We start from the raw sequence: 115,343 nt of genomic DNA, 5'->3' as shown, positions 1-115,343 counted from the left end.
CGGGAGGCATCGGGCGGGTGATCGCGATCAACCTCGCTTTCGTGCTCGCCTCGCTCTTTGTCGCGCCGGCCGTCGCACGCGAGGTCCGGCGAAGGGTCTTCGGCAAGTTCAGCGAAGCGTCCTTGACCGGCTACACGATGCTGTTGTGCCTGGTCTTCGTGGCGGCCGCGAGCCTCTTGAAAGTCAACATTGTCTTCGCCGCGCTTCTCGCCGGCTTGGTGATGACGCGGTTTCCCTCGCGGCATCTTGCTCCAGTGAAACAGCATATCGCCGACATCTCGATATGGTTTTTCGTACCGATCTATTTCGCGCTTGTCGGCCTGCGGCTCGATTTGGCGCACCAGTTCGACGGTTCGCTCATCCTCTTCTTCATCATCGCGAGCACGGCCATCAAGTTGGTGAGCTGCACCACTGCCGCCAGGATAGCGGGTACCGCCTGGGCCAGGGCTTTCGACTACGGCGTCGCCATGAACACGCGCGGCGGGCCGGGCATCGTGCTGGCAAGCGTGGCATACGCCGCCGGCATCATCGATGAACGCATGTTCAGCGCGCTGGTGCTCGCATCGATACTGACTTCCTTCGCGACAGGGTTCTGGTTGCGCTGGCGGCTGGCGCATGATCCCGAAGTGTTTGCCGAAGCGGCGCGGCCGCCCGCAGCGCCGATGCGCGGCCTGGCATCGGCAACCACGGAGTTTCTGGTCCGGGCTGTGCGATCGCCGTCAAGCCGAGCCCAGCACGCCGCTGCCAAGCCCACTGGTGCTGGCTCGGCTGGGGAAGAGAGCAATCGAATGGACGAAGTGAGCGGCAACCGAATGGGCGGTCCGCTTCATCCATCGAATGCGCCGGCTTTGCAACGGTAGCTTGGACCACCGTCAGCGCATTGGCAGAGGACGACTACTCGATGAAGCACAGCGTGGCGAAGGTCGCGCGAGGCGCGACCGATTGCGGTCCGGCCACATTCGTGGTCCAGGCTCGCCTGGCGCGCGTCGGAGGGCAGAACATCCTGTTCAGCCCGTCCCGGCAGGCCATCTTCGCCGTCAACGATACCGCTGCCGAGATTTGGCGCTCCCTGGAAGAAGGCACGCCACCGCAGGCCATCTCGCTCGAGATGGCGCGCAGCGGCGTCGACAGTCGCGAGGCGAACCGGCATGTCGAGACCGCGCTCGAGGATTGGCAGCGGCTGAGCCTCATACGGCCCTGCGCGCCGTCACCTCCATCATCGGCTCAAGAGCTTGTGAGCCAGGTGGTCGCCATTGCAGGCCTTTGCATCCGCATCGTCTATCCGGCCGCCTGCGCCTTTCCCGCTATCACCGTATTTCGGCATCTCGAGGTCCAAAGAGAGACTGCCGACATTCTGCTGCAGATGGTCGAGCAGGGGGGACGGGTCCACCTGTTCCGGAATGGCGACTGGGTTCTGTCGTGCTCCCCCGACGAACTTCCGGTCATGCTGAAAGGGCAGCTGCTGACCGAGGTTCTCGACCACGGCGCCTATGAACTTGCCGTCCACGCGGCTGCACTTGTTAGAAACAAACGCATGGTGCTTGTTTGCGGCAATCCGGGCGCAGGCAAGACCACGCTGACCATGGCCCTGGTCCATGCAGGGTTCGGCTTCGCATCTGACGATGTGACGCTGCTGGACTCCAATGGGCATGGCGTGGGCCTTCCGTTTGCCCCCGCGGTCAAGGCGGGAGCATGGCCGCTTCTGGCCGAATACTGCCCCGATCTCTATGCCGTTCCGGTCAGCCGCCGTCCGGACCGCAGGCGCGTTCGATTTGCCATGCCCGGGGAGTTCGTGCCGTTGCCGCCTTCCCCCACAGCCATCGGCTGTGTGGTCCTGCTCCGTCGCAGTCGCGACTCGAAGGCTGGGCTGGAGTCGGTCGACCCAGCCGGCGCATTGCGCGGCCTGCTCAACGGCGCGTTTTCGCCCGGCCGGGAACTGAGCGGCGCCGCGTTCGATGTATTGACCCAGATCATCGGGTCGGCGCAGGCCTATCGGCTGACCTATTCGAGGCTGGATGATGCGGTGGAGCTAATCACGAGGGCGTGCCTATGATGCACAGGGGCAACGCGCTTGAGGCGCTGGTCGCCGGCCTTCGCGGCTGTCCGGACGACAGGGCTGACTGGCAGGCAGTGATTGCCCTGGCCAATCACTGCCTGCTGACACCCGACCTGTTCTCCTCGCTTGCGCATGCTGGCCAGATCCACCGGCTTCCGCAGGACGTCCGCGAGTACCTTCGGTTCGTTCACGACTGCAATCTGGAGCGGAACCTGCGCCTGCGAGCCCAACTGGGGGAAGCGGTTGCGGCCCTGAACCGCCGCCGCATCGTTCCGCTCCTCCTAAAGGGGGCCATCCCCTTGTTCCTTTCCCCGCCCGGTCGGGTTCCCAGCAGGATGACCAGCGACCTCGATGTGGCCGTGGAGCCCGACGAAGAGGCGACCGCCCGCGCTTGCCTTGAAGAGCTCGGCTATGTCGAGGTGGCGGGCGCTCGAGGCATGGCCCGCGGGCAGGACGCCGGAATGCTGGAACTCCGTGCGAGCCGGGCGAATGGTTTTGAGCCCCCTAGGTTCGTCCAGCGGGATAGCCTTCGGGTGAGAATTCCGCCCGCCCAGTCCCGGGTCCGGCACTGGATGGAACACGATCTCTTCAAGGAGGGGGACTACTGGCGCGGAAGGATCGATCTGAGGCATCTTCGTGATCTGGCACAATTGGCCGAAACCGACGATGTGGATTGGACGGCGCTGCAGGCATCCATGTGGGATCGAGGCGCGCGCAATGCGCTCGACACCCAGCTCCTGGCCCTGCACCATTTCTTCGGGACCCGGATCCCGGCGAAATGTGCACAGCGCCCGATGGTCCGTTTCCAGCACTGGAGGCGCATCTTCACGGCGACACACCCGATCATTGGCGCTCCCTTGCGTTTGGCCGGCAATCTAGCGTGGGGCGCAAGGCGGGTTTTGCAGTCCGATGGTTTGGCCCGACGTGGACCGTCCGACCTCGCGCGTCGCATCGCGCGCACGCTCCTGAGCGGTCGCACGAAAATCTAAGTCTTTTGGAGAAGTTGTTTCTTATTCTAGAGCTTCTAAAGTAACTCTGTTAAAAAGGGGGTTGCGATATGGCGCCAGAAAGTAAACATAGATCGGGAGCGACGATAGAGGTCTTGGCTTCCGAAGCTCACGCTCGCCGGGACTTTCTCAAGAAGGCGGGACGGTTCGCGGCGGTGACGCCACCAGCCATAACACTTTTGCTTGGCACAAGCTTGAACTCCCGAGCGATTGCCAAATCGGGCGGTTCACGTCCAGGCAATGGTTGGGGGGACGAAAACCACATTCACCTTGGCCCTCCCGGCCAGGTGGGCAAGCTCTGATAGCTATAAATTCGAGCTTCCGACATACTTTCGCATCGACCCTCCCGGTCACGGAAAATAGCGGGATCGAAGCGTAGCGCCCGAGTTTGCCATTTGACGACCCGGACGCTCACGGCACGCCAGAGTGCCGCGAGCGGTCCGGGTTTTTCTTTGCCGGCGGCGACCGCAGTGCGGCTCGGCGCTTCTCAAACGTTGAGGCGGCGGCGTACGGCCGCGTGTTCAATACGCAGCCGACCCCCGGCGCCTGGGTGGGCTTATGGAATCGCTTCACGGGAATCGAGACGATTACTTGCCGTGAGGAGGTGGTGGTGGGCCGTGGTGGCCGTGCGAGCCGCCCGATTTGGCGATTGCCTTTGATCTCAAGCTTGTGCCGAGCAGGAGGGTTATGGCTGGCGGCGTCACCACCGCGAACCGCCCCGCCTTCTTGAGAAAATCCCGGCGAGCTTCGGTTTCTGAGATCATGTTTTCCGAATGAACTGCCTTTTCGTTGTCACGGAGACGTCTCCCATAAAACCCGATCAGTCTTTTCTTTTGCATTTCAAGTATCGGTAGTTTTCATCTTACAATTGCCGGAATAGCCTTCCGATTCAGCCTAAAGACGTATCGGGCCTGAAAGCCAATTCTACGCGAGCAGAAGGCTGCTTACGAAGTTGTCGTTGTGGAACTGCTCCACATGAACACCAGTCAGCGTGATCTGGTCCCCGCCGCCCAGGGATGCCACGACATTCGAGCCCTGGTTCGTGGCCACCTGCAAGAACTGGCTGGCGTTGTAGATGCCAAAGGCTCTTAGATCGAGGACGTCGCCGGTGCCGGCGCCGGGCAGGAAATTCATGACCGTGTCCTGACCATCACCGACAGCGAACACCAACAGGTTGTGCTGGTTGCCGGCAACCAGCATGTCGTTTCCGCGCCCGCCGATCAGCGTGTCGTTGCCGCCAAGGCCCCACAGATAGTCCGCGCCGGATGTGCCGTTCAGGACGTAGCCGCCGTTGACGATCGTCGGCGTGCGCCCGGCGGGCGTCGGGACAAAGTAGGAATCCGTCAGCAGGGGGGTTGCGGTTGTCCCGTCGAAGCTGCTCACCTTGTAGAACTCGATCAGCATGCCCTGGTCCGTGACCGTCACCAAGCTGGTGCCGACATTGGGAACGCTCTTGCCGGAGCCGCCGAGGCCGGTGGTCGTGTAGGGAAGATAGACGCCGTCGCCGTTGTCGTCTCGGTTCTCCCGGTAATAGTTGTGCTGGTGCCCGGCAAAGACCGCGTCGACGCCCCATTGCTCGAAGGGCCACCGCATGGTGGCGGTGTAGCCGCTCGGGTTATAGGGCGTGTGATGGAAGTAGGCGACGTTGAAGCTTGCGTCGGAACTCGCGAGAAGGTTTTGCATCCAATGACCTTGCACCGAGGTGGAGCTGCGGCCATCCGGCTCCTGCTTGTTGCTGTTGAGAGCAAAGAAGTGAACCGGTCCGATCTGGAAATCGTAGTACCTCTCGTTGTCGGGCATCGTGAAGTAGTTCAGGTATGTGCCGACGTTGTTTTCGTTGTATTCGTGGTTGCCAAGCGTGGGAAAGAAGCGGTTGATGGCGCTGCCGCTTCCATATGCGCCCTGATAGTTGCCGATATAGTCGTGATATTGCTGGCCGACAGCAGCGTCCATGACCTGCGGTGCGTAGACGTTGTCGCCTATTGTGAGAATGAAATCGACGTTCCAGGCATGGATCATCGCCGACACCGCCTTCTCGCCAGAGAGATCGGTGTCGCCGTAATCACCAAAGACCGCGTACCGGTATAGCACCTGCGGCGCCGTCGCCGGAACGACGCTGACCGTATAGTCCTGCGCGGCCGTGCTGCCGTCGGACGAGGTTGCGGTGACGTGCAGATTGATCGACTGCTCGGTTGCCGCATTGAGCGTTCCCGTGCCCGAGCGCGTGATGACACCCGTGCTGGGATTGATGGCAAAGCGCGTGTCGTTGATGCTGTAAGTGACCGTATCGGTTACATCGGGATCCTTGGCCGAGGCAGTGATGCCGATGGTCGTGCCAGCGGCGGCGTTCTGGACGATCTGGTTGACGGTAGAGTCGGCATCCTGTGGATGCTTGAAGGAGACCGGGCCGGTCGTCGGCACATAATACTCGATGTGCAGGAGCGGGGCGCCGGCGGCGCTGCCGTCGAAGGAATAGGCGCTGCGCGTGCCGCTGCTGCCGCTGACGACGAAAGCCATGTCGTTGAGCGCCAGCCAGCCCGAGCGGCCGATGATCTCTTGCACGATGGCCGAGAGATCCGGCGTGCGTTCGGCAAGGCCGGCTTCGTTGTTCACGGTCCAGTCGGGTGGCGTCCACGTCGCCGAAGCATCCGTCGTCGGGCGCGAGGTGAGGTCGCTGGTTTCCTGCTCGAAGGGAGTGGCTTCGTCACTGTCTTCGCCCCGGATCAGGAGCGACACAGGGCCAGTGCTCGTATTCTGGGCCTGGAACTGGATATAGGCGCTGGTGATGACGGCGTCGTAAGGAATGTCGACCCCGGTGAAGCGCATTCCGACGGTCTGGACCTTGGTGCCCGAAACCACCATGTCGAGATTGCCGCTGATGAGGTCCATCCCGCCGGTGGGACCTTGCTCAGCGTCGTCGGCACTGGACCCGATCTTTGTCTGGAAGACCGGCCCCGTGGCCACACTGACCGCATAGTCCTGCCCGGCGGTGCTCCCATCGGACGAGGTCGCGGTTACGTGGAGGCTAACCGTCGGCTCGGTTGCCGCGTTGAGCGTGCCGGTGGCCGAGCGCGTAATGACGCCGGTGCTGGAATTGATGGCAAAACGCGGATCGTTGATGCTGTAGGTGACCGTCGATCCGGCGTCGGGATCCTTAGCCGAAGCGGTAATCCCGACCGCCGTGCCGGCGGCGGCGTTCTGGGTGATCTGGTTGGCGGTCGTATCGGCGTCGGGCGGGGTGTTAAAGGCGACCGGTTCCGGGCTGTCAGTGACGGCGACGGTGAAGGTCTGGTTGGCGGTGCTGCCGTCCGACGAGGTTGCCGTCACCGCCAGGTTGATCGACGATTGGGTCTCGAAGTCCAGCGTGCCGGTGCCCGAGCGGGTGATGACGCCGGTGCTGGAATTGATGGCGAAGCGCGTGTCGTTGAGACTGTAAGAGACGGTCGAACCGGCATCGGGATCCGTGGCCGAGGCGGTTATGCCGATGGCCGTGCCTGCCGCGGCGAGCTCAGCGATCTGGTTGGTGGTTGAGTCGGCGTCAGGTGGCGTATTGAAGGCCACCGGACTGCCGGCCGGACCGGGCAGGGTATACTCGATGTGCAGCAGCGGCGCGCTGGCCGGGTTGTACTCATAGGAGTCAGCCGTTCGCGTGCCGGTGCCGGTGACCAGGAATGCCATGTCGTTGAGCGCCGCCCAACCGGAACGGTTGACGATCTCTTGGACGATAGCCGTGAGATCCGGTGTGCGTTCGGCGAGGCCGTGCTCGCCAACTGTGGTCCAGGCGGCCGGCGCCCAGGCTGTGGACGCGCTCGTCCTGGGAAGCGAGGACACGTTGAACTTGGCGGTGGTGAAGGGATTGGCGTCGTCGACATTATCGCCCTGGATCAGCAGCGACGTCGCGCCGGACTTCACCTCGTTGGCCTGGAACTGGATGTAGGCGCTGGTGATGATGGCGCCCTGAGGGATGTTGATGCCGGTGAAGCGCATGCCGACCGTCTGGCTGGTGGAGCCGTCATAGCCCAGCTCCAGGTCGGTGACGTTGGTGGAGATCGAGCCGTTGCCCTTCTGCTCGACATCGTCGCCGGCGGCCGCCACCCTTGTCTCGAAGATCACTGGTGTGCCGCTCGTCCCCGAGACGGCGACGCTGTAAGCGTGGGTATCGGTGCTGCCATCGGACGAGGTTGCGGTGACGGTGAGGTTGACCGTCGGCTCGGTTGCCGCGTTGAGCGTGCCGGTGTCTGAGCGCGTAATGACGCCGGTGCTGGAATTGATGGCAAAGCGCGAATCGTTGATGCTGTAGGTGACCGTCGATCCTGCGTCTGGATCCTTGGCCGAGGCGGTGATCCCGACCGCCGTGCCCGCGGCAGCGCTTTGGGCGATCTGGTTGACGGCGTTGTCCGTATCCGCCGGGGTGTTGAAGGCGACCGGCTCGGGGCTGTCGAGGACGGCGAGGGTGAAGGTCTGGTTGGCGGTGCTGCCGTCCGACGAGGTTGCCGTCACCGTCAGGTTGATCGACGCCTGGGTTTCGAAGTCCAGCGTGCCAGTTCCCGAGCGTGTGATGACACCACTGCTGGCATCGATGGCGAAGCGCGTGTCGTTGAGGCTGTAGGTGACGGTTGAGCCGGCATCGGGATCGGCGGCCGAGGCGGTGATGCCGATCGCCGTGCCCACCGCGGCGAGCTCGGCGATCTGGTTGGTGTTGGTGTCGGCGTCAGGCGGTACGTTGAAGGCCACGGGGCTGCCGAGGACGGCGACGCTGAAGGCGTGGGTATCGGTGCTGCCGTCGGAAGAGGTTGCGGTGACGGTGAGGTTGACTGAAGGCTCCGACGATGCGTCGAGCGTGCCGGTGCTCGAGCGCGTTATGACGCCGGTGCTGGAATTGATGGCAAAGCGCGGGTCACTGATGCTGTAGGTGACCGTCGAATTGGCATCGGGATCCTTGGCCGACGCCGTGATTCCGACCGCCGTGCCCGCGGCAGCGCTTTGGGCGATCTGATTGACGGCGTTGTCCGTGTCCGCCGGGGCGTTGAAGGCGACCGGTTCCGGACTGTCGAGGACAGCGAGGGTGAAGGTCTGGTTGGCGGTACTGCCGTCCGACGATGTTGCCGTCACCGTCAGGTTGATCGACGATTGGGTCTCGAAGTCCAGCGTGCCGGTGCCCGAGCGGGTGATGACACCGCTGCTGGAATTGATGACGAAGCGCGTGTCGTTGATGCTGTAGGTGACGGTTGAGCCCGCATCCGGATCCGTGGCCGAGGCGGTTATTCCGATAAGATCGCCGGCCGCTGCGAGTTCGGCGATCTGGTTGGCGGTTGGGTCGGCATCGGGCGGTGTGTTGAAAGCGACCGGACTGCCGGAAACAGGCAGAAGATACTCAACGTGCAGCAGCGGCGCGCTGGCAGGGTTGTATTCGTAGGAATCGGCGGTGCGCGTGCCGGTGCCGGTGATCAGGAACGCCATGTCGTTGAGCGCTGTCCAGCCGGAGCGGTTGACGATCTCCTGGACGATCGCCGTGAGATCCGGCGTGCGCTCGGCAAGGCCCTGCTCGCCGACGATGCTCCAGGGGTCCGGAGTCCAGGCAGTGGATGCCGACGTCCGGGGAAGCGAGGACACGTTGAAGCTGGCGGTGGTGAATGGATTGGCATCGTCGGTATTGTCGCCCTGGATCAACAGCGAAGCCGCGCCGGTCATGACCTCGTTGGCCTGGAACTGGATGTAGGCGCTGGTAATGATGGCGCCTTTGGGGATGTCGATGCTGGTGAAGCGGATGCCGACGGTCTGGCGGGTGGTGCCGTCATAGCCCAGTTCAAGATCGTTGATGTTACCCGAGATTGTGCCGGAGCCCTTTTCCTCGACATCGTCACCGGCGGCCGCCACCCTTGTCTCGAAGATCGGGTCGGCACCAAGCGCACTGTTGATGGCAAGCGTAGTCGCCGTCGCGGTCGTGCCGGTGCCGGCGATCGTATACGGGCTGGCGGCGTCAGTGCTGTCTGCAACGCCCGTTCCCGCACTGTGCCATATGCTGAGCCCAGTCGCCGTCGCGGCGCCGAGAATGGTGCCGTCGAGATGGGTGCCGATACTGGCTGCCGCCTCTGCGAGGCCGGTCAGCTTCAGTCCGCCATCGCCTGCCCAGGTCGGGGTGGCCCCCAGCGTGGCGATGAGGCTGGCGATCTTGGCAGCGGCTTGATCCGTGCCCTGGCTGTCGGTGCGCGTGCCGGCTTCGGCGGCGAGGCCGTTCAGGGAGGCTTCCAGCAGGCCAGCCTCGTCGTGCTCCGCGCCGCCCGGATCGCCGGCTCCGGCCGGCGAATGGCCATCGATCAGGTGGAGGCCCTTCAGCAAGGACAGGGAGTCGAACTCCGCCGTGATCGGTCCAAGGGTATTGCCGCTGTCCGCAATCCGAGGTGGTTTGGACATGTCAGATCTCCTTTGCCGCTATTCTCCGGACCTGGGCCTCGATGGGTCGGGAGGTGAACATCGCAGCCAACTCCGGCCCGTCGCGATCGAGACGGCGACGGTCGAAGGAGGCGGCTGAATTGCTGTCGGTGATATCTTGCTGTCCGGGACCTTCGCGTTCCGTCAGGCTGCAGCCAGCGCGGCAGCATGGCAGACAGCAAAAGCCGGCAAGTGCGGCCGGGCTTGTTGCCACGGCGTCACTCGCGCGGAGGGCAGTATTGTCTCAGGGATGAGTGGTTAAAGGTCGCTTTGGATCAGACGAGCAGCCAATCATTCAATTGGAATTCATAGACCTTGCCATCGTTCTCGGTGGGATTGGAGTCGTTGTCCACGCCGCGATCGGTGATGTAGAGGCTCATATGGTGGCTCGGATCGTCGCTGCTCGGCGCCAGCGCCAGCCCCGACGGCTTGCGCGCCTGGGCCGCGGAGATATCGAGCGTGCCCAGCAACTGCCCCGTCGGTGTCACCATCGCCACCGAGTTGCGTGACTGAAGGATATACAGGAGGTCGTGGACCGGGTCGTATGCAATGCTCTCGTCAGAAGGGGTTCCGAGCGAGCGCGCGGAAAAACTCGTCACGATGTCATCGCCACCCGTGCTCGCGACGCCGTCGAAGCTGCCGTTCGGACCTGGAGCGACGGTGTAAATCGTCTGCGTTGTGCCGTCCGCGACATACAGCACCCCACGATTTGTGTCATACGTGATCCCCTCCGGGTCCGAACTGCCGAATGCCGACGTCTTGAACGAGGTCAAGATGTCATCGGATGTGTTGTAACGCCCATCGGTCCCGGGATTCAGCTCATAGACGCTCTTCGTGCCGGTGTCGTCCGCGAAGAAGAGATGGTGATTGGCTGGATTGTAGGCGACCCCGGCCGGCTCATCGGAAAAGCTGATGGTTGTAAGCGTGCCCACCAGGCTGCCGCTCAGGCTCATCTGATAGAGGTTCTTGCCGGTAAAAATGGACATCTCATCGACTTCGCTGTCGGCAACCAGCAGCGTGCCGAGGTGAGAGATGTAGACGATATCCATAGGGTCGGGACTCGGCGGCGACCACTGCGAAGTCAGGATTGTATGTTCCAGCGTTACCGATGTCGGCAATTGGTTGCCCGCGACGTTCACGCTGAAGGCGTGGGTGTCCGTGCTGCCGTCGGAGGAGGTGGCCGTCACGTGGAAGGTGATCGACGGCTCGGCCTGGGCGTTGAGCGTGCCTGTGCCTGAGCGCGTGATAACGCCGGTGCTGGAATTGATAGCGAAGCGCGGGTCATCGATAGTGTAGGTGAGTGTCGAGCCGGCGTCGGGATCCTTGGCCGACGCCGTGATCCCGACCGAAGTGCCCGCTGCGGCGTTCTGGGCGATTTGGTTGACCGCGCTGTTGCTATCCGGCGGCGTATTGAAGGCGACCGGTTCGGGGCTGTCGAGCACGGCCACGGTGAAGGTGTGGTTGGCCGTGCTTCCGTCCGACGAGGTTGCCGTCACCATCAGATTGATCGACGACTGGGTTTCGAAGTCGAGCGTGCCGGTGGCCGAGCGGGTAATGACGCCGGTGGCGGCATTGATGGCAAAGCGCGGGTCATTGAGGCTGTAGGCGATGGTCGAGCCGGCGTCGGGGTCAGAGGCCGAGGCGGTGATGCCGATCGCCGTGCCCGCTGCGGCTAGCTCGGCGATCTGGTTGGCGGTCGTATCGGCATCGGGCGGCGTGTTGAAGGCCACCGGACTGCCAGCCGGACCGGGAAGGAGATATTCGATGTGCAGCAGCGGCGCGCTCGCCGGGTTGTACTCATAGGAGTCAGCCGTTCGCGTGCCGGTGCCGGTGATCAGGAACGCCATGTCGTTGAGCGCCGCCCAGCCGGAGCGGTTGATGATCTCCTGGACGATCGCCGACAGATCCGGCGTGCGCTCGGCAAGGCCATGATCGCCTACCGTGGTCCATGGGTCCGGTGTCCAGGCCGTGGATGCCGTCGTCCTCGGAAGCGAGGACACGTTGAAGCTGGCGGTGGTGAAGGGACTGGCGTCGTCGGTATTGTCGCCCTGGATCAGCAGCGACGCAGCGCCGGTCTTAACCTCGTTGGCTTGGAACTGGATGTAGGCGCTGGTGATGATGGCACCCTTGGGGATGTCGATGTTGGTGAAGCGGATGCCGACGGTCTGGCGGGTGGTGCCGTCATAGCCCAGTTCAAGATCGTTGATGTTGCCCGAGATTGTGCCGGAGCCCTTTTCCTCGATATCGTCGCCAGCGGCAGCCACCCTGGTCTCGAAGATCGGGTCGATCGCATTCAGACTGGAGGCAAGGAGGCTATTGCTGGTGACCGCGAGCTCCGTCGAGGTCGTGCCGGAGTCGGCGACTGCTTGGGAGGCGGTGTAGGCCCAGTCTGCATTCACCGTTCCTGGCTGATGCCAGAAGTTGGTGGCATTTGCCGTCGCTGTGCCGAGAAAGGTGCCGTCGAGATGAATGCCAATCCTGGCGGCGGCCTCGGCGAGACCGGTGAGCTTAAGACCACCATCGCCCGCCCAGCTCGGGGTGATCCCATGCGAGGAGATGAGGCCATCGATCTTGAGCGCGGCTTGATCGGCGCCTCGGCTGTAACCGAGCGTGCCGGTTTCGGCGGCGAGCCCGTCGCCATCGACGGTGCCCGCTTCCCATGTCATGGAGGCTCTCAGGAGGCCATCCTCGCCGTGCCCGACGTTCGGACCACCGGTCCCGGCCGGCAAACTGTCATCGAGAAGGTGAAGGCTTCCAAGTATCGGGCCGAGCTCCATCGTCGCCGGTCCGGCTGCCCCGCTGTCTGGAATCCACAATGGTCTGGACATATCAAAATCTCCTTTGCCGCTGTTTCCGGAACTGGGCCTCCAACAGGTCCGGATAGATGGATGTCGCAGCCGGCTCCTGTCCGTCGCAACCGAAGGCGTCGACGATCAGAAAACGGGCCGCACAGCTTGCGGCGATGATCCGTGAGGACTGTCCTTTGCGCCGGCACGATGGGGCCAAGGCGTCGCCATCGCAGACTGCTCAGCCAGGAAGTCAGTCAGGCATGTCTCTTGGGATCATTTGCGCCAGATATGGTGCTGCAGACGTCGAGCGCTGCCTTTGATCAGTCTGTCGCCTTCTTCATCCTGGGCCAGGCGGGCGCGACGGCCGCGAGCAAGCGCAGCAGCGACAGCCCGTCGCGTCCAAGGAACAGCGACGGCAGGATCCAACACAACAGCAAGCTCCCGGCGGACGCCAGCAATGCTGCATCGACCACCAGGGAGAGCGGTGGCAGCCGGAGCTCGCGCATCCATTCCACCAGTGCCCAGACGCCAGTGCCGACAACGGCCGCGAGCGCGAGGCCAGGCACGTGCACTCCTGCGAACTGCGACCAACTCATCCTGGTTACGCGGAGGCTCAGCTGCGCCATGAGGACGAAGTTGATCGCGAAGGCCGCGCTTACACCGAATGCCACTCCTTCAACGCCCCATAGCTGCCCTATGATGGAGCCAACGAAGACGCCGACGGTGAAGACAGCCTGGCGCCAGGCGCGGGCGTAGACAGTGCCGGTTGCCCGCGAAACGGAATCGCTGAGCTTGTAGCTCGTGCGAAACAGCATGCTGAACGCCAGGACCTGAAGCGGGGCGACGACGCCCTCCCATCCCCGACCGAGAATGACCAGGACCAACTCGGGCGCGACGACAGCCACGACCACGCTGGCCGGAAGGACGAGCAGGGCACAGCCGGAAAGCGCGCTGCGGTAGGCGCGGGCGAGCCGCGCAGGCTCCTCCTGGACCAGGGCCATGGTCGGGAACAGCACGCGGTCGAGAACCTGGCCGACGATAACAGCCGGGGTCGTCATGAGCTGCGACGACAGCCCGTACAGGCCGAGCGCGTCGGCGCCAAGCCAGCGGCCGACGACAAGCCTGTCTGCCTGGGAGGCGAGGTAATTGAAGACCCGGGCGATGGTGAAGCCGCTGCCGAAATAGAGCAGCTCGACAATGGCGCGCCGCTCCAGGAGAGGCAGCATCGGGTGCGATTGGCCGACGAGAAGCACGATCATGCGGATGAATTGCTGGACCAGGAGCGCGGCGACGAGCGCCCAGACGCCGAAGCCGAACCACGCCAGAACAGGGGCGGCAACGACGTACCCGACGGCAAAGGCGCAGGCGTCGACAAGCGCAAGCCAGCGGAAGCGCAGGGCGCGCTGGGCCGCGGCCAATGACACCATTGAAGCTCCCTGGAAAAGAAACACGATGCAGATCGCGCGCACGACCGGAACCAGATCGGCGAGCCGAAGGAGCCCGGCGATGGCGGGTGCCATTGCCCAGATGAGGGCGGAAACGGCGAGTCCAAGCAGAAGCGACAAGGTGAATCCGACCCGAAGATGCCGCTCCTCAAGCACAGGTCGCTGCACGATCGCGGGGCTAATGCCTAGTCCCTGGAAGATGGTCGAAAACCTGATGATGATCAGGGCTGCGGAGTAAAGGCCGAACTCGGTAGGCGAGAGCAGCCGGGCCAGGACGAGGAGGGCGACAAGCTCCGCGACCGCGAGAGCGCCCATGGACAGGGCCGTCCAGAACATGCCCACGACACTTTTTTTGGCCAGCCCGCGTCGAACGTCGCTCACGCTTCTCTCCACTCACTTGGCCGACCGGTCAGGCGGCCAATGCATTTTCCTGGGTGCACTCTGCAGACGACGAAATCCGAAATGTCGGAAACTAGAGCCCTCGGAGCCGGCATGTCATGCTCAACGAAGGGGCTGAGGGATCTCGTAGTGGTAGAATGCCATCTCGTCCCGGATCTCGGGTATGATCGCGGTCAGGTCTTTCGGCTCAAAGCGGAGCCACTTCTGCTGACGGCCGGGATCGATCATCTCCTTGGCCGTTCGAACGATATCGTCAGTGCAGTCCAACCCGCAATGTTGGTAAATGCGCCGCAATACCGGCTCGGGATCCTGCATCAGATCCTCATAGCGAAACGAAAAGACGCGGCCGCTGCCCAGCCTGGCGAGATCTTCCCGAGCTTTTTGGTTGCCGCGCGCCCATTGGCGCGCGATCACCGTCAATTTTTCGTGCTCCTGCAGGTCCCGATCTATCCCTTTGTAACGCGGCCCGTAGATCGGAGTGTATTTTCTCTTCAATATTTTCTTGGCAATGATCTGCGTGATAAAATCCTTTGCATAGTAATGAATTTGCGTCACTGGTGTGGTCGACAATGTTCTTCGAATACCTTTGAATGTCTTTGTTCTTTGCCATTTGAGCTCCATGGAGCTTACACAGGAAAATGGATTCCTCGTAATATAGAGAAATATGGCTTCCGGAAAAATCTCGTGGACAAACGGCACGCGCAGGACATTGGAAGGCGTGTTCTCCATGATCTGCCGGCCGCCGTTACGTGACTGGTATTCGAGGAACCGATCGCGGATGTAGCGGGTAACCTTTTCGGTGGCGTCGGTCTGGCCGAATTCGTCATGGCGCCGCGCAGGATCGGCGTAGAGCCACAATGTTCTCGGCTCGTACCAGGTAACGATGTCGGGGTGCAGCCCGATCAATTTCTGCGCAATGGTGGTGCCCGACCGATAGTTGCCAATCAGAAAAATCGGAGGTTTCAGCTCGGTTGTCGTCATGACAGGTCTCCGTCGCTCTGGCTCAGTCGGGATTGCGCCGATCCGCAACGACACGCTGCGCAGCGCCGCTACTGGTCGCGGAAGGCGCGCATCATCTGGTCCGTCAAAGGCTTCATCAGATAGGAGATCACCCTGCGATCGGCTGTCCGTATGAATGCTTCCACGGGCATGCCGGGCACCAGCGAGAGCGATCCGAGTTTCTGCAGATCCTTCGGGTCGGGCGTGATGCGCACCACGTAGTAGACTTCATTGGTGCGCTGATCGCGCGTGACATCGGCCGAGATCATCGACACCACGCCTTCCGTCTCAGGCGTTGTGCGCACGTTGAAGGCGGTGAAGCGCAGCAGCGCATGCTGGCCGATCAAGAGCTGGTCGATATCCTGTGGAGCGGCCTTCACCTCGACCGTGAGCTTGTCGGTGTCGGGAACGATCAGCATGATCGGTTCCGCCGCACCGACCACACCGCCCACGGTGTGGATAGTCGATTGATGAACAGTGCCGCTGACGGGGGCGCGGATATCGATGTGGGCCAGTTGGTCTTCGGCGGCGACCTTCTTCTCCTCGAACTCGGCGATCTTGGCTTCGACATCGCGCAGCTCGCTCCCGGTCTCGCTGGCGAACTCCTTGTCGAGCTGCAGGATCTGCAGCTCGACCTCGGCGATGGCGCCCTTTGCCTGCGCCATGCTCGACACAAGCTGGGCCCGCTCGCCTTCGATGCGTGTCGCCTCGCGTTCATATTCGGTCAGCTTCGACTTGAGGGTAAGCTTCATTTCGACGAGACTGCGGATGTCGACGAGCTCGTCGTTGATCAGCTCGATCTCCTTGGCCTTTGCCGACTCCTGAGCCGAATAGCCTTCGATCTGCTTGCCGAGCTGATCGATGCGTTCGCGCAAGCGTGCCTTGTTGCCGGAGATCTCCGTCCGACGAAGCCCGAAGAGCCGTTGCTCGCTGGCCACCGTGGCAGCAGTCTCAGGGTCGTTCATTCCCGCGACAAGCACCGGAGCAAGCATCATCCGTTCGCTGCCGTCACGCTCGGCCTCGAGCCGGGACCTTCGTGCATAGAGCTCAATCAGGTTCTTTGTAACGTAGGCCAGGTTGGCGCGCGGGATGGTATCGCTGAGCTCGACGAGAATGTCTCCGCCCCGCACATGGTCGCCATCATGCGCGAAGATCTTGCCGACAACGCCGCCGGTCGGATGCTGCACCTTCTTTTCGCTGGTCTCGACCACCACCGCGCCGCGCGAAATGACCGCCCCGGAAACGTCCACAGTCCCGGCCCAGACTCCCACTCCGCCGACGAGCAGCGCGACGACGGTTGTCCCGCCGAGCAGGTTGCGGCGAATGGATCGCCGGTTGGAGGATGGCCGCTTCAAGATCGTTGCCTTGTTCAGTTCGGCAGTTGCGGCGAGCTTGCAGCCGCCTGCAGGCTCTCGGGGCCGACCTGCGGCGTTGGCAAGAGCTTCGACAGGACGCAATCCCTGGTGCCGAACAGGTGCATCTGTCCCTCTTTCATCATCAGCATGAAATCCACCGTGCTGAGGATGTTCGGCCGATGCGCCACGATCGCCACGATGCCGCCGCGGGCCTTGATTCCGAGGATGGCCGCGGCAAGCGCCATTTCGCCTTCGATGTCGAGATTGGAGTTGGGTTCGTCGAGGACGACCAGGAACGGGTCGCGATAGAGCGCGCGGGCCAGCGCGACGCGCTGACGCTGCCCGGCTGAAAGCGCGGTTCCGCCCTCTCCGATCTGGGTCTCGTAGCCGTTGGGAAGAGCGATGATCAGCTGGTGGACGCCCGCCGCGCGGGCAGCGGCGACAACAGCCTCCGGGTCCGATCCAGGATCGAAGCGGGCGATATTGGCGGCGACCGTTCCAGCGAACAGTTCGACGTCCTGCGGAAGATAGCCTATGTAGCGGCCCAGGCGCTCCGACGACCACTGATCGAGTGCGGCGCCATCCAGCTTGATCCGGCCCGCCAGTGGCCGCCACGCGCCGACCAGCCCGCGCACCAGGCTCGATTTGCCCGAGCCGCTTGGTCCGATGATGCCGAGCACCGAGCCGGCGTCCAGGCTGAATTCCACGCCTTGCACGATGATGCGCTGGGCGCCCGGCGCACCGATCGCGATCCGCTCCACCGTCAAATTCGCGCCGGGGATCGGAAGTGCCATCGGCTGCGGATCCGGCGGCAATCTGGCCAGCAATTTGCTCAGTCTGCCCCAACTCTGGCGCGCGGCTACGAAGTTGCGCCAATGGGCGATGGCGAGATCGACAGGCGCCAGCGCGCGGCCGGCAAGGATGGAGCCGGCGATGATGATCCCCGACGTCGCCTCGCCTTGGATCACCAGCCAGGCGCCCACGCCCAGCATTGCCGACTGAAGCATCAGCCGCATGGCGCGGGCGAAGCTGCCAAAGCCGCCGACGATATCGCTGACATGCTGCTGTTGCGCCAGATACTGACGGCTCGCTTCCCGCCAGTGGTCGTGCAGGCGCTTGCCCATGCCCATCGCCGCAAGCACCTCCGCATTGCGGCGGCTGGCCTCGGCGAGGCTGTTGCGCCGCATGCCGGTCAGAGCCGCGGCGCCCATTGGTTTGCGCGTAAAGACCTCGGTCGCGGCCGTCAGCGCCACCAGCAGGATCGCGCCGCAAATTGCGGTGATCCCGAGGGTCGGATGAAGGCTCCAGATGATCGCCAGATAAAAGGGAAGCCATGGAAGGTCGAAAAGCGTGCCAGGCCCGGCGCTCGACAGAAACGTGCGGATGCTGTCGAGATCGCGCTGCGGCTGCAGCCCGTCGCCCTGCTGGCCGATATAGAGCGGCAGCCTCGAAACAGCGCTGAAGACACGTCCCCCCACCGCATCGTCCAGTTCGGCGGCGATCCGGGTCATGATGCGGCCACGCGCGACATCGATGAGCGCCTGCCCGACAAACAGGACGCCGGCCAATATCGCCATGGCTATCAAGGTCGGGACGCTGCGGCTCGGCAGCACGCGATCGTAGACTTGCAGCATGAACATCGCGCCGGTCAGCATGAGGATGTTGCTCACGCCGCTGAAGAGCGCGACGCCAGCGAACGCTGCCTTGCAGGAGCGCAACGCATCGGCCAGTTCCGACCCTGGCGCCGGCTCCGCGACCGAGGACTGGGCGCCGGCGTTTGCGAACGCGCCCGGCAAGTTGCCCCTTCGTTTCCGCCTTGCGGCGCGGGCGGTTGCCAGGAGCAGCGCCAGGGTTGCGACCGCCAGCCAGACCGGGTGCGCGCCCGAACCGGCCAGCAAGGCCAGGGGATCGGAAAAGAGGCGCCAATCAGCTAGGAGATCGGTCCAGGGCCGCGCCTGCGAGATCCCCTCGAAAGCAGCAAGGCGTGGCAAAAGATCAGCCCCCACCAATGCGACGGCGAGGAGGAGCAGGACTGCTCCGGGAATGCGCGATCGAACGATGACGCGGCGGCGCTCAACACGACGCGACGTTTTGCGGCGCGGGGTTGAGCGGAGGAGAAGTTTCACCCGCCTCGGCTGCATTTCGGCATGCGAATGCGCCCGGCGGAGTCGTCTCCCCAAGGCTGTCAGTGCGGTCCCAAGGATCACGATCGAAGTTCCGAAGATGAGGCCTCAGCCCTGGAATGGTTCAACTTTTCCCGGAATCGCTGCCCCGCTCCAGGCATTTGCATTGATGAAATTCCGGATGGAAAACCGCTGCGCCCTTTCTCTGGAATTGCGGTGAAGCGCGACGGCCGGACCAAACCTGTCCTGTCAAAAGCAAAACTCACCCGAAGGATCGCCGAGCAGCAAAGCATGGCCTTGCCTAAAAAGCGAGCCATGTGCTCGTGTTATTGGCCGATGGCGTTGGGCTGGGTGGTCGCACCCTCCGCATTCGGGGTCGCCATTGTTCCGGAGTCCGGAGCGTAGAACCCTCTGTTGGCCACAACCGAAACCTCGATGACATCGCCGGCTTTCACTTCCGTGTTTTCGTCAGCGACGAGGTCGTGGGCGATCTTCTGGTCGCGCCTGAAGATCGAAATCTTAACGGAGCCTTGCAAGTCGTCGAAGGTCCTCTGTTCGCCGTAGGTGAAGATAAAGAGAAGCTTGTCGGCAACATACCTGATTTGACTTTGGACTTTTCCAAGCTCGACCTGCGTGTCCTGGGTCTGAGCGATCAAGTCCATTTCATAACTTTGCCGCTTCTTTCTCAGTTCGCTCTCCGAATTCAGCAGCTCCTGCTGCACCTGTTCCTGCTGCAGCTCGGTCTGCGCCAGTTCGGCCCGATAGCTGGTATGCGCTCGTTCCGCCGTATTGACATTCGAGTTCGTTATCAGGCCCTTTTCCCGCAGCGACCGGGCAGACTGCAATTCCTCAAGCTGGAGGTTCGCGGTCTTTTCCCGTTCTTTTCTGGTGGCGGCGACCATGTCAGCTTCCTTCTTCGCCCGGTCTACCGAGGCCTGGAGGTAGGAGATGTCGTCCTGATACGCGGCAAGCCTGGCGTTCAACTGCGCTTGCTCGGACGCGATGATGTCGGCAATCAGGTGTCCGCCGAACTCGACGGGAGGATCCGACGGTGCCGCGAAGGATTTGTCTTCCCGGCTTTCCGCCTGGAGTCGGGCCAGCCGGACCTTCAGGCGATATTCTTCGATCGCCAGATTTGCGCGGGTGCTGCGCAGATCAGCTATTTGCAGGGCCGGCTCGGTGTTTCCCACCGTAGTGGGCCGGAAGCCGCCTGCTATAGCGAGCGCGTGGCGAACCGTTATTCCCGGTTGAAACGGGTATGATCCGGGGTGGGCCACCGTTCCGGAAATGAAGAATGGCCGGTATTGACCGATCTCCACCTTCACGAAGGGCTCGAGGATGAGCTTCTGCTGCCTAAATGCCTGTTCAATGGCTTGCGAAAGGGCGACGGTGGTGAGGCCTCGGGCTTTGATATCGCCCAGCATCGGCAGGGATATCGAGCCCCGATCATCGACCACCACATCCAGCGGATAGGCGGCCTCGCCGATCACGGATATCCGCAGGACGTCGCCGGTGTCGAAAGCATATCCATCGGCGCGGGATGCATGCGCGGCGAGCAGGACGAAGGCAATGGCGAGGCCAGCAACCATTGCGAGTCCGCGGCCGGCCACGCGGTCGAGCCCGGGAAAGAGCCAGTTCTTTCGCCAGGGCCTGGATGGACATTGCTGGTCAGCACGCATACGCATCGTCTGTACTCCGGTTACCTTGACCGCAGCCATCGCGACCAGTCGACGTTCGTCGGCCGGAGCGTGACAGCAGGGATCCGTTCGGTTGGAGAAACAAGCCTTGCAGCTCCACGTCTCCGTCGGAGCGACAAAGGCCGATCAAAATCCGTGCAGCCCCAAGGTCTGCTTGGCCAAGCCGTCGCGAATTCGCGCCTCGTTTGGCTTTGCGGCTGAAGGGGCCGACTCCAGGACGGATTGATAAATCAGCTCGACCCTTTCGCACATGGACTCCAGCCCCCAGGACGAAAGGTCGGTGAGTTTCGCGCCGTCAGCCAGTCTGGCGCGATAGTGCTGGTTCTCAAGAAGATCGGCGACCGCCGCCGCGGCGGCGCCCACGTCTTCCGCCGGCGTCACAATTGCATTCACGCCGTGCTTCACAATCTCTTCCACTCCGGGCAGGTGGGAGATCACGCTCGCTCGCCCGCCCGCCAGATACTGCATCATGACGCGCGGCAATCCTTCTCGCATGGACGTCAGCACGCACACGTCCGCCAGGCTGATCAGTCGTTCCGGCTCGCGATGATAACCGATCATACGAACGTTGTTTGCGAACGGGGATCGCTCAATCGCCGATTCGACGGCGGATCGCGCCGGCCCTTCACCGGCGACGAGCAGTCGCACGTTCGGAATTCGGTCAACGACTTGCCCGAATGATTCAATGAACTCGACGTGGCGCTTTCTCGGTTCCAGCGCGGCCAGCATGAGGACCACCGGTGGCTTTGGTTCCCCCACAGCCGTCCCCAGAAGCAGATGCGGTTCCTGCGGCCACTTCGCGTTGGCGAAACGCGCCAGATCGAAGCCGGAGTGGACGACGTGATGCTGATCGGGACGGCCCAGATGATTGGCGATGCAGATGTCGCGCATGGCCTGGCTGACGTCGATGTAAGCGCGCGTGAACTTCGCGGCCAGGCGTTCGGCAGCCAGGAATATCAGCCTCTGCGCGACGCCCACATGCACGAAAGGCAAGATGTGCACGCCATGTACGATGCCAGGGATATGGGCTTCCCTGGCAGCAAGACGGCCGACGATGCCGGCCTTGCTTTGATGCGTGTGCACGATGTCGGGCTGCCAATCGCGCATGAGGCGAGTGAGTTGCCCGAACGCGGAAATGTCGCGAGACGGCGAAATCGAGTTGATCAGGTTTCCGAGCGTCACCACGCGAAGGGCTCCGGCGACGGACGCCCGTAGGCCCGGGTCGTATTCCTCGCCGTGAACCAGCAGCACTTCGTGGCCATGCCGCGCCTGAGCAAGGCAACAAGCCAATGTGTTCTCTTCGGAACCTGCCCGAAGCAGTCGGGTGAGCACATGAACGATCTTCATTTGCCTATACCTCAGGGGACGTGAAATCCGGGCTCGGGCGGAGGATCGGGATCATCGAGCGGAGCGTTCGGCCGCTCCGGCTTTTCGCGCGCATGGCTGGGATCGCCTGTTGCCTGGCGCGATCGTGGAGGGCTGCAATCCGCGTCTGTTCTGGGAGTGGGTACCGGGCCGAGGGCCGCGCCTGTTACAGAGACAGCCAGATATGCCGGAACAGTTCGCGGCCAACCGCATCTATGCCGGCGCTTGCATCAACGGTTCGGATGCTCTTGTCCCTGGCTCGCAGCTCCGCCATCAGCGACAGCCGCGCATCGAACGCTTCTTTCTTGATTTCCCCCGGCTTTCGCTGCTCCGAGACGGCAAAATCTGAAACGAGGTGCAAAGTGAGGTGCGGCCGGCGCTCCGCCATCTTCTGGTAGAGCCGCTGTTCGAGTCGGGCGAGAGCGGACAAGCCCGGGATGGAGAACAGGTGCTGCGGGATGGTTGGCCCGTCCAGGTATCCTCTGCGAAGCGCTTGCGGCCACCTGTCACAAATGACGATCATGCCGCGTGTCGCCCATCGATGTGCGCGTTTCACGACCACGTATCGCTCGAACGCGATCAAAACCGCCCACAACGCCAAAGCCGCAGCGACAACGCCCTGCCTTGGCCCGTTCCGACCGCGGGAGTCCTCGCCGTCGTTTCCGGCCAAGGACTTGAGGCGGCGCCTGTAGGGGAAAACCAGAGCCTGCAGCGCTTTGCGAAGCCGCCATCCATTGCCGTCGCCAGTTCCGACATAAGCTTGCCCGCAGCCGAATTTCCATCGAAAGATCTGCGTCAGCCGGTCAGCCTGGGTGCTCTTGCCCATGCCGTCGGGGCCTATTAACGCCACCACGAATCCACCGGCCGCAGGCCGTCGTTTTGGTGGAAAGCTGCCGGGCATCAAGCGGTGAAGGAACCTCAGGGCGAGATATGAGCTCTTGCGAGCCAGATGGACCGCGGCGTCGGCTATTCCATAGCGCCCCATGAAACCGCCCATTTCCCGGATCGCACGCCGCAGCTTTGCAAGATCTCCGCGGTGGGCGGCCAAGCCATCGCCGTCTTGCCGCAACCTGCAGCTCACCGTTCTGCCGCCGCCAAGCGTGTATTCCACGACACGCGATCCGGACTCGCCGGGCAGAATTGGCAGGCGTGAAATCTGGTCCTTCCAACCGCCGCCGATGGTGACCCATTGCTGCCACGGCAGCGCCCAGGCCCGAAAGGCGAAACGGGCAATCGTTATTCGAAGCTCGTCCTCGGGAGAGACCACCGGGACCGATACGCCTGCCACGCTGATCGGGTCCCATCGTGCAATCGCCGCATGGTCGAATACCGGATAGCGCTTCCGAAACTCCCAGCCGACCCGGCCGCCGACATGCATGTCGAGATGGAGATAGCGGCCGCGCGAAAAATCGGGCACGAACCAGTCTTCCCGGCCGGCGCAGACATTGTCGTAGCAGGACAGGCTGACGCCGCGACGGCCGTGGAGCTCGCTCACGATCGAGCAGAAGACCGGATAGTCACGCTTGTCCAACAGAACATCCAGATCGTCTCGGCCGGACAGTCCGTCGTGCAGGGATGCGAGATCCTGGATTATTCCATATCTCAGGCCGGCTTCATTGAAAGCACGAAACAATTCGGCGGCTATAGGCAGTACCGGCGCCGTTTCGGAAGCGCACGAACCGCTTCCGTCAGGTCCCACATCCGCCTGGCGGCCCGGCGGGCCCAAGCCAAGCGAAGGGCCCGGCGCTGAAACTTCCGGCGCCAACGCCCCGGTCAGCATCCTTGCCTTGGCACCCGGGGACCAGCGACGATACCGTCGGGGCTGCAGGCCAAGTTCGCCGGGCTCCTCCGGGCGGTGGCTTGCTGGCTTGGATTTGGGTGCATGTTGCAAGGGGTTTCCCGCAGTTTGTCTGCGACGAGCCTCATTCGCTCATCGTCGCCTTTGCAAGCTACCGCACCCAAGGTGAATTGGGCGTCTATTCGGTAGTCTCTGCCAGTATTTATATTTCAAACAAGCTGAAACTTATTGCAAGTATTAATGAATTACAGATACTTTATCTCTGTTGATAGTAATTGGAATTGAGCGGTTCATGATATCGAGAAGAATTCTGACCGCTCCAGCGCTTCCGACGTGGTCAAGAACTCCCAGCTGGTCCGAAAACGGTCCGTCGATGATCCTGATTCTTTGGCCCGGCTTCAACAGAATGTCCGGGTGCAAAATTCCGTCGTCGTCGGTTGCCGATATAAGGGACTCAACAACGCCATGGGGCGCCGGTATAGGCATTCCTTTGCTCATGATCAGCCTTCGGACGCCGACGGTCGAGTTGATCGGGTACCAGCTCTGCTGATGAACAGCCAGCGAGACGAACAGATAACAGTCGAAATACGCGCTGGAGACGGTTCTGACGCTGCGGGCATGGCGGATGGTTCGCTTCCGCCTGGGCAGATAGGTTCGGAAGTTTTGCGACAGCAGGTGCCTTTCAGCGAGGCTTTCGGCATGCTGGTGCGTCTGAACCACGAACCAACGGGCAGCTTCGCCGTCGCGATTTCGTCTTGCAGACTCCGGGATCGGTTCATCGTATAGATCAGCGTTCAGCATGGCGAAATATTGTCTCTTCCTCTAGTTGAGATAGTAACTGTCCGAGACGCTGCTTTCGAGCGATGTGTAACGTCCGTATCTCGGCAGCTTTGGCTCCTCCACCATTGTCAAGGCGATGCCGGCAATCCTGGAGCGGCCGCCGAGATGTCGAATTCCTTCGGCAACGGCTTCGCGCGAAGTTTCGCGCCACTTCACGACAAAGACGATCTTGTCGACATGCTTCGCCAGGATCGTGGCATCGGCCGCGGGTCCGACAGGCGGTGCGTCGATGATCACCGTGTCGAATTTTCCCCGAAGCTCGTCGAGGATGGAGCGCATTCGCGCCGAAGCGAGAAGGGCAGGCGGGTTGCGGGTCCTCGCGCCGGCGGGCAACAGGGAAATGCCCGAGCGCTCGTCCGCATGAATTGCGTTTGCGGTCTTTATCGGCAAAGTGAGAAGGTCGACCAGGCCGACTTTGTCCGCCATGCCGAAAAAGGCCGTCGTAGCGGACAGTCGCAGGTCCGCATCGATGACCAGGACCCGTTGGCCGTCGGCCGCGGCGGAGCAGGCCAGGCTCAACACCAGAGTTGTCTTTCCTTCGCCGGGCATCGCCGACGTCACCAGCATGAGGCGGGGCGAGCGGTCCAATTCCGACGTCGACTCGACACCGAGACGGAGCCGCCGCACCGCTTCGCTGTATCTGGATAGTGGCCTGCGCTCGAGATAGGCCACCGGCTGCGCCTGGGATTGGGCGTCCTTCGACCAGCCCGACATCCTTGGCATGGACGCAAGTACGGGAACGGCCAGCTCGTCTTCGATCTGCTTCTTTGCCATGAAGCCGGAAGCGAAAAGCTCACGGAGAACAGCGCTGGCGCTCCCGAAGAAGAAGCCGAAAACCAAACCCAGTGCCGCAAAAAGCGGCCTGTTCGGGAAACTCGGTGCAGCCGGAACACCGGCCTCGGTGATCACGCGCACGCCGCTATTGAGGAGGGTGGATTTTTCCTCGGCAAGCTTGGCGCGCGACAGGAACGTCTCGAAGAGTTCTTTGTTCGCGGCGGCAATCCTCTCCAGATCGCGCAGCTGGACGCCAATCTGGCCTTCGACTTCCGATCGGTTGGATACGGAGTCCAAGGCCCGGGCCAGAGACGCTTCCCGGGCTTCGGCGGCGTCCACTTCATTCTTCAGATTGCCGATAAGGCGCTGGACCTCGGCGGCAATCTGCCCCTCTATGTCGTGGCGCTCGGCCTGGGCGGCCATGACGTCGGGATGCCGTTCGCCATATTTCAATCGAAGGTCGGCTTCCCGCCGGCTTACCAGGGACAGCTGAGCTCGCAATGCATTGACCACGACGGACTGCAATACGTCGGGCATCGACTGGATGTCGCCGCCAGTGGCCTGCAACTTGTCAACTTGTTGATACTGCGCCCGTTTCTCCGACAGTTCGGCGCGCGCGTTGATCAAGGCGACGTTCAGTTCGGACAGCTGCTGGTCAGTCAGGCTGCCCGCCGGCGTCGCCAGCAGATTGTGATCGATCCGAAACTTCTGGACAGCCTGTTCCGAACGGCTGAGTTCCGCCCGCAGATACGAGGCCCGGTCACTAAGCCATGTGGAGGCTTTTTGGACGCCTTCGTAACGGGACTTTAGGCGATCGGCGACATAGGCCTGGGCGATTGCATTGGCGAGCGCTGCCGCTTTTTCCGGGTCGTACGTGCTCACATCGAGCTCAATGACGTTGCCAAGCCCGACGCGCGAGACTCCCAGCGCGCCCTGGAGCCATGTCAATGCCGCCGGCCCGATCTTGGGGTCGTCCGCAAGCTTCTGGCTGTCAACGACCTGCCGAAGAAGTGAGGCAGATCTCAGGACTGCAATCTGACTTTCGATGAATGTTGGATTGTCGGCAAAGTCAGAATTGGAATAGTCTTGCGGAGTCATGTAGTCGATCGGAGCGTCAAGCAGTATTTGCGCAGCGCCCGTGTAGGATGCCGGGATAACATAAGCGGCGCCCACAAATAAAACGAAGGTGAGCGCTGCAATACCGCATACCAGCTTCCATCGCCGAAGAAAGAAATCGACGATCTCCCTGACGTCGAGCGGCAGAAACTCCTTGATCATCAACGGATTGTCAGCTGGACTTGCCATTTCCGAATCCCTGCGATCGGCAACACAACACCCATCCATTCAGCGTCGGCTGAATGGCTTTTTTCAAAACAGTTCGGGCAGTTAGCTGTTAGGCGCGCTCAAGCGCACAGTGTAGCCTTCATGCCCCCGCCGGCATGCCCAGATCGCTCTCTTCCACCCATGACCGATCACGTCGCCGGTCAGTACAAAACATATCAGCTTCGCGGATATCCCCGCCATTACCATTATTGAGTAGTAATTCGGCTAAAGGTCGATCTGGTCTACCCGGCGAGCCTTCCAGAGCTTTAGACGTCGCCGGGACAACTTGCTGTCGCTCTTCCGGGAGGTCCATAACACCACCGACGTGTAGCCTCTCGCAGGGCTGCGCGTGTCGCCGGACGACGAGAAGACCGTTGCGGCGGGCTTGAGGCTGATATGGACACTTACAGCGAAATCGTTGCGGCGCTTCTAGATTGGGTGGTCAACAGGCCGGGAGCCATTCTGATGCTGTCAGCGACCCTGCCGCTGATGCTCCTTTTGCAGAAGGGCCGGCTGCTGGGCTACGGGGCCCTTGCCGTGCTTGTCGGGGCTGTCGCGGTGATTTTTTTCGGCATCGAGAATCCGGTCGGAGCGGTCATCGTCCTTCTTGCCTATAGTTTGCTGGTTTCAGTTGCCCTGCTTTCCATCCGGAAGCGTTTGACGCAGATCGAGGATCGCCTGGCATTGGTCATGGCGACACTCGGCGACCTGGAAGTCGCCGAGGAAAGACGGCAGACTTACAATGCCAAGCGTCCCTCGGTCTCGCGGGTCCAGCCGCGCAGGAAGCGGCCTGCCGGAACAATCGAGCAAAACGCTTCGGCCAGCGCAACCGAGAGCCCTGGAAGAGAGGGGCAGTCGATCCCGGGCCCGCTTTGGCAAGAGCTGCAAACGCTTGATGCTCGACCAGGCTCCGCGCTTCCGGCATCAACCCGGCCGGCAGAACGCGGTCCGCTTTCGAAAGCGCGCCAAGAAGGGCAGCAACCGAGTTGAACAACTCTGCCGGCGGTGGGTTGAATCAGTTGAAGTAACCGCAGCCCTGAAGCACGTCTTGCGAAAGCGGGGTCCGGTTTCGGGACAAAGACATGTGTAAAATCAAAAGCCTAAGGCGCATGCAGCGAATCTGAAAGATCGCGATGCGCTTCAAGCAATACGTTCGACCGAGGGCAGCGTCGGTCTACCGCTGGCGGCCCATGGGCAACTTGCCGAAGCCGATCCGGTGGGGCGATCGGCGGGAGCCGCGTTGATCGCTGGCCGAAATGACATGCAGCCTGGTTCGACTTTTCATCCCGGCCGGGAAACGCGCCTGCGCGGCGGTCGTGCTCCGACGAGATGCTGCCGGTGTCTCCCGGGAACTCAAAGCGGCCTCGGCCGAACCCGCCCGCATGATGGGGCCCGATGATCCGAGGTGGTAGGCTTGTACCCAAAGGTGGTAGACTGGGTCGCCATTCGGATGAAATGATAGATGGAACCATTTGTGTAGTTGATGGTTGCAGCTTAAGGTTGATCGGGGCGATCACGAGTTGGGGTGCTCAGAACAAAATGAGCTTATCAAAGCAGGCTCTTGGATTGGCGCGGGGACCGACGCTTGCTGACGCAAGTTGGGAAAGGGGTATGGCCGTGCTGCCGGGCGCTGTGCGCCGCACCTATCCGGCCAACGCGACGATCGCGGGCGAATATCAGGCCAGATCCTCTATCCTGATCATGACCGCCGGGTGGGCGGCATTTGCCAAAACGCTACCGAATGGCTCGCGTCTCATCGTCGATTTTGCGCTTCCTCGCGAGATTGCGATAATCGAGTTCGCTGGAGAGGCCGGCGAGACTGTGACGGCTCTGTCGGATGTGACCGCGATTGAACTGGCCGGTCCCGTCCGCACCTGTTTTTCGCGCTTTCCGCAGTCGATCTGCGAGGCCATCCTGGTGGCTCAGGCAACGCGATATGCAAGGCTCGCGGAACACCTGGCCGGGGCCAGCAGAAGGGGAGCTGTGGAGCGCACGGCTCACCTTCTTCTCGAACTGGCTTGCCGCGCACATCGATCGGCAACGAGTTATCCCGACCGCTTTGCATGCCCGCTGAACCAGGCGGAACTGGCGGACGCGCTGGGGCTTTCGGCTGTGCATGTGAGCCGCGTATTGAAGACATTGCGGGAGACCGGCCTGGCGTCATTCCGCAATGGCGTGGTCGAGTTGCATGACCATGCGGGACTGATCGAAACAGCTGGATTTGATCGGTCTTACATTTCGAGCTGACGTGCAAGCGGCTCGGCGGGAGACCGCACTCGGCCCGCAAGGTGTTCCAAATCCGCGAAGCCGCGCAGTCCTACTGTGCGGCAAGGTGGTCTCTGTTCAAGCGAGCAGACCTGCTGCCAAGCCTGTCTTGGCCCCTGGCCAGGGCCGGCTGACCGATCTTCCGAGCACATCGCCCGCGCTGCCGCCGCAAGAATGCTATAAGGCCGCGGAACAGTTCCCGGATGTCGCCGTCGACGAGGTGATCTCGGACACTTTCGCCATGCGGCTGCTGCGGGACCCGGAGCTGCCATCGAGAAGGAAACAGAAAATGTCCTTGCATAGGATCGCCGTGATCGGCGGTGACGGCATCGGCCCCGAGGTCGTCGAGGCCGGCGTCGAGGTGCTGGAAGCCCTGGCCGCCGTGGAGCCCGGTCTTGCGTTCGAGTTCAAGCGCTTCGATTGGGGCTCGGACTACTATCGCCGCAACGGCCGGATGATGCCGCAGGACGGCCTGGCTCAGATCGAGGACTTCGATGCCATCTATTTCGGCTCGGTCGGCGACCCGGACCTGCCGGACGACATCACGCTTTGGGGTCTGCGCCTGGCCATCTGTCAGGGGTTCGACCAATACGCCAATGTGCGGCCGACGCGCCTTCTGCCAGGCCTCACCGGCCCGCTGCGGCCCGAACTCGGCCAGCAGATTGACTGGGTGATCGTGCGCGAGAACAGCGAAGGCGAATATGCGGGCGTCGGCGGCCGCGCCCATCGCGGGCTGCCGATCGAGGTCGGCATGGATGTCGCTGTCTTCACCCGCGCCGGCATCGAGCGCATTGCCCGGTTTGCCTGCGACCTTGCCATGTCGCGCCCACGCAAGCTGCTGACCGTCGTTACCAAGTCGAACGCGCAGCGCCATGGCATGGTGCTCTGGGACGAAGTCGTGCGGGAAGTGGTTCGAGGCTATCCCGGCCTGACTGTCGACTGGATGCTGGTAGACGCCATGACCCAGCGCATGGTCAACAAGCCCGGCAGCATCGACACGGTTCTGGCGACCAACCTGCATGCCGACATCCTGTCGGATCTGGCGGCGGCGCTTGGTGGCTCGCTCGGCATCGGCTCGACGGCGAACATCGATCCGTCGCGCAGCCGCCCGTCGATGTTCGAACCGATCCACGGCTCGGCCTTCGATATCACCGGCAAGGGTGTCGCCAATCCGCTTGGATCGTTCTGGACGGCAAGCCTGATGCTTGACCATCTCGGCGAGCAGGCCGCAGCGCGGCGCCTTATGGTGGCGATTGAAACCGTCACTGGCCGAGGCGAGTCTCTCAGTCCAGACCTTGGCGGCGCGGCCCGCACCGCCGAGGTCACCGCTGCCGTGATTGCCGCGCTCGAAGGCGTAAACAGCACGAGCTCATCCCGGTTGGCCGGATAGAGGCGGCAAAACGAAGTTGGGCGCCGATTCGAGCCGCCCATCAGCACTGCTCCAGAGCGAGGATGTGCTCCACATGCTCCGCGATCGCCAGGCTGGAAGTCAGTCCGGGACTTTCGATCCCGAACAGATTGACCAGGCCCGCGACGCCGTGGGTTGCGGCATGCTGGATGACGAAGTCGCTGTTGGCTTCGCCAGGACCCGAAAGTTTTGGTCTGATGCCGCTATAGGCAGGCTGCAGGCTGCCGTCAGGTAGTTCCGGCCAGTAACGGCGAATTGCAGCGTAGAAGCATTCGCCGCGTGCGGGATCGACGCGGTAGTCGAGTGTGTCCGTCCATTCGACGTCAGGTCCGAAACGAGCCGTGCCACCGAGGTCGAGCGTCAGATGGACACCCAGCCCGCCTGGCTCGGGCACCGGATAGACAAGCCGCGAGAACGGGGTACGGCCCGCCACCGAGAAATAATTGCCTTTGGCGTAGCGAAGCGTCGGCAAGAACTGCCGGTCGAAGCCTTCGAGCGAGCCGGCCAGGGCCACGGCGCCGAGCCCGGCCGCGTTGACGAGACGCGATGTGGCGATCTCGAAATCTTCGCCGCTCGCCGTGTCCACCGTCTGCAGCACGATGCGGCCGGCATCGACGCGCCCCGAGACGATGCGCGTGTTGAGCGACAGCATCGCGCCGCTCTCTTCGACGTCGCCGAGCAAGGCGAGCATCAGCGCGTGGCTGTCGATGATTCCGGTCGACGGCGAGAGCAGCGCCTTGGTGCAATGCAGCGCCGGCTCCAGAGCCTGCGCTTCAGCGGCCGAGAGGAAGCGCAGATCTTCGACGCCGCAGGCTGCGGCGCCGGCGCGGATCTTGGCAAGCACCGGTTCCTGGGTCTCGTCGGTCGCGACGATCAGCTTGCCTGAGCGCCGGTGAGGGATCGAGCGCTCCGTCGAATAGCGATAAAGCATGTCGCGCCCGGCGATGCAGAGCCGGGCTTTCAGCGACCCTTGCGGATAGTAGATGCCTGCATGGATGACTTCCGAATTGCGCGAGCTCGTCCCGGTGCCGATGGCGTCCGCGGCTTCAAGAATCAGCGTGTCAAAGCCGCGTGCGGCCATCGCCCGCGCTATTGCAAGACCGATGACGCCGGCACCGGCGACGATGCAGTCGATCTGTTCCATGTCGCGTCCATTCGGTTGCGCATGCATTGCCCTGCAGGACTATACCGGCTCTGTCCACCCCAGAATCTCATGGCGCTATCGATTGTGCCACAGCGGCTCTTGCGGCCGCGTCCCGCCATAATGCATCAAGCAGCCGACGCGAGGCGGTTTCCGGGCTTTCTCAACAAGGGAGACGGGTCCTATTTTCGCCTCCCGCCCGCAGACAGGAGCCATGATGGACGCCCGACCGAATTCCCCTGAAGCCCGCGATATCCGCTACCATCTGCATGCCTACACCAATGCCCGCAAGCATCAGCAGACGGGTCCGCTGGTCATCGAGAAGGGCGATGGCATCTATGTCGAGGACATTGCCGGCAACCGCTATATCGAAGCGATGGCGGGGCTTTGGAGCGTGGCCGTCGGCTTCTCGGAAAGGCGGCTGGTCGAGGCGGCCACAAGACAGATGTCGAAGCTGCCCTTCTATCATGACTTCGGCTCAAAGGCGCATTCGCCGCTGATCGATCTTGCGGAGAAGCTGGTGCAGATGGCGCCGGTGCCGATGAGCAAGGCCTATTTCACCAATTCCGGCTCCGAGGCCAACGACACGGCGATCAAGATGATCTGGTACCGGTCGAACGCGCTCGGCCAGCCGGCGCGCAAGAAGATCATCAGCCGCAAGCGGGGCTACCATGGCGTCACCATCGCCGCGGCGAGCCTGACCGGGCTGCCGAACAACCATATCTCCTTCGACCTGCCGATCGCCAACGTGTTGCATACCTCGACGCCGCATCACTGGCGCGACGCCGAGCCCGGCGAAAGCGAGGAACAGTTTTCTGGCCGGCTCGCCGACGATCTCGAGAAGCTCATCCTCGCCGAAGGGCCGGAGACCGTCGCCGCCTTCATCGGCGAGCCGATCATGGGCGCCGGCGGCGTCATCGTTCCGCCCGCGGGCTACTGGGAAAGGATCCAGGCGGTGCTGTCGAAATACGACATCCTGCTGGTGGCCGACGAGGTGATCTGCGGCTTCGGCCGCACCGGCGAGATGTTCGGTTCGCAGACCTTCGGCATCAAGCCCGACATCATGGTGCTGTCCAAGCAGATCTCGTCGTCCTATCTGCCGATCTCGGCCCTGCTCATCAACGACAGGGTGTTCGAGCCGATCGCCGACGAGAGCGACCGCATCGGCACGTTCGGCCATGGCTTTACCGGCGGCGGTCATCCTGTCGCCGCGGCGGTCGCGCTGGAGAACATCAAGCTGATCGAGGAGCGCGATCTCGTCGGCAATGCGCGCAAGGTCGGCGCGCATCTGCAGGCACGGCTGCGCAGGCTCGCCTCGCATCCGCTGGTGGGCGAGGTGCGCGGCGTCGGCCTGATCGCCGCCGTCGAGCTGGTCGCCGACAAGGCGAGCAAGGTGCCATGGGGCAAGTCTGCAGCGCTGGGCGCGCTGGTCAACGGCCTGCTGCAGCAGAATGGCGTCATCTCGCGCAACATGGGCGACGCCATCGCCTTCTGTCCGCCGCTGATCATCACAGAGGCCCAGGTCGATACGCTGGTCGAAGCCTTCGAGCGGTCGCTGGACGCCGCACTGCCGCAGGTCCGGCCGCAGGGCTAGCAGGTTCGTCTCCGCTGCTGCAGCGTCAGAGACGGGCGGGGTCCTCGCGTCCCTTAGAACGCCGTCACGCTTCGTGCCAGCCGGCGTCTCTTTCCCGGTCGGCCAAGTCGTTCATGGACTATCCGCGGACGGCGGTGGCTGCATCTTTCCATGCGCGAGGCGAGACCGGCGCCAGCTTGGCGCTTTTGGAGCATGCATTGCCCGCCAGCAGAGCGTGAGGCAAGTATGAAGATAGTGGTCCCGGAGACGAACCGGCTGAAAATCGGCTTCATTCTCGCCCGCTCCTTCACGCTTTCGGCGTTTGCACTGTTCGTCGATACGCTGCGCCTGGCCAGCGACGAAGCGGATCGGGAAAGGTTGCAGAGGCTTGCCATCTGGGCCTATCCGGGTGGGGGCGCTTCCGCGGCCGCTCACTCGGCCGCCTGAACGTGGCGGGCGTCGATGATCGCCTTGATCTCGGAACGGCATGAACCGCAGTTGGTGCCGGCGCGCAGCGTCGAGCCGATCGCTTCGAGACTGTCGCATCCCGCGGCAACGGCCGAAGCGAGCTGGTTGACGCCGATGTGAAAGCACGAGCACACGACCCGCCCGATGGCGGGCATCGGCACGGGCGAGCGTCCCGACAAAAGCGCGTGGCGGTCGGTGGTCGACAGCGGTTGGCGCGAGGCGAGCAGCGACACCAGCCAATCCCGCATCGGCAACTGGTCCGGAGCGGCGACCAGCAAGGCTTCGGCCATGGCGCCGGTTTCGTCGACAGCCGCGGCGCGATAGGCAAGCCCGCGGCGATCGGTGTACTCCAGGAGCTGATCCTGCCGCTGGACGCCGAGCAGCTTGCGCGCCAGGAGAATGCCCTGGTCCGGCGGCTCGGTTCCTGTCAGTTCGTAGACCCAGCCGCCCTCGACCGCATGCCGGCTCCAATGGACGAAACCTGTCGGCCTGAGATCGCGCCGCGTGATGAGCACTCCGGCCCATCCAGTGTTTTCGCGCGCGATCCTGACAGGGACATGCTTGAGCTCCGGCTGGCCGGAATGCGGATCGGTGACGGGCGAGGACAAGAAGCCGGCCACGGCCCTGGCTGCGAACTGGCCGCTCCAATGCATGGGCATGAAGGCCTGGCCGCGGCGCTGCGCTTCCGACACGCGCACTCTGGTGCGGACGAAACCGAAGCGTGTCGACAGATGGGCGAGGTCGCCATCCTTGAGCCGATGCGCAGCGGCGTCCGCCGGATTGAGGTCAACCGCAGGCTCCGGCGCGTTCGCCATCAGGCGCGGCACGTTTCCGGTGCGCGTCATCGTGTGCCACTGGTCGCGCAGCCGACCGGTGTTGAGAGCAAGCGGGTAATCCGCATCGACCGTGAAAGCCGTTGCCTCCTGTCGCACCGGCACGAAACGCGCGCGGCCGTCTGGTGTCGGGCAACGGCTGTCGGCGAGCAGTCTTGTCCGCTGCTCATTCTGGCCAGTCGCCGGCCAATGGCGCGGCGCGAAGGCGGCGTAGTCCGCGTCGCTGAGATCGGCCAAACCGCCGAGGTCGAACAGGCGCTCGCCATTGTTCTCGAAGGCGGAGAGCGCGGCATGCTCGCGGAAGATCTCGGCAGGCGTCTGGTAGGCAAACGCATCGCCGAAGCCCATGCGTGCAGCCACCTCGCAGATGATGCGCCAATCGGCCATGGCTTCGCCCGGCGGCGGCAGGAATGGCCGTTGACGCGAGACGCGCCGTTCCGAATTGGTGACGGTGCCGTCCTTCTCGCCCCATGCGGCGGCCGGCAGCAATACGTCGGCATAGCGCGTGGTATCGGTGCGTGTCACATCCGAGACGGCGACGAAATCGCATTTGGACAAGGCGGCGCGCACACGCGACGCATCCGGCATCGAGACGGCGGGATTGGTGCCCATGACCCACAGCGCCTTGATGCGGCCGTCGGCGACCGCCTGGAACATGTCCACGGCCTTCAGGCCGGCGCGCCGCGCGATGTCGGGCGCTTTCCAGAAGCGGGAGACGCGCTCGATGCCTGCCTGGTCAGCGAAGTCCATATGCGCGGCAAGCTGGTTGGCCAGTCCTCCCACCTCGCGGCCGCCCATGGCGTTCGGCTGGCCCGTGACCGAGAACGGCCCCATGCCGGGCTTGCCGATGCGGCCGGTGGCGAGATGGCAGTTGATGATGGCGTTGACCTTGTCGGTTCCATGCGCCGACTGGTTGACGCCCTGGCTGTAGACGGTGAGCGTCCGCTCGGTGCCGGCGAATAGATCGTAGAAGGCCTGGACATCGGCTGCCGCCAACCCGCAGCCTTTCGCGACGCGCGCGATCGAGGGCGCATCAGCTTCGGCCAGCGAGGCGGCGGCATCGAAGCCCGACGTGCTGGCGCCGATGAAGTCCGCATCGGTCTTTCCGTTTCGGGCAAGATGGGTGAGCAGCCCATTGAACAGCAGCACATCCGTCCCCGGATCGAGCGCCAGATGCAGATCGCACTCGTCGGCGGTGGCGGTGCGGCGCGGATCGATGACGACGATCCTGGTGCCGCGCTCCCTGCGTGCTGCAAGCATGCGCTGGTAGAGCACGGGATGGCACCATGCGGTGTTGGAGCCGGTGAGCACGACGAGGTCGGCGCACTCGAAATCCTCATAGACGCCGGGAACGATGTCCTCGCCGAAGGCACGGCGGTGGCCAGCGACGGACGAAGCCATGCAAAGCCGCGAATTGGTGTCGATATTGGCCGAGCCGATGAAACCCTTCATCAGCTTGTTGGCGACGTAGTAATCCTCGGTGAGCAACTGGCCGGAAACATAGAAGGCGACCGAGTCCGGCCCATGCTCGGCAATCGTCTGCGAGAATTTCGCGGCCACGAGATCGAGCGCTTCGTCCCAGCCTGTTTGCCTACCGGGGATTTCGGGCTGGAGTAGACGACCCTCCAGTCCGAGCGTCTCGCCGAGAGCCGCTCCCTTCGAGCAAAGCTTGCCGAAATTGGCCGGATGCTCGGGGTCGCCGCGGACGGTTGTCTTGCCGTCCGCGGCGACCTCGGCCAGCACGCCGCAGCCCACCCCGCAATAGGGGCAGGTGGTCCTCACCTCGCGTGCCTCTTCCATGCCTCAGGCCGCCTTCGAGGCCAGTGCTTCGAGCGCGATGAAAAGGCGATCGTCATCGACCTTGACCGGTATCGTCCTCACCGAGCCTTCGTCCGCGCCGAGCGCCTTGCCCGTCTCCAGCGAGATCACCCAGTTGTGCAGCGGGCAGGTCACCGCCGCGCCATGGACGATGCCCTGGCTGAGCGGCCCGCCCTTGTGCGGGCAGTGGTCGTCAATGGCGAAGACCTGGTCGTCGGCCGTGCGGAAGACGGCGATCTTGCCTTGCGGAGTATCGACACAGCGCGCACCGCGCGGGGGAATGTCGGTGATGGAGCCGATGGCGATCCAGGTCATGTTGTCTCTTTCCTGCCGGCTCATTCCGCCGCCTCCGCGAAGCCCAGCGACGCCATCGGCCGGAACTCGTGCTTGTCCTTGCCGGAAACGCGTTCGGACCAGGGATCGACCTGCGCGAATTTCTGCGAGAAGACGAAGCGGTCGAAGAGCGTCCTGCGGCGCTCGGCATCGTCCAGGATCTGCTTTTTGATCTCGGCGGTGCCGATGCGCTTGGCCCATTTGTAGATGCGCTCCAGATAGCGGGCCTGCTCGCGATACATCTGGACCAGCGCCACGATCACCTCCAGCGCCTCATCCTCGGTCTTGACCAGGCCGAGCACTTCGGTGCCCTTGATGTCGAGGCCGGCAGCACCGGCGAAGTGGATCTCGTAGCCGGAGTCGACGCACACCACGCCGACATCCTTGCAGGTTGCCTCCGCGCAGTTGCGCGGGCATCCCGACACCGCCATCTTCACCTTGGCCGGCGTCCACGAGCCCCACATGAATTTCTCGATGCGGATGCCGAGCCCAGTCGAATCCTGCGTGCCGAAGCGGCACCAGTCGGAGCCGACGCAGGTCTTCACCGTGCGCAAGCCTTTGGCGTAGGCATGGCCGGAGACGAAGCCGGCCTTGCCGAGATCGGCCCACACCGCCGGCAGATCCTCCTTGCGGATGCCCAGCATGTCGATGCGCTGGCCGCCGGTCACCTTCACTGTCGGGATGCGGAACTTGTCGACCACGTCGGCGATGGCGCGTAATTCATCGGCGCTGGTGACGCCCCCCCACATGCGCGGCACCACCGAATAGGTGCCGTCCTTCTGGATGTTGGCGTGCACGCGCTCGTTGATGAAGCGCGACTGATAGTCGTCGGCATATTGGTCCGGCCAGTCGCAGACGAGATAGTAGTTGAGCGCCGGCCGGCACTTGGCGCAGCCGCAGGAGGTCTTCCATTCGAGCTCCTGCATGACGGCGGGTATCGTCTTCAGGCCTTTCGCCTTGATCAGGCGCCGCACATCGTCGTGACCGAGGCTCGTGCAGCCGCACATCGGCTGCACCGCCGCAGGATTATAGGCCTCGCCCAGCGTAAGCTTCAGGAGTTGCTCGACGAGACCCGTGCACGATCCGCACGAGGCCGAGGCCTTGGTGTGGGCGCGCACGTCGTCGAGGCCGGTCAGGCCCTTGGTCGTGATCGCGCCGGTGATCTTGCCCTTGCAGACGCCGTTGCAGCCGCAGATTTCCGCATCATCCGCCAGTGCCGCAACGGCCGCCAAAGGGTCCGAGGAAGCGCCTCCCTGGAACGCCTGGCCGAAGATCAGCGTGTCGCGCATCTCCGAGATGTCGGTCGCCTTCTTCTTGAGATCGTTGAACCAGGCGCCGTCGGCCGTCTCGCCGAACAGCACCGTGCCGATGATGCGGTTGTCCTGCAGCACGACACGCTTGTAGATGCCTGCGGATGCGTCGCGCAGGATGATCTCCTCGCGATCCTCGCCATCGGCGAAGTCGCCGAGCGAATAGAGATCGATGCCGGTGACCTTGAGCTTGGTCGGCGTATCGGAGTGGACGAAGCGCTTGTCCTCGCCGTCCGCGAGCCCGGCTGCGGCGACCCGCGCCATCTCGTAGAGTGGGGCGACCAGGCCATAGACATGGCCGCCGACCTCGGCGCATTCGCCGAGCGCCATGATCGTGGGATCGGAGGTGCGCATGCGGTCGTCGACGACGATGCCGCGATTGACCTCCAGCCCGGCCTCCTTGGCCAGGGCGATGCTCGGGCGGATGCCGACCGCCATCACGACCAGCGTTGCCGGGATGACCGTGCCATCCATGAGCTCGACGCCCTCGACCTTGCCGTTGCCGACAATGGCCTTGGTGTTGGCTTTGGTCATGACCTTGATGCCGCGCGCCTCGACCGCTTTCTGCAGCAGGTAACCGGCGGCCGGGTCCAGCTGGCGCTCCATCAGCGTCGGCATGACATGGAGCACGGTGACATCCATGCCGCGTTCCTTCAGCCCCGCGGCTGCCTCGAGCCCGAGCAGGCCGCCGCCGATGACGATGGCCTTGGCGCGCGACTGCGCGGCAAGCAGCATGGCGTTGACGTCGTCGAGATCGCGATAGGTGAGCACGCCGGGCAGATCCTTGCCGGGCACCGGAATGATGAAGGGCACCGAACCGGTGGCGATCACGAGTTGATCGTAGCTCTCGGTCACGCCGTGGTCCGAGGTGACAGTCTTCGCTTCGCGGTCGATGGCAACGATCCGGTGACCCTTGTAGAGGGTGATGCCGTGCTTGATGTACCAGCCGTCGCCATGGATGACGATTTCCTCGAACGCCTTCTCGCCCGACAGCACAGGCGAAAGCATGATGCGGTCGTAGTTCACGCGCGGCTCGGCGTTGAAGATGGTGACGCTGTAACGGTCAGGCGCTGCTTCCAGCAGGTGCTCCAGCATCCTGCCCGGAGCCATGCCGTTGCCGATGATGACGAGTTTTTCGCTCATATCCGGTCTGCTCCGATCTATTCGGCGGCGTAAGAAAGGGCTGAGGTCGTGATGGCGGCCGCGCGCTCCATCCGGCGGATGGCCAGATGCATCCAGACCAGGCAGGAGACGACGATCACGAAGAGCAGCATGAAGCAACTCGACCAGACGCCGGTAAGGTCGTTCAGCGCGCCGAAGGCGATCGGCAGGATGAAGCCGCCGAGACCGCCGATCATGCCCACCATGCCGCCGACTGCGCCGACGCTCTGCGGATAGTAGACGGGGATGTGCTTGTAGACGGCGGCCTTGCCGAGGCTCATGAAGAAGCCGAGCACAAAGGCGACGGCGATGAAGGCGAGCGGACCGATCTCGAAATGGAACGGGATCGGCCCGCTGATGCCGCGCACGACATAGTCTGCCGAGGGGAGAGACAGAACGAGAGTCGCGACGGCACAGACGGTGAAGGTCGAGTAGAGCACGGTGCGGGCGCCGACGCGGTCGGAAAGCACGCCGCCATAGGCACGGAAGACGCTTGCGGGAATTGAGTAGGCGGCGCCGATCATGCCGGCGGTGGCGATGTTGAAGCCATAGACGCCGATCAGGTAGCGCGGCAGCCAGAGCGACAGCGCCACGAACGCGCCGAAGGAGAAGAAATAGTAGAAGGCGAAGCGCCAGACCTGCAGGTTCTTCAGCGGCGCGAATTCCTGCCAGAAGCTTCTCGCGGGCGAGGCCTTGCCGGCACGGCGCTCGCGGATGACCGGATCGTCGCCGGTGGCGAACCAGAACACGACGGCCATGACGACAAGTGCCGCCGCCCAGATCAGCGCCACCGACTGCCAGCCCCAGGAAAGAAGCACGAACGGCGCCAGGAACTTGGTGACCGCGGCGCCGACGTTGCCGACGCCGAAAATGCCGAGCGCCGTGCCTTGTTTGCCAGCCGGGAAGAAGCGCGAGACATAGGCGACGCCGACGGCGAAGGAGCCGCCGGCAAGCCCGACGCCGAGGGCGGCGGTCAACATCTGCTCATAGGTGTGGGCGAAAGCGAGCAGGAAGGTCGCGACCGCGGCCGCGAGCATGGTCATGGTGTAGACCAGCCGGCCACCATAGCGGTCGGTCCAGACGCCGAGCACGATGCGCACCAGCGATCCGGTGAGGATCGGCGTGCCGACCAGGAGGCCGAACGCGGTCTCGCTCAGGCCGAGCTCCTGCTTTATGCGCACGCCGATGATGGAGAAGATCGTCCACACCGCGAAGCAGACGGTGAAGGCGATGGTGGACATAGCGAGCGCCTGCCGGGGAGCACTGTCCTGGCTGGAGGCGGCTGGGAGGTTTGCGGTCATGGTTGGCTCCGGTTGCGGTGTGGGAGGCACCGCGCTTGTTGTCGATCAGAGGTTCAGCATCGGTCAGCGCGACGAGACTGGGACTTGCGCAGTCACTTGCGCAGCTTTGCCCTCTGTTTCGTGACTGGTGGGAAACAGCAGGAGCGCCGCGGTGAACAGCGCCGCCGTCAACGCGCTGCTCGCCAGGAAATCGCGGCGGGTGAAGTCCTTGAGCGAAAGTCCGATCCGGTTCGTCATCGTCGTCTCCGGTGGGCGCCGCCTGGGATCGGCGCCGTCGATTGCGTTTTCGGGTTCAAAACAAAAAAGCTGCCGTCCAGGCCTTCGCGTCCGTACATCCGGGATCGCGTGGTGACCTGAGCGGCAGCTTTGCCTGTGGCGCCCGTCATTGGACGCCTGTTCCATTGCCCGCGAAGGGCTCGACTATTTCAAAGCATGAACCGTGCCAGTTTTGCCCGGAAGTGGAATTTGAAGCAAAATCAATGCGATAAGTCCATCATGTGCCGATCTGGTCTAGCGGGAAAGCGGTCAAACATTGATCAACAGCGCGGGCAGGGCGCACAAATTTTGTGCAATGCACAAGAATGGCGCGCAAATGATCAGCCGCGCTTCTGGGCCATCCCATTGCCGATGAGAGTTCCCGGTCATGACGCTACTCCGCGGCTTCGACGAAGTGGTGGCGTTCGTAGAGGAACTTCAGCACTGCTTCGCGGCAGCGCAGGAAAGTGCGATCCGACGCCAGCTCGATGCGTCGGCGCGGCCGCGCCAGCGGCACCGAAAGCACTTCGCCGATTGTCGCCGCCGGGCCGTTGGTCATCATGACGATGCGGTCGGAGAGCAGCACCGCCTCGTCGACGTCGTGGGTGATCATGATCATCGTCGAGCCCAGCCGCGAATGAATGTCCATCACTGCGTCCTGCAGATGCGCGCGCGTCAACGCGTCGAGCGCGCCGAACGGCTCGTCGAGCAGCAGGATCTTCGGCTCCATGGCGAGCGCGCGCGCGATGCCGACGCGCTGCTTCATGCCGCCGGAAATCTCGGCCGGGCGCTTGTTCCTGGCGTGCGCCATCTGCACGAGGTCGAGGTTGCGCATGATCCAGTCATGCCGTTCGGCCTTGCCCTTGCTGCGGCCGAAGACTTTCGACACCGCAAGATTGATGTTCTCGTAGACGGTGAGCCATGGCAGCAGCGAGTGGTTCTGGAATACCACGGCACGCTCGGGCCCGGGGCTGTCGACTTCCTTGTCCTCGAGCAGCACGGCGCCCGAGGAAACCTTGGTCAGGCCGGCGATCAGGTTGAGCAAGGTCGACTTGCCGCAGCCGGAATGGCCGATGATGGAGACGAATTCGCCCTTGTCGATGGTCAGCTTGATGTCCTTCAGAACCTCGCTGACCTGGCTGCCGCGGGTGAAGGTTTTGTCGATATGGTCGAGCTTGAGATAGGCCGTCATCTTGCCCTCCTCACTTTGCCGTTGTGCCGCGGGTGACGACGGCGCCGACCGCCGCGACCAGGCGGTCAAGGCAGAAGCCGGTGACGCCGATATAGGCGAGCGCGACGATGATGTCGGGCAGCCTGGACGAGTTCCACGCGTCCCAGATGAAGAAGCCGATGCCGACGCCGCCGGTCAGCATCTCGGCGGCGACGATGGCCAGCCAGGAGAGCCCGATGCCGATCCTGAGGCCGGTGAAGATGTAGGGCGCGGCGGCCGGCAGCATGATCTTGATGAAGAACTCGAGCTGGTTGAGCCGCAGGATGCGGGCGACGTTGCGGTAGTCCTCGGGGATGTTGCGCACGCCAACGGCGGTGTTGATGATCACCGGCCAGATCGCGGTGATGAAAATCACGAACAGCGCCGATGGGTTCGAGTCGCGGAACGCCGCCAGCGACAGCGGCAGCCAGGCCAGCGGCGGCACGGTGCGCAGGATCTGGAAGACCGGGTCGAGGCCGCGCATCGCCCAGACCGACTGCCCGACCAGCGCGCCCAGCGCCACGCCGACCACCGCCGCCATGCCGAAACCGATGGCGACGCGCTGCAGCGAGACCAGCACCCGCCAGGCAAGGCCGATATCCTGCGGGCCGTTGTCGAAGAAGGGATGCGCGATCAGGTCATAGGCTTCGTCCCACACCTGGCTCGGCGGCGGCAGGCTGGCGGTCGGCGACGAGCAGGCAATCTGCCAGACGATGAGCAGGACGGCGATGACGACGGCCGGCGGGATGAGCGCCGTCGCCAGTCTGCCGGCGATGGCGGGCACATCGATGCGGCGCCTTGCCTTGGCGGTGAAGGCGATGACTTCGGCAGGTTTGGCCGGAAATGCCTTCACCTTGGTGTCCTCAACGGTCTGGATGGACATGTCTTCGCGAAACTCCCTGGGCAGTCGCGACAAACGGCGCGTTGCGCCGTTTGCGCTTGGGTTGCGCTGGCGACAAACGGCGCCTTTGGCGTCGTTTGCGCCTAAGCCGAAGCCTTGATCTTCAGGCTGTCGAGATAGGCCGACGGGTTGGCCGGATCGAAGGTTTTGCCGTCGAAGAAGGTTTCGACGCCGCGCGAGGACGAGGCCGGGATGTCGCCCGCGGCGACGCCGAGGTCCTTGGCCGCCTCGCGCCACAGATCCTCGCGGTTGACCTGGTCGACCAGCGCCTTGATGTCGGTGGTCGGCGCGAACTTGCCCCAGCGGATGTTCTCGGTGAGGAACCAGGCATCGTGGCTCTTGAAGGGATAGGAGACGCCGCCCTTCCAGAATTTCATGTAGAGGTCGGAGCCCTTGGCGACGCGGCCGTTGCCGTAATTGATATCGCCCTTGAGGCGGCCGATGATGTCGGCAACGGGAACGTTCATCCACTGCCGCTTGCCGATGATGGCTGCCATTTCCTCCTTGTTCTCCATGGCCTCGCACCATTGCTGGGCTTCCATCACGGCCATCACGATCGCCTTGGCGGCGTTCGGATACTTCTCGATGAATTCGGCGCGCAGGCCGAGCGCCTTTTCCGGATGGCCTTTCCACAGTTCGCCCGTGGTGGCGGCGGTGAAGCCGACGCCCTGGTGGACGAGTTGTTCGTTCCACGGCTCGCCGACACAGAACACGTCCATGTTGCCGACCTTCATGTTGGCCACCATCTGCGGCGGCGGCACGACAATGGTCGAGACGTCCTTGTCGGGGTCGATGCCGCCGGCGGCGAGCCAGTAGCGGATCCAGAGGTCATGCGTGCCGCCCGGGAAGGTCATGGCGGCCTTGACCTCCTTGCCGGCGGCCTTCTTGGCGGCGAAGACCTCCTTCAGCTTGGAGGCATCGAGGCCGACGCCGGTGGCGGCATATTCCTGCGCCACCGAAATGCCCTGGCAGTCGTAGTTCAGCCGCGCCACGATCGCCATCGGCAGCGGCTGCTTGTTCTGCGTCACCTTGCCGGTGTGCATGAGGTAGGGCATCGGCGTCAGGATATGGGCGCCGTCAATGCCGTTGGCTTCGCCGCCGAGGACGAGGTTGTCGCGCGTCGCGCCCCAGGACGCCTGCTTGGTCACCTCGACATCGGGCATCCCGTATTTGGCGAACAGACCCTTCTCCTTGGCGATCATCAGCGGTGCAGCGTCGGTCAGCGCGATGAAGCCGAGCTTGGCGCCGGTCACTTCGGGACCCTTGCCTTCGGCCATGGCGCCAACGGGAAACAGCGTGCGCGCGGCGGCGAGCAGCCCCGCCGTCAGGGCGCTGCTGGCCAGAAAATCGCGGCGGGTGAAACCCTTGGGCGCTGTAGCAGTTGCAATCCGTTTCGTCATTGTCGTCTCCCGGTTGGGCGCCGCTTGCGATCGGCGCTATCGATTGCGTGTTCGGGTCCAAAAACAAAAAGCTGCCGTCCAGGCCTCTCGCGTCCGTCCATCCGGGATCGCGTGGTGACCTGAGCGGCAGCTTTGCCTGTGGCGCCCGCCATTGGACGCCTGTTCTATTGCCCGCGAAGGGCCTGACTATTCCAAAGCACGAAGCGTGCCAGTTTAGGGCGGGAAGAAAAACATCAATGAAATCAGTGGTCGGTGCCGATCGTAGCAACACAAGGCGGCAAGGTGAGCAGACTAACGATCGTTCATTAGAGCAACTGCACGCATAATTTTTGTGCAATGCACAAGAATGGCGCGGAAATGATCAGACCGATTTCCGGGCCGATTTCTGGTCCGTGATGTAGGCGTCGACCTTGTCCGGATCGAAGATCTGGCCGTCGAAGAATCCGTCGGGGCCAAGCACGAGGCTTGCCCCGGCCGAACCGACCGGCGTCGCGATCTTCAGCGCGCCCTCAACCTTGGCATTGGCGCCGGGCAGGGCGACGCCAAGCGGCTTAAGCGCCGAGCGGTAGAGGTCTGGCCGGTAGCAGTCGCGAGCAATGGCGAGGTTTTGCGGCGTGTGCGGCAACTGCCGCCAGCGCACCATCTGCGTGTAGAACCACAGCGCGTGGCTCTTCCAGGGAAAGTTCGCCGCCTTGTCGAAGGGCAGGAAGAAGTCCTCGACGCGCCGCTCCACACCGCCGCCGAGTTGAAGCAGTCCGGTGAGGATCGGCATCTGGATCGCCTCGGACTGGCCGAGGAAAGCTGGCCTGGCCATCAGCTCGGCCAGCTCGCCGCGGTTTGCCGGATCCTGGCACCAGCGGGCGGAGTGATGCAGCGCCCTGAGCAGCGCCGCCAGCGCGTCCGGATTTTCCTCCGCCCATGCCCTGCGGGCGCCGATCACTTTTTCCGGGCTGTTGCGCCACAGCAGCGCCTTGACGGTGACGATGCGGCCGGTGCCGGCCGCGACCGCGGCGCTGTTCCAGGGCTCGCCGACGCAATAGCCGTCAATGCGGCCGGCGGCGAGCGCATCGGCCATGAAGGGCGGCGGCACGATGACAATCTCGATGTCGCGGTCTGGATCGATGCCGCAGGCGGCGAGCCAGTAGCGCAGCTCGTAGTTATGACCGGAATGCGGGTGCACGACAGCGAAGCGCAGCGGCTCGCGGCTGGCCGTCCGCTCGCGGATCAGCGCGCCAAGCGCCGCTCCGGCGCGCGCAGGGTCGAGATCGGGCGCGGCGCCATGCGCCGCCATGCCTTCCCACACCGCATTGGAGACCGTGACGCAGTTGCCGCCGAGCCCGAGCGAGAAGGGCACTATGGTCTCGGATGCAAGCGGCGTGAGGCCGAGGCTGCAGGCGAGCGGCATCGGTCCCAGCATGTGCGCCACATCGAAATGGCCGATGGCGATGCGGTCGCGGATGTTGGCCCAGGAGGTCTCTCGATGCAGCTTGAGCTCGATGCCCTCGCGGGCGGCAAAGCCCATCTCGCCGGCCACCACCAGAACGGCGCTGTCGAAGAGCGGCATGAAGCCGGCGGTGATCTGATGCGCAGCTGCCATGCTCATTCGCCCTCCAGCGGACCCAGCAGCCCCGCCGCCGTCACCAGGCTCTGGGCGATCTCGGCGATCTTGCGGTTCTGGTTCATGGCGGTCTTGCGCAGAAGCGCGTAGGCGGCCTCCTCGCTCAGGCCGCGCGACTTCATCAATATGCCCTTGGCCCGATCGATGACCTTGCGGTTCTCGAGCTCGCTGCGTGCCTCCTCCAGTTCGCGCGCCATGCGCGAGAAGGCATTGAAGCGGCTTATCGCCATGTCCAGGATCGGCTTGATGCGTTCCTTCTTCAGCCCGTCGACGACATAGGCCGACACGCCGGCGTCGACGGCCGCTTCGATCGAGGCCTGGTCCGCGCGGTCGACGAACATCGCGATCGGCCGTTTCACCGCGCGCGAGAGCTGGAACATGTTCTCCAGCATGTCGCGGTTGGGATTTTCGAGATCGATGACGATGACATCCGGTTCGATCTCGGCGATGCGCCGAGCGATGCCGGCGACGTCATGGATCACCGTGACGTGGCGATGGCCGGCGTCCCGCAATCCGGCCTCGATGATCGAGGCACGGATGCGGTTATCATCGATAACAAGAATGGTCAGCGAACCGGCGGTCATTGCGCCTATTGTGCAGCCGGGGCGAGATTGTGCAATGCGGCAACGTGGTGCGCGGCGAACTTTCCCCGCGCAAAAGCGCCGTTAGTCAGCTGCAGATATTCGAGGCCGCTAATTTTCGAGGATACATTCTTCGCTAGGCCAAACGGTCAAAAACGTATCAGTCGGCGCGGCGTGGCGAGGTGGCGGACATGCTTGGCCACCGTTATCCTGACCCTAGATGAGCCGAACAAACGGCCGCGGTTCGAAGGCTGAAGCACCCCTACAGCCTCCGGGAGGAAGCAATGGGACCCGATCTGGAAGTCATACAGATAAGGCCTGGCGAGTCATTCGCGGTGAAGTGGCACGGCTATCCGTACCATACGGTGCGCTGGCATTTTCATCCTGAATACGAGCTGCACCAGATCGTAGCGACCAAGGGCCGCTATTTCGTCGGCGACTTCATCGGCGAGTTCGAGATCGGCAATCTTGTTCTGGCCGGCCCGAACCTGCCGCACAACTGGATCAGCGAAGTTCCGGAGGGACAGTCGGTTCCGCTGCGCTGCAGGCTGGTCCAGTTCAGCGAGGAATTCATCGGCGGCGCGATCGCGACTTTTCCCGAGCTCGGCGCCGTGTCGCCGCTGCTAGACCTGTCGCGGCGCGGCGTCCTGTTCAGCAACAGCGTGAGCAGGCAGGTCATGCCGCTGCTGGCGGAGATCACCCATGCCTATGGCGTGCACCGGATCAGCCTGTTCATGTCGATCCTGGAGGCGCTGAGCCGAGAGACTTCGCCGCGCGTGCTGGCCAGCGAAAACTATCTGCCGGACCCGTCGGGATACATGTCTGCCGGCATAAACCAGGCGCTGGCCTATATCCGCGAGAACCTGACCCAGCAATTCGACGAAGGCGACCTGGCGGCGATCGCGGGCCAGACGCCGAGCGCGTTCTCGCGATCGTTTCGCAAGCACACCGGCATGTCGCTGCTGCAATACATCAAGCGCCTGCGCATCAATCTCGCCTGCCAGATCCTGATGAGCGACGAGCAGGCGCAGATTTCAGATATCTGCTTCGAGGTCGGCTTCAACAATCTGTCGAACTTCAACCGCCAGTTCCTGGCCGAGAAGGGCATGCCGCCTTCGCAGTTCAGACGCTTGGTTGCGGATAATTTCGCGGCCGCGCGCGCCGCATAGAAAGGAGTTTGGGAGGAGAAACAAGCCTTAAATAGGGGTCAAGACGAAGCGATGGGGCGCGCAAGCGAACCAGCGATAGGTAAGTATTTCCTCGTGTCATGCCAGCGGGAGGAAGCCGTGAGGCTGGTGCACGAGTTGGCTAGACTTCCAATCAGGCGGTTGGATCGGATGTCCGCAGCCCGACGCCGAGGTCTATTACATCAAACAACGGGAATGGAGAAGACCCTATGTCCAGATACATGTCCAGATTGACCGCGGCCACGCTTGCGGTATCGTGCCTTGCACTCGGCGCAACGTTTGCCAACGCGCAGGATATTGCCGGCTCCACGGTTGCGTTCCTGATGCCGGACCAGGGCTCGACGCGTTACGAGGAGCATGACCATCCCGGCTTCGTCGCCGAAATGAAGAAGCTCTGCGACAGCTGCAAGGTGCTCTACCTCAACGCCGACGCCGACGTGACCAAGCAGCAGCAGCAGTTCAATTCGGTCATCACCCAGGGCGCCAAGGTGGTCGTGCTCGACCCGGTCGATTCCGCGGCAGCGGCGTCGCTGGTGCACAATGCGCAGGCGCAGGGCGTCAAGGTCATCGCCTATGACCGCCCGATCCCGGACGCCAAGGCCGATTTCTATGTGTCGTTCGACAACAAGGCCATCGGCAAGGCAATCGCTGCCTCGCTGGTGGAGCATCTCAAGGCCAAGGGCGTGCCGAGCGACGGCGATGGCGGCGTGCTGCAGATCAACGGCTCTCCGACCGATGCCGCCGCGGGCCTGATCAAGGACGGCATCCACGAAGGCCTCAAGACCGGCAGCTACAAGACGCTCGCCGAGTTCGACACGCCGAACTGGGCGCCGTCGAATGCCCAGCAATGGGCGGCGGGGCAGATCTCGCGCTTCGGCAACAAGATCGTCGGCGTGGTCGCCGCCAATGACGGCACGGGCGGCGGCGCCATCGCCGCGTTCAAGGCCGCCGGCGTCGATCCGGTGCCCACGGTGACGGGCAACGACGCCACGATCGCCGCCTTGCAGCTCATCATTGCCGGCGATCAGTACAACACTATTTCCAAGCCCAGCGAAATCGTCGCCGCGGCCGCGGCAAACGTCGCGGTGCAGCTTCTCAAGGGCGAGACACCGAAAGCCGAGACGACGCTCTACGACACGCCCTCGCAGCTCTTCGTGCCGGCGGTGGTGACGCAGGAGAACCTGAAGGCCGAGATCATCGACAAGAAGATCCAGACCGCCGCCCAGCTCTGCACCGACCGCTACGCCGAAGGTTGCAAGAAGCTCGGCATCGAATAAGGAGCAAGGCCGCGCTGGCGGCATTGTCTCCGGAGCGATGCGGCGCAAGCCGCGTCGCCAAGGCGACAGCCCGGTGTCCGGCCGCCTGGCGGCCGGACATATCGATCAGAACGCGGGAAGAGAAACAGGCCATGGCAATACCCGACACCTCGTCCACGACAAGCCGGCCGCCAGTGCTCAGCCTGCGCGGCATCTCGAAGAATTTCGGCGCCGTGTCGGCCCTCACCGATGTCGATCTCGACATCAATGCCGGCGAGATCGTGGCCCTGGTCGGGGATAACGGCGCCGGCAAATCGACGCTGGTCAAGATCCTTGCCGGCGCGCACATGCCGAGCTCCGGCTCGATCACCTTCGACGGCCAGCCGGTGACATTGGCCAACCCCGCCGCGGCGCTGAAGCTCGGCATCGCCACCGTGTTCCAGGACCTAGCGCTCTGCGAGAACCTCGACGTCGTGGCCAACATCTTCCTCGGCCGCGAGCTCCATCCGCTCCGCCTCGACGAGGTTTCGATGGAGGTGCGCGCATGGACCCTGCTCAAGGAGCTGTCGGCGCGCATACCCAGCGTGCGCGAACCGGTAGCGTCGCTCTCGGGCGGCCAGCGGCAGACTGTCGCAATCGCCCGCTCGCTGCTGATGGAGCCGAGGGTCATTCTGCTCGACGAACCAACTGCGGCGCTCGGCGTCGCTCAGACGGCCGAGGTGCTGAACCTCATCGAGCGCGTGCGCGATCGCGGGCTGGGCGTCGTCATGATCAGCCATAACATGGAAGACGTGCGCGCCGTGGCCGACCGTATCGTGGTGCTGCGGCTTGGCCGCAACAACGGCATCTTCCTGCCCGGCGCATCCAACCAGGAACTGGTGACGGCGATAACCGGCGCCGACGACAATGCCGTCTCGCGGCGCGGCAGGCGCGCCGCCGAGGCGAGGGCGCAAGGAGAACAGCCATGACGACGGCTTCCGATCGCGGCGCGCTGCTCGATCGCAGCGACGAGCGCCTGAAGGATCGCAGCGGCGCGAAGGGCGCCATCAGCGGTTTCCTCGACCGCGTCCGCTCCGGCGATCTGGGATCGCTGCCCGTGGTTGTCGGACTGGTGCTGATCTGCACGATCTTCCAGACGCTCAACCCGGTGTTCCTGTCGCCGAACAATCTGGTCAACCTTTTGTTCGACTGCTCGACGGTCGGCATCATCTCGCTCGGCATCGTCTGCGTTCTGATGGTCGGCGAGATCGACCTGTCCGTCGGCTCCGTCAGTGGCCTGTCATCGGCGCTGCTCGGCGTGCTTTGGGTCCAGTGGGGCTGGCCGGTCGCGCTCGCCATCCTGGCGGCGATGGCGGTCGGGTTCGTGACCGGCTGCGTCTACGCGCTGCTGCTCAACCGGCTCGGCATGCCGAGCTTCGTGTCGACGCTTTCGGGCCTGCTCGCTTTCCTCGGCCTGCAACTCTACATCCTCGGCCCGACCGGCTCGATCAACCTGCCTTATGACTCGCCGCTGGTGAATTTCGGCCAGCTCCTGGTGATGCCGCATTGGGTGTCGTACGCGCTGGCGGTGGCGCCCGGCGTGCTTGCCCTGGCTCTCGGCTACCGCAAGGCGCAGCGCCGCCAGGCCGCAGGGCTGTCGTCGCGCTCGTTCGGCGGACTTCTGCTGCAGGCCGTCGCGATCACGCTCGCGCTCGAGCTGGTGGCTTACTACCTTAACCGGTCGCGCGGCGTGCCATGGATGTTCGCCTTGTTCGTCGCTCTGGTCGTGGCGATGAACTATGCGCTGAAGCGGACCCAGTGGGGCCGCTCGATGACCGCTGTCGGCGGCAACCGCGAAGCGGCGCGCCGCGCCGGCATCAACGTGCGCCTTATCTACACGAGCGCCTTCGCGCTCTGCGCCACGCTGGCTGCGACCGGCGGCCTGCTCTCGGCGGCGCGGCTGGCAACCGCCAGCCAGCAGGCCGGCACAGGCGACGTCAACCTCAACGCCATCGCGGCCGCCGTCATCGGCGGCACCAGCCTGTTCGGCGGCCGCGGCAGCGCCTATTCGGCGCTGCTCGGCATCATCGTCATCCAATCCATCGCAAGCGGCCTGACGCTGCTCGATCTGTCATCCTCGCTCCGGTACATGATCACCGGCTGCGTGCTGGCGATCGCGGTCATCGTCGATTCTCTCGCCCGCCGCTCGCGCGTCTCACACGGCCGCGCCTGACGGCTCATCGAAGAGGATCGCAATGTCTGAAAGTCTCTCCGGCAAGGTTGCCGCAATCACTGGTGCTGCCTCCGGCATCGGGCTGGAATGCGCCCGCGCCATGCTCGCCGCCGGCGCGAAGGTCGTCCTGGTCGATCGGGCCGAGGATCGCCTGAAGGCGCTCGTCGCGGAGCTCGGCGACAACGCCTGCGCCGTGGTCACCGACCTGCTCGACCCGGCGAGCGTCGAGCGCATGATGCCGCAGGTCCTGGAGAAGGCCGGCCGGCTCGACATCTTCCATGCCAATGCCGGCGCCTATGTCGGCGGCGAGGTGGCGTCCGGCGATCCCGACCAATGGGACCGGATGCTCAACCTCAACATCAACGCCGTCTTCCGCACCGTCCATGCCGTGCTGCCGCATATGATCGAGAAGAAGAGCGGCGACATCATCGTCACCAGTTCCGTCGCGGGCTTCGTTCCCGTGGTTTGGGAGCCGATCTACACCGCCTCGAAATTCGCCGTACAGGCCTTCGTGCACACGGTTCGCCGCCAGGTGCTGAAGCATGGCATCCGCGTCGGTGCCGTCGCGCCCGGTCCGGTGGTCACGGCGCTGCTCAGCGATTGGCCCAAGGCCAAGATGGAAGAGGCGCTGGCTGCCGGCAGCCTGATGGAGGCCAAGGAAGTGGCCGATGCCGTGCTCTTCATGCTGACGCGGCCGCGCAACGTCACAATCCGCGACCTCGTCATCCTGCCGCAGAGTGTCGACATCTGAGCTGTCCCTAAAACCGCGCGATGGAACCGCGATCATGATCCTCGACCGCTTCCGGCTGAACCACAAGGTGGCGCTGGTGACTGGCGGCACACGCGGCATCGGCCTTGCCATCGCCAAGGCGCTCGGCGAGGCCGGAGCGCGCGTCGTCGTCGCGGGCCGGACGATGAAGGACGATGCGCGACAGGAGCTTGTCGGCCTCGCCTCCGATTTCCTTGCCGCCGAAATGCTGGACGAGAAGGCGCCGGACAGACTGATCGCCGACACGCTCGCGAAGGCCGGCCGGCTCGACATCCTGGTTAACAGCGCCGGCATCGCCGTGCATGGCGACAGCGGCGACTATCCGGAGGACATCTGGCGGCAGACGATGGCGATCAATGTCGATGCCGTGTTCCGCTGCTGCAGGGCGGCGCTGGCGCCGATGCGGTGCCAGGGCGGCGGCGTGATCCTCAATGTCGGCTCGATCTCAGGCATTGTTTCCAACATTCCGCAGAACCAGGTCGCCTACAACAGTTCCAAGGCGGCGGTGCATATGATGACCAAGAGCCTGGCCAGCGAGGTCGCGGCCGAGAACATCCGCGTCAATGCCGTCGCGCCCGGCTATATCGAAACGGACCTTTCGCGCGGCGGCATCGAGAATCCGGAATGGTTCCCGATCTGGCGCGGCATGACCCCGATGGGCCGCGTCGGCCAGCCGGAAGAGGTTGCGGCGGCCGCGCTTTTCCTGTGCTCTGCTGCCTCGAGCTATGTGACCGGCGAAGTGCTGGTCATCGATGGCGGCTATACCACGCGCTGACACAGGGCGCTGAGATAGGAGAACCGGCATGAAACTCAAGGACAAGGTCGCCGTCGTCACCGGCGGCGCGCAAGGCATCGGAGCGGCCATCGTGCGCGGCTTCGTCGCCGAAGGCGCTCATGTCGTCATCGCCGATATGGCGATCGACAAGGCGGACGCGCTGGCGCAGGAACTGGGCGGCAAGGCTTCCACTGTCCGGCTCGACGTGCGCGATCTCGCCTCGATCGAGGCGATGGTCGACCAGGTGACAAGGACGCATGGCGGCATCGACATCCTTGTCAACAATGCCGCCGTCTTCGACATGGGGCCGCTGCTGGAAATCTCTGAGAAGAGCTTCGACCTGCAATTCTCGGTCAATGTGAAGGGCCTGCTGTTCACGCTGCAGGCGGTGGCAAGGCGCATGGTCGCGCAGGGGCGCCGCGGCAAGATCATCAACATGGCTTCACAGGCAGGACGGCGCGGCGAGGCGCTGGTCGCCGTCTACTGCGCGACGAAGGCCTCCGTGATCAGCATCACCCAGTCGGCTGGCCTTGCGCTCATCAAGCACGGCATCAACGTCAACGGCATCGCGCCGGGCGTAGTCGACACGCCGATGTGGGATCAGGTCGACGCGCTGTTCGCGCGCTACGAGAACCTGCCAATCGGCGAGAAGAAGCGGCAGGTCGGGCTGGCAGTGCCGGCGGGGCGCATGGGCGATCCCGACGACTACCGAGGCGCGGCCATCTTCCTGGCGTCGAGCGATGCCGACTATGTCGTGGCGCAGACGCTCAATGTCGACGGCGGCAACTGGATGAGCTGATCAACTCGCCGCCGTATCAGTGCCAATCGCGCGCGTGGTTGAGATGTGCGTCGGTGAGGCCGTTGCGGAAGAAGCGCTGGTAGTAGCCGACATCGACGTGATGTACCTGCAGCCAGATGCCCGGCACGTGAATGGCATCGCAATGCGCCGGGAAGCGGCCGTGCGTCTCGTAGATGTAGGTGCAGATGTCGCTCACGCAGTCGATGACGTCCGGTGTGTAGATCGCCGCCTCGTTGAGATATCGGTGGCCGTAGTCGCCTTTGTAGATTTGGGCAAACAGCTTCTCGTCCGAGTAAAGGCCGTTCTTGCCGAACTTCGCCCCGACCACTTCGGCAACAGCGTCAGCCATCGAGTCGTAGAAAGGCGGCGACATGCCCTTGATCAGATGCTCGCCCTTGAAACGCAGGCCGATCGGGTTGCTGCGCAGGTTGGAGTATTTGGGCAGCGGTATGTGCCAGCGCAGCAGGTCCATCAGGCGCCAGCGCGGCACCGCCACGTCGAAGCCGAGCATGGCGCCATAGGTCTTCGAGAATTTCGGATCGCCGAGCAGCACCGGCGGGCTGATCGAACCGTGGATCCAGGCGCCAAGCCCCATGGCGTCGGCGACGAGGAAGACGTTCTGCAGCAAGAGATCGGCCTCGATCTGCGTGCGCAGCGAGCCGATGGCGCCGAGCGGGATCTTCAGGTCCTTGTTGAGGAAGCCGTTCTTGACCCAGCGCTTGACGCCGGCCGAGCGATAGAAATTGCGGTCATCGACGATGTGAGGCCGCGCCCCGTCGGGCTGGGTCAGCAAGTACATCATGCCGTTGATGTACTGGCGCGACAGATCGACGACCGGCAGCAGGATGGTGGTGCCCGGCAGGTTCGAGAGAAAACGGTTGGAATCGAGATAGGCCGGAAAGTCGCGCTGGCCTTCGGCGACGTCGAGCCGCCTGTCGAGGATCTTAACCTTGGCTTCGCGCGCTCGCTCCAACAGCCGCTCTGGCGTGAAAGCTGTGTCGCCGTCGGCGGGCGGCACAAGCTTGCGCAGGAAATAGGTGCCGCTGTCATTGATCAGGAAAAAGTGCGTGCCTTGCGCATTGTCGGGGCTGCCCGCGGTGCGGCCGGCCATGGTGAGGTTGGGCTTGGCCATCACCGGCTTCTTGGTCGCCGGGTCCTCGAAGGGCCGGTCGGGCATGGTGAGGCCGGTGCAGCCAGTCATGGCGATCAGCACCGCTTCCTCGAGCTCGGACAGCGGCTCGCGCGGCTCTTGCGACTCGTAGCTCATGCTGCCGGCGAGCACCGAGCTACCCTGGCTGACGCGATGCGTGCGTCGGCGGAAGATCGTCTCGACGAGCGGCCGCTTCAAAAGCACACCGAGCCCCGAGGCAATGCTGCCGTTCGCGGCCAGGGCCGGCTTGAGCGGCGCCGTCATGGCTTCGCTCCCGCCATGGCAGGATCCGTGCTTGCCGGCACGATCGGCCGCCACGGCGCGAAGGCGCTCTGCGTCCTCGGCAGCACCGAGGCGAGGTCGGGGCAGTGGCGCAGGATGAGGCTGGTCATGCCGTTGTTGGCGATCCAGTCGATGCCGAAAGGCGAGTAGATCTCCGGCCTGTAGTCGACGGTGAGGAATCGGTCGCTCTGCAGCCGGCGCGACGCCATCAGGATGAAGATGCGGAAGGCGGTGTCGCTGAAGCCGAAGCCCGCCGGCGCCGGCTCTGAGAGCAGGCCGACCACGGTATCGATCTTGTCGACGTCACCGTAGATCTGCTTGAGCAGCCGCGCGTCCTCGGGGCTCGCCGTAACCTCCTCGAAGCTCCTGATGCGCGGCCGGTGCAGGCCGGCGCGAAAATCATTGTAGCGCGGCACGCCGCGCCGCCTGGTGCGCACGATGTCGACCACAGAGAGATCGATGATCTCGTTGTCGCGCTCAAGCTTCAGCAGCGACCTTGGGAAGTTGTGCAAGGCGATGGCGCCCGGATGCGCGACGCCGAAGGAATAGAGCGTGTTGCGCAGGCCGAAGCAGCGCATGATGTCGTCGGCGTTGGCGCCCTGGATATCGAGGAAGCCTTTCTCGGCGATCTTCTCGCCGGACCGGTGGTGGTAGAAGCAATAGTCGTCCGGCAGGAGCGGATGCATGCGGTAGACGGTGGTGAAATCCTCGGTCAGCGAATAGGGCGCGGCGTGGTGGTCCGGCATCGTCTTCGGGATGCCGGTCGACGCATGCTCGTCGAGCAGCCACAGGCCGAATTTGGTCACCCAGTCATTGGCGGGCGGGCCGTTCCAGTTGCTGGACAAGCCGACCTCGATCGCCCGTGTGGCGAGGATCGCCGGCGTCCATTCCACGGTGTGGATCTTGGCGATGAGCGCCGAGACGATAAGGCGCGCGGTCTGATAGATGCGCTCGTCGTCCCAGTTCCTGTAGCGGAGGCGCAATTCGTCACAGAGCAGATTGTGCTCGCGCGCGAACAGCGTGTGCATGGCGCTGAGGCCGAGCCACCAGCTCTCGTTGAAGCCGGTGACCTCGAAGCCCTTGATGTCGACCGGCAGGTGGTTGTCGACCAGCCTGATCTTGGCGCCTTCGCGCAGCATATTCGCCTTGGCGCTGTTCGGACCATAGACTTCCGATCCGTCCCACCAGTGCGAGGCGGCGTTGCTGAAATAGACCGGCGGCCAGCCGGGGCCCCGGTCCAGCGCCTGGTTGCCGGCAATGCGCATTATCTCTTCCGGTTTGCCGCCGACTGAATTCGTCCACTTCATGCCGGGAGGCAGCGGCACCACGATGTCGTTCTTGCCGAGCGGATTGCGGGCATGGTTCACCCAGTCATGCACTTGGAACTGGATCCAGGCTGCGGCAAGGATATTGAGCGAGCGCGCCGGGATGAAGGTCTCGCGATGCAGCAACTGTTCGGCGACGACGACCGGGTTCGGCGTGTCGAAGAGATCGGGCGCGTAGGCCGGTGTCAGGTTGCGGCCGAATGTTGCGCCGACAGCGCCCATCTTCGGCGCCGAGAGGTCGTTGTAGGTGCCGTCATAAGTGCGGGTCTGCCGCACCACCTCGGGGATCGGCGCCTGCGGCTCTGGCCGCGCCTGCGGCGGCTCCTCGACAACTTCCGTACCGATCAGGTTCTTCTGCCGCAGCACATAGCGGAAGGCGTCAAGATTGAGCAGGCTGAGGCGAAGCGGCAGCTTGTGCCATTCGATGCGGCGATTGATGACGATGAAGGCCTGGCGCGCGATGGCGCCCAGCACACGGTTGCGCAGCGGCGCCTCGGCGCGCCAGCGATAGGCCAGGCGATGCGCGGCACTCGCGTCATAGACGACCTTGCGCGCCCGGTTCAGATTGCCGAGCGGTCGGAATTCGTCGGTCGTGTTCCACGGGTTGAAGGCAAGCTCGTCGATCACCCTGGTGTTGGTGAAGGCTTCGGCGGTGCCGGCCGAGGGCTGGGTGATGGTGAGCTCAGCCACCTTGATCGGCGGCGAGACAGTTTCGCTCCACTCGACCGCGGTGTCCTCGATCGGCGTCGAGCGCTCGTCGATGAAGGGCTGGACGCAGAGCTCAAAACGGATGTCGCCATTTGCCAGCCGCGCGGCGAATTCGTTCGACAGGTAACTTGCATCCGTGGTGGACGGATCCGGCGCGGGCGCGGTGCTCGGCACCGGCCGCAGTAGGTAGCGGACAGCAAGCGTCTCGCCCCAGCGTATGGCGCCGCGGCTCCAGAACGTCTCCAGCGCGACGCTGCGCACTTTGCGATTGCGGCCCTTTGAGACGTTCTTCAGCATGCGGCCCACTTCAGCCGGACCGAAGCGGACCGCGAGGCTGGCAAGCCCGACGATTCTGCCGATCGTGCCGCCGGCGGTCGCCTTGGCGAAGGCGACGAACTGCCTGGCATCGCGGGCATGCGAAACCGGGAAGTTGGTTGCTAAAAGATCGTGCTGCTCCTTGTCCGAAACCTTGACGCGCAGCGCCACGCCGCGCAGGTCGGGCTTGTAGTCGGCCTGGCCAGAACCGTTCGCGTTGGAAAAGCGCACGATCGCGGGATAGGCCTTGCCGGGCTGGGCGAAGCCGGCGCGAAAGTCGGCCGGAAGGTCTTCATTGAAGCGCAGCGTCGCGTCGATCGAGGCGAAGATCGGCTTGGCGTGGAAGGCGCGCTGGATGCCTGCGGCCTTGGAGCGCCGCCTGGTCTTGAGCTGGACATGCATCATGTCCTGCGCCAGCTTCTCGAATAGCAGCCGCTCATCCTCCGCGGAGCCTTGCGGTATCTCGCGCCAACTCACTGTTGCTTGCATGCCAGCCTGCATCAACACGATGTGCCTCCGGATCAGTCAGAGCGGATGCGTTCCGCGATCATTTCGGCGACGCCCGCGACCACGCCCTCGGGCGAGGCGCTGTAGTGCGGTAGCGCCAGCCGTGTGATGTGGGCGTCGATGACTGCGGGCTTGCCGAGCGCCAGCGCCTCGTCGAGCGCGGCTTCGAATTCGTCCAGTGTCTCGACTCGATAGCCCTTCGCGCCGCAGGATTGGGCGAAGCCGACGTAGTCGGGATTGTCGAAATCGACCAGCCCGTATTCGTGATAGGACTGCAGCTGGTAGAGCTTGATCAGCTGGAACTCGGCATTGTTGAAGACGATCCAGATCACCGGGATGTCGTACTGGACGGCGGTGAGCAGCTCGAAGCCCGAAAGCAGGTAGCAGCCATCGCCGCAGCCGACGATCACCGTACGGTCGGGATGCGCGAGCTTGACGCCGAGCGCGCCGTTGACATTGCCGGCCATCGGGCCGAAGCCGCCGGGCTTGCGGAAATTCTGGCCCGGCGCGATCTGCAGATAGTAGCCGAGCCAGGCAAGGTGCGCGCCGGCATCGGCAAGCACGATGGCATTGTCCGGCAGGCGTTTCGACAGCGATTGCGCCATCTGGCCGGGATGGATCTTGCCGGTGAGATGGAGGATGTGCTCATCGCTGTAATCGGTCGCTTCGCGGTCCGCCGGGACGCTCGGTTCGAGCATGTCCGACATCTTGTTGAGGAGGGTGCCGACCGCCAGCTTCGCGTCGGCGATGACGGCGCCGTCCGCCTTGTAGACCTTGTCGATCTCGCCGCTGTCGATGTTGATGTGGAGGAGCTTGCGGTCCGCGAACAGGTCGTCGCGGAAACCGAAGGTCGCATGCTGGGCAAAGGAATTGCCGACAGCGAGAACGAGGTCGGCATCGAGAAAAGCCTCCCAGGCGGCGCTGTGGCCGCTGTCGCAGAAGACGCCGGCGCACAGCGGATGGCGCTCGGAAATGATGCCCTTGCCGTCGAGCGTGGTGGCGAAGGGTATCCGGTAGCGCTCAATGAGCTGCTTCAGCTCGTGGCCGGCGCCGCTCTTCACCGCGCCGAAGCCGATCAGCGCCAGGACCTTCTTGCCTTTTTCTAGCGCGTCCACGAGCGTTTCAGCCACATCCCGCACCCGCGCTGGGTCCGGCAGGACAGGCTTCACCTGAAGCTCGATCGGGCGGAAATTGTCGACCGAGACGCCGTGATCGGTGAGGTCTTCCGGCACGTGGATATGCACGGGGCCCGGCCGGCCTTCGAAAGCGATGTTGACGGCTTCTTCCAGCACATCGCAGGTTTTCGCGGCATCGGTGAGCAGGAAGGATTTCTTCGTCGTCGCGGCGAACATCGCCTGCGAGTTCGGCGTGCGGCTGACGCCTGAGGTCTCGTTCAGCGCGCCCTTGCCGGTCCATTTGCGCGAGGCGAAGCCTGAAATGGCGAGCACCGGATAGGAATCCGACATCGCGACCGCGAGGCCGGAGAACAGGTTGAAGGCGCCGGGCCCGGCGGTGGCAAAACAGACACCGAGTTGGCCGGAGAACATGGCATAGCCGCAGGCCATGAAGGAGGCGGCCTGCTCGTGCCGGGTGATCACCGGCCGTATCGACTTGGAATGTTTCAGCGCCAGCATCAGTCCGGCGGCATTCTCGCCCGCGCCACCGAACGCGGCGCCGACGCCGATCCCTTCCAGCCCTTTGACGATTGCCTCGTAGACCCTCATCGGCAACGCCCCCATTGCCCTCGCGGCCCGGCGGTCGAAGCGGCCGCGATACCGGCCAGCCGGCGTGGGCTAAAGTATTTTCAATGAAATCAAACAGACCATGCACAGTCTGTCCTTCGATCCGGGCGTTGACTGTGAAGCAGCTAACATTCGTGGAAAAGTGAGGCGAAGCTCAAGGTTAATAAACCAAGTATTTCTGAAGTGCGTAGTTGCTTGCGCCTTAGGAGAAGCGCGCGGCGGCGAAATCGGCGGCCAGCGGATTCCCCCGTCCGGCGATGAAGCCGGCGACCCAACGGGCCGTTACCGCTGCCAGCGTCAGCCCGAGATGACCGTGGCCGAAGGCATGGATCACGTCCGGTGACTTGGCCGAGGGCCCGATGACCGGTCGCGAATCCGGCAACGAGGACCTGAAGCCCAGCCATTGCGAGGAGGGTTTGCCCGGGTTTGGGAAGAACTGCCGCACGCCGCGATCGAGCAGCGCCAGCCGGCGCGGATTGGGCGGAGCGGCAAGTCCGCCGAGCTCGACGGTGCCGGCGACCCGCAGCCGGCCCGCCATCGGCGTCATGTAGAAGCCGAGATCGACGGGGCAGACAGGACGCGTCAGCAAGGGCGTCTCGGTTGGAAATTCCAGGTGATAGCCGCGCTCCGTTTCCAGCGGGATCCTGTCGCCGGCCAGCGCGGCGAGCGGGCGCGAGAAGGCGCCGGCCGCGATGACGGCCTTCCTGGCGATGGCGGCGAAGCCAGGACCGCTCAGCCGGACGCCGCCGCGGTTGGCTTCGAGGCCGGTGACCTTTGCCTGGCACAGGACGACACCACGCGCGCTTGCTGCGTCGAACAGCCGGCGCATCACTTGCGATGGATCGGTGACGTTCAGCGACTCCGGGAAATACAGGCCGCCACCCGCGACGGCGGGCAGGTTGGGCTCGAGCGCTGCGACCTCTTTGGGCGTCAGCACCTGCTGATGGACGCCGAAGCTGGCGCGCACGTCCCGGCTGGAAGCGGAGCCTGTCAAATCCGCCTCTCGGCGATAGAGGTAGAGGCAGCCGTTGCGGCGCAGAAGGTCGGTGACCTTGGCTTCGCAAGCCATTTCTTCCCAGGCGGGCAGGGCCTCGGTAAGCAGGCCGGCGAGGGCGGCCGCGTTGGCCCGGGTCGCCGCCGGCAGCGACTGGCGAACGAAGCGCGTGAGCCAAGGGGCCAGCTGGAAAAGTGCCGTCCAGCGCAGCGAAAACGGGCTGTCCGGATCGAACAGAAGTTTCGGCAGGGCGCGCAGCACGGCGGGCGTGCCGACCGGCATGCAGGCATATTCGGCGAGCGTTCCGGCGTTGCCGAACGAGGCGCCCGAGCCGGGTTCGTTCGGGTCGATGAGCATGACCTCGAGGCCCTCGGCCGCCAGCCGCAAAGCCGTCGCCAGCCCGACTACGCCGGCGCCTACGACGGCAATCTCGATGCTGTCAGAAGTTGGCACTTGTCGCTCCTAGACGAAGCCGGGCAATTGCAGATGGCCCGCCGACAGGAGCTCGGCCATGGTGCTGAGCGCCGTACGCAGATCGTCCTGCGAGCGCGCGGCGCCGACATTGATGCGCACGCCGTGCTGGACCGGCTCGCGGCCGACGGCGAAGGCATCTCCCGGCAGCACGGCGACGCCGCGTTCCAGGCAGGTGCGGGCAAAGCCCGCGCCGCGCCAGGGCTCGGGCAGGCGCAGCCAGGCATGGGTCGATGTCGGGTGCGCCTGGATGTCGAAGCGGCCGAGGATGTCGCCCAGGATCGCCTGGCGTTGGCGCAGCTCCTGTTTCTGGATGTCGATGATGCGGGCGGCAGCGCCTTCCTCGATCAGCCTGGCGCCGATCAGCGCCGTCAGCGGACTGATGCTCCAGCAGTTGATGCGCAGGGCCGCGGCTACCTGGCCGGCGATCGGGCGTGGGGCAATGACGAAGCCGAGGCGCAGGCCGGGCGCCAGGCATTTCGACAGCGCGCCGAGATGGATCGTAAGCTCGGGTTCGAGACTGGCGAAGGACGGCGGCGGATCGTCGGCAAGCGGGCGATAGACATCGTCCTCGATGATCAGCACGTTGTGCCGCCGGGCGACCGCGGCAAGCTCGTGCCGGCGCTCCTCGCTCAGCGTGATCGTCGTCGGATTGTGCAGCGTCGGCACCAGGAAGACCGCGCGCGGACGCAGTTGCGCGCAGGCTGCGTCGAAGGCGTCGGGACGCATGCCGCCGCGATCCATGGCGACGCCCCTGAGGTCCAGTCCATGCACGCGGCAAAGCGCGTTGATGCCCTGGTAAGTGATCTCGTCGGCCAGCACGACCTCACCCTGCCTGGTCACCGCGCCGAGCACGCCGTCCAGCCCGTGCTGGGCGCCGGCGGCGAGCACCACCCGGCCGGGGTCGCCGTCGCCGGCGACGGGTTTCAGCCAGTCGGCGACCGCCGCGCGGCCCCACAGCGGGCCTTCCGGCGGGTGATAGTCCTGCAGCGCGGCATAGTGCTTGTCCTTCGGCAGGCGCGGCAGCAGTGCCGCGACCGCGTCGAGATAGGCCGACGTTGGGGGACGATTGACGGACAGATCGATGATGCCGGTTTCGTCGCTCGGCGCCGAGACGAAGCCAGGCCGCTCCGCCTGTTCGCGGGCGGCCACGGTCGTTCCCCGACCAGGCCGTGCTTCGAGCAGCCCACGCTCCTGCAGCGTCGACAGGGCACGCGTCACGGTGGTGACGTTGATGCCTAGCGCACGCGCAATCTCACGCTGTGGCGGCAGCCTTTCGCCGACGGCCAGACTGCCCGTGGCGATGCGCTCGGCGATCGCGTCGGCGAGACGGCGATAGACCGGATTTTCATCCTCGGTAAGGCGAAGGTCTTGGAGCATGCGGACAGGATTCGGCTACGTCGTTGTCAGCATCTAGCATAAGACATTGTCCCGGACAACACCGATTGTGTGATCATACATCGGGCCTAAGGAGCGCAAGACTATCACACAATCGTCGCAAAAACACGCTTGACGACCAAACTTGTATGCATCTATGGTCGAATTTAGATCAATTGTGTGAGCATACAAGTTTGGACGGCCAACTGAACGCTGGCTGACTCCGACGGGATGGAGACATGCATCACAAGCCGCGCATTATTTTAGCCTGTTGCCTATCCGGCGCGCTTTGGGGTTGGGCACGATGAGCGCCGGTCAGGCCGCTCTGTCGGCATCCCCCGCGCTCGCCCCCAGCCCGGGCTTCGTCGAGTTCAACGAGGTCGAGAAGTCCTATGACGGGCGGACATTCGCGGTGACGCGGATGAACCTCACCGTCGCACGCGGCGAGTTCCTGACGCTGCTCGGGCCTTCCGGCTCGGGCAAGACGACGACGCTCAACATGCTTGCCGGCTTCGAGCGGCCGACCCATGGGACGATCACGCTGGAGGGGCAGGCGGTCGACCGGTTGCCGCCGTACCAGCGCAACATCGGCATGGTGTTCCAGAACTACGCGCTGTTCCCGCATATGAGCGTGGCCGACAATGTCGGCTTTCCGCTTTCGGTGCGGCAGATGAGCAAGGCCGACATCGCGGCGCGAGTGGGGCGCGCACTCGACATGGTGCGGCTGAAGCAGTTCAGCGACCGCCGGCCGACTCAGCTTTCCGGCGGGCAGCAGCAGCGGGTCGCGCTGGCGCGGGCGCTGGTGTTCGAGCCGCGCCTGGTGCTGATGGACGAGCCGCTCGGCGCGCTCGACAAGAAACTGCGCGAGCATATGCAGCTCGAGATCAAGCAGATCCACACCATGCTCGGCGTCACCATCGTCTACGTCACGCACGACCAGAGCGAGGCGCTGACGATGTCGGACCGGGTCGCGGTCTTCAACAATGGCGCCATCGCCCAGCTCGGTTCGCCGGACGATCTCTACAACACGCCGCAAAGCTCCTTGGTGGCGAGCTTCATCGGCGAGAACAACACGCTGGAAGGCGTGGTCGACCGCGTTTCGGGTCAGGAATGCCGGGTCCGGCTGAACGGCGGCGGCGAGATCACCGCTTTGGCCATCGGCGTCGCGCAAGGTTCCGCCTGCCATGTTGCCGTGCGGCCCGAACGGCTGAGCCTTTCGGCATCTGCCAATGGCGGCAATTCGCTGCCGGCCACGGTCGACGGCCGGATCTATCTCGGCGATCACCTGCGCCTTTTGGCCAGGCTCGCCAACGACCAGGTGCTGACCGTCAAGGTCGGCCCCGAAGCGACGATGGCAAACGGCGAGACCGTGACGGTTTCCTGCGCGCCCAATGATTGCCGCGCCTTTCCGGCCGATGCCGGGACGGGCGGCGCCATTCCAAAACAGGGGAAATGACATGAAACATGTGAGGAAGAATTTGCTCGCGCTCGCGGCCGCCACCGCTTGCATGACGATCGGTCACGCGGCTTTCGCCGACGAGCTCTCCATAATGGCGAGCGGCGGCGCCTGGCAGGACGCGCAGCGCAAGGCCTGGTTCGAGCCGTTCAGCAAGGAGACAGGCGTCAAGATCCTCGAGCAGGAATATCTCGGCGATCTGGGCAAGGTGAAGGCCATGGTCGACACCGGCAACGTGCCGATCGACCTGGTGACGGTGGAGACCGCAACCGTGCTGCAGGGCTGCGACGCCGGCATCCTCGAGCGCCTCGACTATTCCAAGATCGGTCCGCGCGACAAATTCATCGAGGGCTCGGCGCTGGATTGCGGAGTCGGCCTCGATGCTTACGGGGATATCCTCGCCTATGATCCGACCGTGCTGAAGGACGCGCCGACCTCGGTGCTCGACCTCTTCGACACGACGAAATTCCCGGGCAAGCGCGCCATGCGTAAATTCCCGGCGCAGAATCTCGAATGGGCGCTGATGGCCGACGGCGTGGCGCCGGCCGACATCTACAAGGTGCTGGCGACGCCGGAAGGCGTCGACCGCGCCTTCAAGAAGCTCGACACGATCAAGAAGGACATCGTCTGGTGGGATGCCGGCGCGCAGCCGGCGCAACTTCTCGCTTCCAAGGAAGTGGTGATGACCACCGCTTGGAACGGCCGTATCCAGAACGCGATCGATACCGACGGCAAGCCATTCAAGATCGTTTGGAACAACCAGATCCTCGAATACGACATGATCGCCATTCCGAAGGGCGCCAAGAGCCCGGACCTCGCCTACAAATACCTCGCCTATATCAGCGAGCCGAAGAACAACGCCAAGCTCGCCAGCTACATCACCTACGGGCCGGTGCGCACCGACGCGGCATCCTTCGTCGCGCCAGATGCGCTGCCGAAGCTGCCCAACGCTCCGGACCATCTGAGCGGCGCCTACCTGGTTGCCGACACCGAGTTCTGGGGCGACTATGGCGAGGATCTCGTCAAGCGCTTCAACGCCTGGCTTGCCCAGTAGGCGGCCGGGCAGGCGACGATGTCGGCTCTCCAGCCCAGCGACCTCGACCGGCCCGCGCTGGCCCGCGGCCGGTCAGCAGCCGCCGATACGGATCTGAAGTCCGTGTCGGCGGCGCTCCGCCGCGCCGAGTTCGGCGATCGGCTGCGCTCCCTGGCGCTGGCCGCGCCGCTGCTCGTGCTTCTGGCGCTGAGCTTCGGCATTCCGATCGTGCTGCTGCTCTCGCGTGCCGTCTACGATCCGACGATCGCCGAGGCTTTGCCCAAGACGACCGCGGCGCTCGCCGACTGGAACGGCCAGGGCCAACCCGGCGACGCGGCACTCGCAGCCCTTGCCGCCGACCTCAGTGACAACCAGGCCAAGGGCACTGCCTACGAACTCGCCAAGAGCATCAACGCCCGGCTGCCGGGCGCGCGCAGCCAGGTGCTCAAGACCGTGCGCAAGCTGGAGAACGCGGGCGGCCAGCCGCCGCTCGACATCATGAAATCGGTGCCGTTTTGGACGGCGCCCGGCACGTGGCCGGCAATCGCCAGCGGCACGCACCGGCTGACCTCGTTTTATCTGCTCAGCGCGCTCGACCTGCGCTGGAACGCCGATGGCGGCATCGAGCGGGTGCCGCCGGAACAGGCGATCTTCCTGCAGGTGTTCATGCGCACCTTCTTCGTCGCGGCGGCGGTGACGCTTGCAACGCTGCTGCTCGGCTTCCCGCTCGCCTATCTGATTTCCAGCGTGCCGAAGGGACTGGCCGCTATCCTCATCGTCGCGGTGCTTTTGCCATTCTGGACATCGATCCTGGTCCGCACCGCGGCATGGACGGTGCTGCTGCAGAAATTCGGCCTGGTCAACGACCTGTTGCTTTGGCTCGGCGTCGGCAGCGACCGGCTCGACCTGATGTACAGCCGCATGGGGTTGATCATCGCCATGACCCATATCCAGCTGCCCTTCACGCTGTTGCCGATCTACAGCGTCATGCGCACGATCCAGCCCTCGCAGATGAAGGCGGCCTATTCGCTCGGGGCACGGCCCTTCACCGCCTTCCGGCGCGTCTATCTTCCGCAGGTGTTCCCCGGTGTCATGGCCGGCTGCCTGCTCACCTTCATCCTGTGCCTCGGCTACTACATCACGCCGGCGCTGATCGGCGGCGCCAGCGACCAGCTGATCAGCAATTTCATCGCCAACTACGTCAATGTCGAGCTGAACTGGGAGATGGCGGCGGCGCTGAGCTTCATCCTGCTCGTCTTCACGCTGGCGCTGTTCGGGATCTTCGCCCGTATCCTCGGCTTTGACCGTCTGAAGCTGGTGTAGCCATGCTCCTGTCTCCTTACCCGACCGCCGGCGAACGCATCCGCATCACGTTGCTGTGGATATGGTGCGGGCTGGTCATCCTCTTCCTGCTGGTGCCGATCCTGATCCCGGTGCCGCTTTCCTTCAACAGCGGCGCCTTCTTCATCTTCCCGCTCGAGGGTATATCGACGCGCTGGTACGAGGTGGTACTCGGCACGCAGCGCTGGCAATCGGCGATCGGCAACAGCCTGATCGTCGCCTTCGGCACGACCTTCATTGCCACCGTGCTCGGCACACTGACGGCGATCGCGCTCTCCGACGAGAAATTCCCGGGACGGCGCATCGTCATGCCGCTGTTGCTCTCGCCGCTGATCGTGCCGGTGGTGATCACGGCCGTCGGCTCGTATCTGTTCTACGCGCGGATCGGACTTGCCAGCACCTATGCCGGCATCATCCTGGCGCATACGGCTTTGGCCAGCCCGTTTGTCGTTGTGACGGTGGCCGCAAGCCTTACCGGCTTCGACCGCAACCTGATGCGCGCCGCCGCGATCTCTGGTGCCAAGCCGCTGACCGCATTCTTCCGGGTCATGCTGCCGCTGATCCTGCCCGGCGTGCTTTCAGGCGCTGCCTTTGCCTTCGTCACTTCCTTTGACGAAGTGGTGGTGGTGCAGTTCCTCGCCAGCGCCAGCCAACGCACCATGCCGCTCGAAATGTTCATCGGCCTGCGCGAGAAGCTCAGTCCCGCCATCACCGCGGCGGCGACGTTGATGATGGCGCTCTCCATTCTGCTGCTGCTTGTCGCCAACATTCTTTCGCGGCGCGGCCGGAAGGCCCCCGTCTAGATTAGCAGAGCGGTCTTGCGAGCGCCCGGCGCGCCTTACACTCCGCCACATGCTGCTGATTGAGAGGAACGATCTCGCGGCTGACGCATTTTGCTTCCCATCAACAGTTTTGAGGGAATCCATGCGCATTGCCCATGTCGCGCCGCTCTATGAATCCGTCCCCCCGAGATTCTACGGCGGCACCGAGCGCATCGTCTTCTATCTCACCGAAGCTCTGGTGGAACTGGGGCACGATGTGACGCTGTTCGCGAGCGGCGACAGCGAGACCTCGGCGCGGCTGGTGCCCGGCCGCGATCAGGCGATTCGCCTCGATCCGCGGCCGAAGAAATCAGAGATCGCGGCGCATCTGGCGATGCTTGCCGATGTGCGGGAGCGGGCCGGCGAGTTCGATGTCATCCACTTCCATCTCAGCCATTTCGCGCATTTCCCGTTTTTCGAGCACATGGCGGAACGAACGGTGACGACGCCGCATGGCAGGCTCGACTATGTCGACCTGGCGCCGGCCTACAAGCGCTTCCCGCGCTTTCCGATGATCTCCATCTCGCACAGCCAAAAGCGGGGATTGCCTGATGCAAACTGGCTGGCGACGATCCATCACGGGATTCCGCTCGATGCCTATCCTCCGGCCTATGAAAAGCGCGCCGGAGAACCCTATCTGGCCTTCCTCGGGCGCCTTTCGCGCGACAAGAGGCCGGACCGTGCGATCGAGATCGCGCGCCGGTCCGGGCTGAAGCTGAAGCTGGCGGCCAAGATCGGCGACGACGACCGCGGCTATTTCCATGACGAGATCGAGACGCTCATCGACGGCGACCGCATCGACTATGTCGGCGAGATCGCGGAAGACGAGAAGGCGGCCTTTCTCGGCAACGCCGCGGGCCTCCTCTTCCCCATCGATTGGCCGGAGCCGTTCGGCCTCGCCCCGATCGAGGCCATGGCTTGCGGCACGCCGGTCATCGCCTGGAATTGCGGCGCCTTGCCGGAAATCATCGACCAGGGCGTGACGGGTTTCGTCGTCGATACGGTCGAAGATGCGGCCGCAGCGGTGCCCGCCCTTGTCAAGCTCGACAGGCGGCAGGTGAGGGCGGTCTTCGAAAAGCGGTTTTCGGTCGCCAGGATGGCGCGCGACTACCTTGCCGCCTATGCGCGACTGATCGGTGCCCATGCGGCGAAGGCTTCCTGAAATTGCTGCTGTGGGGGCGCAACTGACGAAGAGGTAACGAATGATGGAACTCGACGAGCGCAAGCTCGATCCTGCCGTGGCCCTTGCCTCGCTGGATGAAACGGCGCCACGGGAACCGCACCGCCTGTTTGCTCTCAAGCAGGGCGACTGTTTCGTCGTTGCGGACGCCTACGGCGAAATCAGGGGTGCCGGCGACGGCTTCTTTCGCGACGATACGCGCGTCCTTTCCGAATTCCGCCTGACCGTGGGCGGCAGGCAGATGTCGCTGCTCGGCGCTTCGCTCAGCCAGGACAATGTGCTGTTCACCAGCAACCTGACCAACCTGCCGATACAGAGTGCTGTCGGCCGCGACATTCCGCAGGGCGCGATCCATATCGAGCGCGTCAGGCTGATCTGGCAGGACAGGCTGTTCGAACGGATCACGCTTTCCAACTACAGCCGCGAGCATTCGACAATCACCGTCTCGCTGCATTTCGCCGCCGATTTCCGCGACATGTTCGAGGTGCGCGGCTCGACACGGCAGAAGCGCGGAACGGTCCACGTCGCCAGGACCGACAAGGCGTCGGTGCTGCTCGGCTATGACGGTCTCGACGGCTTGCCGCGCCAGTCGGCGGTCTCCTTCTCGCAGGCTCCCGACCAGTTGAACAACAATCGCGCCGACTTCCTGGTCGCGGTCACCAAGCGCAGCAGCAAGGTGCTCTATGTCGAAGTCGGCCCCGAGGTCGCCGACACGCCCGGGCGTGACCGCTTCCGCGCCGCCGCTGCGCGCGCGCGTTTCGGCATGCGCGCCAAGCGCCGGCATGGCGCCACGGTGCGCAGTTCCGGCCGCGTCTTCAACGACTGGGTCGAGCGCGCCCGCGCCGATGTCGCACTGCTCACCACCGAGCTCGCGACCGGGCCGTACCCCTATGCCGGCATTCCGTGGTTCTCGACAGCCTTCGGCCGCGACGGCGTGATCTCGGGGCTGCAGATGCTATGGCTCAATCCCGGCCTTGCGCGCGGCGTGCTCGCCTTTCTCGCCGAGCATCAGGCGACGGAGACCTCGCCTTTCAGCGATTCCCAGCCAGGCAAGATCATGCACGAGACGCGCAAGGGCGAGATGGCGGCGCTGCGCGAGCTTCCCTTCGGCCGCTACTATGGTGGCGTCGACACGACCCCGCTCTACATTCATCTCGCCTGCGCCTATGCCGAACGCACCGGCGACATGGCCTTCATCGACACGCTCTGGCCATCGCTCAAGGCGGCGGCCGAATGGACGGAAGAGGCAAGCCGGGCGACCGGTTTCGTCACCTACCAGCGCGCGGCGGAATCCGGTCTCGCCAACCAGGGCTGGAAGGACAGTATCGACTCGGTCTTCCATGCCGACGGACGTATTCCCAAAGGGCCGATCGCTCTGGTCGAGGTGCAGGGCTATGTCTTTGCCGCCTACCGGGGCCTTGCCGCGCTGGCGCGCCGGCGCGGCGAGTTCGCCGAGGCCGAGCATTGGGAAAACCGCGCCGAGCAAATGCGGCTGGCCGTCGAGCGCGATTTCTGGATGGACGATCTTAACTTCTACGCCCTTGCCATCGACGGCGCGGGCGAACCCTGCAAGGTCCGCACCTCCAATGCCGGCCATCTGCTCTTTGTCGGCCTGCCGCAGCCGGAGCGCGCCAAGATGGTCGCCGACCAGCTGCTTTCGGCCTCTTTCCACTCCGGCTGGGGGCTGCGGACGCTCGCCGACGACGCGGTGTTCTTCAACCCGATGTCCTACCACAACGGTTCGATCTGGCCGCACGACACCGCGCTCTGCGGCGTCGGCCTGGCGCGCTATGGCGAACGCGAGAGCGTGGTTCGTCTGATGAGCGGCACTTTCGAGGCGGCCGTGCACTTCAACATGCGGCTGCCGGAACTGTTCTGCGGCTTTACCCGGGCGCCGGGCGAGGCGCCGATCGCCTATCCGGTCGCCTGCCTGCCGCAGGCCTGGTCGGCAGGCTCCGCCTTCATGCTGATGCAGGCCTGCCTCGGCCTGGAAATCGACGGCTGGGAAGGGGAGCTGCACGTCACGCGCCCAAGGCTGCCGATCGGCATCGACACGCTCACGCTCCGGCATTTGTCCGTCGGCGACAAATCCGTCGACCTTACCTTCCAGCGCGTCGGCGACCGGGTCGTTGCCTTCCTGTCCGACCGGCATGAGGGCATGGTGCCGCTCATCGTGCGAACATAGAGCGTTTCAGCGTTTCGCGGAAACGCCGAACCGCTCTATCTCTTTGTTTTGACGCAATTCCGGGCGGAAAACCGTTGCGCACTTTTCCTGGAGTTGCTCTCGAACAAAGGCCGGCAAGGTTACGTCCGGAAACCGAAAAATGTCGGAACCGATCGCAGCTTTGTGCGTTGCACACCCGTACCGGCCTACCGGTCCGCAGCCGGCAAGAACGAAAAACAAAATAGCGGACAGCCGGAGGCAACCTGGCATTCAATGACACAGTACGGCGTCGACCTCTCGTGGGTCCTTATCCTGGCGAGTCTCGGACTTTCCGCTCTCGCAATCTTCGTTTCAGTAGCCCGGCATCGTCATCAGCGTTCGAAAGGTGTGAAAACGTCCGCCTCGGGTGACGACGTCGCCCCGGAAGCCGCGCGCAAGGTGTTGCGTGAATTCGAGAAGAACGGGCAGTCGGTCGACGCGGCGCTGGTCAACTGGTCGCCGGAGACGCTGCGCAAGATCCTGGCCGAGGATCTGCCGGACGCCCAGGTCATCGTCGTTTCCAACCGCGAGCCCTATATCCACAACGAGGACAAGAACGGCGATGTCAAACTGGTCGTGCCGGCGAGCGGACTGGTCTCGGCGCTGGAGCCGATCACGCGCGCCTGCGCCGGCACATGGATCGCCTATGGCGGCGGCAGCGCAGATCACGTCGTGGTCGATGCGAACGACCGGGTGCAGGTGCCGCCTCGCAACCCCTCATACACGCTGCGCCGGGTCTGGCTGACCGAGGAGCAATATCAGGGCTACTATCTCGGCTTCGCCAATGAGGGCCTCTGGCCGCTCTGCCATATCGCCTTCACCCGTCCGATCTTCCGCGATTCCGACTGGGAGGCCTACGAGGCGGTCAACCGCAAATTCGCCGATACGGTGGTCGCCGAGGCGCGTAACGAGCGGCCGATAGTGCTGGTCCAGGACTACCACTTCGCGCTTTTGCCGCGCATGATCCGCGAGCGATTGCCCGAGGCGATCGTCATCACCTTCTGGCACATCCCATGGCCTAACTCGGAGGTGTTCAGCATCTGCCCGTGGCGCGAGCGCATCCTCGATGGTCTGCTCGGCAGCTCGATCATCGGGTTCCATACGCAGTTCCACGCCAACAACTTCACCGAAAGCGTCGACCGTTTCATGGAGAGCCGCATCGAACGGGCGGATGCCGCCATCTCCTTTGGCGGCCAGATGACGCTGGTGCACGCCTATCCGATCTCGATTGAGTGGCCGGTCGAACTTGTGAAGTCGCTGCCTGGCGTGGAGGAGTGCCGCACCCGCGTCCGCAAGCGGTTCAGGATTCCGGCCGATGCCAGGTTGTGCGTCGGCGTCGAGCGCCTCGACTACACCAAGGGTATTCTCGATCGCTTCCAGGCGCTGGAGGAACTGTTCAGCCGTCACCCCGAAATGATCGGCAAGGTGGTGTTTCTCCAGATCGCCGCACCCAGCCGGGGCACGCTGCCCGCCTACAAGCATTTGCATGATGAATGCCTGCGCTACGCCAGCGAGCTCAACGAACGCTTTGGCGATGAGACCTACCATCCTGTCGTGATGGTGGCCGAACATCATTCGCAGGCCGAGGTCTATGAATTCTATCGCGCGGCGGACATCTGCCTCGTCACCAGCCTGCATGACGGCATGAACCTGGTCGCCAAGGAATTCGTCGCCGCGCGCGACGACGAGCAGGGTGTGCTTTTGCTCAGCACCTTCGCCGGCGCATCGCGCGAGCTGCTGGAGGCGCTCATCGTCAACCCCTATGACGCGGCGATGATGAGCGAGATCATGCTGCAGGCTCTGACCATGGGGCCGGACGAACAGCGCGAACGCATGCGGCGCATGCGGGAAATCGTCCGCGACAACAATGTCTATCGCTGGGCCGGCAGCATGCTGCTCGACGCGGCGCGGCTGAGGAAGCGCGACGAGCTCGACCGGGTCACCGCATTGTCCGAACGCCCAGCAAACATCAACCGCGACAATGTCGTCTCCATATTCGAACGCAGACAGGCAGCCGGATACCGATGACTATCCAGACAGATTTGACGCCACGGCTTCCCGATGGCCGGTGGGCGCTCTTCCTCGACATCGACGGCACGTTGCTGGAGCACGCAGCGCATCCGGACAGCGTATCGGTCAGCCGGGAATTGCGCTCGCTGCTGGAGATCATCGAGCGCCGGCTGGATGGAGCGCTCGCCTTCATCACCGGCCGCTCGATCGCCGCCGTCGATCACCTGTTTGATCCCTTGAAGTTGCGGATCGCCGGCCTCTACGGGCTGGAGCACAGGCTGACACCCGACGGGCAAATCGAGGCTGCGGACGAGCCGGCGGATATGGCCGCGCTTGCCGACGAAATCGAGCTGGAACTGGCAAGCAAGGCCGTCTATGTCGAGCGCAAGGGTCCGGTCCTTGCCATTCACACGAGGGCGGCCCCGCACTTGCTGGCGCGGGCGACGGAAATGGTCGAGGCAGCACTTGCCCGCCTGCCGGAAGGCTATCGCGTGATCGCCGGCAATGCGGGTGTCGAACTGATGCCGCTGGAAGCCGCCAAGGGCGCGGCGATACGCCGTTTCATGCAGCTCGATCCGTTCACCGGCCGGCTCCCGGTATTCCTCGGCGACGACACTTCTGATGAAAACGGCTTCGACACCGTCAACGCCGCGGGCGGAATCTCGATCCGGGTGAAGCCGCAGGGCGAGACCGCGGCACGCTTCGCCATCGCAGACGTCGCCAGCGCGATTGCCTGGCTCGAGGCGAATTTCAGCGCGCCCGGCAAGCAAGGGAGCGGCGACGATCTCGTTGCCTGATGCTGGTGGCGGCCGCCAACCGGACTCCCACAGAGGATTCACTGCCGCAGGCCGGCGATCACGCGATGCACTAAAAACGGCCCCACGAGCGGGACCGTTTTTGCACGTAGCCGCGCCAGCCTCCTACTTGCTGCCGCCATTCTCCTTGACGCTGCTGCAGAACTCGGGATGAGAGTTGGCTGCATTGGCGTTCTTGGCCTCGTCTGCGCAGGCGGTCATCATCGCGGTCTGGTCGGCCGGCGACAGAGCTTTCCACGCCTTCGCGAAGTCGTCCTTGCTGACCATCGTTTTCATGCTTGAGTCGCTGTAGAAGGGCTGCATCTTGGCCGGATCGTCGAGCGCCGAAGTGCCGGTCTGCCCGGCGGCGAGAGCCGAGCCGGCGACGATCGAAAGCGCCATGGCGCCGAAGCAGATCATCTTGATGTTCACGTTATCAATCCTCCTGGCTTTCGATCGTAGAAGCAACGATCGGAAACCCAACGGAAGGTTCGGATGAAAGTTCCAGGTTCTTGCTGATCCACGCGAAAATATTGCCGCAGGGAACTGAAACCTCGCGTGATTTTTCTCATCTGTGTCTGCAGCGATAGCGCCCGAGCCAATCGTTACAGGATTTGCTGCCGCTGTCCTCAGTTCCTGTCGACAGGCTTGGAACGCATCCGCGACACGGTCTCGCGTTCGGCGCGCTTGGAGCGCATCGGCGGCAGGCCGCGATCGACGAGGTCCATGTCCTCCAGCACCATGTCGCCCATGCGCTTGAAGGCGACGTCGAGCGCGCCGGCCCGGTGGGCCGAGCGCAGGAAGCCGGGGAGGGAACGGACGGGATGGTCCTCGGCCAGCGGCTCTTCCGGAAAGACGTCGCTGGCGGCGACGATATGGCCGCTTCTCACCGCTTCCATCAGCGCCGGGAAATCGACGACGCCGGCGCGGCTGAGCAGGATGAAGGCGGCTCCCTTGCGCATCTTCGCGAAAGCGTCGGCGCCGAGGAAGCCCTGGTTCTCGCTGGTCACCGAAGCGACGACGAAGACGAAATCGCTGGTTGACAGCACTTCACCCAGTGAGGCCGGCTCGACGCCATTGTCGACAAGGATTGAGGGTGGCAGCCACGGGTCGAAGACCCTGGTGCGGGTGCGGAAGCCGGAGAGCAGGCGATTGAGCGCGCGACCGAGATCGCCGAAGCCGATGATGCCGACATCGGCGCCGGAGATAAGACGCGCCGTCTGGTTGCCGTCACCGCCCCAAAGCTCCTTGCCTTGCCGGAAGGCAAGGTCGGCGTCGACGATGTCGCGCGCCAGATTGAGCGCCATGGCGAGGCCAAGCTCGGCGACCGGCTCGGCGAAAACCAGACCAGTGGTGACGACGTGGATGCCGCGGGCAAACAGCGTCTCATAAGGCATGTTGTTGATCAGGTTGGTCTCGACGTTGAAGATGCAGCGCAGCGCCGTCATTTCTTGCAGCGTTTCCGGTGCGATGGGCGGCTGGCCGACGATGTAGCGCGCTTCAGCCAGCACATCCGGCGGCAACTTTGCGACGCCCTCGGGCGTTGTCTCGACAATGCGATATTTCGTGCGAAAAAGCGCCAGCTGCGGCGGCGTGAAGATCAGGTCGAGGGTGCGCGGTTCGGGTGCGCTGATCACCAGCGGCAAGGCTTTGTCGGACATGATCTCTCCTCCCGGCACGATTGGATCGCGCCAATCACATGTCTGTGTTTTACTCCTGATGAAACGATTTACACCAGCGAAAAATCGATTTATCGGTTATGTTGGAGAGGAGCAGGCGGTCGTCTGTTCTCGGGAGGAGATCAATGGCAGTTGAAACCCAGCAGCGGCGTCCGTCGATCCACGACGTGGCGAGCCATGCCGGCGTGTCAGCGGCCACTGTTTCCAAGGTGCTTTCCGGCGTCACCACGGTGAAGCCGGAAAACGCGCAGCGTGTCCTCGATGCCGTCGAGCTTCTGGGCTACCGCGTCGACCCGTTAGCCTCCGACATGCGGCGGGCCAAGCGCCGCATCATCGGCGCCATCATGCCGGAGTTCGAAAGCGAGTTCTTCGGCCAGATGGTCAGCGAGCTCGAGGGCCTCGCCGAGCAGCGCGGCTACACACTGGTCGCCGCCTCCAGCCGTGAATCGGAAGCGCGCGAAAAGGAGATCCTTGCCCGCATGCACGACTGGCGCGTCGCCGGCGTCGTGCTGGCGCCGGTGCGCAACGAGCACGGACCGGCGGCCGGTTTCATGAAGGCGAACGGCATGACCGGTGTGCTGATCGACCGCGTGCTTGCCGACGACGCCTTCGACACGGTTTCGGCCGACAGCGCGTCGGCAAGCGCCGAAGTGGCGCGCGCGCTTGTCGGCCAGGGTCATCGCCATATTCTGGTGGTTGGCCTCGGCCAGCAGGCGGCGACGGTGCGCGCCCGCCTTGAGGGATTCCGCAAAACCGCGCTTGAGCTTGCGCCGGACATCCGCATCGACGTTGTGCTTTCCGAAAGCGACGTCGAGCCTCTGCGGATGCTGCTTCGCGACTATTTCAGCAAGCGGGAAGAGGGGGGCGATCGGCCGACGGCAGTCTACTCGCTCTTCCTCAAGGGCACGCTGGTGGCGCTGTCGGAATTCCGGCGGCGCGGCTGGCATTGCCCCAACGACATCTCGCTGATCGGCTTCGACGACGCCGAATGGATGCAGGTGACGTGGCCGGCGATTGCCGCCGTGGTGCAGCCGGTGCGCGAGATCGCGGGCAACGCGATGGAGGTTTTGTTTCGCAGGATCGAAGGCGAGGGCGGCCCGCCGAGGGCACGGCTCGAACCTTGCAAAGTGCTGATGCGGGAATCCGTTGGCTCGCCAGGCGACGGCCCGCATTCCGGGGGAGGAGACCGACAATAGCCCCCGTTGTCGAGAACGGATTGCGCCACACCTGGCTTTGGCTCGTGACGCGTAACACTACAGGGAGGAAGACGTGACTGCATTCATTCCGAAGATAAATCGATTTACGCTTGCCTTGGGCGTTGCCCTGGCAATGTCGGCTATTGGCGTCGCCAAGGCCGAGGACGGTGAATACGGCGTGCTGATGAAGACCTTGGCCAATCCGTTCTGGGGCGCGATGGCGCAGGGTGTAGCGGACGGCGCCAAGGACGCCGGGGTGAAATATTTCCAGCAGGCGGCCGAAAGTGACCAGGCGGCCGAGCCGCAGCTAAACCTCTGCAATACGATGCTTGAGCGCAAGCCGGTGGCGATGATCACCGCGGCGATCAATTCGACCAACCTGCTTCCGTGCCTGAAGTCGGCCCAGGACGCCGGCATCAAGATCGTCGACCTCGACAACAACCTCGACCAGGCGGTCCTCGACAAGGAAGGCGTCAAGGTCACCTTCCACATCGGTTCCGACAATGTCGCGGCCGGCGCGCAAGGAGCGGAATACCTGGTCTCCAAGCTCGGCAAGGACGCCAAGGGACCGGTGCTGGTAATCGAGGGTCTTTCGGGCAACATCACCGGTGAGAAGCGCGCCAAGGGTTTTGCCGATAAGCTGAAGGAATTGGCGCCGGGACTCGAGATCGTCGCCTCGCTGCCGGGCGACTGGGATCGCGGCAAGGCGGCTTCGATCGCCACCGACACGCTGACCGCGCATCCCGATCTGGTTGCCATCTTCTGCGCCAATGACGGCATGGCGCTGGGGGCCGTGGAATCGGTCTACGCCGCCGGCAAGGGCCAACAGGTGACGATGATCGGCGTCGACGGCAATGTCGATGCGGTGAAGTCGATCAAGGAAGGCCGCCTCAACGCTTCCGTCGCGCAGCTTCCCTATCTGGTCGGCAAGCAGGCGGTCGAAAACGTCAAGAAGGCGCTGGCCGGCGAGAAGGTCGAGGAGAGCATCGCGGTGCCCACCCTGGTGCTGACCAAGGATGTGCTCGACGCCGGCAAGGAGCCGATGCTGCAATATGTGAAGTAGGAAGGGAAGGGAGTAGGGGAGTAAGGCAGTAGGGAAGTAGGGAAGTAGGGGAGCGATGGTTTGCACCCCTCCGAGTTCGTCCCGATTAGCTTATTTCCCTATTCCCCTACTGCCTTACTCCCTTATTCCCTTACCCGAAGGGTGAAAAAATATGGCTTCCGAAACGGCGCAGCCCGGTTTTTGGGCTCGGGTGCAGCGCGCATCCGTCGAACGGCTCCACATCAGGCTGGAGTCGCTGGTCGTGCTTCTGGCGCTGAGCGCGGCGATGGCGCTGCTGTCCCCCTTCTTCCTCTCGCTCAGCAATTTCCTCAACATCCTGCTCGCCACCTCGACGATCGGCGTGCTGGCGATCGCCGCAACCTTCGTCATCGGCTCGGGCGGGCTGGACCTTTCGCTCGGCTCGGTCATGGGGCTCGCCGGCGTTGCGGGCGCCTTCGTCGCGGTCAATCTAGGCTGGCCGTCGGTCTTCGCGGTGGTCGCCTGCATCCTCGCGGGCGCCATCGCCGGCAACATCAACGGCCAGCTCGTCACCCGCGCCTTCGTGCCGGCCTTCATCGTGACGCTCGGCATGCTGGGTCTCGCGCGCGGGTTGGCGCTCGTCATCTCGCAGGGCAGGGCGATCTACGGCCTGCCGTCCGAGATCGTCTATATCGGGCAAGGCAGGCCCCTCGGCATTCCGATGCCGGTGATCATCTTCGTGCTGACGGCGATCGTCGCGCATTGCGTGCTCGCCTATACGCGCTTCGGCCGCCACACGCTGGCGCTGGGGGATAGTGAGAGTGCTGCCCGCGCGGCCGGCATCCGCGTCGAGCATCACCGCCGCATCATCTACACGCTCTCCGGCGCGCTCGCCGGTCTCGCGGGTCTGCTCTTCACCGCCCGCGTCAATGCTGGTGATCCAACCGCCGGCATCAACTACGAGCTCACTGCGATCACAGCCGCGATCATTGGCGGCACCAACCTGTTCGGCGGCCGCGCCTCGATCCTCGGCACGATGATCGGCGCGCTGATCATGGGCGTGCTGCAGAACGGGCTGACGCTGCTTGCCGTGCAATCCTACTACCAGCAGATGGCGATCGGCGCGGTGCTGATCCTCGCGGTCTTCATCGACCAGTACCAGGTGCGGAAGGAGTCGCGCGTATGACGCTCCTTTCGCTCCACAACATCCGCAAGAGTTTTGGCGCGGTCGACGTGCTGCACGGCGTCGACCTGTCGGTCGCCGCCGGCGAGGTGGTCGGACTGGTCGGCGACAATGGCGCCGGCAAGTCGACGCTGATGAAGACCATCACCGGCATCTACCGCGCCGACACAGGCTCGATCGAGTTCGACGGCAAGGACATCCTTGCGCTCGACCCCGGCCAGCGGCGGCGCCTCGGCATCGAAATGATCTACCAGGACCTGTCCCTGGCCAAGCAGCAGGACGTGGCATCGAACATTTTCCTCGGTCGTGAGCCGACCAAGAAGGTATTCGGCCTGTTTCCCGGTTTCGTCGACAAGGCGGCGATGGACCGCGAAGCGACGCGGATGATCGAGCGGCTCGGCGCGCGCCTCCCGTCGATCAACCGTTCCGTCGGCTCCTTCTCCGGCGGCCAGCAGCAGACGGTTGCGATCGCCCGCGCACTCACCTTCAATCCGAAGCTCGTCATCATGGACGAGCCGACGGCGGCCCTTGCGGTGCGCGAGGTGCAGAGCGTGCTGGACCTCATCCGGCGGCTGAGATCGGAAGGCATCGCCGTCATCCTGATCTCGCACCGGCTGAACGACGTGCTGTCTGTCACCGACCGCATCGTCGTGCTGCGCCACGGCCGGGCCGACGCCGATCTCGTCACCAGCAAGACCAACATGAATGAAGTCGTCAGCCGCATCGTCGGCGGCGGCGATATCAGCGCCGCGGCGGCGCATGAGCAACGAGGCTGAGCTTATGAATACCTTTGGACTGCACACTTTCGCCATCGCCCCGGTCTGGGACCTGGCGCGCATCGAGCCGCAGATGGACCGGCTGAAGGAACTCGGCATCGGCCTGATGGAGATCCCGCTGCTGCGCCCTGAGGAGATCGACACCAAGCGCACGCGCGGCTTCGCCAACCACTACGGCGTGCAGTTGATCCCCTCTCTCGGCTTGCCGCGGGCGCTGGACGTGGTCGAGCGGCCGGAGGAAGCGCTCGACTTCCTGCAGCCGGCCTTCAAGGTCTGCAACGAGGTGGGCAGCGAGGCGCTTGGCGGCGTCACCTATGGCACGATCGGCAAGACCACCGGGCGGGCGCCGACGCAAAGGGAGATCGACGGCATGTGCCGCTTCCTCGAACGCGCGGCGAAGTCGGCGAAGTCGCGCAGCCTGAAGCTCGGCATCGAGCCTTGCAACCGCTACGAGACGCATCTCATGAACCGCGGCATCGACGCGGCGCGGATCATCGAACGGATCGGCGCCGACAACATCTTCATCCATCTCGACACCTACCACATGCATATCGAGGAAGAGAGCTTTGCAGCGGGCTTCGAAGCCGCGGCGCCCTTCCTCGGCTATGTGCATGTGTCGGAGGCCAATCGCGGCGTGCCGGGGCGCGGCATGCTCAACTGGGCGGCCTGCATGAAGGCGATCGCCGACATCGGCTATCAGGGCGCGATCACGCTCGAAAGCATGAACCATGTTGATGTGGACATCGCCGGCGGCCTCGCGGTCTGGCGCCCGGTGGCGGAAGACCCGCGCGATGTCATCGAGGTCGGCTTGCCCTTCCTGCGCGAGGAGGCGCGCAAGGCGGGTCTCACTCTCGGATAGCCGAACGCCCTACTTGCCGGCCTGGCGTGCTAGCCAGCGGCGGCGCGCCTCCTGCTGTTCGGCAAGCTCTGCCTCGTCCCAGTAGCCGATGAGCACGCCGGAACCGAGGATTGGGTCGAAATGCTCGATCTTGTCGCCGATCTCCGTCAGCCATTCGTCGGGGACGGTGATGCGATTGTTGGGCAACGCCAGCCAGCGCATGAGCGCTTTCCGTAGTCGCTCGATGTCGGCCGCCACCGACGGCTCCAGGCCGAGGTCGCGCAACTCGCCGGGATCGCTGTGCAAATCGAAGAACATCGGCTCCACACCTTCGCCGTGGACGAGTTTGGTGCGGCCGTCGGTGATCATGTAGAGCTTGCAGTCCGGAACCGGCATGGCGAGCCTCAGCCGCGCGGCGTCGCCGCTGTAGTCGTATTCGCTGACGGCAAAATTGCGCAGACTCTTCCGTTCGGCGGAAAGCAAGGGCAGGAGCGAGCGGCCTTCGAGGATGTGCGGCTTGGCCTTGCCACCAAAATAGTCGAGGAAGGTGGGTGCAAGATCGATCATCTCGACCAGCGCGTCGGATGTCGTTCCGCGCGTGGCATCGGCCTCGGGACGCGGGTCATAGACGATCATCGGCACCTTCACCGCGACGTCGTGGAACAGGTATTTTTCGCCCAGCCAATGGTCGCCGAGATAGTCGCCATGGTCCGAGGTGAAGACGATAAGCGTGTTCTCGAACAGGCCCCACTTTTCCATGAAGTCGAACAGGTGGCCGAGCTGATCGTCGATCTGCTTGATGAGTCCCATGTAGCAGGGGACGACCGTCTCGCGGACCTCGTCGCGCGAGAAGTTCTTCGAGTAGCGCTCCTGCTGGAAGGCTTCGAAGATAGGATTCGGTGAGACGCGCTCTGCCTCGCTGCGGATCGGCGGCTGGATGTCCGCCTTGCCGTACATGTCGTGGTAGGGCGCCGGCACGATATAGGGCCAGTGCGGCTTGATGTAGGAAAGATGCGCGCACCAGGCTTCGCCCTTGGCCTCGGCCTCCTCGATGAAGCGCATGGCGCGTCGCGTCATGTAGGGTGTTTCGGAATGCTCCTCGGGGATGCGCGCCGGCTTGTCGGCATGGACAAGCAGCCAACCGTTGAAATTCTCGCCGTTCTCGCCTTCGCCGGAATTCGCCCAATGCTCCCAGGGATTGTCGGCATCGAAGCCTTGTTCGCGCAGATAGCTGTCGTAAGCCGGATCGGGGTCGTAGCTGGTCGAAGGATGCAGGCCGTCGTCACGCTCGAACGGCTCGAAGCCGCATTCGGCGACGCGCACGCCGATAATCGAATCCCTGGCGATGCCGAGCCGCGCCATACCTTCCTCGTCGGCTCGCATGTGCGCCTTGCCAATGAGTGCGCAGCGCACGCCGACTTCGCGCAGGTGATCGCCCAGCGTCGGCTCGCCGACCCTGAGCGGCACGCCGTTATGCGTCGAGCCGTGGGAGCGGACATAGCGGCCGGTGTAGGCGCTCATGCGCGAGGGGCCGCACACCGTCGACTGCACATAAGCGTTGGTGAAACGCACGCCGCGGTCGGCGAGCCGGTCGATGTTCGGCGTGGTTAAACTCTTATGTCCGGCGCAGCCCAGATAGTCGAACCGCAACTGGTCGCACATGATGAAAAGCACGTTTCGTTTTGAGGTCATTGCCGTCCGTCGGAGTGATTTCCGAAGGGATGGTAATGGCAGAATAGCCGAGGCTTTTCCACTCAACGCAACAATGCCGCCGACACGCAGGCCTGCGAACCCGCCGGTGGATGGCACCAGCGGGATCTCCAGGATCAGAATGGATAGTGCTGGCCCGGATCCTCGATCGTGACCCAGCGCAGGTCGGTGAACTCGGCGATCGACGCCTTGCCGCCGAAACGACCGTAGCCGGAACCTTTCACACCTCCGAACGGCATCTGCGCCTCATCGCCGACGGTCGGGCCGTTGATGTGGCAGATGCCGGCCTGGATGCGTGCGGCGACTGCCATGGCACGGCGGATGTCGCGGCTGAAGACGGCGGACGACAGACCGTACTCGGTGTCGTTGGCGACGCGCACCGCTTCGTCTTCGCCCTTGACCCGGATCACCGGCTTGACCGGGCCGAAGGATTCTTCCGCGTAGACGCGCATGTCAGGTGTCACGTGGTCGAGCAGCGTCGCTTCCACGACGGTGCCAATGCGTTTGCCGCCGGCAGCGAGCTTCGCGCCCTTCGAGGTCGCATCGGCGATCAGCTCCTCCATTTTGTCGGCGGCTTGGCTGCTGATAAGCGAGCCCAGCACGACATGGCCACGCGGATCGCCGGCCGGAAGCTGCGCTGCGCGAGCTGCGAGCCTGGCAACGAATTCGTCGGCGATTTTTTCGTCGACGATCAGGCGCTCGGTCGACATGCAGATCTGGCCCTGGTGCATGAATGCGCCGAAGGTCGCGGCGTTCACCGCGGCGTCGATGTCGGCATCGTCCAGCACCACCAGCGGCGCCTTGCCGCCGAGTTCGAGCAGCGCCGGCTTCAGGTGCCGGCCGGAGAGCTCGGCAATGATCCGTCCGACCTTGGTCGAGCCGGTGAAGTTGACGCGCTTGACCGCCAGATGCGCGATCAGCGCATCGACGATTGCCGCCGCGTCCTTCGGGTCGTTGGAGACGACATTGACGACACCCTTCGGCAGGCCGGCCTCGACCAGCACCTGGCCGATCAGCCGATGGGTGCCGGGGCACATCTCCGAGGCCTTCAGCACCACTGTGTTGCCGCAGGCGAGCGGCATGGCGAGAGCGCGGGTGCCGAGGATCACCGGCGCGTTCCATGGCGCGATGCCGAGGCAGACACCGGCCGGCTGGCGGATCGCCATGGCGAGCGTGCCGGGCTTGTCGGAGGGGATGACCTCGCCAGAGATCTGCGTCGTCATGGCGGCTGCCTCGCGCAACATGTTGGAAGCCAGCATGACATTGAAGCCGGCCCAAGGGGCGGTCGCGCCGGTCTCCTCTATCATCAGCTTCGTGAATTCACCGACTTTGGAAGCCATGACATCGGCCGCCTTGGACAGCAGGGCGCGGCGCTCGCCCGGCCCGGTCTTCGACCAGGCAGGGAAGGCGGCGGCCGCCGCATCGACGGCGGCAGTGGCGTCGGCAATGCTTGCCGCCGCGGCGCGCGTCGCCAGCTTGCCGGTGAACGGGTCCAGGCGCTCGAACGAGGCTTTGCCGGTTGCCGCCCGTTCGTCGCCGTCGATCAGAAGTCCGATGTCCATGAGTCTCTCCTTGCTCGCGGTGGAGCGTCGCAAATCAAAAGCCGAGCACCTCGGCGTTGATCGATGCTTCAAGGCCGCCGTCGACCGGCAGGTTCGCGCCATTGATCCAGCGCGCGCCGTCCGAGCACAGGAACAGCACCGCCGGCGCGATGTCACCCGATGTGCCGGCGCGGCCGACTCTCGCAATGTCGCTGTCGACGCGGGCGTCGCCGAGCACGGTGCGGAACTGCTTCAGGATCGGCGTCTCGACCGGGCCGGGGCTCACGGCATTGACGCGGATGCCGCGGCTCTTGAACAGCTCCTGATGCGCGGCGCGGAAGGTCCACAAAAGCAGCAGTTCCTTCGAGACCGGATAGCCTTCCTCGTCCTTGACGGCATGGTCGGCGATCACTCTGGCGACGTCGGGAAAGCCTTCGACGCCGATCATCGAGGCGGCGCGGTTAAGGTTGGCGCGCCAGCCGAAACCGGCGATCGAGGCGACGTTGACGATGGCGCCGCCTTCGCGAAGTTTTGGCGCCAGCGCCTCCGAGAGCGCCCGCAGGCCGTAGAAGTTGACGGCGAGCGTCGCCGCCGCGCCGGTGTTGCCGGAGAGGCCGGCGACGTTGCAGAGTGCATCGATGCGTTGCGGTAGCTGCGAGACCAGGTCATCGACGCCGAGCTTGGACGAGATGTCGGCCTTGACGAAGACGCCCTGGTGTCCGCCCGGCTCGCGCAGGTCGACGCCGATCACGTCCGCACCAAGCTGGCCCGCGAGTTCAGCTGCGCGGGCGCCGATACCCGAGGCGGCGCCGGTGATAAGGATCGTCTTGCCGAACAGCATGCTCACGCCTTCTCCCGAGATGTCGTTGTCTGCCCCAGCGAAGTGATCTCGCCAGTTGTGTCCATGGCGTTGACAGGAGGCTTGACGCGGTAGCCGACCGACAGCAGGCGCCAGCCGAGGCGCTCTTCCAGCGTGCCCCACAGGCCGCGCGGCAACAGCAGCGAGAACACAAGTGCCGTCGCGCCGAGCCCGACCAGGTACCAGACGCCGGTGCTGCCGAACCAGGTCTCAATGAGGAAGAACAGCAGAGCGCCGAGGATGGCGCCCTCGAAGGTGCCGATGCCGCCGACCAGCACCATGAAGACCATGTAGGCGGTCCACTGCACGCTGAAATAGGTTTTGGGCTGGAAGGTGATTGCGGTCGCCAGCCACAGCGCGCCGGCGACGCCGATGCCGAAGGCGGCGAGAACGAAGAGCAGCCGCTTGGTGCCGGTGACGCGCACGCCGACGGAAGCGGCCGCATCCTCATTGTCGCGGATGGCGCGGATCGCAGCACCCGTGCTGCCGCGCAGCAGGCCGAACAGGATGGCGAGCAGCGCCGTCATCGCGGCCAGCGCCAGCCAATAGACCGTCACGCGTCTGGTCGACGCATCGTAGACGTTGAGCGAGATCAGCGAGGTGCCGGTCTCGCCCTGGATCAGCCGGTCCAGGTTGACGAGTAGATGGGTGAGCGCGGCGATCACCCACATGCCGATGGCGAACTCGCCGTTCTTCAAACGAAGCATGAACAGCGAGATCGGCCACGACACCATGCCGACGATGACAGCCGACACAAAGAGCGAGATGAAAGGATTGAGCCCGGCATTGGCCAGCCGAATGGCGAAATAGGCGCCGAGGCCGAAGAACACCTGCTGGCCGACCGAAACCAGCCCGCCGAAGCCGGCGAGCGCATTCCACATGGCGGCCAGGATCACATAAATGAACAGCGCGGTCATGCGGTCGACTGCGCCGGCCGAGAGGAACTGCGGCGCGATCGCGAGCAGCACGATGATGGCGGCGACGCCAGTTCCGGCGACGCGTGAAGCGGCGGTGCCGCGCTCGATGATCGGGGAGACGGCGCTCATGACGTCTTCCCCATGGAGAGGCGCAGCAGACCTCGCAGGCCAAGGCCGGACATGTAGAGCCGGATGAACAGCACGATCAGGAAGGCGACATGGCCGCCGATGAGAAAACCTTGCGGATGGACCTTGGCGCCGAGCGTCTGCGCCAGCGCCAAGATGATGCCACCGATCAGCGTGCCCCAGAGCGAGCCGGCGCCACCGATGACAGCCGCCTCGAAAGCGAACAGCAATTGCGTGGCGCCGGCATAGGGATCAAAGGTGGCGCGCATGCCGAGGAAGGCGCCGGCGAGGCCCACGCTCACCATGGCGATCGCGGCGGCGATGGCGTTGGCGCGCCGCGCATCGACGCCGACCAGACCAGCGGTGTCTGGGTCTTCCGATGTGGCGCGGATCGAGCGGCCGAGCCCGGTGCGGGTGAGGAACAGTTGCAATCCGCCGAGCAGAACGACGGCCGCGACGAAGATGACGACCGCCAGCTTGCCGACATAGATGCCGCCCGGCCATTCCCAGGAATCGTAGGACAGGCTGCCGATGAAGGGCGCCAGCGAGCGCGTGTCGGCGCCGAACTGCTCGAACAGCAGATTGTCGATCACAATCGCCAAGCCGAACGTCGTCAGGATCGGCAGCAGCGCGCCGCCGCGCGCGCTGCGTTCGAGCAGGAAACGCTGCAACGCCCAGCCGATTGCGGCCATCAACGGCAGCACGATGATGAGGCCGAGGAATGGCGAAATGTGGAAGCGCGACGCCAGCAGCCACAGCGCAAAGGCCGACAGTACGGCGAGACTGCCATGGGCGAGGTTGATGATGCGCATCACCGAAAACATGAAGGAGAGGCCGCAGGCGATCAGCGCGTAGTAGCCGCCGAGCAGGATGCCCTGGACGATCTGGTTGCTCATGCCGGAACACCCCCGGCGCTTTTCCGGTGCAGCCCGAAATAGGCCTTCGTCACGTCCTCGCGAGAGACATTCTTGCTATCTCCGGTGAGCGCGATCCGCCCCTCCAGCATGCAAATGACCTTGTTGGAGACGGAGAGCGCCCGATTGAGGTCCTGCTCGACGAGGATGATCGTCGTGCCGGAACTGATCAGCCCCTGCAGCGAGGCATAGACACGATCGACGACCAGCGGCGACAGGCCGAGCGAGACCTCGTCGAGCAAGAGCAGTTCAGGATTGCTCATCAGAGCGCGGCCGATGGCGGTCGCCTGCTGCTCGCCGCCGGAGAGATGCCCGGCCTTGGCGTGGCGGCGCGGCTTGAGGTTCGGGAAGGTCTCGAGCACCTTGTCGACGTTCCAGTCCCCCGGCCGACCCGCCGTGCGGCCAAGCAGAAGGTTTTCCTCCACCGACATTTGCACGAAGAGCCGCCGGCCTTCCGGCACCAATGCGATGCCTCCGCGAACACGCTCATGCGAAGGCACGCCTGTAAGGTCGGTTCCATCGAACAGGATGCGGCCGGAGGCGGCCTGGTGCGCCCCGGCGATCGCCCGAAGCAGAGTCGTTTTGCCGGCGCCGTTGGCGCCGACCAGCGCCAGTGTTTCGCCGCGCTCGACGCTGAAGCTGACACCGCGCACCGCCTGCAGAAGGCCATGGCGGACAACGAGATCCTCGACCGACAGCAGGCTCATTTCGGGCCCCCGCCGAGGTAGGCGCCGATCACCTGCGGATCGGCCATCACTGCCTGCGGATCGCCGTCGGCAATGATCTTTCCCGCATCCATGCAGATCAGCCGTTCAGCCACCTGCAAGAGGATGTGGACGATATGCTCGATCCAGACGATGCCTATTCTGCGGTGGCGCAATTCGCGGATGGTCTCGACCAGTTCGCCGGCCTCGCCGTCGGTCAGCCCGCCGCCGATCTCATCGAGCAGGAGCAGCGTCGGCTTCGCCGCGAGCGCACGGGCGAGTTCCAGCCGCTTGCGGTCGAGCAGGCCCAGCGTCTCGGCGCGCCGGTTGGCAACGCCCAGCATGCCGCAGAGCTTCAGCGAGCCAAGCGCTTCCTCATAGGCCTCATCGCGGCCAAGGCCGGCGCCATGCGAGGCGGCGACGAAGACGTTCTCGAAAGCGGTCATGCCGCCGAAGGGCTTCGGCACCTGATGCGTGCGCACGAGCCCCAGTCGGCAGCGCTGCGTTGCCGGCAGCGACGTCACGTCGCCGCCCTTGAAGGCGATGGTGCCGGCGCTCGGCGGATAGGCGCCGGAAAGCACGCTGAGCAGCGTCGTCTTGCCGGCGCCGTTCGGGCCGACAATGCCGACAGCCTGGTCGGCTTTCATGGCGAAGTCGATATCGTCCAGCACGACCAGCGCGCCGAAGCGCTTGTGGATACCGGTGGCACTGAGGATCGCACCGTTTGGCGAAGTGGTCACGATGCGATTCCCAACGGATCAGCCGTTATACGGCTGGAGCTTGGCTTCGACCGGCACCTTTGGGTCGGTGGCGTTCTCGGTCACGACGTAGTCGAGCGGGAACTTGCCGCCTTCCTTGGCGGCCACCCATTGCGTGCCGATGATCGGGCCGGGCGAGACATTGGCGACCGGGCCGCTGGTGAAGTCGACCTTGCCGATCATGGTCTCGGTCTTGAGCGTGCTCAGCGCCTTGGCCACCGCCGCCTTGTCCTTGGCGTTGGCGCTCGCTTTCAGGGCTTCGAAGCCGGCGTCGAGCAGCGACATCGAGGCGCCGAGCTGCTGCGTCCATTGCTTGCCGCTCGCTGCCTCGTAGCCGTCGGCGAGCTCGGTACCTGAAACGCCGGTCAGCGGTGACTTGTAGGGAAAGGCCTTATGCCAGTAGGCGGCGCTCGAAAGCTTCATGCCGAGATCACCCAGCGCCTCGATATCGGACGGGAACAGGCCGGTCTTGGCGACCTGGGCGATCTTGATCTGCCTTGTCAGGCCCTGCTGCGCGGCCTGCCGCCAGAAGGCGGCGAAATCCGGCGGGATCGGGAAGGAGTTGAAGATCTCGACGCCTTCTTGCTTGAACAGCGCGATCTGCGAGGAATAGTCGGTCGTGCCGGTCTCATAGGCGCCGGGATCGACGATGGTGAAACCCTGCTTGGCGAGCAGCGGCGCCAGATGAGCGCGGATGGCGTTGCCGTCGGCGTCGTTGGGATACATGACGCCGACCTTCCTGTTGGTCTCGATCAGGTTCCACTGCGAGATATAGGCCTTGAAGAATTCCTCGACGCCGAAGCCGAAATGATAGGTCCATTTGAAGGGCGAGGGCGCGCCGGGCTTGGCGCCGCGGCCGAAATACCAGGCCTCCCACGGCATCACGGTGGACAGGCACGGCACTCCGGCAGCTTCGCAGGCGTCGGCCACCGGGTTGATGACCTCCGGCGTCGAGACCGCGAGCATCAGGTCGATCGCCTGGTTGTTGATCAGGTCCTTGGCAAGCTGGCCGGCGCGGGACGGATCGGACTGCGTGTCCTGATCGAGTATCTCGACGCTGTATTTCTTGCCGCCGAGCTCGACGCCGTTGGCCAGAGCCTTGCGGGCAAGGTCGAGCACGTAGCCGTCGGTTTCGCCGAAGCCGGCAAGCGGGCCAGTGCGTGGGCTGACGAAACCGACCTTGAGCGTGTCGGCGGCCTGGGCAAACGCCCTGCCGCGGCCGAATGCTAGTGCCGCGCCGCCGGCCACCGAAGTGGCGATGAACTGGCGTCGTGAAATGCCGGAAATTGCGGTTTTGCCGCCGATAGCGTTGGACATCTGCTCCTCCCTCAGGGGCCATTCCATGCGGCGGCAATCCGGTTTCCCGGTTGCAGCCAGATGGCGCGGCTTTCGATCCTCCGCAGCCACATTGCACTAGCGGTTTGGTTCGGTAAAATGATATTTTGCGGTGTTTCATTAACCGCAAGGTTAGTGAATTCGAAACTGATCAGCCGATCGTCAGGCGTGATGCCGCGCCGCCTCGCGAATGGTCTGCAGCAGGATAGTGAAGGCGGGCGAGGGGGCGGTGTCGGTGCGCATGGTCAGGCCGACCGGTCCCTTGGTTTCCTCGGTGTCGACGGGCAAGGCGACGAAGGCGCCGCTGGCGATCTCATTGGCGACCACGCCGGCCGAGATGATCCAGACAGCATTGCTCTGGCGCATGAAGGCGCGGCCGAAGGAGTCCGAAACGGTTTCGATTTCGGTGGCTGGCGCGGTCAAGCCATTGGTGATGAAGAGACGGTCGACGAAGGGACGGATGACGGATTCCCTTGTCGGCATCAGCACTGGAAATTCGTCGAGACGGGCGAAGATGTCCGCGCCCGGTTCCGATAGGGGATGCCCGGCCCGCACCACGAACAGAACCTGTTCGGAATAGAGATGCTCGAAGAAGAAGCCGGTCATTTTTTCCGGAGCCGCGAGGCGGCCGACGACGAGGTCGAGGGCGCCGACGCGCAGTTGTTCGAGCAGCACCGCATTCTCGCCGGTGACGATCTTGATCGCGGCGCTCGTGTTCTCCTGGAGGAAGAGAGTCATTGCCAGCGGCATCACCCGCGCCGAGACGGTCGGCAGCGCGCCGATGCGGATTGGATGGCGGTTCAGCGCGCCGTCCTGCCTGACGGAATCGACGCCGCGCTTTAGCGCCGAGATTGCCGAGCCGGCATGGCCGAGGAAGATTTCGCCGTGCCGCGTTACGCGGATGCCGCGGCCGTCGCGCTCGACCACGGCGATGCCGAGCGCCTCCTCCAGTTCACGCAACGTCTTGGTCACCGCCGGCGCGCTGACATGCAGAAGGTCGGCGGCGCGCGCCACGCTTCCTTGCCGCGCAACCTCGAGGAATGTTTGCAAATGGCGGAAGCGGATTCGGCTCTCGGCCATGGTTCGATAACCCCGTAGTTAATGAAACGCCGCAAAATATCATTTTACCGAACCAAATAGCTCGTGCAATGTGGCTTTGGAGGATTGAAATCGTGCCATTCGTAAGCATCGGCGGCGTCACGCTGCATCATCGCGCCATCGAGGCGACCGGCACTTCGCGCCCGATCATCTTCATCAATTCGCTCGGCACCGACTTCCGGATCTGGGACGACATCGTCGCGCAGCTTGCCGGCGAAATGCCGATGCTCGTCTACGACAAGCGTGGCCATGGGCTCTCCGATATCGGCGGCGGCGTGCGCTCGATCGACGATCATGTCGACGATCTGAGTGCGCTCATCGATCATTTTGGCCTCGACAAGGTCGTACTTTGCGGTTTGTCAGTCGGCGGTATGGTGGCGCAGCGGCTCCATGCCCGCCGCCCGGAGATCGTGGAGGCCCTGATTCTGAGCGACACTGCGCACAAGATCGGCACGGCCGAAAGTTGGAATGCGCGTATCGCAACGCTCGAGCGCGACGGCATCGAGGCGATTGCCGACGGCATCATGAAAGTGTGGTTCACGCCGGATTTCCATACCAACCGCGCCGCCGAGCTTGCCGGCTGCCGCAATATGCTGACCAGGCAGGCGCTGCCCGGCTATATCGGCACCTGCATGGCGGTGCGCGACGCCGATTTCACCGACAGCGCGCGCCGCATCGCGGCGCCGACGCTCTGCATCGTCGGCGACCGGGACGGCTCGACGCCGCCCGATCTCGTTCGTTCTTTTTCCGAGCTGATCCCCGGCGCGCGCTTCGAAGTGATCCGCGGTGCCGGGCACATTCCCTGCATCGAGCAGCCCGACGCGCTCGCCAACCTGATCCGCGACTTCGTCGCGTCGTTGCCTGAGGGAAAGCATGCCCATGGATGACGTCTCCAAGAACGAAAACCGATACCGGACCGGGCTCGAGGTCCGCCGCTCCGTGCTCGGCGACCCGCATGTCGACCGCGCCGAGGATGCGGCGACCGAATTCGACCGGCCGTTCCAGCAGCTGATCACCGAGGCTGCCTGGGGAACGGTGTGGGCGCGTCCCGGCCTGTCGAAGCGCGAGCGATCGATCGTGACGCTGGCGCTGCTTGCAGCACTCGGTCATGACGAGGAGGTGGCAATGCATGTGCGCGCGACCGCCAACACGGGCGCATCGCGCGACGATATCTGCGAAGCCTTCCTGCATGTCGCGATCTATGCCGGCGTGCCGGCGGCCAACCGCGCCTTCAAGATCGCCAAGGAGGTGTTCGCACAGATGGACGACGCCCATGCGTGAGCCCGGCTCCAACCGGACGCCGGAAACCGGCGCCTTCTACCAGCGCGACCGCCAATGGCATCCGCCGGCGTTCACGCCGAACTATAAGAGCTCGGTGCTGCGCTCGCCGCAGAAGGCGTTGATCGCCTTCGACAACACGCTGTCGGAACTCACTGGCCCGGCGTTCGGCCATGCCATGCTCGGCGAGCTCGACAACGACCTGATCCACAATTTCGCGAGACCCGGCGAGAGCCCCATCGGCGAGCGCATCATCGTCCATGGACGCGTGCTCGACGAGCGCGGCAAAGGTGTGCCCGGCGTGCTGCTCGAATTCTGGCAGGCCAATGCCGGCGGTCGCTACCGTCACAAGAAGGATGGATATCTCGCGCCGCTCGATCCAAATTTCGGCGGCTGCGGCCGCACTATCACCGGCGAGGACGGCGGCTATGCCTTTCGCACGGTCAGGCCCGGGCCCTATCCTTGGCCGAACGGCCCGAATGACTGGCGTCCGGCGCACATCCATTTTTCCGCGTTCGGCCATGGCTTTGCGCAGCGGCTGATCACGCAGATGTATTTCGAAGGCGATCCGCTGATCTGGCGCTGTCCGATCGTCGGCGGCATTTCCAACAAGGCTGCCATCGAAGCGCTGATCGCCGCGCTCGACATGCAGGCGACGATGCCGATGGACGCGCTTGCCTACAAGTTCGACATCGTGCTGCGCGGGCGGCGCTCGACGCTGTTCGAGAACAGACCGGAGGGCAATTGATGACACAGTCGCTCGACCGGCTGAAGGAGAGCCCTTCGCAGACTGCCGGACCCTATGTGCATATCGGGCTGACGCCCAATTTCTGCGGCATCGGCGGCGTCTATGACAGCGATCTTGGCTCCGAGATGGTCAACGAGCAGACCAAGGGTGAGCGCATCGAATTGCGCATCCGCGTGCTTGACGGCACCGGCACGCCGCTCAAGGACGCGCTGATCGAGATCTGGCAGGCGGATGCCGACGGCCTCTACAATTCGCCCGCCGAATTGCGCGGTACGGCCAATCCGGACTTTTTGGGCTGGGGCCGCCAGCCGACAGATACGGAAACCGGTGTCTGCCGGTTCCACACGATCAAGCCCGGCCGTGTGCCGTTCCGCGACGGCCGGCTGATGGCGCCGCATATCAGCCTGTGGATCGTGGCGCGCGGCATCAATATCGGCCTCAACACGCGGCTCTATTTCTCCGACGAGGAAAAGGCCAACGCGGAGGACCCGATCCTTGCCCGCATCGAGCACCGGGTGCGCGTGCCGACGCTGATCGCCGAGCGCCAGGGCGATGCTTATGTCTTCGACGTCCACCTGCAGGGCGAGAAGGAGACGGTCTTCTTCGACAGCTGACCGGCCGCGACATGACCGTATCGCCGTTTGACCATCCGCTGCTCTCAGGCCTGCTCGGCGACGAGGAGGCGGCAAGGCATTTTTCGGTGGAAGCCGACATCGACGCCATGCTCGGTTTCGAGCGGGCGCTGGCCGAGGCTGAGGCCGAGTGCGGTGTGATTTCCGAAGACGCCGCAACGGCAATCGGCTCAGCGCTGGCATCGTTCCGGCTCGATACGGCCAAGCTCAGAGCCGGCGTTGCCAGGGACGGTGTCGTGGTGCCGGAGCTGGTACGCCAGATCCAGGCAGCCGTCGGCGAGCCACACAATGCCGTCGTTCATTTCGGCGCAACCAGCCAGGACGTCATCGATAGCTCGCTGGTGCTCAGGCTGCGCGGCGCGGTCGACCACATCGGCCTGCTGCTCAGCGAGAACATCGTGCGGCTCGCCAACCTCGAACAGGAGTTCGGGGGCAGGGCACTGATGGCGACGACGCGCATGCAGCCGGCAATTCCTATGACAGTCCAGGATCGGATCGTTTCGTGGCGGGCGCCGCTCGAGCGCCACCAGCAGCGCCTGAAGGAACAGTCCAGCCGGCTGTTCGTGGTGCAGTTCGGCGGCGCCGCCGGCACGCTGGAAAAACTCGGCGACAAAGCACCGGCTGTGCGCGCGGCGCTCGCCGCCAAACTCGGCCTTGGCGATGCACCGCAGTGGCAAAGCCAGCGCGATGCGCTGGCCGAGTTCGCCGGCTGGCTGTCGCTCACCACCGGCAGTCTCGGCAAGTTCGGCCAGGACATCGCGCTGATGGCGCAGGCCGGCAAAGACATAAAGCTTTCAGGCGGCGGCGGCTCGTCGACGATGCCGCACAAGCAGAACCCGGTGAAGGCGGAGGCGCTGACAGGGCTCGCGCGATTCAATGCCACCCAGCTTGCCGGCATGCACCAGGCGCTGGTGCATGAGCAGGAGCGGTCGGGCGCCGCCTGGACGCTGGAATGGCTTGTCCTGCCGCAGATGGTGGTGGCGACAGCGGCGGCCTTGCGACAGGCCGCGGAACTTGCAGGACAGATCGAAAGTCTCGGACACTGATGCGCACACAAATCGTTATCGTCGGCTCGGGCCCCTCCGGCCTGCTGCTCGGCCAGTTGCTTGCAACCATCGGCATCGAGACGATCATCCTCGAACGCTCAAGCCGCGAGCACGTGCTTGGCCGCGTGCGCGCCGGCGTGCTCGAACAGGGTACGGTCGACCTGCTCAGCGAAGCGGGTGCCGCGGACAGGCTCCATGCCGAAGGCCTGCCGCATTCCGGCATTTCGCTCGCCTTCGACGGCAGATTGCATCGTATCGATCTCACCGCGCTCACCGGCGGCAAGCACGTCACCGTCTACGGCCAGACCGAGGTGACGCATGATCTGATGGACAAGCGCGAGGCAGCGGGGCTCGTCACCGTTTACGAAGCCGCCAATGTGGCGCTGCACGATTTCGACGGCGCGTCACCTTTCGTCACTTACTGCAAGGACGGCGTCACGCATCGCATCGACTGCGACTTCATCGCCGGCTGCGACGGCTATCACGGCGTCAGCCGCCGCTCGGTGCCGGAAGGCGCGCTGAGGACCTTCGAGCGGCAATATCCGTTCGGCTGGCTGGGCGTGCTGGCGGAGGTGCCGCCGGCCGATCATGAGCTGATCTACGCCAATCACGAGCGGGGCTTTGCGCTATGCTCGATGCGCTCGCCGCACCGCAGCCGCTACTATGTGCAGGTCCCCGCCGATGAGCGCGTCGAGGCCTGGTCCGACGACCGTTTTTGGGACGAGCTCAGACGCCGGCTGCCGTCGCAGACTGCTGCTGCCATCACCACCGGCCCATCCTTCGAAAAGTCGATCGCGCCGCTGCGCTCCTTCGTTGCCGAGCCGATGCGTTTCGGCCGGCTGTTCCTGGTCGGCGACGCCGCCCATATCGTGCCGCCGACGGGCGCGAAGGGCCTCAACCTCGCTGCCAGCGACGTGCGCTATCTCTTTGCCGGGCTTCGTGAATTCTTTTCCGACAAATCGCAAGCAGGGCTCGACGCCTATTCAGCCAGGGCGCTGGCGCGTGTGTGGAAAGCGGTGCGCTTCTCCTGGTGGATGACGACGATCCTGCACCGCTTTCCGGAGACAGGTGCGTTCGGCCAGCGCATCCAGGAAGCCGAGCTCGACTATCTTGTGCACTCGAAGGCGGCCTCGACGGCACTAGCCGAAAACTACGTCGGCCTGCCGTACTGATCGATTGGAGCGGTCAAACCCGTTCCAGCGCGATCGCAATCCCCTGGCCGACGCCGATGCACATGGTCGCGAGCGCATAGCGGCCGCCGCGCTCGCGCAGCTCCAGCGCTGCCGTGCCAGTGATGCGGGCGCCGGACATGCCGAGCGGATGGCCAAGCGCGATGGCGCCGCCGTTCGGATTGACGTGTGCTGCGTCCTCGGCGATGCCGAGCTGGCGCAGCACCGCGATGCCTTGCGAGGCGAAGGCTTCGTTCAATTCGACGACATCGAACTGGTCTGGTTTGAGGCCGAGCCGGGCGCAGAGTTTCTTCGTGGCCGGCGCCGGGCCGATGCCCATGATGCGCGGGTCGACACCAGCCGTGGCACCCCCAAGGATGCGGGCGATCGGCGTCAGGCCGTATTTTTTCGCCACCGCTTCTGAAGCAATGATGAGGGCGGCCGCGCCGTCGTTGACGCCGGAGGCATTGCCGGCCGTCACCGTGCCGCCTTGGCGAAACGGCGTCGGCAGTTTGGCCAGCGTCTCGATGGTCGTGCCGGCGCGCGGATGTTCATCCTTCGACACCACGACCGGATCGCCTTTCTTCTGCGAGATCGTCACCGGCGTGGTCTCCTTCGCCAGCCGGCCGCTGGCTTGCGCCGCGACCGCCTTGTCCTGGCTGCGCACGGCAAAAGCGTCCTGGTCAGCTCTGCTGACGGAAAAATCCTCGGCGACGTTCTCGCCCGTCTCCGGCATGGAATCGACGCCGTACTGCTTCTTCATCAGCGGGTTGATGAAGCGCCAGCCGATGGTGGTGTCGTAAATCTCGGCATGGCGTGAGAAGGCGGTGTCGGCCTTCGGCATCACGAAAGGCGCGCGGCTCATCGATTCCACACCGCCGGCAATCATCAGCTCGGCCTCGCCCGCCTTGATGGCGCGCGCGGCGATGGTGACGGCATCCATGCCCGAGCCGCAGAGACGATTTACGGTCGAGCCGGGGATTTCCTGCGGGAGGCCAGCAAGCAGCAGCGCCATGCGCGCGACGTTGCGGTTGTCCTCGCCGGCCTGGTTGGCGCAGCCATAGACGACATCGTCGACAGCCGCCCAGTCGACGCCCGAGTTGCGTTCGACCAACGCCTTCAGCGGGATGGCGGCGAGATCGTCGGCGCGCACCGAGGACAGCACGCCGCCGAAGCGGCCGATCGGCGTGCGGATGTAGTCGTAGATGAAGGCGTCAGTCATTTATGCGGCTTTCCCTTTGGCGGTCCCCTCATGCGCGGCCTTGGTGCGGGCCTGCAGGTCGCGCAATGTCGTCAGCTCGAGTTCCGTCGGCGCGGGCGTCTCGTCAAGAGCCTCGGCGAATCTTACGACCCAGCCACAGGTCGCCTGGACCTGCTCACGAGTGACGCCCGGATGCAGCGACACAACGGTGAATTCCTTAGTCACGGGGTCCGGCTTCCAGATGGCGAGGTCGGTGATCAAGAGCGTCGGGCCGGCGGTGTCGATGCCAAGGCGCCGGCGGTGGTCGCCGCCTTCGCCGTGGCCGAAGGAGGTGAAGAAATCGATCTTCTCGACCATGCCGCGCTTCGACTGGGCCATGGTGATGTAGACCTCTTTCGACGATGTGGCGATCTCCGGTGCGCCGCCGCCGCCGGGAAGGCGGGTCTTCGGGTGCGCATAGTCGCCGATGACGGTGGTGTTGATGTTGCCGAACTTGTCCAACTGGGCCGCACCCAGGAAGCCGATGGAGATGCGGCCGCCCTGCAGCCAGTAGCGGAACATCTCCGGCACGGCGACCGTGGTGACAGCGGTCTCGCACAATTCGCCGTCGCCAATCGACAACGGCAGGACGTCCGGCGCGGTGCCGATGGTGCCGCTCTCGTAGATCAGCGTGATGTCGGGCGCATGGGTCAGCCGGGCGACGTTGCAGGCGGCCGACGGCGCGCCGATGCCGACGAAGCAGACGTCATCGCTCTTCAGCGCGCGGCTGGCGGCGATCGTCATCATCTCGTTGGGGGTGAAGCCCAAATCCTTGGTGTCGCTCATGCGGCTTTCCTCAGATGCTCAACGCGGGCGGCAAAGTCGTCTGCCTTGGCCTCGAGGACGTTCTTCTGCATCCAGGCCTGGAAACGGTCGCGATCGGCGGCGATCTCGTCCCATTCGAGGTAGGCGGCGTTGTCGCGTTCGTAATAGCCATGCGTGTAGGAGGGGTGCGAGCCGCCCGGCACGACCGAGATCGCCGCGATCGTCCAGTTCGGCAGCACGGTGAGATTGGGGTGGAGATCGTCGAAACTGTCGACCACTTCCTCGACCGTCACCACCGCGCGCTTTGCCGAAAGCACGGCTTCCTTTTGGATGCCGATGATGCCTTCGACGAGCACATTGCCTTTGCGATCGGCCTTCTGCGCGTGGATGAAGGTGACGTCGGGCCGGATCGCCGGAACGGCGGCCAGCACTTCGCCGGTGAACGGGCAGGTGACGGATTTGATGTTCGGATTGACTGTGGCGAGACCGGCGCCGCGATAGCCGCGGAACACCGCGCAGGGCAGGCCGGCCGCACCCGCGTCATAGGCGTTGGCCATGCCGGCGTGGCTATGCTCCTCGACCTCGATTGCTCGCGGAAAGCCGTTCTCGATAGCGTCGCGGGCGCGCCTAAGCAGGCCGACGCCCGGATTGCCCACGTAGGAGAAGACGATCTTCTTGGCCATGCCCATGCCGATCATCTGGTCGTAGATCAGATCGGGCGTCATGCGGATCAGCGTCAGGTCGCGAAGGCCCTGGCGGATCGCCTCATGCGCGGCGGCGGTAGGGATCAGGTGGGTGAAGCCTTCGAAGGCGACCGTATCGCCATCATGCAAATTCTCTGCGACGGCCTCTTGCAGCGGCAGGAACTTGACCATCGTGACGCCTCCGAAAAGTTCGCATTGCGAACATTAGTTTTGTATGCGATATTCTTATCGCAACGCCCTGACCAGAGTCAACGCCAGCCTGGAAACCTCCGTGGAAGACGAAGCAAATACGCGCGATCATGTCGGCTCGCTGGAACGCGGGCTGGCGGTAATGGAGATCCTCGCCCGCCATCCGGCCGGCATGACGCTGACCGAGATGGCCGAGGAAGCTGGGCTGACCCGCGCCGGCGCTCGCCGCTTCCTACTGACGCTGGTAGCCACGGGCTACGCGACACAGTCAGGCCGGCTGTTTTCGCTGTCCCCGCGCCTGTTGACCGTCGCCCGGACATGGCTCGGCGGCGCTTCGCTGTGGACTTTCGCTGCGCCGATCATGCGCGAGGTGGCGGGGCGGTTCGACGAGGCCTGCAACGCGGCGGTGCTGTCGGGCGAGGACGTCGTCTATGTCGCGCGCATTCCCGGCCGCCGGATCTTGAGCGTGGCGCTCGACGTCGGCACGAGGTTGCCGGCCTATTGCACCTCGATGGGACGGGTGCTGCTCGCCGGTTTGGCGGCAGAGGAGCAGAAGTCCTTCCTCGCGGAGGCGAAGATCGAGCGGCGGACGCAAAAGACGATCACCAGCCGTGCCGCACTCAGCAAGGCCATAGAGAAGGCAAAGTCGGATGGCTTTGCCATCGTCGACGAGGAACTGGAACTCGGCCTGCGCTCGATCGCCGTGCCTATCAACGATCGCGCCGCCCGCACCGTTGCCGCGATCAACGTCTCGACCCAGTCGGTGCGCTTCTCGGTCGAGGCGATGGAACGCGAGATCCTGCCGGTGCTGCTGAAGGCCAAGCAGCAGGTGGAGGAATTCTTCTTCGTTTAGTGACGGCCAATCTCGTTCGCTCGCACTCCCGGCATGATATCGTCACTTCCAGCCAAGAGCCAGACTGCGAAGCAGTGGCGCTGCTGGCTGCAATTGTCGAAAGACCAGACCTTGGAGCGGATACATCCGGCGATTTTGCTCCTTGCCGCCCGCGCTCTGCGGGATTTCGGCGACGGTTTCGTGGCCGTGCTGCTGCCCGTCTACCTGCTCGCCCTCGGATTCACGCCTTTGCAGGTCGGGGTTATCGCCACGGCGTCGCTCCTTGGTTCCGCGCTGCTGACCATAGGTGTCGGGTTCCTCGGCGCCAGACACGATCATCGTCAACTCCTGCTGGCTGGCGCCGGTTTGATGATTGCCACGGGCGTGGCCTTTGCCGTCGTCCATGACTACGCTTTGCTTCTGGTCGTCGCGCTCGCCGGCACGATCAATCCCTCGGCCGGCAGTGTCAGCGTGTTCGTGCCACTGGAGCACGCAGTGCTCACGCGCCAGGTCTCGCAGCGCGAGCGTACCAGGATGTTCGCACGCTACAGCCTTGTGGGCGCGTTCGCAGGCGCCGCGGGCGGACTAGCGGCTGGGACACCTGATCTTCTAGCGCCGGTTGGTCTGGACCGACTGGCCGGCATCAAGGCTATGTTCGTCCTTTACGCGCTTCTCGGCCTGCTCGGTGGCTCACTTTACGCGTGCATCCCGCACCGCCCGGTATCGGATACTGGCACAGCCGCCGCACTCGGTCCCTCGCGCCGTATTGTCTTCAAGCTTGCGGCTTTGTTCAGTCTCGATGCCTTCGCGGGAGGCTTTGTCGTCCAATCACTGCTCGCCCTTTGGCTTTTCGAGCAATTTAACCTCTCGCTTTCGCAGGCAGCTGTTTTCTTCTTCTGGTCGGGCATCCTGTCGGCGCTCTCGTTTCCTGTGGCCGCCCGGCTGTCTCGACGCATCGGCCTGATCAACACGATGGTGTTCACGCATATTCCATCCAGCATCGCTCTGATGCTGGCGGCGCTGGCGCCCACGCTCCCATTGGCGCTTGTCCTCCTGTTGATCCGGGCCTCCCTGTCGCAGATGGATGTGCCGACCCGCTCGTCCTACGTGATGGCCGTCGTCACGGAGGCGGAACGGGCAGCCGCCGCGAGCTTCACGTCGGTACCGCGCAGCCTGGCCGCCTCGGCCAGCCCCATCCTGGCGGGTGCTCTGTTCGCTGCATCATTCCGAGCATGGCCACTGCTCATCTGTGGGGCGCTGAAGATCGCCTACGATTTGCTGTTGCTGATGCAGTTCCGAGAGCTGAAGCCGCCGGAGGAACGCTGACGCGCTCCCTGGGCTCAGGATCGAAGGGTTGCCCTCTCTCGCGGACCTCTTCGCAATTGACGGCGCATTCCAAACGCACTATTGAACAGGATTATACAGGTTCATTGAACAGGTATCGATATGGCTCGTCGCGCGATGCATCTCACTCCCGGCACGGGCAAGCCCGAGCAGATCGCGACGGTGCTGGAGCATGAGATCCGCTCCGGTGTGCTCGGCTTCGGCGATCGCCTGCAGAGCGAGAACGAGCTCGTCCAACGCTTCTCCGTCAGCCGCAACACGGTTCGCAAAGGGCTGGAAGAGCTTTCCAGCCGCGGGCTTATCACCACCAAAGTCGGCATCGGTTCCTTCGTCACCTTCGACGGCATGCCGGTCGATGACGCGATCGGCTGGTCGCGCGCGCTTGCCAATGCGGGCGCCAATGCCGAAACCCGGACGCTGCGGCTCGAGATCATCGAGGACGCCGATCTGGCGGCAAGGCTCGGTGTCGAGAACCCGTCCTTCATTGCCGTCGACCGCGTCCGGACCAACGCCGATGACGGCCATGCGATCTCGATCGAGCGCAGCCGCCTGCCGTTGTCACCCGAGCTCGAAGATGTGCCGCTGCGCGGCCTGCGCGAAGGCTCGCTGCACCAGACGCTGCGTGGGGCAGGGCTGGTGCCGGACCATGGCGAGGAATGGGCCGACATCGACATGCTGAGCGCGGCCGATGCCGCCATCCTCGACTGCGCGCTAGGCACGCCGTTCCTGCGCACGCGACGCCTGACGCGCGCCGCCGACGGCCGCGCCATCGAGTTCGTCACCAGCCTGCTCAACCCGGCGCATTTCGCGCTGCACCTGGAGTTCTGAGCATGGCGGCCGATGCGCTTGACCGGGCAATGGGCGCACTGATCGGCGGCGCGCTTGGCGACGCGCTCGGCATGCCGACGCAGCTTCTGTCGCCCGCCCGCATCGCGGAGCTTTACGGTCATGTCGAGGATTTCGTCGCGCCCGCCGCCGACCATCCGGTGTCGAAGGGCCTGCCGGCCGGCGCCATCACCGACGACACGGAGCAGGCGCTCTTGCTTGGCCGCATCCTGGTCGGCTCCGGCGAGCGCTTCGATCATGCGCGCTGGGTCAACGCGCTGCTCGATTGGGAGCGCGACGTGAAGGCGCGCGGCAGCTATGACCTGCTCGGGCCATCGACCAAACGGGCCATCGACGCCATCAATGACGGCGTGCCGGCGGAAGAGGCGGGGCGAAACGGCGACACCAATGGCGCCGCGATGCGCATCGCGCCGGTCGGCATCATGATGCCCCCGGAACCGCTCGATGCGCTGGTTGCGAAAGTCGCGGAAACCTGCCGGGCTACCCACAATACGGCGATCGCGATCGCCTCCGCTGCCGCCGTCGCTGCCGCCGTCAGTCTCGGCGTTTCGGGCGGCGACTGGCGTGCCGCCTCCGGCCATGCCGTCGCGGCGGCAGAGCTTGGTGCCACGCTCGGCCATTGGGTTACCGGCGGCAACATCGCCGCGCGGATCGCCTGGGCTCAGGAACTGGTGCGCGGCAAGCCGGAGAAGGAGGCGGTCGGGCTGATCGTCGATCTGATCGGCACCGGCGTCGCCAGCCAGGAATCGGTTCCGGCGGCGTTCGCCGTGCTGGAGGTCGCGGAAGGCGACGCCTGGCGCGCTGCGGTCATCAGCGCCAATCTCGGTGGCGACACCGACACGATCGGCGCCATCGCCGCCGGCATGGCCGGCGCTTGTTCAGGTCTGTCGCGCCTGCCGCAGGATCGCATTGCGAAGTTGCACGGCATCGATCTCGCCGAGGTTCGCGCGTTGGCCGCCGATCTCGTCGCGGCGCGAGCGGCAGAAATCCGCTCCGGCAAGGAGGCCGTCGCATGAGCCGGCGCCTCGTTCATGTCGGCAGCGCTGTGGTGGATTACGTCTATCGCATCGACGCCTTGCCGGCGCCCGGCACCGAAAAGACCGCGACGAGCTACGCCCGGGTCGCCGGCGGCGGCTTCAACATGATGGTCGCGGCGAGCCGCACCGGCATGAGGGCGGTGTTCGGCGGACAACTCGGCACTGGGGCGGATGGTGACTTCCTGCGAGCGGCTTTCGCCGCCGAAGGCATCGAGACGCTGACGCCGCCATCGCCCTTGATGGACAGCGGCAATTGCGTCGCCATGATCAGCGGCGATGCGGAGCGTACCTTCGTCTCATGGCCGGGGGCCGAGAGCCACCTCACGCTCGACATGATGGCGCCCGTCCAAGTCGCCCCAGGCGATTGGGTTTTTGCTTCGGGCTACACGCTGAGCTATCCCGGCAGCCGCGATGTGCTTGCCGACTGGATCGAGGCGCTGCCGGCGGAAGTTCCGTTCGTGCTCGATCCGACGCCGGTGGTCGCGGAGATTCCCCGCCCGATCCTGGACAGGGTGCTTGCCCGCACGACCTGGCTGAGCTGCAACACCGACGAGGCGGCTGAGATCGCTGGCTCGGGCGATGCGCAGACCGTTGCGATACGAATTCTGGCCGAGCACTGCCCGAAAGCTGCGGGCGTCGTGATCCGCGCCGGCGCGCGGGGCTGCCTGGTGCGGCAGGCCGACGGCGGCGCGCGGGCGATCCCTGGCTTCGAGGTCGCAGCCGTCGACACCAACGGCGCCGGCGATACGCATATCGGCGCCTTCGTCAGCGCTTTGTCGCGCGGCCAGTCGCCTTGCGAGGCGGCCCGCTATGCCAATGCCGCGGCCGCCCTCGCGGTGACGCGCCATGGCGGCTCATCGGCGCCGACAGATCAAGAAATCCAGGAATTCCTGAGCCATCGCGATCAAGCCGCGCATGGCTGGGAGGAAGCGACTGCAACTTAACAAGCCCGTCAAATCGGGCGAACAATGAGAGGAAAACAAACATGCGCATGCCCAAACTGACCGCTTTTCTGACGGCGACCGCCGTCTTCGCCTCAGCCCTGGCCGCTCAGGCCGCCGAAGAAGTGCATGTGCTCAACTGGAAGGGCTACGGTGCCGACGAGCCGTGGGCTGTCGCCAACTTCGAGAAGGCGACCGGCTTCAAGGTGGTCAACGACTTCTTCAACTCCGAACAGGAGATGCTGACGAAGCTCAGGACCAATCCCGGCCTCTACGACGTCGTCATGATCAACGCCGCCTTCAACGATCAGGCGATGGCCGGCAAGCTGATCCAGCCGATCGATGCCTCGAAGCTTTCCAACTACGCCGACATAGCCAAGGACAAGGCAAGCATCGCCGATGCTCAACCATGACGGCAAGGTCTATGGTGTGCCGTGGGTGTGGGGGCTGACTGCTCTCGCCATCAACGAAAAGTCCTTCGACAAACCGCCGACGAGCATCGCGGAGATGTGGGATCCGGCGCATAAGGGCCGCGTCGTCATCCGCGACGACGCCGTCGAGGCGGTGCAGTTCGGGGCGATTGCCAGCGGCCAGAACATAAACGACATCAAGGATATGGACGCGGTCAAGACGAAGCTCACCTCGCTGATGCCGCAGATCAAGACCTTCTGGAGCTCTGAGAACGACTGGAACCAGATGGTCGCTTCCAACCAGATCGACATCGGCACCTATTGGAGCGGTTCGGCCGACCGCGCCAAGACGCATTTCAAGCTGCCGGTCTCGCTGGTCATTCCGCAGGAAGGCGCCGTTGCCTGGCTCGACGCCTTCTCGATTCCCGCCGGTTCCAAGAACGTCGCCGGCGCCGAGGCCTTCATCAACTACATGATCGACCCGAAGTTCTACGTCGAATGGGTCACCAAGGTTGGCGCGCCGGTTTCGGCCAACACCAAGGCGGTCGAGGCGCTGCCAGAGGATGCCTTCAACCGCAAGGTCATGGGCAGCCCCGAGGTCGCCAAGCGCATCCAGTTCCAGGCGCCGGTCACCGACGAGCAGCGCGAGAAATACCTGGCGCTTTGGCAGGAGCTGAAGGTCAACGTGAAGTAACCGGCTCTTTCGGGGAGGAGAGACTTCATGGCTGAGCAGCTCGCGATCGGTTCGCGCCGTGGACTGAAGCCCGCCCTGCCGCTTCTCCTTCCCGCCTATCTGTGGCTGACGGTGGCGATCTTCCTGCCGCTGTCGGCCATGGTGTTCTTCTCCTTCATGACCGACCTGCCGCTGGCCGGGAAGGAATGGGCGTTCACGCTCGGCAACTACGCGACCTTCTTCTCGCAAAGCCTTTATCTGACGCTTCTTTTGGCTTCGCTGCGGCTCGGCCTCGAGGTCACGCTGTGGTGTGTCGTCATCGGCTATCCCGCGGCCTATGTGCTGGCTAAGGTTCTCAAGGGCCGCAGCCGCGAGGCGATCTTCCTGCTTGTCATCCTGCCCTTCTGGTCGAACGGGCTGGTGCGCATCTTCTCCTGGGCGATGGTGCTGCGCGAGGGCGGCATCCTCGATACGGCGCTCAACGCCGTGCTGCCGTTCAAGATCAACATTGACCTGATGTATTCCTATCCGGCAGTCATCATCGGCCTGGTGCACTCCTACGTGCCCTACATGGTGCTGACCTGCTACCTGACGCTGCAGGCCATCGACGACTCGCTGATCGAGGCCGGGCGTTCGCTCGGCGCCTCGCGGCTGCAGGTGCTCAAGCGCGTGATCATCCCGCTATCGATGCCCGGCCTGATCGCGGGCGCTGCGCTGATCTTCGTGCCGGTCGTCGGCTCCTTCATGGAGCCGCGCATCCTCGGCGGCCGCACCGGCACGTTCTATGGCACCGTCATCGAGGACCAGTTCGTCGCCGTCTTCAACTGGCCGCTGGGTGCGGCGCTCTCCTTCATCCTGCTCGCCGTGGTCCTCATCATCCTGGGGCTCGCGGCGCCGGTGCTGCGGAGGGCCGCCTGATGGCGACGACGCGCATCCTCGAATGGGTCGGGCGCATCTATATCGTCCTGCTGCTCGCCTTCCTCTACCTGCCGATCATCATCATGGCGCTGATGTCGTTCAACGCCTCGCCCTTCTACCAACTGCCGCTCGAATGGACGACGGACTGGTATGCCTCGCTCTGGCAGAACGACCAGCTGATCGCGGCGACCTGGAACAGCATCGAGATCGCCGTCATCACCACCATCATCTCGACGGTGCTGGGGTCGATGGCTTCGCTGGCGCTTTATCGCTACGAGTTCCGCGGCAAGAAATTCCTGCAGGCGCTGCTCTTTCCGCCGATCGCCATTCCCTGGCTGATCACCGGCACGGCGATGCTGATCTTCTTCTTCGGCATCGGCATCGGCCGCGGGCTGGTCGCCATCCTGCTCGGACACGTCGCGCTGGCGCTGCCTTACGTCATCGTCGTCGTCTCGGCCCGGCTGCAGACCTTCGCGCCGGAACTGGAGGAAGCGGCGCGCTCGCTCGGCGCGAACCAGTGGCAGGTGACCAACCGCGTCACGCTGCCCTGGATCATGCCCGGCGTGATCGCAGGCGGGCTGTTCGCCTTCGCCGTGTCGTTCGACCAGTTCGTGGTCTCGTATTTCCTGTCGACACCCGGCCAGACGACGCTGCCGGTCGAAATCTATGCCGCGATCCGCAAGGGCTTCACGCCCGAGATCAATGCGGTGTCGACGATCATCATCGTCGTGTCGATGGCGCTGATGCTGCTCACGGCGCGCTTCTTCAAATTCGGCGGAGAGAAATAATGGCAGGCGTCCAGGTAGCGAATGTCTCGCGCAGTTTCGGCGCGCACAAGGCGCTCGACGATGTCTCGATCGATTTCGCCGACGGCGGCTTCTACGCGCTGCTCGGGCCGTCGGGCAGCGGCAAGACCACGCTGCTCAGGCAGATCGCCGGTTTCGACTTTCCCGACGCTGGCCGCATTGCCATCGGCGGCGAAAGCGTCGAGCGCGTGCCGGTCGAGAAGCGGCGCATCGGCATGGTGTTCCAGAACTATGCGCTGTTTCCCAATATGAGCGTCGCCGACAATGTTGCCTTCGGCCTGTCGGTGCGTGGCGAGCCGAAAGCGACGATCGCAGTGGAAGTGCAGCGCGCGCTCGACCTTGTGCAGCTCGGCAAGCTCGGCGGGCGCCGGCCGCACCAGCTTTCCGGCGGCCAGCGCCAGCGCGTGGCACTGGCGCGGGCCATCGTCACCAAGCCGCGCGTGCTGTTGCTCGACGAGCCGCTCGGCGCGCTCGACAAGGCGCTGCGTGTCGACATGCAGATCGAGTTGAAACGCATCCAGCGCGAGATTGGTATCACCACCATCTTTGTCACGCACGACCAGGAAGAGGCGCTGACGATGAGTGACCGCATCGGCATCCTGCGCGACGGCCGGCTGGTGCAGGAAGGGCCGCCGGAAGAAATCTATGACCGGCCGCAAAGCGAGTTTGCCGCGACATTCTTAGGCGATGCCAACATCTTTCGCGGCGACGCCATCGGCAACGGCATAAAGCTGCCAGACGGCACGACGATCAACGCGGCTTCGGGCGCGTCGGTGCCGGCGGGGGCCAAGGCGAGCTGCGCCGTGCGGCCGGAGCGCATCCAGATTTCGGCTGGCACGGCAAAGTTCGACGCGGGCAATGCCAACACGCTCAAGGGCCAGGTGTCCAAGCGCATCTTCGCCGGCAACAACAGCACCTATTTCGTCGAGCGAGATGGGCAGACGCTGAAGGTGATCGTCCAGAACACCGGCGCCGAACGCCTGGCCGAAGGGGAACCCGTCGTGCTCAGCTGGTCGCCGGACAGCACGGTGCTGATCGCCGCGAACTGATGTTGCGGCTGATGGGAAATGATGGCGCGAGCCTTGGCCGAGGCCCGGACCATGGCGTTATATCCAGTCCTCGACGGGGAGGAATGGATGGCCAATGTGGGTTTCGAGCCTGACGTAAAGGTCCGGGTCAAGGATTACCGGATCGGCTGCATCGGCGCCGGCATGATCATGGCCGAATGCCATCTTGCCGCCTACAAGGAGGCCGGGTTTCCCGTTGTCGCAATTGCTTCGCGCACCAAGGCGAATGCCGAGAAGGTCGCCGCCCGCTGGGGCATTTCGACCGTCCACGACACGCCTGAGCAATTGATCGAGGACGATCGCGTCGAGATCGTCGACCTTGCCTTCCCGCCCGACCAGCAGCCTGCGCTGATCCGCCATGCGCTGAAGCAGAAGCACATCAAGGCGGTCCTGGCGCAGAAGCCGCTGGCGCTGTCGGTCGAGGAAGCGGTGAGGCTGCGCGACGAGGCGGCCGCCTCCGGCAAGATACTCTCGGTCAATCAGAACATGCGCTACGACCAGTCGATGCGCGTTCTGAAGCAGATCATCGACAGCGGCGCGCTTGGCGAGATCGTCTTTGCCGAGATCGACATGCACGCGATCCCGCATTGGCAAACCTTTCTTGCCGAATACGACCGGCTGACGCTCGCCAATATGAGCGTGCACCACCTCGACGTGCTGCGCTTCCTGTTCGGCGATCCGGACGAGATCACCACGCTGACGCGCAAGGATCCGCGCACACGATTTGCGCATTCCGACGGCATCACGGTGTCGACGCTGCGCTTTCCCTCCGGCGTGCTCGCCGTGTCGCTGGAGGACGTCTGGTCCGGGCCGCGCCAGGAAGGTTATCACGACGACCAGCACATCAACTGGCGCGTCGACGGCTTGAAGGGTGTCGCCAAGGGCACCATCGGCTGGCCGAAGGGCGTCGCCTCGACGCTGACCTACGCCTCGACCGAGACGACCGGCGGCAAATGGGTCAGCCCAAGCTGGGACACGATGTGGTTCCCGCATGCCTTCATCGGCGTCATGGAGCAGCTGCAATATGCGCTGAAGACCGGCACGCCGCCGGCGCTCTCTGTCGCCGACAATGTCAAGACGATGGCGCTGGTCGAGGCCGGCTACAGGTCGATGGCCGAAGGCCGCACGATCAGGCTGTCCGAAATCCGCGTCGACTGAGGCAACCGAAAGACGCGTTAACTGAATCGCTTACCCGGAGGACTTCACCTCATGATGCAGGCAGGGATCTTCACAGGCTATTTCCCCTACGAGCTCGAGGAGGTCGCCAGGCGCATCCGCGCGCTCGATTTCAACACGGTGCAACTCGACCTGCATTTCAAGGATATCGACCTGTCGGCGGGGCAGATCACTGGGGACAAGGCGAGGATGGTGCGCGACACGTTCCGCGACCATAACCTGCCGGTCTGCTGCGTGTCCGGCTACACCAACATCATCCATCCGGACAGAGCCGAACGTGAGAAGCGGCTCGCCTATCTCAAAGAGATCATCCGCAATGCGCGCGAGTTCGGCTCACCTTATGTTATCTCGGAAACCGGCACCTACAACACCGAGTCCGACTGGGTGCATGATCCGAGGAACAAGACCGAGGAAGGCTTCGAGGAATGTCGCAAGGTGATCTCCGACCTCGCGCAGACGGCGTATGATCACGGGGCGGTCTTCTTGCTCGAGACCTATGTCAACAATGTCGTCGGCTCGGTCGAGGAGACGGTCAGGATGTTCGCGCAGGTCGACCATCCCGGCCTTGGCCTGTTGATGGACCCGACCAACTATTTCGAGGCGCACAACATCGACCGGATGGATCAGGTGCTGAACCAGGTGTTCGACACGCTGACCGACAAGATCAAGATCGCGCATGCCAAGGACGTGAAGCGCTCGGGCAGCGACAAGACGGAGAAACATGCCCATATCGGCGACGCGGATGCGCATGAAGGGCTGACCTTCCGCGGCGTCGGCGAGATCGAATTGCCGGCGCCGGGGCTCGGTGCGCTCAACTACGACCTCTACCTCAAGCGGCTCAGCGAGAAGCATCCCAACATTCCGGTGATCATCGAGCATCTCTCCGAGGACGACGTGCCGCGCGCGAAGACATTCCTCGACGGGAAATTCCGGGCCAACGGGCTTTGACGGCCGGGGAGGTGACGATGACGGCCGCCGGGACGAAGCGCGATTACAGCCTTGTCGGCGAAAGCACGCGTAGGGCGATCGAAACCGGGCTGGCATCGGCCGAGTGGTACCATACCGACGTGGCGCGCAGGACCATGAAGGAGCTGATGCAGCGTTCGGACGGGCCGGCGATCCGCGACACCGTCATCTGGATCGCCGCGATCCTGGGCTCGGCCGCCGGCATCATCTGGTTCTGGGGCATGTGGTGGGTCGTGCCGTTCCTGTTCGTCTATGGCGTTCTCTACGGCTCGTCGAGCGACTCGCGTTGGCACGAATGCGGCCACGGCACGGCGTTTCGCACGCGCTGGATGAACGACGTCGTCTACCACATCGCCTCGTTCATGCTGATGCGCAATCCGGTGCAATGGCGCTGGAGCCATGCCCGCCACCACACCGATACGATCATCGTCGGTCGCGACGCGGAGATCTCCGTCATGCGGCCGCCGGATTTGCTCAAGGCGGCTTTGGCCTTCACCGGCATCCTCGACTTCCGCTATTCGCTGCCGACACTGGTGCGCCAGGCCCTCGGCAAATTGTCGGACGAGGAGAAGAGCTACATCCCGGAGGTGGAGCAGGGGAAGGCGGTTGTCGCGGCGAGCTGGCATATGGTTGTGTATATCGCGACGATCGCTGTCGCGATCGCGCTCGGGTCATGGATACCGCTGGTGCTGATCGGCCTGCCGCGCCTTTATGGCACCTGGCACATGGTGATGACCGGCCTGCTGCAGCATATCGGGCTGGCCGACAACGTCACCGACCACCGGCTCAACACGCGCACTGTCTACATGAACCCGGTCAGCCGGTTCATCTACTGGAACATGAACTACCATGTGGAACACCACATGTTCCCGATGGTGCCCTACCACGCGCTGCCGAGACTGCATGAGCTGATCAAGCACGACCTGCCGCAGCCGAACCCGTCGGTGTGGCACGCCTATCGCGAGGTCTGGCCGGTGCTGCTCAGGCAGCTGAAATATGAGGATTACTACCTCAAGCGCGAATTGCCGCCGACGGCCAAGCCCTATCGCTGTGAGTTCCACCAAGTCGACGTGGCGGCGGCTGCGGCCGAATAAGGTTCCGGGATCTGCTCGGAGCGAACCGATCAGGAGAAGAATGAGATGGCGGACTGGGTCGAAGCATGCGCGGTGGACGACGTGGACGAGGAGGATGTGATCCGCTTCGACCATGGCGGCCGCAGCTTCGCGATCTACCGCTCACCGGACGACGAGTTCTTTGCCACCGACGGCTTCTGCACGCATGAGAAGGCGCATTTGGCCGATGGGTTGGTGATGGACGACATCATCGAATGCCCGAAGCACAATGGCCGCTTCAACTACAAGACCGGCCAGGCCAAGGGCGCGCCGGTCTGCGTCGACCTCAAGACTTATCCAGTCAAGGTCGAGGACGGCAAGGTGATGATCGATATCGGCTGAGCCGCCGAAACGCCCCAAGCATAAGGAACACAAATCAATGAGCCGAAAGAGACCGACCGTGGCCGATCTGCGCGCCATGAAGGGCAAGCGACAGCTGACCATGCTGCGCGTGCTGACGCTCGATGAGGCCGAAGCCGCTGAGCGCGCCGGCATCGACATCGTCTCGGTGCCGCCGGAACTGGTGCTCAACCCTGAGTACCGCGATGCAGCGCCCAGCCTCTTCACCATGCCGGGCGAGAACTTCTTCGAGATCGGCACGGCGGACGATTTCCTGCGCTGGTCGTTCCGGCTCTACAAGGCGGGAGCCGACGCCGTCTATTGCAGCGCCGGCCATGCCACCATCAAGCGGATGGCCGACGACGCCATTCCTGTCATTAGCCATGTCGGCCTGATCCCGTCGCGCGCCACCTGGACCGGCGGGTTCAAGGCCGTCGGCAAGACCGCCGACACCGCCATGCAGGTGTTCGAGGCGGTGAAGCAGCTCGAGGCCGCCGGTGCGATCGGCGCCGAGATCGAGGTGGTGCCGGTCGAAGTGGCGAAGGCGATCTGCGAGCGCACCTCGCTGATCATGCTGTCGATGGGCGCGGGCACGGGCTGCGATGCCCAATACCTATTCGCCGAAGATATTCTCGGCGCCAATCGCGGTCACATGCCTCGCCACTCGAAAGTCTATCGCAACTTCGCCGCCGAATACGACCGGCTTCAGGCGGAGCGCATCGCGGCATTCTCGGAATATGTCGCCGACGTCAACAGCGGCGCCTATCCGGAAGACCGGCATGTCGTGCATATGGATCCGAACGAGCTCAGCCTCTTCATGAAGAAGGTGGATGAGAAAGCTTAGAGCGTTTCAGTGATCCATAAAATCGCCGGACCGCTCTAAGTATTTGTTTTTACGCAATTCCGGACGGAAAACCGTTACACGCTTTTCCTCGAATTGCTCTAGACGAGCAGTATCTGGTGCACCGCAGGGCGCCAATACCCGTCGGCGAGCACGGCGTGGAGCGCGTCGGCATTGGGGCCGAGCGGCCGGTCTTCGTTGAGCGTCGGTACGTGCGTGCGGACAGCCGCGTGGATCGCGCCGGTGGCCGGCGCCAGCGTCAGCCCTTCGCGCAGGTCGACAGCCTGCGCCGCCGCCATCAGTTCGAAGGCGATCAGCCGCCGCCACAGCGCGATCATCTCGGCGCATTTCGCCACGGCAAGCGGTGTCTGCGTGGCGTGATCCTCGACGCCCTCGGACACGGGCAGGAAGTCGAGCATCACCGGGTTGGCCTTGTGGCGGATCGCGGCGAGGACCGCCGTCACGGTCTTCTGCAGCGGCACGAAGCCGGCCGAGGCGCCGCCGACGGGCGAGAGGTATTTCGGCAGCCCGTTGCGGCCCGAACCGGTGAGCTGGATGAAGCGGGCGGCAGAAGCCGCCGCGCATTGGGCAATGGCCAGACCGAGCGTCTCGAAAGCCAGTGCGAGCGCGGCGGTGTGGAAATTGCCGGTCGACAGCACCAGCGCGTCTTCGACGAGCACCAGCGGGTTGTCGGCGGCGGCGTTGAGCTCGATCTCGACCGCGAGCCGCGCATGGTCGATCGCCTGGATCAGCGCGCCATGGATCGACGGCATGCAGCGGATCGACAACGGATCCTGAATGGTGGTCGCTGCCGGCGCGTCGTCGCGGGCGAGCAGGTCGCGCAGCGCCTTCGCCGCGACCTGCTGGCAGGCGCCCGGCCGCGCCAGATGAAGGCGCTGGTCAAGGATGGTGCGGTTGGCACCCAGCGCCTCCATGGTGAGCGCGCCGGCCTGCTGCTGCTGCTCGAGCGCCGACAGCGCATCGGTGAGCGCCAGGGCGCCGGCGCCGGTGGAAACGGCGGAAGCGTTGATCAGCGACAGCCCATCCTTGGGCGCCAGGCTGACCGGCGCGAGGCGCGCCATCATCAGCGCCTTGGCCGACGGCATGCGGCGGCTCTGATAGTCGGCGTCGCCTTCGCCGATCAACATGTGGGCGATCGCCGTCATCAGCACCAGGTCGCCAGCACCGATCGAGCCGAGCGAGGGCATGGCCGGGTGGACGCCAGCGTTAAGCGCATCGACGAGGGCGGTGAAGACATGGGGCGACAGACCGGAACCGCCCGCCGCGAGCATTGCGATGCGGGCAAACATCGCCGCCCGCACGATCTGGATTGGCAACACATCGCCGACCGCGGCGCCACGCCCGTCGAGAAGCTGACGCTGGAACGCCCCGGCATCGCCTTCGACCGTGGTGCCGAGATTGGCGCCGAGGCCGGTGTTCAGCCCATAGATCTGCTGGCCACCAACGGCGGCCTCATCGAGCACCTTGCGCGCCTTGCCCAGTTTCTCGATGACCGTCGGGGTGACCTCGACCTTGCAGCCGGCGCGCGCCACGGACGAAACATCCTCGATGCTGACGCCGGCACCGGTGAGGACGAGCGGGCTCATGCGAAGCGCAGCCTCTGGCCGATGCCGTTCTCGCCGGCCTTGACCAGCATCGCCTTGCCCAGCGCGATATCGGAAAGCGACAGGCCGCGATGCCAGAACAGGATCGTCTCGCCGTCGCTTTGCCGGCCCGGCTTGAGGCCGGCCGCGATCTGGCCGAGCTCGGCGTGGAGCGTCGCCTCGCTCAACCGCCCGGTCTCGACATGGGCGCGCAGCGAACCGAACTTGCCGCCCTTGCACTGGCCCCAGTCGTCGACGACGATCTTTTGCATGATGTCGGTCAAGGACAGTTCAACCGCGCTCATCGTGCCATAGGGCACGACCAGCGCGCCCCGCTTTATCCATTCGGTCTTGAGCAGCGGCTGCGGTTCCGGCAGCCGCGAGGCCTCGACGACGATGTCGGCGCCTTCGACGCAGGTTTTCCAGTCCGCCATGGCCATGACCGGCTTGCCGAGATCGGCGGCAAGCTTCGCCGCGAAGCCATCGCGGCTTTCCGGGCGGCGCGAATGGATGCGGATCTCGTCGAAGTCGAAGAGGTGGTCGAGCAGGCGCACGTTCCAGTAGGCCGTGCCGCGCGCGCCGATGTGGCCGAGCACCTTCGACGACTTCTTCGCCAGATGCTTGGCGCCGATGGCGGTGACCGCGCCGGTGCGCATGTCGGTGATGACGGTGGCGTCCAGGATGGCGCGCGGCGTGCCGGTGCGCGGATCGAAGAGGTTGAGGATGCCGAACTCCGACGGCAGGCCGTGCAGGTAGTTGTCGACATAGTCGCCGACGATCTTCACGCCGGCCGCATCGAGCGGGGCCACATAGCCGCGCAGCACGTTGAAATGGCCGTGGAAGGACGGGTCTGGCTCGAGATGGACGCGCGGTTCGATCACCGTCCGGCCGCTGCCCTGGGCGACGAGCCCGGCTTCGACGGCGCCGATGATCTCGGCATCGGTCATCGCCAGCGCCTCGATGTCGAGCGCATTGAGGTAGTCGATATAGATGGGCTTCATGCGCGCATTCTTCCCTTCCAGCCCCGCTCCTCCCATAACAGGCGGCGAGGCGACACGAAAGTTTGTTGGATAAACTCTGGACTGGTTCAGCCATATGCTGTTCAACCAGCGCGTCATGACCAGCATTCCCGACAACGAGGACTTGTCCCGGCCCGTGCCGATCGCGACGCGCCAGGCACGGCGCGTCGCGCTGATCGTCGCCGTCGCCTTCTTCATGCAACTGCTCGATTCGACGATCATCTCGACGTCGCTGCCGCAGATGGGCCAGTCGTTCGGCGTGCCGGCGGTGGCGATGAGCATCGGCATCACCGCATACATGCTGACCATGGCGGTGTTCGTGCCGCTGTCGGCCTGGCTCGCCGACCGGTTTGGCGCCCGCAACGTCTTCCTCGTCGCCATCGCGCTGTTCACGGTGGCCTCCATCGCCTGCGGCTTTTCGCAGACCCTGACCGGGTTCGTCGCCGCCCGCATCGTGCAGGGCCTGGGCAGCGCGCTGATGACGCCGGTCGGCCGCATCCTGGTGCTGCGCAATGCCGCTAAATCGGAACTGCTCAATGCCACGGCGCTGATCACGTGGCCGGCTTTGTTCGCGCCGGTGGTCGGGCCAGTGCTCGGCGGCTTCATCACCACCTATCTCTCCTGGCACTGGAACTTCTTCATCAACGTCCCGCTAGGACTGGCCGGACTGCTGCTGGTCGCGCGCTTCGTGCCGGGCGACCGCGACTCCGAGGCCAGGCCGCTCGACTGGCCGGGCTTCTTCCTCACCTCGCTCGGCCTGGCAGTGATGCTCTATGGGCTGGAGCGCCTTGCGCATCCCGAGAGCGGCATGCAGCCGACAGTGGCGCTGATTGCCGCCGGCGTTGCGATCGGCGGGCTGGCGGTGCGCCAACTCCTGCGAGCGCCGCATCCACTGCTCGATCTTTCCGCCTTCAAGGTGCTGACTTTCGCCGTCTCGACGCTGTCGGCAGGCACGATCTTCCGCATCGCGGTCAGTGCAACCCCCTTCCTCCTGCCGCTGCTCTTCCAGGTGGGCTTCGGAATGCGCCCAGTCGATGCGGGCTTGCTGATCCTCGCCTATTTCCTCGGCAATCTCGGCATGAAGGCGGTGACCACGCCGACGCTCAGGCGCTTCGGCTTCCGCCGCGTACTGATCGTCAACGGGCTGATCGCCTCGCTGGCGATCATGGCCTGCGGGGCGATCTCGCCGCAAACGCCGCTGGCGCTGGTGGTGGCGCTGATGCTGGTCGCCGGGCTGTCGCGCTCGATGCAGTTCACGGCGCTGAACACGCTCGCCTTCGCCGATATCGGCGGGGCGCAGCGAAGCTCGGCGGCGACGCTTTCCAGCATGCTGCAGCAGATATCGATGCTGTTCGGCGTGGCGATTGCGGCGGCGATCCTCAACCTGTCGCAGATCGCCAGAGGCGAAGCGGCACCCGATCTCGCCGACTTCAGAATCGCATTCATCGCGATCGGCCTGATCGGGCTCGTGGCGTCGTTCCGTTTCATGGTTCTGCCGCCATCCGCCGGAGCCGAGGTCTCCGGGCACGCCCAGGAAAATTGATGCCGGCAACATTGTTTTCGGTGCCGAAAACTTGAATCCGGCCAACAGATTGGCAGCAGTCGTTAAGGACCCGATTCAGAAACCTTGCGCAACGATTCGACCGAAAGGACCACATCATGGCCACCACAAGACTTCTCAGCGATGCCGAAGCGGAACAAATCCCGGCGGTGAAGGCCGTGTTCGACGATATCCGCGCGACGCGCAAATCCGATTTCGTCAACAATTTCTGGCGCGGGCTCGCCAACGATCCGGCGGCGCTGAAGCGGGTGTGGGAGCAGCTCAAGGCGGTGATGGTCGCCGACAGCGCCATCGATCCGCTGACCAAGGAGATGATCTATATCGCGGTCTCGACCGCCAATGGCTGTTCCTATTGCATTCACTCGCATACGGCCGCGGCCAGGGCCAAGGGCATGACCGACGCGCAGCATGGCGAGCTGGTGTCGATCATCGGGCTCGCCGGCCAAACCAACCACCTCGTCACGGCGATGCAGATCCAGCTCGATCCGCAATTCGAGGTGAGGTGAAGCGCCGGCTTTCCCTTCTCCCCTTGTGGGAGAAGGTGTCGCCGAAGGAGACGGATGAGGAGTGTTCCAGAAGACACCAGCCTCTCACTCCGCTGGAACACCCCTTATATCTGCACGAACAGAGATTTGTGCGAGAAGAGCGACTGAGCCTCGAACCGGACGGCCATCCGATTCGAGGCTTGGCGAAGTCGCCCGAAACCCCTTCGGTTACAACCGTGGATGAGCCTGGGATCT

At 64.2% G+C, this 115,343-nt stretch carries 94 protein-coding genes and 1 pseudogene (1 of these 95 running past the window's edge); 51 read left to right on the top strand and 44 right to left on the bottom strand.

Annotation, left to right across the window (positions count from 1 at the left end):
* The 3 genes in view from EN853_RS16750 to EN853_RS16740 are tightly spaced (at most 41 nt apart) and all read left to right on the top strand, a layout consistent with a single transcriptional unit that may run on beyond the window.
* Positions 1-860, top strand: the 3' portion of a protein-coding gene (locus EN853_RS16750; protein ID WP_127860835.1) for a cation:proton antiporter. The gene continues 595 nt to the left of window position 1, outside the view; the window shows 860 of its 1,455 coding nt (coding positions 596-1,455); the start codon falls outside the window, past its left edge; its stop codon occupies positions 858-860.
* Between the two features lie 41 nt (positions 861-901).
* Positions 902-2,053: a PqqD family peptide modification chaperone gene (locus EN853_RS16745; protein WP_127860836.1), complete on the top strand. Its 1,152-nt coding sequence runs from the start codon at positions 902-904 to the stop codon at positions 2,051-2,053.
* Positions 2,050-3,045: a nucleotidyltransferase family protein gene (locus EN853_RS16740; protein ID WP_127860837.1), complete on the top strand. Its 996-nt coding sequence runs from the start codon at positions 2,050-2,052 to the stop codon at positions 3,043-3,045. Before EN853_RS16745 ends, EN853_RS16740 begins: the two co-directional genes overlap by 4 nt.
* Positions 3,046-3,650: 605 nt before the next feature.
* On the opposite strand, the gene EN853_RS16730 is transcribed toward EN853_RS16740, so the two are convergent.
* The 12 genes from EN853_RS16730 to EN853_RS16675 form a co-directional block, all read right to left on the bottom strand.
* Positions 3,651-3,902, bottom strand: coding sequence for a hypothetical protein (locus EN853_RS16730; RefSeq protein WP_127860838.1), 252 nt, complete (start codon positions 3,900-3,902; stop codon positions 3,651-3,653).
* An 85-nt stretch (positions 3,903-3,987) separates the two neighbouring features.
* Entirely contained in the window at positions 3,988-9,477 is a 5,490-nt protein-coding gene (locus EN853_RS34605; RefSeq protein WP_245517055.1) for a metallophosphoesterase, read from the bottom strand.
* 293 nt (positions 9,478-9,770) lie between these two features.
* Positions 9,771-12,323 carry an RTX toxin gene (locus tag EN853_RS16720; RefSeq protein ID WP_245517054.1) on the bottom strand — a complete coding sequence of 851 codons (2,553 nt, stop codon included), beginning with the start codon at positions 12,321-12,323 and terminating at the stop codon, positions 9,771-9,773.
* A gap of 281 nt (positions 12,324-12,604) precedes the next feature.
* On the bottom strand, positions 12,605-14,110 hold the full coding sequence (locus EN853_RS16715) for a lipopolysaccharide biosynthesis protein (protein ID WP_245517053.1): 1,506 nt from the start codon (positions 14,108-14,110) through the stop codon (positions 12,605-12,607).
* A 120-nt stretch (positions 14,111-14,230) separates the two neighbouring features.
* Positions 14,231-15,109, bottom strand: a complete 879-nt coding sequence (locus tag EN853_RS16710) for a sulfotransferase (RefSeq protein ID WP_127860839.1) — start codon at positions 15,107-15,109, stop codon at positions 14,231-14,233.
* 68 nt (positions 15,110-15,177) lie between these two features.
* Positions 15,178-16,482, bottom strand: coding sequence for an HlyD family type I secretion periplasmic adaptor subunit (locus tag EN853_RS16705; RefSeq protein ID WP_348631579.1), 1,305 nt, complete (start codon positions 16,480-16,482; stop codon positions 15,178-15,180).
* Positions 16,483-16,496: 14 nt separating this feature from the next.
* Complete coding sequence (locus EN853_RS16700; RefSeq protein ID WP_245517052.1) at positions 16,497-18,473, bottom strand: type I secretion system permease/ATPase; 1,977 nt, start codon at positions 18,471-18,473, stop codon at positions 16,497-16,499.
* Positions 18,474-18,931: 458 nt separating this feature from the next.
* Complete coding sequence (locus EN853_RS16695; RefSeq protein WP_245517049.1) at positions 18,932-20,290, bottom strand: polysaccharide biosynthesis/export family protein; 1,359 nt, start codon at positions 20,288-20,290, stop codon at positions 18,932-18,934.
* A gap of 138 nt (positions 20,291-20,428) precedes the next feature.
* Positions 20,429-21,649 carry a glycosyltransferase gene (locus EN853_RS16690; RefSeq protein ID WP_127860840.1) on the bottom strand — a complete coding sequence of 407 codons (1,221 nt, stop codon included), beginning with the start codon at positions 21,647-21,649 and terminating at the stop codon, positions 20,429-20,431.
* 184 nt (positions 21,650-21,833) lie between these two features.
* Positions 21,834-23,447, bottom strand: coding sequence for a hypothetical protein (locus EN853_RS16685; protein WP_189343888.1), 1,614 nt, complete (start codon positions 23,445-23,447; stop codon positions 21,834-21,836).
* Positions 23,448-23,702: 255 nt separating this feature from the next.
* Positions 23,703-24,266 carry a transcription termination/antitermination NusG family protein gene (locus EN853_RS16680; RefSeq protein WP_127860841.1) on the bottom strand — a complete coding sequence of 188 codons (564 nt, stop codon included), beginning with the start codon at positions 24,264-24,266 and terminating at the stop codon, positions 23,703-23,705.
* Positions 24,267-24,287: 21 nt separating this feature from the next.
* The gene (locus tag EN853_RS16675) at positions 24,288-26,384 is read right to left on the bottom strand and encodes a polysaccharide biosynthesis tyrosine autokinase (protein WP_127860842.1); all 2,097 of its coding nucleotides are present in this window, start codon (positions 26,382-26,384) and stop codon (positions 24,288-24,290) included.
* 414 nt (positions 26,385-26,798) lie between these two features.
* On the opposite strand from EN853_RS16675, the gene EN853_RS16670 reads away from it, so the two are divergent.
* From EN853_RS16670 to EN853_RS16660, 3 genes are all read left to right on the top strand, one after another.
* Positions 26,799-27,392 carry a hypothetical protein gene (locus EN853_RS16670; RefSeq protein WP_127860843.1) on the top strand — a complete coding sequence of 198 codons (594 nt, stop codon included), beginning with the start codon at positions 26,799-26,801 and terminating at the stop codon, positions 27,390-27,392.
* Between the two features lie 621 nt (positions 27,393-28,013).
* Complete coding sequence (locus EN853_RS16665; protein ID WP_167524498.1) at positions 28,014-28,649, top strand: Crp/Fnr family transcriptional regulator; 636 nt, start codon at positions 28,014-28,016, stop codon at positions 28,647-28,649.
* A gap of 307 nt (positions 28,650-28,956) precedes the next feature.
* A complete protein-coding gene (locus EN853_RS16660) occupies positions 28,957-30,057 on the top strand; it encodes a tartrate dehydrogenase (RefSeq protein ID WP_127860845.1) in 1,101 nt (366 codons plus the stop codon).
* 40 nt (positions 30,058-30,097) lie between these two features.
* Here the strand turns inward: EN853_RS16660 and EN853_RS16655 are convergent, their stop codons facing one another.
* Complete coding sequence (locus EN853_RS16655; protein ID WP_127860846.1) at positions 30,098-31,219, bottom strand: NAD(P)/FAD-dependent oxidoreductase; 1,122 nt, start codon at positions 31,217-31,219, stop codon at positions 30,098-30,100.
* A 214-nt stretch (positions 31,220-31,433) separates the two neighbouring features.
* Here EN853_RS16655 and EN853_RS16650 point away from each other — a divergent pair, with 214 nt between their 5' ends.
* Together EN853_RS16650 and EN853_RS16645 are read left to right on the top strand one after the other, a co-directional pair.
* Positions 31,434-32,810: an aspartate aminotransferase family protein gene (locus EN853_RS16650; RefSeq protein WP_127860847.1), complete on the top strand. Its 1,377-nt coding sequence runs from the start codon at positions 31,434-31,436 to the stop codon at positions 32,808-32,810.
* 225 nt (positions 32,811-33,035) lie between these two features.
* A pseudogene (locus EN853_RS16645) lies at positions 33,036-33,161 on the top strand (GlxA family transcriptional regulator); the annotation flags it as partial.
* Between the two features lie 59 nt (positions 33,162-33,220).
* Here EN853_RS16645 and EN853_RS16640 read toward each other — a convergent pair.
* The 10 genes from EN853_RS16640 to EN853_RS16595 all read right to left on the bottom strand — a co-directional run bounded on the left by EN853_RS16640 (position 33,221) and on the right by EN853_RS16595 (position 45,981).
* On the bottom strand, positions 33,221-35,890 hold the full coding sequence (locus EN853_RS16640) for a nitrate reductase (RefSeq protein ID WP_127860848.1): 2,670 nt from the start codon (positions 35,888-35,890) through the stop codon (positions 33,221-33,223).
* Between the two features lie 3 nt (positions 35,891-35,893).
* On the bottom strand, positions 35,894-36,223 hold the full coding sequence (gene nirD / locus EN853_RS16635; protein WP_127860849.1) for a nitrite reductase small subunit NirD: 330 nt from the start codon (positions 36,221-36,223) through the stop codon (positions 35,894-35,896).
* A 20-nt stretch (positions 36,224-36,243) separates the two neighbouring features.
* Complete coding sequence (nirB, locus tag EN853_RS16630) at positions 36,244-38,694, bottom strand: nitrite reductase large subunit NirB (protein ID WP_127860850.1); 2,451 nt, start codon at positions 38,692-38,694, stop codon at positions 36,244-36,246.
* A 17-nt stretch (positions 38,695-38,711) separates the two neighbouring features.
* Positions 38,712-40,013 carry a nitrate/nitrite transporter gene (locus tag EN853_RS16625; RefSeq protein ID WP_127860851.1) on the bottom strand — a complete coding sequence of 434 codons (1,302 nt, stop codon included), beginning with the start codon at positions 40,011-40,013 and terminating at the stop codon, positions 38,712-38,714.
* A gap of 63 nt (positions 40,014-40,076) precedes the next feature.
* The gene (locus EN853_RS16620) at positions 40,077-40,250 is read right to left on the bottom strand and encodes a twin-arginine translocation signal domain-containing protein (protein ID WP_127860852.1); all 174 of its coding nucleotides are present in this window, start codon (positions 40,248-40,250) and stop codon (positions 40,077-40,079) included.
* Between the two features lie 412 nt (positions 40,251-40,662).
* Complete coding sequence (locus EN853_RS16615) at positions 40,663-41,460, bottom strand: ABC transporter ATP-binding protein (protein WP_127860853.1); 798 nt, start codon at positions 41,458-41,460, stop codon at positions 40,663-40,665.
* A gap of 10 nt (positions 41,461-41,470) precedes the next feature.
* Entirely contained in the window at positions 41,471-42,361 is an 891-nt protein-coding gene (ntrB, locus tag EN853_RS16610) for a nitrate ABC transporter permease (protein WP_127860854.1), read from the bottom strand.
* 101 nt (positions 42,362-42,462) lie between these two features.
* Entirely contained in the window at positions 42,463-43,779 is a 1,317-nt protein-coding gene (locus EN853_RS16605) for a CmpA/NrtA family ABC transporter substrate-binding protein (RefSeq protein ID WP_127860855.1), read from the bottom strand.
* A gap of 361 nt (positions 43,780-44,140) precedes the next feature.
* Positions 44,141-45,376: a CmpA/NrtA family ABC transporter substrate-binding protein gene (locus tag EN853_RS16600; protein ID WP_167524502.1), complete on the bottom strand. Its 1,236-nt coding sequence runs from the start codon at positions 45,374-45,376 to the stop codon at positions 44,141-44,143.
* Between the two features lie 2 nt (positions 45,377-45,378).
* Positions 45,379-45,981, bottom strand: a complete 603-nt coding sequence (locus EN853_RS16595) for an ANTAR domain-containing response regulator (protein ID WP_127860857.1) — start codon at positions 45,979-45,981, stop codon at positions 45,379-45,381.
* 281 nt (positions 45,982-46,262) lie between these two features.
* Between EN853_RS16595 and EN853_RS16590 the strand changes: the two genes are divergently transcribed.
* From EN853_RS16590 to EN853_RS16560, 7 genes are all read left to right on the top strand, one after another.
* Complete coding sequence (locus EN853_RS16590; protein ID WP_127860858.1) at positions 46,263-47,147, top strand: AraC family transcriptional regulator; 885 nt, start codon at positions 46,263-46,265, stop codon at positions 47,145-47,147.
* A gap of 227 nt (positions 47,148-47,374) precedes the next feature.
* A complete protein-coding gene (locus EN853_RS16585) occupies positions 47,375-48,442 on the top strand; it encodes a sugar ABC transporter substrate-binding protein (protein WP_127860859.1) in 1,068 nt (355 codons plus the stop codon).
* A 131-nt stretch (positions 48,443-48,573) separates the two neighbouring features.
* Complete coding sequence (locus EN853_RS16580; protein ID WP_127860860.1) at positions 48,574-49,389, top strand: ATP-binding cassette domain-containing protein; 816 nt, start codon at positions 48,574-48,576, stop codon at positions 49,387-49,389.
* Entirely contained in the window at positions 49,386-50,633 is a 1,248-nt protein-coding gene (locus EN853_RS16575) for a sugar ABC transporter permease (RefSeq protein WP_127860861.1), read from the top strand. The genes EN853_RS16580 and EN853_RS16575 overlap by 4 nt, the downstream gene beginning before the upstream one ends.
* A gap of 22 nt (positions 50,634-50,655) precedes the next feature.
* Positions 50,656-51,384, top strand: coding sequence for an SDR family oxidoreductase (locus EN853_RS16570; protein ID WP_127860862.1), 729 nt, complete (start codon positions 50,656-50,658; stop codon positions 51,382-51,384).
* Between the two features lie 34 nt (positions 51,385-51,418).
* Entirely contained in the window at positions 51,419-52,177 is a 759-nt protein-coding gene (locus EN853_RS16565) for an SDR family oxidoreductase (protein WP_127860863.1), read from the top strand.
* A gap of 28 nt (positions 52,178-52,205) precedes the next feature.
* Positions 52,206-52,976, top strand: a complete 771-nt coding sequence (locus tag EN853_RS16560; RefSeq protein WP_127860864.1) for an L-iditol 2-dehydrogenase — start codon at positions 52,206-52,208, stop codon at positions 52,974-52,976.
* Positions 52,977-52,992: 16 nt separating this feature from the next.
* On the opposite strand, the gene EN853_RS16555 is transcribed toward EN853_RS16560, so the two are convergent.
* The 5 genes from EN853_RS16555 to EN853_RS16535 all read right to left on the bottom strand — a co-directional run bounded on the left by EN853_RS16555 (position 52,993) and on the right by EN853_RS16535 (position 61,850).
* Complete coding sequence (locus tag EN853_RS16555) at positions 52,993-54,390, bottom strand: hypothetical protein (protein ID WP_127860865.1); 1,398 nt, start codon at positions 54,388-54,390, stop codon at positions 52,993-52,995.
* Positions 54,387-57,245 carry a peroxidase family protein gene (locus EN853_RS16550; protein ID WP_245517047.1) on the bottom strand — a complete coding sequence of 953 codons (2,859 nt, stop codon included), beginning with the start codon at positions 57,243-57,245 and terminating at the stop codon, positions 54,387-54,389. The genes EN853_RS16555 and EN853_RS16550 overlap by 4 nt, the downstream gene beginning before the upstream one ends.
* Positions 57,246-57,277: 32 nt before the next feature.
* Positions 57,278-58,987 (bottom strand): thiamine pyrophosphate-binding protein, encoded by a 1,710-nt coding sequence (locus tag EN853_RS16545; protein WP_127860866.1) that lies wholly within the window; start codon positions 58,985-58,987, stop codon positions 57,278-57,280.
* Between the two features lie 220 nt (positions 58,988-59,207).
* Positions 59,208-60,452, bottom strand: coding sequence for an FAD-dependent oxidoreductase (locus EN853_RS16540; protein WP_127860867.1), 1,245 nt, complete (start codon positions 60,450-60,452; stop codon positions 59,208-59,210).
* 9 nt (positions 60,453-60,461) lie between these two features.
* Positions 60,462-61,850, bottom strand: a complete 1,389-nt coding sequence (locus tag EN853_RS16535) for a PLP-dependent aminotransferase family protein (protein WP_127860868.1) — start codon at positions 61,848-61,850, stop codon at positions 60,462-60,464.
* A gap of 301 nt (positions 61,851-62,151) precedes the next feature.
* Here EN853_RS16535 and EN853_RS16530 point away from each other — a divergent pair, with 301 nt between their 5' ends.
* The 8 genes from EN853_RS16530 to otsB all read left to right on the top strand — a co-directional run bounded on the left by EN853_RS16530 (position 62,152) and on the right by otsB (position 72,688).
* Complete coding sequence (locus EN853_RS16530) at positions 62,152-63,303, top strand: ABC transporter ATP-binding protein (protein WP_127860869.1); 1,152 nt, start codon at positions 62,152-62,154, stop codon at positions 63,301-63,303.
* A 1-nt stretch (position 63,304) separates the two neighbouring features.
* Positions 63,305-64,357 carry an ABC transporter substrate-binding protein gene (locus EN853_RS16525; RefSeq protein WP_127860870.1) on the top strand — a complete coding sequence of 351 codons (1,053 nt, stop codon included), beginning with the start codon at positions 63,305-63,307 and terminating at the stop codon, positions 64,355-64,357.
* A gap of 18 nt (positions 64,358-64,375) precedes the next feature.
* Positions 64,376-65,659 (top strand): ABC transporter permease, encoded by a 1,284-nt coding sequence (locus EN853_RS16520; protein WP_127860871.1) that lies wholly within the window; start codon positions 64,376-64,378, stop codon positions 65,657-65,659.
* 2 nt (positions 65,660-65,661) lie between these two features.
* Positions 65,662-66,480 (top strand): ABC transporter permease, encoded by an 819-nt coding sequence (locus EN853_RS16515; protein ID WP_127860872.1) that lies wholly within the window; start codon positions 65,662-65,664, stop codon positions 66,478-66,480.
* Positions 66,481-66,601: 121 nt separating this feature from the next.
* Positions 66,602-67,660, top strand: a complete 1,059-nt coding sequence (locus EN853_RS16510) for a glycosyltransferase family 4 protein (RefSeq protein ID WP_127860873.1) — start codon at positions 66,602-66,604, stop codon at positions 67,658-67,660.
* A 40-nt stretch (positions 67,661-67,700) separates the two neighbouring features.
* The gene (locus EN853_RS16505) at positions 67,701-69,863 is read left to right on the top strand and encodes an amylo-alpha-1,6-glucosidase (RefSeq protein ID WP_127860874.1); all 2,163 of its coding nucleotides are present in this window, start codon (positions 67,701-67,703) and stop codon (positions 69,861-69,863) included.
* Positions 69,864-70,115: 252 nt separating this feature from the next.
* Complete coding sequence (locus tag EN853_RS16495) at positions 70,116-71,909, top strand: trehalose-6-phosphate synthase (RefSeq protein WP_127860876.1); 1,794 nt, start codon at positions 70,116-70,118, stop codon at positions 71,907-71,909.
* Positions 71,906-72,688 carry a trehalose-phosphatase gene (gene otsB, locus EN853_RS16490; protein ID WP_127860877.1) on the top strand — a complete coding sequence of 261 codons (783 nt, stop codon included), beginning with the start codon at positions 71,906-71,908 and terminating at the stop codon, positions 72,686-72,688. The genes EN853_RS16495 and otsB overlap by 4 nt, the downstream gene beginning before the upstream one ends.
* Positions 72,689-72,811: 123 nt before the next feature.
* Here otsB and EN853_RS16485 read toward each other — a convergent pair whose 3' ends face one another.
* Complete coding sequence (locus tag EN853_RS16485; RefSeq protein ID WP_127860878.1) at positions 72,812-73,117, bottom strand: hypothetical protein; 306 nt, start codon at positions 73,115-73,117, stop codon at positions 72,812-72,814.
* Positions 73,118-73,314: 197 nt separating this feature from the next.
* Complete coding sequence (locus EN853_RS16480; protein ID WP_127860879.1) at positions 73,315-74,346, bottom strand: hydroxyacid dehydrogenase; 1,032 nt, start codon at positions 74,344-74,346, stop codon at positions 73,315-73,317.
* A gap of 143 nt (positions 74,347-74,489) precedes the next feature.
* Between EN853_RS16480 and EN853_RS16475 the strand changes: the two genes are divergently transcribed.
* From EN853_RS16475 to EN853_RS16455, 5 genes are all read left to right on the top strand, one after another.
* Positions 74,490-75,560 carry a LacI family DNA-binding transcriptional regulator gene (locus EN853_RS16475; RefSeq protein ID WP_127860880.1) on the top strand — a complete coding sequence of 357 codons (1,071 nt, stop codon included), beginning with the start codon at positions 74,490-74,492 and terminating at the stop codon, positions 75,558-75,560.
* Between the two features lie 73 nt (positions 75,561-75,633).
* Positions 75,634-76,623: a substrate-binding domain-containing protein gene (locus EN853_RS16470; RefSeq protein ID WP_210234796.1), complete on the top strand. Its 990-nt coding sequence runs from the start codon at positions 75,634-75,636 to the stop codon at positions 76,621-76,623.
* A 151-nt stretch (positions 76,624-76,774) separates the two neighbouring features.
* Complete coding sequence (locus EN853_RS16465) at positions 76,775-77,767, top strand: ABC transporter permease (RefSeq protein WP_127860881.1); 993 nt, start codon at positions 76,775-76,777, stop codon at positions 77,765-77,767.
* A complete protein-coding gene (locus EN853_RS16460) occupies positions 77,764-78,540 on the top strand; it encodes an ATP-binding cassette domain-containing protein (RefSeq protein ID WP_127860882.1) in 777 nt (258 codons plus the stop codon). Before EN853_RS16465 ends, EN853_RS16460 begins: the two co-directional genes overlap by 4 nt.
* A 4-nt stretch (positions 78,541-78,544) precedes the next feature.
* Entirely contained in the window at positions 78,545-79,399 is an 855-nt protein-coding gene (locus EN853_RS16455) for a sugar phosphate isomerase/epimerase family protein (RefSeq protein ID WP_127860883.1), read from the top strand.
* A 9-nt stretch (positions 79,400-79,408) separates the two neighbouring features.
* On the opposite strand, the gene EN853_RS16450 is transcribed toward EN853_RS16455, so the two are convergent.
* The 9 genes from EN853_RS16450 to pcaQ form a co-directional block, all read right to left on the bottom strand.
* On the bottom strand, positions 79,409-81,070 hold the full coding sequence (locus EN853_RS16450; RefSeq protein ID WP_127860884.1) for a sulfatase-like hydrolase/transferase: 1,662 nt from the start codon (positions 81,068-81,070) through the stop codon (positions 79,409-79,411).
* Between the two features lie 134 nt (positions 81,071-81,204).
* On the bottom strand, positions 81,205-82,650 hold the full coding sequence (locus EN853_RS16445) for an aldehyde dehydrogenase (RefSeq protein WP_127860885.1): 1,446 nt from the start codon (positions 82,648-82,650) through the stop codon (positions 81,205-81,207).
* Between the two features lie 34 nt (positions 82,651-82,684).
* A complete protein-coding gene (locus EN853_RS16440; RefSeq protein ID WP_127860934.1) occupies positions 82,685-83,470 on the bottom strand; it encodes a coniferyl-alcohol dehydrogenase in 786 nt (261 codons plus the stop codon).
* 2 nt (positions 83,471-83,472) lie between these two features.
* Positions 83,473-84,534, bottom strand: coding sequence for a branched-chain amino acid ABC transporter permease (locus tag EN853_RS16435; RefSeq protein WP_127860886.1), 1,062 nt, complete (start codon positions 84,532-84,534; stop codon positions 83,473-83,475).
* Positions 84,531-85,427 (bottom strand): branched-chain amino acid ABC transporter permease, encoded by an 897-nt coding sequence (locus EN853_RS16430; protein WP_127860887.1) that lies wholly within the window; start codon positions 85,425-85,427, stop codon positions 84,531-84,533. The genes EN853_RS16435 and EN853_RS16430 overlap by 4 nt, the downstream gene beginning before the upstream one ends.
* On the bottom strand, positions 85,424-86,152 hold the full coding sequence (locus EN853_RS16425) for an ABC transporter ATP-binding protein (RefSeq protein WP_127860888.1): 729 nt from the start codon (positions 86,150-86,152) through the stop codon (positions 85,424-85,426). The genes EN853_RS16430 and EN853_RS16425 overlap by 4 nt, the downstream gene beginning before the upstream one ends.
* Positions 86,149-86,889: an ABC transporter ATP-binding protein gene (locus EN853_RS16420; protein ID WP_281061504.1), complete on the bottom strand. Its 741-nt coding sequence runs from the start codon at positions 86,887-86,889 to the stop codon at positions 86,149-86,151. Before EN853_RS16420 ends, EN853_RS16425 begins: the two co-directional genes overlap by 4 nt.
* Before the next feature lie 18 nt (positions 86,890-86,907).
* A complete protein-coding gene (locus EN853_RS16415; protein ID WP_127860890.1) occupies positions 86,908-88,224 on the bottom strand; it encodes an ABC transporter substrate-binding protein in 1,317 nt (438 codons plus the stop codon).
* Between the two features lie 180 nt (positions 88,225-88,404).
* Positions 88,405-89,322, bottom strand: coding sequence for a pca operon transcription factor PcaQ (gene pcaQ / locus EN853_RS16410; protein WP_127860891.1), 918 nt, complete (start codon positions 89,320-89,322; stop codon positions 88,405-88,407).
* Between the two features lie 92 nt (positions 89,323-89,414).
* Between pcaQ and pcaD the strand changes: the two genes are divergently transcribed.
* The 6 genes from pcaD to pobA are packed head-to-tail and all read left to right on the top strand — an operon-like array spanning position 89,415 to position 94,216.
* Positions 89,415-90,227 carry a 3-oxoadipate enol-lactonase gene (gene pcaD, locus EN853_RS16405; RefSeq protein ID WP_127860892.1) on the top strand — a complete coding sequence of 271 codons (813 nt, stop codon included), beginning with the start codon at positions 89,415-89,417 and terminating at the stop codon, positions 90,225-90,227.
* Positions 90,220-90,621 (top strand): 4-carboxymuconolactone decarboxylase, encoded by a 402-nt coding sequence (gene pcaC, locus EN853_RS16400; RefSeq protein WP_127860893.1) that lies wholly within the window; start codon positions 90,220-90,222, stop codon positions 90,619-90,621. The genes pcaD and pcaC overlap by 8 nt, the downstream gene beginning before the upstream one ends.
* A complete protein-coding gene (pcaH, locus tag EN853_RS16395) occupies positions 90,614-91,366 on the top strand; it encodes a protocatechuate 3,4-dioxygenase subunit beta (RefSeq protein WP_127860894.1) in 753 nt (250 codons plus the stop codon). Before pcaC ends, pcaH begins: the two co-directional genes overlap by 8 nt.
* Positions 91,366-91,980 (top strand): protocatechuate 3,4-dioxygenase subunit alpha, encoded by a 615-nt coding sequence (gene pcaG, locus EN853_RS16390; RefSeq protein ID WP_127860895.1) that lies wholly within the window; start codon positions 91,366-91,368, stop codon positions 91,978-91,980. The genes pcaH and pcaG overlap by 1 nt, the downstream gene beginning before the upstream one ends.
* A gap of 11 nt (positions 91,981-91,991) precedes the next feature.
* Positions 91,992-93,044 carry a 3-carboxy-cis,cis-muconate cycloisomerase gene (locus EN853_RS16385; protein WP_127860896.1) on the top strand — a complete coding sequence of 351 codons (1,053 nt, stop codon included), beginning with the start codon at positions 91,992-91,994 and terminating at the stop codon, positions 93,042-93,044.
* On the top strand, positions 93,044-94,216 hold the full coding sequence (gene pobA, locus EN853_RS16380; protein ID WP_127860897.1) for a 4-hydroxybenzoate 3-monooxygenase: 1,173 nt from the start codon (positions 93,044-93,046) through the stop codon (positions 94,214-94,216). The genes EN853_RS16385 and pobA overlap by 1 nt, the downstream gene beginning before the upstream one ends.
* Positions 94,217-94,229: 13 nt before the next feature.
* Here pobA and pcaF read toward each other — a convergent pair whose 3' ends face one another.
* From pcaF to EN853_RS16365, 3 genes are read right to left on the bottom strand one after another with little or no spacing between them, the layout of a single operon-like run.
* Positions 94,230-95,435, bottom strand: coding sequence for a 3-oxoadipyl-CoA thiolase (gene pcaF / locus EN853_RS16375; RefSeq protein ID WP_127860898.1), 1,206 nt, complete (start codon positions 95,433-95,435; stop codon positions 94,230-94,232).
* A complete protein-coding gene (locus EN853_RS16370) occupies positions 95,436-96,239 on the bottom strand; it encodes a CoA-transferase subunit beta (protein ID WP_127860899.1) in 804 nt (267 codons plus the stop codon). It lies immediately after the preceding gene.
* Positions 96,236-97,093, bottom strand: a complete 858-nt coding sequence (locus EN853_RS16365) for a CoA transferase subunit A (protein WP_127860900.1) — start codon at positions 97,091-97,093, stop codon at positions 96,236-96,238. Before EN853_RS16365 ends, EN853_RS16370 begins: the two co-directional genes overlap by 4 nt.
* 100 nt (positions 97,094-97,193) lie before the next feature.
* Here EN853_RS16365 and EN853_RS16360 point away from each other — a divergent pair, with 100 nt between their 5' ends.
* The 15 genes from EN853_RS16360 (at position 97,194) to EN853_RS16295 (ending at position 110,422) form a co-directional block, all read left to right on the top strand.
* A complete protein-coding gene (locus EN853_RS16360; protein ID WP_127860901.1) occupies positions 97,194-97,964 on the top strand; it encodes an IclR family transcriptional regulator C-terminal domain-containing protein in 771 nt (256 codons plus the stop codon).
* Positions 97,965-97,997: 33 nt separating this feature from the next.
* Positions 97,998-99,269, top strand: a complete 1,272-nt coding sequence (locus EN853_RS16355) for an MFS transporter (protein ID WP_167524497.1) — start codon at positions 97,998-98,000, stop codon at positions 99,267-99,269.
* 120 nt (positions 99,270-99,389) lie between these two features.
* Positions 99,390-100,115, top strand: coding sequence for a GntR family transcriptional regulator (locus EN853_RS16350; protein ID WP_127860902.1), 726 nt, complete (start codon positions 99,390-99,392; stop codon positions 100,113-100,115).
* Positions 100,116-100,117: 2 nt separating this feature from the next.
* Entirely contained in the window at positions 100,118-101,149 is a 1,032-nt protein-coding gene (locus EN853_RS16345; RefSeq protein ID WP_127860903.1) for an ADP-ribosylglycohydrolase family protein, read from the top strand.
* Complete coding sequence (locus tag EN853_RS16340; protein ID WP_127860904.1) at positions 101,146-102,114, top strand: PfkB family carbohydrate kinase; 969 nt, start codon at positions 101,146-101,148, stop codon at positions 102,112-102,114. The genes EN853_RS16345 and EN853_RS16340 overlap by 4 nt, the downstream gene beginning before the upstream one ends.
* Before the next feature lie 41 nt (positions 102,115-102,155).
* Positions 102,156-102,524, top strand: a complete 369-nt coding sequence (locus tag EN853_RS34600; RefSeq protein WP_245517043.1) for a hypothetical protein — start codon at positions 102,156-102,158, stop codon at positions 102,522-102,524.
* Entirely contained in the window at positions 102,511-103,215 is a 705-nt protein-coding gene (locus tag EN853_RS16335) for an extracellular solute-binding protein (protein ID WP_245517041.1), read from the top strand. Before EN853_RS34600 ends, EN853_RS16335 begins: the two co-directional genes overlap by 14 nt.
* A gap of 27 nt (positions 103,216-103,242) precedes the next feature.
* On the top strand, positions 103,243-104,112 hold the full coding sequence (locus EN853_RS16330; RefSeq protein ID WP_127860905.1) for an ABC transporter permease: 870 nt from the start codon (positions 103,243-103,245) through the stop codon (positions 104,110-104,112).
* Positions 104,112-104,900: an ABC transporter permease gene (locus tag EN853_RS16325; RefSeq protein WP_127860906.1), complete on the top strand. Its 789-nt coding sequence runs from the start codon at positions 104,112-104,114 to the stop codon at positions 104,898-104,900. The genes EN853_RS16330 and EN853_RS16325 overlap by 1 nt, the downstream gene beginning before the upstream one ends.
* Entirely contained in the window at positions 104,900-105,967 is a 1,068-nt protein-coding gene (locus EN853_RS16320; protein ID WP_127860907.1) for an ABC transporter ATP-binding protein, read from the top strand. The genes EN853_RS16325 and EN853_RS16320 overlap by 1 nt, the downstream gene beginning before the upstream one ends.
* Positions 105,968-106,054: 87 nt before the next feature.
* Positions 106,055-107,143, top strand: coding sequence for a Gfo/Idh/MocA family oxidoreductase (locus tag EN853_RS16315; protein WP_127860908.1), 1,089 nt, complete (start codon positions 106,055-106,057; stop codon positions 107,141-107,143).
* Between the two features lie 51 nt (positions 107,144-107,194).
* Positions 107,195-108,109, top strand: coding sequence for a sugar phosphate isomerase/epimerase (locus EN853_RS16310; protein WP_127860909.1), 915 nt, complete (start codon positions 107,195-107,197; stop codon positions 108,107-108,109).
* A 17-nt stretch (positions 108,110-108,126) separates the two neighbouring features.
* Positions 108,127-109,221: a fatty acid desaturase family protein gene (locus tag EN853_RS16305; RefSeq protein ID WP_127860910.1), complete on the top strand. Its 1,095-nt coding sequence runs from the start codon at positions 108,127-108,129 to the stop codon at positions 109,219-109,221.
* Positions 109,222-109,266: 45 nt separating this feature from the next.
* A complete protein-coding gene (locus EN853_RS16300; RefSeq protein WP_127860911.1) occupies positions 109,267-109,581 on the top strand; it encodes a MocE family 2Fe-2S type ferredoxin in 315 nt (104 codons plus the stop codon).
* 37 nt (positions 109,582-109,618) lie between these two features.
* A complete protein-coding gene (locus EN853_RS16295; RefSeq protein ID WP_127860912.1) occupies positions 109,619-110,422 on the top strand; it encodes a 3-methyl-2-oxobutanoate hydroxymethyltransferase in 804 nt (267 codons plus the stop codon).
* Between the two features lie 98 nt (positions 110,423-110,520).
* Here EN853_RS16295 and hutH read toward each other — a convergent pair whose 3' ends face one another.
* Positions 110,521-112,026, bottom strand: a complete 1,506-nt coding sequence (gene hutH, locus EN853_RS16290; RefSeq protein ID WP_127860913.1) for a histidine ammonia-lyase — start codon at positions 112,024-112,026, stop codon at positions 110,521-110,523.
* Positions 112,023-113,024: an ornithine cyclodeaminase family protein gene (locus tag EN853_RS16285; RefSeq protein ID WP_127860914.1), complete on the bottom strand. Its 1,002-nt coding sequence runs from the start codon at positions 113,022-113,024 to the stop codon at positions 112,023-112,025. The genes hutH and EN853_RS16285 overlap by 4 nt, the downstream gene beginning before the upstream one ends.
* Positions 113,025-113,139: 115 nt before the next feature.
* On the opposite strand from EN853_RS16285, the gene EN853_RS16280 reads away from it, so the two are divergent.
* Together EN853_RS16280 and EN853_RS16275 are read left to right on the top strand one after the other, a co-directional pair.
* Entirely contained in the window at positions 113,140-114,585 is a 1,446-nt protein-coding gene (locus EN853_RS16280; protein ID WP_127860936.1) for a DHA2 family efflux MFS transporter permease subunit, read from the top strand.
* Positions 114,586-114,701: 116 nt separating this feature from the next.
* Positions 114,702-115,109 carry a carboxymuconolactone decarboxylase family protein gene (locus EN853_RS16275; RefSeq protein WP_127860915.1) on the top strand — a complete coding sequence of 136 codons (408 nt, stop codon included), beginning with the start codon at positions 114,702-114,704 and terminating at the stop codon, positions 115,107-115,109.
* Positions 115,110-115,343: the final 234 nt, after the last annotated feature.

The organism is Mesorhizobium sp. M1C.F.Ca.ET.210.01.1.1, assembly GCF_004791585.1.
GTDB lineage: Bacteria > Pseudomonadota > Alphaproteobacteria > Rhizobiales > Rhizobiaceae > Mesorhizobium.
This window is presented reverse-complemented; position numbering and strand designations above follow the sequence as displayed.

Coding starts and splice junctions, on each gene's coding strand:
- EN853_RS16600 (WP_167524502.1), bottom strand. CDS start 45,376: ATGGCAGCTGCGCATCAGATCACCGCCGGCTTCATGCCGCTCTTCGAC.
- EN853_RS16315 (WP_127860908.1), top strand. CDS start 106,055: ATGGCCAATGTGGGTTTCGAGCCTGACGTAAAGGTCCGGGTCAAGGAT.
- hutH (WP_127860913.1), bottom strand. CDS start 112,026: ATGAGCCCGCTCGTCCTCACCGGTGCCGGCGTCAGCATCGAGGATGTT.
- EN853_RS16615 (WP_127860853.1), bottom strand. CDS start 41,460: ATGACGGCCTATCTCAAGCTCGACCATATCGACAAAACCTTCACCCGC.
- EN853_RS16275 (WP_127860915.1), top strand. CDS start 114,702: ATGGCCACCACAAGACTTCTCAGCGATGCCGAAGCGGAACAAATCCCG.
- EN853_RS16530 (WP_127860869.1), top strand. CDS start 62,152: ATGAGCGCCGGTCAGGCCGCTCTGTCGGCATCCCCCGCGCTCGCCCCC.
- EN853_RS16370 (WP_127860899.1), bottom strand. CDS start 96,239: ATGAGCGACACCAAGGATTTGGGCTTCACCCCCAACGAGATGATGACG.
- EN853_RS16440 (WP_127860934.1), bottom strand. CDS start 83,470: ATGCTGTTCGGCAAGACGATCCTTATCACCGGCGCCGCCTCGGGTATC.
- EN853_RS16690 (WP_127860840.1), bottom strand. CDS start 21,649: ATGAAGATCGTTCATGTGCTCACCCGACTGCTTCGGGCAGGTTCCGAA.
- EN853_RS16650 (WP_127860847.1), top strand. CDS start 31,434: ATGGACGCCCGACCGAATTCCCCTGAAGCCCGCGATATCCGCTACCAT.
- EN853_RS16665 (WP_167524498.1), top strand. CDS start 28,014: ATGGCCGTGCTGCCGGGCGCTGTGCGCCGCACCTATCCGGCCAACGCG.
- EN853_RS16445 (WP_127860885.1), bottom strand. CDS start 82,650: ATGGACATCGGACTTCTGATCGACGGCGACGAACGGGCGGCAACCGGC.
- EN853_RS16285 (WP_127860914.1), bottom strand. CDS start 113,024: ATGAAGCCCATCTATATCGACTACCTCAATGCGCTCGACATCGAGGCG.
- EN853_RS16465 (WP_127860881.1), top strand. CDS start 76,775: ATGGCTTCCGAAACGGCGCAGCCCGGTTTTTGGGCTCGGGTGCAGCGC.
- pobA (WP_127860897.1), top strand. CDS start 93,044: ATGCGCACACAAATCGTTATCGTCGGCTCGGGCCCCTCCGGCCTGCTG.
- EN853_RS16415 (WP_127860890.1), bottom strand. CDS start 88,224: ATGTCCAACGCTATCGGCGGCAAAACCGCAATTTCCGGCATTTCACGA.
- EN853_RS16585 (WP_127860859.1), top strand. CDS start 47,375: ATGTCCAGATACATGTCCAGATTGACCGCGGCCACGCTTGCGGTATCG.
- nirD (WP_127860849.1), bottom strand. CDS start 36,223: ATGACCTGGATCGCCATCGGCTCCATCACCGACATTCCCCCGCGCGGT.
- EN853_RS16450 (WP_127860884.1), bottom strand. CDS start 81,070: ATGACCTCAAAACGAAACGTGCTTTTCATCATGTGCGACCAGTTGCGG.
- nirB (WP_127860850.1), bottom strand. CDS start 38,694: ATGAGCGAAAAACTCGTCATCATCGGCAACGGCATGGCTCCGGGCAGG.
- EN853_RS16520 (WP_127860871.1), top strand. CDS start 64,376: ATGTCGGCTCTCCAGCCCAGCGACCTCGACCGGCCCGCGCTGGCCCGC.
- EN853_RS34600 (WP_245517043.1), top strand. CDS start 102,156: ATGCGCATGCCCAAACTGACCGCTTTTCTGACGGCGACCGCCGTCTTC.
- EN853_RS16435 (WP_127860886.1), bottom strand. CDS start 84,534: ATGAGCGCCGTCTCCCCGATCATCGAGCGCGGCACCGCCGCTTCACGC.
- EN853_RS16620 (WP_127860852.1), bottom strand. CDS start 40,250: ATGACGAACCGGATCGGACTTTCGCTCAAGGACTTCACCCGCCGCGAT.
- EN853_RS16330 (WP_127860905.1), top strand. CDS start 103,243: ATGGCTGAGCAGCTCGCGATCGGTTCGCGCCGTGGACTGAAGCCCGCC.
- EN853_RS16300 (WP_127860911.1), top strand. CDS start 109,267: ATGGCGGACTGGGTCGAAGCATGCGCGGTGGACGACGTGGACGAGGAG.
- EN853_RS16555 (WP_127860865.1), bottom strand. CDS start 54,390: ATGACGGCGCCGCTCAAGCCGGCCCTGGCCGCGAACGGCAGCATTGCC.
- EN853_RS16430 (WP_127860887.1), bottom strand. CDS start 85,427: ATGAGCAACCAGATCGTCCAGGGCATCCTGCTCGGCGGCTACTACGCG.
- EN853_RS16550 (WP_245517047.1), bottom strand. CDS start 57,245: ATGCAAGCAACAGTGAGTTGGCGCGAGATACCGCAAGGCTCCGCGGAG.
- EN853_RS16685 (WP_189343888.1), bottom strand. CDS start 23,447: ATGCTGACCGGGGCGTTGGCGCCGGAAGTTTCAGCGCCGGGCCCTTCG.
- EN853_RS16625 (WP_127860851.1), bottom strand. CDS start 40,013: ATGACCGCAAACCTCCCAGCCGCCTCCAGCCAGGACAGTGCTCCCCGG.
- EN853_RS16325 (WP_127860906.1), top strand. CDS start 104,112: ATGGCGACGACGCGCATCCTCGAATGGGTCGGGCGCATCTATATCGTC.
- EN853_RS16535 (WP_127860868.1), bottom strand. CDS start 61,850: ATGCTCCAAGACCTTCGCCTTACCGAGGATGAAAATCCGGTCTATCGC.
- EN853_RS16565 (WP_127860863.1), top strand. CDS start 51,419: ATGATCCTCGACCGCTTCCGGCTGAACCACAAGGTGGCGCTGGTGACT.
- EN853_RS16295 (WP_127860912.1), top strand. CDS start 109,619: ATGAGCCGAAAGAGACCGACCGTGGCCGATCTGCGCGCCATGAAGGGC.
- EN853_RS16510 (WP_127860873.1), top strand. CDS start 66,602: ATGCGCATTGCCCATGTCGCGCCGCTCTATGAATCCGTCCCCCCGAGA.
- EN853_RS16495 (WP_127860876.1), top strand. CDS start 70,116: ATGACACAGTACGGCGTCGACCTCTCGTGGGTCCTTATCCTGGCGAGT.
- EN853_RS16745 (WP_127860836.1), top strand. CDS start 902: ATGAAGCACAGCGTGGCGAAGGTCGCGCGAGGCGCGACCGATTGCGGT.
- EN853_RS16605 (WP_127860855.1), bottom strand. CDS start 43,779: ATGACGAAACGGATTGCAACTGCTACAGCGCCCAAGGGTTTCACCCGC.
- EN853_RS16305 (WP_127860910.1), top strand. CDS start 108,127: ATGACGGCCGCCGGGACGAAGCGCGATTACAGCCTTGTCGGCGAAAGC.
- EN853_RS16525 (WP_127860870.1), top strand. CDS start 63,305: ATGAAACATGTGAGGAAGAATTTGCTCGCGCTCGCGGCCGCCACCGCT.
- EN853_RS16385 (WP_127860896.1), top strand. CDS start 91,992: ATGACCGTATCGCCGTTTGACCATCCGCTGCTCTCAGGCCTGCTCGGC.
- EN853_RS16740 (WP_127860837.1), top strand. CDS start 2,050: ATGATGCACAGGGGCAACGCGCTTGAGGCGCTGGTCGCCGGCCTTCGC.
- pcaH (WP_127860894.1), top strand. CDS start 90,614: ATGCGTGAGCCCGGCTCCAACCGGACGCCGGAAACCGGCGCCTTCTAC.
- EN853_RS16730 (WP_127860838.1), bottom strand. CDS start 3,902: ATGCAAAAGAAAAGACTGATCGGGTTTTATGGGAGACGTCTCCGTGAC.
- pcaF (WP_127860898.1), bottom strand. CDS start 95,435: ATGACTGACGCCTTCATCTACGACTACATCCGCACGCCGATCGGCCGC.
- EN853_RS16515 (WP_127860872.1), top strand. CDS start 65,662: ATGCTCCTGTCTCCTTACCCGACCGCCGGCGAACGCATCCGCATCACG.
- pcaG (WP_127860895.1), top strand. CDS start 91,366: ATGACACAGTCGCTCGACCGGCTGAAGGAGAGCCCTTCGCAGACTGCC.
- EN853_RS16560 (WP_127860864.1), top strand. CDS start 52,206: ATGAAACTCAAGGACAAGGTCGCCGTCGTCACCGGCGGCGCGCAAGGC.
- EN853_RS16340 (WP_127860904.1), top strand. CDS start 101,146: ATGAGCCGGCGCCTCGTTCATGTCGGCAGCGCTGTGGTGGATTACGTC.
- EN853_RS16480 (WP_127860879.1), bottom strand. CDS start 74,346: ATGTCCGACAAAGCCTTGCCGCTGGTGATCAGCGCACCCGAACCGCGC.
- EN853_RS16580 (WP_127860860.1), top strand. CDS start 48,574: ATGGCAATACCCGACACCTCGTCCACGACAAGCCGGCCGCCAGTGCTC.
- ntrB (WP_127860854.1), bottom strand. CDS start 42,361: ATGTCCATCCAGACCGTTGAGGACACCAAGGTGAAGGCATTTCCGGCC.
- EN853_RS16695 (WP_245517049.1), bottom strand. CDS start 20,290: ATGCGTATGCGTGCTGACCAGCAATGTCCATCCAGGCCCTGGCGAAAG.
- EN853_RS16455 (WP_127860883.1), top strand. CDS start 78,545: ATGAATACCTTTGGACTGCACACTTTCGCCATCGCCCCGGTCTGGGAC.
- EN853_RS16365 (WP_127860900.1), bottom strand. CDS start 97,093: ATGGTCAAGTTCCTGCCGCTGCAAGAGGCCGTCGCAGAGAATTTGCAT.
- EN853_RS34605 (WP_245517055.1), bottom strand. CDS start 9,477: ATGTCCAAACCACCTCGGATTGCGGACAGCGGCAATACCCTTGGACCG.
- EN853_RS16720 (WP_245517054.1), bottom strand. CDS start 12,323: ATGTCCAGACCATTGTGGATTCCAGACAGCGGGGCAGCCGGACCGGCG.
- EN853_RS16320 (WP_127860907.1), top strand. CDS start 104,900: ATGGCAGGCGTCCAGGTAGCGAATGTCTCGCGCAGTTTCGGCGCGCAC.
- EN853_RS16640 (WP_127860848.1), bottom strand. CDS start 35,890: ATGGAAGAGGCACGCGAGGTGAGGACCACCTGCCCCTATTGCGGGGTG.
- EN853_RS16675 (WP_127860842.1), bottom strand. CDS start 26,384: ATGGCAAGTCCAGCTGACAATCCGTTGATGATCAAGGAGTTTCTGCCG.
- EN853_RS16505 (WP_127860874.1), top strand. CDS start 67,701: ATGATGGAACTCGACGAGCGCAAGCTCGATCCTGCCGTGGCCCTTGCC.
- EN853_RS16355 (WP_167524497.1), top strand. CDS start 97,998: ATGATATCGTCACTTCCAGCCAAGAGCCAGACTGCGAAGCAGTGGCGC.
- EN853_RS16280 (WP_127860936.1), top strand. CDS start 113,140: ATGACCAGCATTCCCGACAACGAGGACTTGTCCCGGCCCGTGCCGATC.
- EN853_RS16545 (WP_127860866.1), bottom strand. CDS start 58,987: ATGAGGGTCTACGAGGCAATCGTCAAAGGGCTGGAAGGGATCGGCGTC.
- EN853_RS16655 (WP_127860846.1), bottom strand. CDS start 31,219: ATGGAACAGATCGACTGCATCGTCGCCGGTGCCGGCGTCATCGGTCTT.
- pcaQ (WP_127860891.1), bottom strand. CDS start 89,322: ATGGCCGAGAGCCGAATCCGCTTCCGCCATTTGCAAACATTCCTCGAG.
- EN853_RS16660 (WP_127860845.1), top strand. CDS start 28,957: ATGTCCTTGCATAGGATCGCCGTGATCGGCGGTGACGGCATCGGCCCC.
- EN853_RS16310 (WP_127860909.1), top strand. CDS start 107,195: ATGATGCAGGCAGGGATCTTCACAGGCTATTTCCCCTACGAGCTCGAG.
- EN853_RS16425 (WP_127860888.1), bottom strand. CDS start 86,152: ATGAGCCTGCTGTCGGTCGAGGATCTCGTTGTCCGCCATGGCCTTCTG.
- pcaC (WP_127860893.1), top strand. CDS start 90,220: ATGGATGACGTCTCCAAGAACGAAAACCGATACCGGACCGGGCTCGAG.
- EN853_RS16335 (WP_245517041.1), top strand. CDS start 102,511: ATGCTCAACCATGACGGCAAGGTCTATGGTGTGCCGTGGGTGTGGGGG.
- otsB (WP_127860877.1), top strand. CDS start 71,906: ATGACTATCCAGACAGATTTGACGCCACGGCTTCCCGATGGCCGGTGG.
- EN853_RS16670 (WP_127860843.1), top strand. CDS start 26,799: ATGGACACTTACAGCGAAATCGTTGCGGCGCTTCTAGATTGGGTGGTC.
- EN853_RS16590 (WP_127860858.1), top strand. CDS start 46,263: ATGGGACCCGATCTGGAAGTCATACAGATAAGGCCTGGCGAGTCATTC.
- EN853_RS16475 (WP_127860880.1), top strand. CDS start 74,490: ATGGCAGTTGAAACCCAGCAGCGGCGTCCGTCGATCCACGACGTGGCG.
- EN853_RS16595 (WP_127860857.1), bottom strand. CDS start 45,981: ATGACCGCCGGTTCGCTGACCATTCTTGTTATCGATGATAACCGCATC.
- EN853_RS16710 (WP_127860839.1), bottom strand. CDS start 15,109: ATGACGACAACCGAGCTGAAACCTCCGATTTTTCTGATTGGCAACTAT.
- EN853_RS16350 (WP_127860902.1), top strand. CDS start 99,390: ATGGCTCGTCGCGCGATGCATCTCACTCCCGGCACGGGCAAGCCCGAG.
- EN853_RS16680 (WP_127860841.1), bottom strand. CDS start 24,266: ATGCTGAACGCTGATCTATACGATGAACCGATCCCGGAGTCTGCAAGA.
- EN853_RS16460 (WP_127860882.1), top strand. CDS start 77,764: ATGACGCTCCTTTCGCTCCACAACATCCGCAAGAGTTTTGGCGCGGTC.
- EN853_RS16575 (WP_127860861.1), top strand. CDS start 49,386: ATGACGACGGCTTCCGATCGCGGCGCGCTGCTCGATCGCAGCGACGAG.
- EN853_RS16570 (WP_127860862.1), top strand. CDS start 50,656: ATGTCTGAAAGTCTCTCCGGCAAGGTTGCCGCAATCACTGGTGCTGCC.
- EN853_RS16345 (WP_127860903.1), top strand. CDS start 100,118: ATGGCGGCCGATGCGCTTGACCGGGCAATGGGCGCACTGATCGGCGGC.